The 115343-nt window shown below is 41.8% G+C and carries 82 protein-coding genes and 1 tRNA gene (1 of these 83 cut by a window edge); 40 read left to right on the top strand and 43 right to left on the bottom strand.

Annotated elements, in window-relative coordinates:
- Window positions 1–48: 48 nt before the first annotated feature.
- A complete protein-coding gene (rnpA, locus tag LCH52_02050; protein MCA0387258.1) occupies window positions 49–465 on the bottom strand; it encodes a ribonuclease P protein component in 417 nt (138 codons plus the stop codon).
- Complete coding sequence (rpmH, locus tag LCH52_02055) at window positions 462–614, bottom strand: 50S ribosomal protein L34 (GenBank protein ID MCA0387259.1); 153 nt, start codon at window positions 612–614, stop codon at window positions 462–464. Before rpmH ends, rnpA begins: the two co-directional genes overlap by 4 nt.
- Window positions 615–1011: 397 nt before the next feature.
- Between rpmH and dnaA the strand changes: the two genes are divergently transcribed.
- From dnaA to LCH52_02070, 3 genes are all read left to right on the top strand, one after another.
- Complete coding sequence (dnaA, locus tag LCH52_02060) at window positions 1012–2421, top strand: chromosomal replication initiator protein DnaA (protein ID MCA0387260.1); 1410 nt, start codon at window positions 1012–1014, stop codon at window positions 2419–2421.
- 320 nt (window positions 2422–2741) lie between these two features.
- Window positions 2742–3368, top strand: coding sequence for a DUF47 family protein (locus LCH52_02065; protein ID MCA0387261.1), 627 nt, complete (start codon window positions 2742–2744; stop codon window positions 3366–3368).
- Window positions 3369–3405: 37 nt separating this feature from the next.
- Entirely contained in the window at window positions 3406–4392 is a 987-nt protein-coding gene (locus LCH52_02070; GenBank protein ID MCA0387262.1) for an inorganic phosphate transporter, read from the top strand.
- Between the two features lie 61 nt (window positions 4393–4453).
- Here the strand turns inward: LCH52_02070 and LCH52_02075 are convergent, their stop codons facing one another.
- The 6 genes from LCH52_02075 to LCH52_02100 all read right to left on the bottom strand — a co-directional run bounded on the left by LCH52_02075 (window position 4454) and on the right by LCH52_02100 (window position 12406).
- A complete protein-coding gene (locus LCH52_02075; GenBank protein ID MCA0387263.1) occupies window positions 4454–6859 on the bottom strand; it encodes a S49 family peptidase in 2406 nt (801 codons plus the stop codon).
- Between the two features lie 142 nt (window positions 6860–7001).
- Window positions 7002–7565, bottom strand: a complete 564-nt coding sequence (locus LCH52_02080; protein ID MCA0387264.1) for a hypothetical protein — start codon at window positions 7563–7565, stop codon at window positions 7002–7004.
- 4 nt (window positions 7566–7569) lie between these two features.
- The gene (gene htpX / locus LCH52_02085; GenBank protein ID MCA0387265.1) at window positions 7570–8415 is read right to left on the bottom strand and encodes a zinc metalloprotease HtpX; all 846 of its coding nucleotides are present in this window, start codon (window positions 8413–8415) and stop codon (window positions 7570–7572) included.
- Between the two features lie 74 nt (window positions 8416–8489).
- Window positions 8490–10481 (bottom strand): T9SS type A sorting domain-containing protein, encoded by a 1992-nt coding sequence (locus LCH52_02090; GenBank protein ID MCA0387266.1) that lies wholly within the window; start codon window positions 10479–10481, stop codon window positions 8490–8492.
- Window positions 10482–10590: 109 nt separating this feature from the next.
- Window positions 10591–12081, bottom strand: coding sequence for an ATP-binding protein (locus LCH52_02095; protein ID MCA0387267.1), 1491 nt, complete (start codon window positions 12079–12081; stop codon window positions 10591–10593).
- 103 nt (window positions 12082–12184) lie between these two features.
- Entirely contained in the window at window positions 12185–12406 is a 222-nt protein-coding gene (locus tag LCH52_02100) for a hypothetical protein (protein MCA0387268.1), read from the bottom strand.
- A gap of 204 nt (window positions 12407–12610) precedes the next feature.
- On the opposite strand from LCH52_02100, the gene LCH52_02105 reads away from it, so the two are divergent.
- The 4 genes from LCH52_02105 (at window position 12611) to LCH52_02120 (ending at window position 19522) form a co-directional block, all read left to right on the top strand.
- The gene (locus LCH52_02105; protein ID MCA0387269.1) at window positions 12611–12796 is read left to right on the top strand and encodes a hypothetical protein; all 186 of its coding nucleotides are present in this window, start codon (window positions 12611–12613) and stop codon (window positions 12794–12796) included.
- A gap of 613 nt (window positions 12797–13409) precedes the next feature.
- The gene (locus tag LCH52_02110; GenBank protein MCA0387270.1) at window positions 13410–13571 is read left to right on the top strand and encodes a hypothetical protein; all 162 of its coding nucleotides are present in this window, start codon (window positions 13410–13412) and stop codon (window positions 13569–13571) included.
- Window positions 13572–14080: 509 nt separating this feature from the next.
- On the top strand, window positions 14081–15988 hold the full coding sequence (acs, locus tag LCH52_02115) for an acetate--CoA ligase (protein ID MCA0387271.1): 1908 nt from the start codon (window positions 14081–14083) through the stop codon (window positions 15986–15988).
- Window positions 15989–16201: 213 nt separating this feature from the next.
- The gene (locus LCH52_02120) at window positions 16202–19522 is read left to right on the top strand and encodes a choice-of-anchor A family protein (protein ID MCA0387272.1); all 3321 of its coding nucleotides are present in this window, start codon (window positions 16202–16204) and stop codon (window positions 19520–19522) included.
- Between the two features lie 60 nt (window positions 19523–19582).
- Here the strand turns inward: LCH52_02120 and LCH52_02125 are convergent, their stop codons facing one another.
- Window positions 19583–20077, bottom strand: coding sequence for a DUF1648 domain-containing protein (locus tag LCH52_02125; protein MCA0387273.1), 495 nt, complete (start codon window positions 20075–20077; stop codon window positions 19583–19585).
- Between the two features lie 292 nt (window positions 20078–20369).
- Here LCH52_02125 and nifJ point away from each other — a divergent pair, with 292 nt between their 5' ends.
- The 11 genes from nifJ to ppc all read left to right on the top strand — a co-directional run bounded on the left by nifJ (window position 20370) and on the right by ppc (window position 37094).
- Window positions 20370–23957, top strand: coding sequence for a pyruvate:ferredoxin (flavodoxin) oxidoreductase (gene nifJ / locus LCH52_02130; protein ID MCA0387274.1), 3588 nt, complete (start codon window positions 20370–20372; stop codon window positions 23955–23957).
- 44 nt (window positions 23958–24001) lie between these two features.
- The gene (locus LCH52_02135) at window positions 24002–24994 is read left to right on the top strand and encodes a dihydroorotate dehydrogenase-like protein (GenBank protein ID MCA0387275.1); all 993 of its coding nucleotides are present in this window, start codon (window positions 24002–24004) and stop codon (window positions 24992–24994) included.
- Between the two features lie 202 nt (window positions 24995–25196).
- A complete protein-coding gene (locus LCH52_02140; protein ID MCA0387276.1) occupies window positions 25197–27179 on the top strand; it encodes an oligopeptide transporter, OPT family in 1983 nt (660 codons plus the stop codon).
- A 158-nt stretch (window positions 27180–27337) separates the two neighbouring features.
- Window positions 27338–27760 (top strand): nucleotidyltransferase substrate binding protein, encoded by a 423-nt coding sequence (locus LCH52_02145; GenBank protein ID MCA0387277.1) that lies wholly within the window; start codon window positions 27338–27340, stop codon window positions 27758–27760.
- Window positions 27753–28052, top strand: coding sequence for a nucleotidyltransferase domain-containing protein (locus LCH52_02150; GenBank protein ID MCA0387278.1), 300 nt, complete (start codon window positions 27753–27755; stop codon window positions 28050–28052). The genes LCH52_02145 and LCH52_02150 overlap by 8 nt, the downstream gene beginning before the upstream one ends.
- A gap of 64 nt (window positions 28053–28116) precedes the next feature.
- On the top strand, window positions 28117–29298 hold the full coding sequence (locus LCH52_02155; protein MCA0387279.1) for an ATP-binding protein: 1182 nt from the start codon (window positions 28117–28119) through the stop codon (window positions 29296–29298).
- A 64-nt stretch (window positions 29299–29362) separates the two neighbouring features.
- Entirely contained in the window at window positions 29363–31057 is a 1695-nt protein-coding gene (locus LCH52_02160) for a proline--tRNA ligase (GenBank protein ID MCA0387280.1), read from the top strand.
- A gap of 79 nt (window positions 31058–31136) precedes the next feature.
- The gene (locus LCH52_02165; protein MCA0387281.1) at window positions 31137–32978 is read left to right on the top strand and encodes a PQQ-binding-like beta-propeller repeat protein; all 1842 of its coding nucleotides are present in this window, start codon (window positions 31137–31139) and stop codon (window positions 32976–32978) included.
- Between the two features lie 3 nt (window positions 32979–32981).
- Window positions 32982–33626 (top strand): HAD family hydrolase, encoded by a 645-nt coding sequence (locus LCH52_02170; protein ID MCA0387282.1) that lies wholly within the window; start codon window positions 32982–32984, stop codon window positions 33624–33626.
- A gap of 88 nt (window positions 33627–33714) precedes the next feature.
- On the top strand, window positions 33715–34266 hold the full coding sequence (locus tag LCH52_02175; GenBank protein MCA0387283.1) for a DUF5706 domain-containing protein: 552 nt from the start codon (window positions 33715–33717) through the stop codon (window positions 34264–34266).
- Between the two features lie 65 nt (window positions 34267–34331).
- A complete protein-coding gene (gene ppc, locus LCH52_02180) occupies window positions 34332–37094 on the top strand; it encodes a phosphoenolpyruvate carboxylase (GenBank protein ID MCA0387284.1) in 2763 nt (920 codons plus the stop codon).
- On the opposite strand, the gene LCH52_02185 is transcribed toward ppc, so the two are convergent.
- Window positions 37095–37583 (bottom strand): dCMP deaminase family protein, encoded by a 489-nt coding sequence (locus LCH52_02185; GenBank protein MCA0387285.1) that lies wholly within the window; start codon window positions 37581–37583, stop codon window positions 37095–37097.
- 264 nt (window positions 37584–37847) lie between these two features.
- Complete coding sequence (locus LCH52_02190) at window positions 37848–40196, bottom strand: ammonia-forming cytochrome c nitrite reductase subunit c552 (GenBank protein ID MCA0387286.1); 2349 nt, start codon at window positions 40194–40196, stop codon at window positions 37848–37850.
- Window positions 40197–40468: 272 nt separating this feature from the next.
- On the opposite strand from LCH52_02190, the gene LCH52_02195 reads away from it, so the two are divergent.
- Both LCH52_02195 and LCH52_02200 read left to right on the top strand, forming a co-directional pair.
- Complete coding sequence (locus LCH52_02195; protein MCA0387287.1) at window positions 40469–40948, top strand: hypothetical protein; 480 nt, start codon at window positions 40469–40471, stop codon at window positions 40946–40948.
- Between the two features lie 154 nt (window positions 40949–41102).
- Complete coding sequence (locus tag LCH52_02200; protein MCA0387288.1) at window positions 41103–41981, top strand: hypothetical protein; 879 nt, start codon at window positions 41103–41105, stop codon at window positions 41979–41981.
- 76 nt (window positions 41982–42057) lie between these two features.
- On the opposite strand, the gene mgtE is transcribed toward LCH52_02200, so the two are convergent.
- Window positions 42058–43437, bottom strand: a complete 1380-nt coding sequence (gene mgtE / locus LCH52_02205) for a magnesium transporter (GenBank protein MCA0387289.1) — start codon at window positions 43435–43437, stop codon at window positions 42058–42060.
- Between the two features lie 328 nt (window positions 43438–43765).
- Between mgtE and LCH52_02210 the strand changes: the two genes are divergently transcribed.
- The 8 genes from LCH52_02210 to LCH52_02245 all read left to right on the top strand — a co-directional run bounded on the left by LCH52_02210 (window position 43766) and on the right by LCH52_02245 (window position 60729).
- Window positions 43766–45856 (top strand): T9SS type A sorting domain-containing protein, encoded by a 2091-nt coding sequence (locus LCH52_02210; protein ID MCA0387290.1) that lies wholly within the window; start codon window positions 43766–43768, stop codon window positions 45854–45856.
- Window positions 45857–46210: 354 nt separating this feature from the next.
- Window positions 46211–46282: transfer RNA gene (locus tag LCH52_02215), tRNA-Lys, on the top strand.
- A gap of 437 nt (window positions 46283–46719) precedes the next feature.
- Window positions 46720–48600 (top strand): site-specific DNA-methyltransferase, encoded by a 1881-nt coding sequence (locus tag LCH52_02220; GenBank protein ID MCA0387291.1) that lies wholly within the window; start codon window positions 46720–46722, stop codon window positions 48598–48600.
- Between the two features lie 5 nt (window positions 48601–48605).
- Window positions 48606–52427, top strand: a complete 3822-nt coding sequence (locus LCH52_02225) for a hypothetical protein (GenBank protein ID MCA0387292.1) — start codon at window positions 48606–48608, stop codon at window positions 52425–52427.
- 291 nt (window positions 52428–52718) lie between these two features.
- Window positions 52719–53612, top strand: coding sequence for an Abi family protein (locus LCH52_02230; protein ID MCA0387293.1), 894 nt, complete (start codon window positions 52719–52721; stop codon window positions 53610–53612).
- Window positions 53609–56530 carry a DEAD/DEAH box helicase family protein gene (locus LCH52_02235; GenBank protein MCA0387294.1) on the top strand — a complete coding sequence of 974 codons (2922 nt, stop codon included), beginning with the start codon at window positions 53609–53611 and terminating at the stop codon, window positions 56528–56530. Before LCH52_02230 ends, LCH52_02235 begins: the two co-directional genes overlap by 4 nt.
- 28 nt (window positions 56531–56558) lie before the next feature.
- Entirely contained in the window at window positions 56559–59576 is a 3018-nt protein-coding gene (locus tag LCH52_02240; GenBank protein MCA0387295.1) for a type I restriction enzyme HsdR N-terminal domain-containing protein, read from the top strand.
- A 388-nt stretch (window positions 59577–59964) separates the two neighbouring features.
- Window positions 59965–60729, top strand: a complete 765-nt coding sequence (locus LCH52_02245) for a DUF2971 domain-containing protein (protein ID MCA0387296.1) — start codon at window positions 59965–59967, stop codon at window positions 60727–60729.
- A gap of 262 nt (window positions 60730–60991) precedes the next feature.
- Here the strand turns inward: LCH52_02245 and LCH52_02250 are convergent, their stop codons facing one another.
- Both LCH52_02250 and LCH52_02255 read right to left on the bottom strand, forming a co-directional pair.
- Entirely contained in the window at window positions 60992–61288 is a 297-nt protein-coding gene (locus tag LCH52_02250; GenBank protein ID MCA0387297.1) for a nucleotidyltransferase domain-containing protein, read from the bottom strand.
- Window positions 61289–61486: 198 nt separating this feature from the next.
- Window positions 61487–61759 (bottom strand): hypothetical protein, encoded by a 273-nt coding sequence (locus LCH52_02255; GenBank protein MCA0387298.1) that lies wholly within the window; start codon window positions 61757–61759, stop codon window positions 61487–61489.
- Between the two features lie 283 nt (window positions 61760–62042).
- Between LCH52_02255 and LCH52_02260 the strand changes: the two genes are divergently transcribed.
- Entirely contained in the window at window positions 62043–63611 is a 1569-nt protein-coding gene (locus LCH52_02260) for an exo-alpha-sialidase (GenBank protein ID MCA0387299.1), read from the top strand.
- A 33-nt stretch (window positions 63612–63644) separates the two neighbouring features.
- On the opposite strand, the gene LCH52_02265 is transcribed toward LCH52_02260, so the two are convergent.
- On the bottom strand, window positions 63645–63917 hold the full coding sequence (locus tag LCH52_02265) for a hypothetical protein (protein ID MCA0387300.1): 273 nt from the start codon (window positions 63915–63917) through the stop codon (window positions 63645–63647).
- 258 nt (window positions 63918–64175) lie between these two features.
- Between LCH52_02265 and LCH52_02270 the strand changes: the two genes are divergently transcribed.
- The 4 genes from LCH52_02270 (at window position 64176) to LCH52_02285 (ending at window position 70453) form a co-directional block, all read left to right on the top strand.
- Window positions 64176–65234 (top strand): beta-lactamase family protein, encoded by a 1059-nt coding sequence (locus LCH52_02270; GenBank protein ID MCA0387301.1) that lies wholly within the window; start codon window positions 64176–64178, stop codon window positions 65232–65234.
- Between the two features lie 60 nt (window positions 65235–65294).
- Window positions 65295–66323 (top strand): D-cysteine desulfhydrase family protein, encoded by a 1029-nt coding sequence (locus LCH52_02275; protein MCA0387302.1) that lies wholly within the window; start codon window positions 65295–65297, stop codon window positions 66321–66323.
- Window positions 66320–67432: a beta-lactamase family protein gene (locus LCH52_02280; protein ID MCA0387303.1), complete on the top strand. Its 1113-nt coding sequence runs from the start codon at window positions 66320–66322 to the stop codon at window positions 67430–67432. The genes LCH52_02275 and LCH52_02280 overlap by 4 nt, the downstream gene beginning before the upstream one ends.
- 402 nt (window positions 67433–67834) lie before the next feature.
- Window positions 67835–70453 carry a T9SS type A sorting domain-containing protein gene (locus LCH52_02285; GenBank protein MCA0387304.1) on the top strand — a complete coding sequence of 873 codons (2619 nt, stop codon included), beginning with the start codon at window positions 67835–67837 and terminating at the stop codon, window positions 70451–70453.
- A 62-nt stretch (window positions 70454–70515) separates the two neighbouring features.
- Here LCH52_02285 and LCH52_02290 read toward each other — a convergent pair whose 3' ends face one another.
- The 8 genes from LCH52_02290 to uvrA all read right to left on the bottom strand — a co-directional run bounded on the left by LCH52_02290 (window position 70516) and on the right by uvrA (window position 82220).
- Entirely contained in the window at window positions 70516–70800 is a 285-nt protein-coding gene (locus LCH52_02290; protein ID MCA0387305.1) for a hypothetical protein, read from the bottom strand.
- Window positions 70800–71870, bottom strand: a complete 1071-nt coding sequence (locus tag LCH52_02295; GenBank protein MCA0387306.1) for a hypothetical protein — start codon at window positions 71868–71870, stop codon at window positions 70800–70802. The genes LCH52_02290 and LCH52_02295 overlap by 1 nt, the downstream gene beginning before the upstream one ends.
- A gap of 13 nt (window positions 71871–71883) precedes the next feature.
- Window positions 71884–72321, bottom strand: coding sequence for a hypothetical protein (locus LCH52_02300; protein ID MCA0387307.1), 438 nt, complete (start codon window positions 72319–72321; stop codon window positions 71884–71886).
- 107 nt (window positions 72322–72428) lie between these two features.
- Window positions 72429–74003 carry a T9SS type A sorting domain-containing protein gene (locus tag LCH52_02305; GenBank protein ID MCA0387308.1) on the bottom strand — a complete coding sequence of 525 codons (1575 nt, stop codon included), beginning with the start codon at window positions 74001–74003 and terminating at the stop codon, window positions 72429–72431.
- 236 nt (window positions 74004–74239) lie between these two features.
- Window positions 74240–76366, bottom strand: a complete 2127-nt coding sequence (locus LCH52_02310; protein ID MCA0387309.1) for a TonB-dependent receptor — start codon at window positions 76364–76366, stop codon at window positions 74240–74242.
- 394 nt (window positions 76367–76760) lie between these two features.
- A complete protein-coding gene (locus tag LCH52_02315; protein MCA0387310.1) occupies window positions 76761–78809 on the bottom strand; it encodes a T9SS type A sorting domain-containing protein in 2049 nt (682 codons plus the stop codon).
- 137 nt (window positions 78810–78946) lie between these two features.
- Window positions 78947–79330: a RidA family protein gene (locus LCH52_02320; protein MCA0387311.1), complete on the bottom strand. Its 384-nt coding sequence runs from the start codon at window positions 79328–79330 to the stop codon at window positions 78947–78949.
- Window positions 79331–79388: 58 nt separating this feature from the next.
- Complete coding sequence (uvrA, locus tag LCH52_02325; GenBank protein ID MCA0387312.1) at window positions 79389–82220, bottom strand: excinuclease ABC subunit UvrA; 2832 nt, start codon at window positions 82218–82220, stop codon at window positions 79389–79391.
- Between the two features lie 365 nt (window positions 82221–82585).
- Here uvrA and LCH52_02330 point away from each other — a divergent pair, with 365 nt between their 5' ends.
- The 5 genes from LCH52_02330 to LCH52_02350 all read left to right on the top strand — a co-directional run bounded on the left by LCH52_02330 (window position 82586) and on the right by LCH52_02350 (window position 86206).
- A complete protein-coding gene (locus LCH52_02330; protein MCA0387313.1) occupies window positions 82586–83350 on the top strand; it encodes a hypothetical protein in 765 nt (254 codons plus the stop codon).
- Between the two features lie 73 nt (window positions 83351–83423).
- Window positions 83424–83564: a hypothetical protein gene (locus LCH52_02335; protein MCA0387314.1), complete on the top strand. Its 141-nt coding sequence runs from the start codon at window positions 83424–83426 to the stop codon at window positions 83562–83564.
- An 85-nt stretch (window positions 83565–83649) separates the two neighbouring features.
- Complete coding sequence (locus LCH52_02340; protein MCA0387315.1) at window positions 83650–84339, top strand: hypothetical protein; 690 nt, start codon at window positions 83650–83652, stop codon at window positions 84337–84339.
- A gap of 26 nt (window positions 84340–84365) precedes the next feature.
- Window positions 84366–85400: a hypothetical protein gene (locus tag LCH52_02345; protein ID MCA0387316.1), complete on the top strand. Its 1035-nt coding sequence runs from the start codon at window positions 84366–84368 to the stop codon at window positions 85398–85400.
- Window positions 85401–85411: 11 nt separating this feature from the next.
- On the top strand, window positions 85412–86206 hold the full coding sequence (locus tag LCH52_02350) for a hypothetical protein (protein MCA0387317.1): 795 nt from the start codon (window positions 85412–85414) through the stop codon (window positions 86204–86206).
- Between the two features lie 319 nt (window positions 86207–86525).
- On the opposite strand, the gene LCH52_02355 is transcribed toward LCH52_02350, so the two are convergent.
- The 14 genes from LCH52_02355 to LCH52_02420 all read right to left on the bottom strand — a co-directional run bounded on the left by LCH52_02355 (window position 86526) and on the right by LCH52_02420 (window position 107171).
- A complete protein-coding gene (locus LCH52_02355; protein ID MCA0387318.1) occupies window positions 86526–86789 on the bottom strand; it encodes a helix-turn-helix domain-containing protein in 264 nt (87 codons plus the stop codon).
- Entirely contained in the window at window positions 86773–87174 is a 402-nt protein-coding gene (locus tag LCH52_02360; protein MCA0387319.1) for a hypothetical protein, read from the bottom strand. Before LCH52_02360 ends, LCH52_02355 begins: the two co-directional genes overlap by 17 nt.
- A 123-nt stretch (window positions 87175–87297) precedes the next feature.
- Window positions 87298–89508: a DUF1998 domain-containing protein gene (locus LCH52_02365; protein MCA0387320.1), complete on the bottom strand. Its 2211-nt coding sequence runs from the start codon at window positions 89506–89508 to the stop codon at window positions 87298–87300.
- 4 nt (window positions 89509–89512) lie between these two features.
- On the bottom strand, window positions 89513–93673 hold the full coding sequence (locus LCH52_02370; GenBank protein MCA0387321.1) for a hypothetical protein: 4161 nt from the start codon (window positions 93671–93673) through the stop codon (window positions 89513–89515).
- A complete protein-coding gene (locus LCH52_02375) occupies window positions 93666–96170 on the bottom strand; it encodes a hypothetical protein (protein MCA0387322.1) in 2505 nt (834 codons plus the stop codon). The genes LCH52_02370 and LCH52_02375 overlap by 8 nt, the downstream gene beginning before the upstream one ends.
- Window positions 96157–97887 carry an NERD domain-containing protein gene (locus LCH52_02380; protein ID MCA0387323.1) on the bottom strand — a complete coding sequence of 577 codons (1731 nt, stop codon included), beginning with the start codon at window positions 97885–97887 and terminating at the stop codon, window positions 96157–96159. The genes LCH52_02375 and LCH52_02380 overlap by 14 nt, the downstream gene beginning before the upstream one ends.
- An 11-nt stretch (window positions 97888–97898) precedes the next feature.
- Entirely contained in the window at window positions 97899–99695 is a 1797-nt protein-coding gene (locus LCH52_02385; GenBank protein MCA0387324.1) for a DNA cytosine methyltransferase, read from the bottom strand.
- A 162-nt stretch (window positions 99696–99857) separates the two neighbouring features.
- Window positions 99858–100532, bottom strand: coding sequence for a hypothetical protein (locus tag LCH52_02390; GenBank protein MCA0387325.1), 675 nt, complete (start codon window positions 100530–100532; stop codon window positions 99858–99860).
- Complete coding sequence (locus tag LCH52_02395) at window positions 100529–101215, bottom strand: hypothetical protein (GenBank protein ID MCA0387326.1); 687 nt, start codon at window positions 101213–101215, stop codon at window positions 100529–100531. Before LCH52_02395 ends, LCH52_02390 begins: the two co-directional genes overlap by 4 nt.
- A 60-nt stretch (window positions 101216–101275) precedes the next feature.
- The gene (locus LCH52_02400) at window positions 101276–101578 is read right to left on the bottom strand and encodes a hypothetical protein (protein MCA0387327.1); all 303 of its coding nucleotides are present in this window, start codon (window positions 101576–101578) and stop codon (window positions 101276–101278) included.
- A gap of 47 nt (window positions 101579–101625) precedes the next feature.
- Window positions 101626–103293 (bottom strand): hypothetical protein, encoded by a 1668-nt coding sequence (locus LCH52_02405; protein ID MCA0387328.1) that lies wholly within the window; start codon window positions 103291–103293, stop codon window positions 101626–101628.
- A 4-nt stretch (window positions 103294–103297) separates the two neighbouring features.
- Entirely contained in the window at window positions 103298–105832 is a 2535-nt protein-coding gene (locus tag LCH52_02410; protein ID MCA0387329.1) for a WG repeat-containing protein, read from the bottom strand.
- A gap of 20 nt (window positions 105833–105852) precedes the next feature.
- Window positions 105853–106866 carry a WG repeat-containing protein gene (locus LCH52_02415; protein ID MCA0387330.1) on the bottom strand — a complete coding sequence of 338 codons (1014 nt, stop codon included), beginning with the start codon at window positions 106864–106866 and terminating at the stop codon, window positions 105853–105855.
- Between the two features lie 116 nt (window positions 106867–106982).
- Window positions 106983–107171, bottom strand: coding sequence for a hypothetical protein (locus LCH52_02420; GenBank protein MCA0387331.1), 189 nt, complete (start codon window positions 107169–107171; stop codon window positions 106983–106985).
- Window positions 107172–107994: 823 nt separating this feature from the next.
- Between LCH52_02420 and LCH52_02425 the strand changes: the two genes are divergently transcribed.
- Complete coding sequence (locus LCH52_02425; GenBank protein MCA0387332.1) at window positions 107995–109662, top strand: hypothetical protein; 1668 nt, start codon at window positions 107995–107997, stop codon at window positions 109660–109662.
- Window positions 109659–110081: a T9SS type A sorting domain-containing protein gene (locus LCH52_02430; GenBank protein MCA0387333.1), complete on the top strand. Its 423-nt coding sequence runs from the start codon at window positions 109659–109661 to the stop codon at window positions 110079–110081. Before LCH52_02425 ends, LCH52_02430 begins: the two co-directional genes overlap by 4 nt.
- Window positions 110082–110083: 2 nt before the next feature.
- Here the strand turns inward: LCH52_02430 and LCH52_02435 are convergent, their stop codons facing one another.
- The 6 genes from LCH52_02435 to LCH52_02460 form a co-directional block, all read right to left on the bottom strand.
- Complete coding sequence (locus LCH52_02435) at window positions 110084–111037, bottom strand: hypothetical protein (protein ID MCA0387334.1); 954 nt, start codon at window positions 111035–111037, stop codon at window positions 110084–110086.
- Between the two features lie 121 nt (window positions 111038–111158).
- Window positions 111159–111524: an MmcQ/YjbR family DNA-binding protein gene (locus LCH52_02440; GenBank protein ID MCA0387335.1), complete on the bottom strand. Its 366-nt coding sequence runs from the start codon at window positions 111522–111524 to the stop codon at window positions 111159–111161.
- Window positions 111521–111778 (bottom strand): hypothetical protein, encoded by a 258-nt coding sequence (locus LCH52_02445; protein ID MCA0387336.1) that lies wholly within the window; start codon window positions 111776–111778, stop codon window positions 111521–111523. Before LCH52_02445 ends, LCH52_02440 begins: the two co-directional genes overlap by 4 nt.
- 160 nt (window positions 111779–111938) lie before the next feature.
- A complete protein-coding gene (locus tag LCH52_02450) occupies window positions 111939–113888 on the bottom strand; it encodes a response regulator (GenBank protein MCA0387337.1) in 1950 nt (649 codons plus the stop codon).
- Between the two features lie 15 nt (window positions 113889–113903).
- Window positions 113904–114344, bottom strand: coding sequence for a response regulator (locus tag LCH52_02455; GenBank protein MCA0387338.1), 441 nt, complete (start codon window positions 114342–114344; stop codon window positions 113904–113906).
- Window positions 114345–115343, bottom strand: partial view of a heavy metal translocating P-type ATPase gene (locus LCH52_02460; GenBank protein ID MCA0387339.1) — the end only. The gene runs 3600 nt beyond the window's last position; 999 of the gene's 4599 nt are visible here — the last part of the coding sequence; the start codon falls outside the window, past its right edge; its stop codon occupies window positions 114345–114347.

Raw genomic sequence — 115343 nt, forward strand, 5'->3', positions numbered from 1 at the left:
TTGTGTAAAAAGCAAAGGGTGTTCGGGGGGTAAATGTCCTGATGCGGGCTACTGAAGACCCGGATTGTTTCTATTAACGCTGTAGCTGATCTTGTTAAGAATTTCAACAATACTGTCTGTAAAATATGCGAGCCTGTATCTTTTGTTTTTATCAAGAAAAGAGTAGGGAGAGAGCAATATATAAAGTCTTATTCTCTGATCTATCCGACCATTAATTTCAAACTTGTTAAGCCTGTAGGATTCCCTGAGCAATCTTTTTATCCTGTTTCGGAACCAGGCTTTTCCGGCTTTTTTCGAAACAGCCACAGCGATTTTTATCTGTGGCTTTTCTTCAGATTCAATAACTTTATATATCGCCCGTACTCTCTTGTCGGAAGATATTAACTTTGTGCCCGATGTGTAGATTTCTTCAAAGGATGTTTTTCCTTTTATTCTTTCTCTTTTATTTAGAGAAAGTTTACTCAAAATCTTGACTCGTCACTTACTGTAAGTTTGTGTCTTCCTTTTTTGCGGCGGTTAGCCAATACTTTTCTACCACCAACACTGCTCATTCTTTCTCTAAAGCCGTGTTTGTTTCTTCTCTTTCTGTTGCTTGGCTGGAAAGTTCTTTTCATTCCAAAAACTCCTTTTCATTAAAGACTGCAAATTTACGACTTTTTAAAGAATTACACAACTTTTTATTTTATTGAAAAACTCTTTTTTTATAAAAAATCACTTGCTTGATATTATCATAACCTGATAAATTTCCATTGCAAATTATTGAAAACAAAATGTGGATAACTTGTTGATAAGTTTTGGGCGTGAAAAAGTTTCACGCAGGTTTCACACCGTTTCACAATTTAAGCACACAGCCAATTGTTCAAGTGTGTAAGAAGAGTCACCCTAACAAGTTTATTTTATTACACTTACCCGATTTTACACATTGTTGATAACTTGTTAACATTTTAAAAATTTAATTAACCAAATTTAGTAACTCACTAAAAAATCAGCACTTATATTTGTGGATAACTTATGCTAAATTCTCAAACTTCTGCACACAGCACCCCCCGGGATGCAGATTCTGTATGGAGAGAATGTCTTGATCAGATAAAACCCCTTGTTCCGGCAATGACCTTTAATACCTGGTTCCTGCCGATCAAGCCAATCGCCTTAAAAGGTGATTCTTTAACTATACAATTACCCAATAATTTTTTCTACGACTGGATAGCCGAACGCTACAACTCTCACATTAACAAAAGTGTGAAGGATGTGCTGGGAGAGAACGGGTTGATTGATTATGTTATTGTAAACGAAGAGACCAAAGAACCCTTTATGCACACTCAGCAACCGGCGCAAAGAATCATGGTTGACCCCTCCTCACTTGTTCAGGAAGAGGATGACGAGTATTTTGAGTCGAATATTAACAACAAATATACTTTTGATAACTTCATCAAAGGTGAATCGAACCAGCTCGCCCGGGCTGCTGCATATGCAATTGGTGAAAACCCGGGTGGCACATCCTTTAATCCACTTTTTATTTATGGCGGTGTGGGTCTTGGTAAAACACACCTGATTCACGCCATTGGCAATGCTGTCATGCAAAAAGACAGATCGAAGAGAGTACACTATATTTCCGCTGACCGTTTCACGGTGAAATTTGTTGAAGCAATACAGGAAAACAAGAAACAGCAGTTTACAGGACAGTTTCAAAAACTTGATGTTTTAATAATCGACGATATTCAGTTCCTTGCCGGTAAGGAAAAAACCCTCGATGAGTTTTTCCTTATTTTTAATACTCTTCACCAGTCAGGAAAACAAATTGTACTTACGAGCGACAGACCCCCCAAAGATCTGATCGGAATAAACGACAGACTTATCTCAAGATTTAACTGGGGACTGACCACCGATGTTCAGCCGCCTGATTTTGAAACAAGACTTGCGATTCTTAATAAAAAAGCTGACAGCTATAATATCCGGCTTACAGGCGATATGCTTGATTACATTGCCACTCACATTACATCGAATATTCGTGAACTCGAAGGTGTGCTGCTGAAACTGCTGGCAAAAATCTCCTTCGGATATTCAGATATCAATTTTGATCTGGTTAAAAAAGTTGTGAGAGAAATTTCCACCACAAAAAAGGTAAACATCGGAATTGATGTAATTACCAAAGTGGTTTGCGAACATCTTAAAGTTGATGAAAAGAAAATAAGGGATAAAACAAGAAAACAGGAGATAGTTGAAGCCCGTCAAATTGCGATGTACCTGTCGAAAATGATGACTAATTCAACCTTGAAAATGATTGGCCTTCACTTCGGAGGAAGGGACCACTCAACGGTGATTCATGCTGTTACTGAAATAGAAAACCAGGTGAACACCAGCGCCCGCTCTAAAGAGATGATTGAAGAAATTAAAAACAAGATTGAGTTGCTGTGTTCATAACTTGTTATTTAAGTGTTGATAAGCATGATTTATCTTGTTAATAAGTCATGCTTGTCAACACAGTGTTGGCAACCTTTTTTTATCAAATCTTTTATCCACCCGGAATCACCTTTAACTTGCTTTCCAACTTCTTTTTTTTCAACATGTTAACACAGATATCAACATATCAACACGACTATATATACATAATAGATTTAAAATAAAGTAATATTTATATATTTATCCGGGGTGTTAATTGAAGGGCAGAAAAGTATTTTATCGATTCGATTGTAAAAATATCACATTTTTACATCTATAATTTTTAATTTTCCGGAAAGAATATGTTTAAGAAGTTTTTACCAAAAGAAGAATTATATTTTTCCAATTTCATTTCCATGATAGACATCGTTGCCGACATGGGAAAAATATCTGCCAACTTCTTCTCTTCTGAAGAGTATGACACTGATATGTTTACTCAATTGAAACCATTGGAAAAACAGTGTGATGAAATTGCTACAAAAACCATTAAAAAGCTTGATGAAACATTTATAACTCCATTCGATCGCGAAGATATTTTTGCTCTCGTGAAGAAAATAGAGGATATAAGCGAAATTCTCCTTTCTGTAACAATTCGGGTAAATACCTATAATGTTAAGAAAAAAGTAGCAGGAGCCGGTGAGATCGCAGATATTATCTATAAGCAGGTACTGCTGTTGCAACAGGTATTGAACAAACTTGAAAAAAATGAGCATGATCACTCGCAGTTGGAAGAGATAAGGAGTCTTGAATCGGAGGCTGATAAAATATACAGAGATTCGCTGAAGGCGATGTTTTATGACGAAAATGCAAATGCAAATGCGATAGAAATAATAAAGAGCAAAGCAGTACTCGATCAACTGGAAAAAGCTGCGGATAAATGTCAGGCATGCGTAAATGTAATCAGATCCATACTGATCAAGAATTCATAATAACTTTAATCTGTTTATAAGGAAAAGATTTGTGGATATCCCTTTTTCACTGATATTTATAGTTTTTTTGGCTTTGGCATTTGATTTCATAAACGGATTTCATGATGCCGCCAATTCCATAGCAACAGTGGTTTCCACCAGAGTTCTCTCCCCCAGATATGCTGTTATGTGGGCAGCTTTCTTTAATTTTATTGCATTTCTCATCCTCGGACTACATGTTGCAAACACCATAGGCAAAGGAATTATAGAGCATGATGTTGTAGATCTCACCGTCATCGGAAGTGGTCTGACAGCGGCAATCATCTGGAATCTGCTTACATGGTGGCTGGGAATTCCCTCAAGTTCATCACATACCATGATCGGCGGACTGGTCGGGGCTGCAATTGTCAAAGGAGGATTTGCTGCCATCTTTGGATCCGAAGTACTGAAAATCATAGTTTTTATTTTTGTGGCACCCATGATTGGAATTTTCACAGCCTATTTCTTTTCTCTCCTGGTCCTGTATCTTTGCAGAAACATTTCACCGAGAAAAGTGGATAAACTTTTCAGAAAACTGCAGTTGCTTTCATCAGCGGCATACAGTCTTGGTCATGGTTCTAACGACGCACAGAAGATGATGGGTGTTATTTTTATGGCACTTGTAACAACTGGATATCTGGGGTCCAAAGATGAAATACCTCTCTGGGTTGTTTTGGCATGCCACGCAGCAATTGCCCTGGGAACCTTGTCCGGTGGTTGGAGAATTGTAAAAACCATGGGACAAAAAATAACAAAATTAAGACCCTTTGAAGGCTTTACTGCAGAAACTGCAGGTGCTATGACCCTGTTTGGCACGGCACTGTTTGGTATTCCTGTCAGTACCACACACACTATTACAGGAAGTATCATCGGTTCAGGAATAACGAAAAGACTAAGTGCCGTAAAATGGCAGGTTACTTACGAGTTGCTTTGGGCGTGGGTTCTGACCATCCCTGTAACCGCATTATTTGCAATGATCATTTATCTGGTATTCAGAATGTTTTAAATGAAAAAAGGGTCTCACCCGGATTAATTCAGATGAGACCCTTTTTAAGTTAAACTATAAACTAAGGTTCAGTTATCTCACGGAATTCATCAGGAATAAGAAACAATGGAACTCCATTATTCTTTAATCTGAATTTCAGGTCTTTTATCATTTCCGAACTCTCAAATGAGGGAATTGAAGGTAGCCCGAGTAATTTCCCAAGATCGAACCACGGTTGATTTGGATATTCCACTATCTCATATTCATCGAGACCGGCTTTTGAAGCTGCAATTCTGATCGCATCGTCGAGACCGCCAAGAACATCCACCAGCCCGTTTTTAGATCCGTCAATTCCTGACCAGACTCTTCCCTGAGCAAGTTTCTCGACTTCATCAACGCTCATTTTTCTACCCGTTGCAACTTTTTTCTTGAACATCTCATAGTTGCTCATAAAGTATTCCTTAACCTTCTCCTTCTCTTCAGCAGTAAGGTTTCTGGAGGGTATTGTTATTCCGAGCAAAGGAACAGTCACACCGGAAAACAAATCTGCTCTTTCCCCTTTTTGAACCTGATCGCTCGTTAAACCGGTAAGGTCCGAGAATCCTTTGTTGTAATACCATCCGCCAATCACTCCTATAGAGCCAGTAATAGTGTTTGGAGCGGCGATAATAGTGTCAGCATACATTGAGAGCCAGTAACCACCCGAAGCAGCCACAGAGCCCTGAGAAACTATCACTGGCTTATGCGATGCATACTTCTTCAATCCTTCAGCAATATAGTCTGAAGCTTTTCCGTCACCACCAGGGGAATCCACTCTAAGCACTATTGCCTTCACATCCCTGTTGGCAGCAGCAGCTCTTACATCATTTATCAGACTTCTGGCATTGATGCCTTCATCCATTGCACAGGCACCGAGGGCGTAGATAATTGCTATTTTGCTTTTCTTTCCCCAATATCTGTCATCGTAGATTTTATTGTTTCCCGCGGCGGAAATGTTTGTAACACTTATACCTGACTGAATCATCGACTCAAATATTTTAGGCAAATCGTCGTAACGGGCAATTGTATCCACGAGTCCGGCAGCCACAGCTCCTTCAGAATCGATCAACACCTTTTTATTCACAATATCATCGAATGAAGAGGCAAGCACGGGTCGGGATGTTATTATATCCTGTTTTGCAAGTTCATAGAAATCATCAATCAGAGCCTGTCTCTGCTCCTTGTCTGCATCGCTTGCCTTGTCGCGTGCTACAGTCTCGTATGCAGATTTATATTTAAAAAACCTCCATTCATCAACTCCGATACCAAGCTTGTCGAGAGTACCTTTCATGTAGGTTTTACTGATTGAGTATCCCGGCAGAGAAATAAGTGAAACGGGGTCAATCACTATTTTATCTGCGACAGACGCAAAATGGTAGAGATCGAAACCTCCTCCATCAAGATAAATCAGCACCTTTTTTCCCTGATTTTTCAGATCCTTGAGGCGTTCCCGAAGTTCCCAAAGCATCTCCTTGTTTATGTTTGCTCCCGACATGTTAAGAATAATTCCCTTGTATGCGGGATTGTCCTTAACATTTTCTATATCCTGAAGTGCGTTCAACAATGTATTTGATCCATCGAAAAGCTTGTACTTCTGATATTTCAACCCGCCAAACATGTTTGAGTATGCAACCATGTTTTTCTTTGTAATGTCGATGAGGTTTCTGTCATATGAACCAAATCGGATACCGTAAGTCTGATAACCGACTCCACTTCCTTCAGCGAGATGACTCTGACTGAAGATGGAAATATTGCCGAGACCAACCTGAAGACCAACAGTCATGCTTTTGTTTTCAAAATATCTGAACACAGCCCTGAGACCCGGAACAGGTTCAACAGCTACTCCGGCAGCCCACCTGTTTTTCAAGGGGTTGTCCTCTTTTTGAACTATATAATCAAAGAAGCCCGAAACCAGTTCGTTACCCGTCGGACGGATCGCCAAGGAAAAAACCCATTCATTCAGATCGCTGTTCTCGGGATAAACACCCAGAGCCGAGAGGGAAATCTGTCTGAGGGGTCTGTAGAACGCACCAGTCTGCCAGAAATTTTGTCTTCCGAAAAACGATTTTTCACCGTTGGACCATCCGTATCCGGCACCAATGCCGAATCTTTCATCACCAACAGAGAAATTTAATCCGTAGTCGTTTATTTTTCTGTCATTTTTTTTCTCTTCGTTAAAGTAAAAACTGAAATTGGGAGAAGCCGAAACAAATCCCCATCTGGAAAAACCCGCATCCTTTACAGGGGCAGCTCCGAACAGAGTGAGATCATTTCCCCTGTAAGCTGACAAAAATGCCGGATTATCATAACCATAAAGGCTGTACCCCATGGCGCCGGGAGATGTGAATGATATGTTATTCCTGGAGAAAAAGGAAAGGTTGTCGGTCTGTGCAAAAATCTGTGTGCACGATAATAAAAGGACTGCAGACAAGAGAATTGATTTCTTCATTTTGATGCCCGGAATGAGTGATTAAATAAAGCACAAAGTTACGAAAAAAGGATTGTTAAGCAGGAAAAGACGGGTCAAACGGTAAAAATATCTGTTAAATGTACAGATAGATGCCGGAAGCGGAAAACGGCTAAAGTTGAAATCAGTTGGTTCTTACGGTAAAGAAGAGTACAACAGCCAGCACAGTAGCGCCGGCGGCAATGGCAATGTTGGTAATACTGCCCCAAAAGGGTTCTTTGGGTATATCGGACATTGTGAAAGGAAGACCCCTGTTTTCAAGTTCTTTTACATCAGAAAGTTTAACCGTATCAACGGCTTCAAAACGAAATTTTGTTTCGGAAGAACCCATGTCACCCGAAATAAAGGCTGTTCGCTCTGTAAAATAGTCTCCAAGAAAATTTTTAGTAAACGGAGCGCTGTAGGTTACTGCAGCATTTTTTAAGGTGATGACAGCAGCTGCGTTCTCTGATACAAGAGTGATACCGTTATCAGTCAGATTTTTACGGAATGCAGCACTCAGTACTTTATAATCACCCGGAAGTTCAAGAGATACAGATGGAATACGGTCGCCCTGGAAGAAGTTGGCGGATATAAATGTGGAAGCAACACCGGTAAGGCTCTCAAAAACATGCAGATTAACGGGTGTTTGCCCGTTAATCTGAGTAACAAAAAGTAACGAAAAAACTACAAAAATTGATTTTTTCATCTGATTAAGCTCTGCCGGCAGCAATTTCCTGCAATTTTTTTACTCTTTCCTCGATTGGAGGATGTGTCGAGAAAAGTTTTGTTATTCCACCATTCCGAAGAGGATTCACAATAAACATGTGAGCTGTGGCAGGACCTGCGGCATCGACTGATTTTTGTGAATTGTATCCCGAAAGCTTCTGAAGAGCCGAAGCAAGTCCGAGGGGATTCCCTGAGATTTTAGCTCCCGAAGCGTCCGCAATATATTCTCTGGATCTTGAGATTGCAAGCTGCAACATTGTGGCTGCGATAGGAGCCACTATTATCAGTACCAGGGAACCGATGAGGCTGTTGTCCTCATCATCCCTGCCGCCAAAGATCATAGCCCATTGCGCCATGTTTGCGAGCATCGTTATCGCTCCTGCAAAGGTTGACGCAACAGCACCAATCAGTATATCACGGTTTTTGATGTGTGCCAGTTCGTGGGCTATTACACCCTCGAGCTCACTGTTGCTAAGCAGTCCTGTAATTCCGGATGTTACTGCCACCGCAGCATGATTCGGATTTCTACCAGTAGCGAAAGCGTTTGGGGTAGCATCGTTAATAACATACAATTTTGGCATTGGTATCTGAGCTTTTTGAGCAAGTCTTTCAACCATGTCAAACAGGAACGGTGACTGACTGCGGTCTATTTCAATCGCACCGTACATTTTAAGCACTATTTTATCTGAGAACCAGTAACTTCCGAAGTTCATTACAACGGCAAAGAGAAAAGCGAAAAACATTCCTGTTTGTCCGCCAATCAGATTACCTGCAAGTACCACTAAAACGGTGAGTACCGACATAAAGATTACTGTTTTAATCGTGTTCATACATTACCTCTAATAATGATAAAATCTCTTTGAGATTATTTTAAAATACACCAAAACAGACAAAAAAGTTCATTTTACTTCAAAAGCAGCATTTTTTGCCTGAGTGTTTTTCCTCCGGAATTCAGAACGGCGAAATAAACACCGCTCGGAAGATTCCCGGCTTGAAAACTTAGTTCGTGGCTACCAGTAAAATAATTCCCTTTTGCCAATACCGCCACCTCTTCACCATTTGTATTGAAAACAGACAGGGTTATGTAGCCAGCTTCGGGCATGGAAAATCTGATTTTTGTTTCCGGATTAAAGGGATTAGGATAGTTTGCATGTAAAACCATCTCCGCCGGAATTGCATCCTCATTTTCCACAGAAACCACAGTCGAGGCAACTTTTAGAACAATCTCATTATTCGGATCAAACATAAGCGAAACAGGCTGTTTTGTAAAGTTGAATGAAAACAACTGGTTGTTCTCATCATTGAACACCCGGACTGTTGTATCTCCACCATCTGCAAATGAAATTTTAAGCTCGATTGGCATTTTGAAGAACACTGTGTTTGTCTGGGTCTGCCTTGCCGTGAAGTTTACAACCCAGGAGCCATGTGCAGGCGAATAAATGGAATAAGTGTTGGCGTAAATCGCGTGATTTGGATTGTAGAGCCACTGTTCAAAGAACCATGACAAATCCTGACCGTATGAATCGCTCATTTTCTGAATAAACTCCGGAATGCTGCAACTTCTGTAGCGGTAGCGGGGATCTGAAGCATATGACTTGACAGCAGAGAAGAAACTCTCCGAACCCATCACATATCTTGCCATCGCAAGGACACAAGAACCTTTGGAGTATGTGATTGCTGTGTTAAAAAGTGTGTTTACATCGGGAGTAACCACTGCCCAGGAGGGATTATAGATGGGCCATCCGGGATTTGAGTTTTTATATTGATTTGCATCGTTTAAGATCATGTTTTTATAGGCAGCGTAACTTCCTCCGGGCTTCACTTCTTCCCAGACAGATTCCGAGAAAGTTGCAAACCCTTCGTTCAGGAAAATATCCGCCCAGGTTGAGGGGCTGATCATATCGCCAAACCACTGGTGCGCAAATTCGTGAGCAATCAGATTTTCAGACCAGCAACCGGAGCAGAGCGATGTAAGAGTCTGATTTTCCATGCCGCCCCAGGTGAATTGCGAATTCAGGGTTGCATACCCGTTCTTTTCGAAAGGATAAGGACCATAACTTCCGGTAAAACCGTCAAACTGATTTACTATGGCATTTCTGATGTTTGATGAGACCGTCTCACCGGGATTTGCATAAAGCAGGACGGGAATGGTATCACCCGATACAGGATCGACCCATGTTAAAATTATCAACTGATAATTCACTCTTCCGGAGAGCACCACAAGATATGTGGCAACCGGGTCTCTGCTTACCCAGCGGTAATAAATTTCGTTACCGGTATTTACAGAATCCTTTAACAGACCGTTGGAACCAAGTTTTACATTTACAGGCACCCTGGTGGTTATGTCGACAGTTGCCTTGTCAGAGGGTTTGTCGTAGCAGGGAAACCATTTCCTTGCACCTTCGGGTTCAGCATCGGTAAAGACGGTTCCACCACTCGCATAAAAAGCTCCGTCAGAAACATTTTTGTGTTTGTAATATATTTTAACTTCTGTCGTGTCACCGGGTTGATAAGTTCTGTCGAGTGTGATGTTCAATAAGTTGGAAGCATGAGTAAAAGCAGTACCGGCCAAAGAAACCGAATCAACCTGAATGGATGTGTTAACTGCATTCAGAGTGATGTTGTTCAATGTGGAATCAACAGCAAATTTTACAACGACACTTCCCGTATACGCTTTTGAATATGGGGATATGAAACAGTTGTAAATATCAAGATTGAGAGTGTAGTTCAACACATCGAATGAGTGCTTTATCTCCGATACAGAGGCATATTTGAGGAGTGATTGAGAATTGCTGCTATGTCTTTTTTCAGCACAATATTCATATCCTCTTTTTTCCTGGGCGAAAATGGATGCGGTAATAAGTACTAATGCTACCAGTCTGGTTGCAAGATTCATGAGAGGGTCCGGTAATTTAAGTGACGGATAAATATATTTATTAATCCTTAAATTACGGATATAATCACATCATAACAATGTTTTTAATAAGGTATTAAATGGTGCTGTATTAGCCGGTTTTCTCCCTGTCTGAAAGAATAAATGACAGGATTTTCCTTCCATTGTCGGAAGCAACACAAATTTTTTCTGGATCGATGTAAATATTGTTGAGATACTGAAGTTTAAGTATGTCTCCATTTCTGAATTCAGGAATCACACCGCCGAAAAAGAAACCTGTTTCTCTAAATTTGGGCACAAGGAACATTGTATTGGGATCCGAGAGAGGAAGTTCGAGGTAAATCGTATCAACCTTTTTCATGCACAGTTCCTTTACACTGTTCTGAACGAGAGGGACAATATCCTCGCCATACTTCTCAATGCTTATGATTGCAGAATTCAAATCGGGTTTGAAAACAGTTTCGCTTATGGTGATTCCGGAGAGTTCTGAAATGTTTTTGTATCTGTTAAAATAATTCAGTTTTCTGCTCAGCCCGAGATCATCATAGATAGAGGTAATCATCTCTTTGTATGGTTCAGGGATGAATACTTCCCGTTGCGGTTCTTCATTTATTTTCAGATAATAGAGCATAACCGCCTGCCTTTGGGAGAGCCCTTCATCGTTTATCTTCTTGAAAGAGATGTGCTCACCCGTAAATGCTATAAGCGAACCGATTTCCTTTGCGCCGAGCGTTATGTTTCCTTTTTGAGTGTAAGGGTGTATGGTCACGCTTTCACTGTACAGTCCGTACATTCCGGTTTCCCTGCCATGTTCAACCGCTTTAGCCTTCATTCTTTTGAAGAGATTATGACCCCTGTACCGGGGATCAACAATCGCCATGCCCGAATCGGCAACTTTTGAACCGGGTTTGTCGAAAAAGAGACCCAGATTAGCGATCATTTCATTCTTTGAATTGTGCACAACAACAGCCTTCATGTAACCGTAGTCGAGTAATTCCTTCAGTTTTTCAGGAAAATATGCGATACCCATATAGGTGTATCCATAAGCTCTGTAAGTGAGTCGCGTCAAATCGAGTACATCAGCGGGCTCTATCATTCTAAAGTGAAGTTCTTCATCAAGCGGAGCGGGTTCGGCTTTCTGTGCAGCTTCCTTCTCAAGAATTCCATTGATATCGCCTTCGGGGATATTAATTACTATCTCGAGCCGTTTTCCGTCCTTTCCAAGATTCACAAACTTGAATTCATCGGCGAGGTGTTTGATTATCAGGATTCCAAGCGCTGAATGTTCCTGTTTTTCCAGCATTGAAACATCTACAGGCAAACCCTTGTCCTCGAAGGACAATATCAGTTTTCCCGGTTTGAACCTGACGAAAAACCTGATTTCACCAAATTCCTCGGGATCGAAAGAGTTTTCCACAATGCTTACAAAAGACTCCTCAACAATCAGTTCCAGATTGTTGAAGTGATCCTCATCGAAGCCGAGCCATTTTGCTATGGTGGTTGAGATGTTCTGAAGTATTGGAAGGTAGGAAATGTTGGCAGGAACCTTAAGTTCCGCTAGCAATCCGTTAAGAAGAATTTTTTTATCAATTTTTTTATTCACAGTCTTACCGGCTCCATCAAAATTTGGTTCAACAAGTAAACAAGATAAGAAAAAAAAGATGAAAACTCGAATATCGGCAGGAAGGTCCCGCAAGGAGGGATTTCTAATGTCCTGTCATATGATCGAATTTGCGGGATGCATGCAAATCTTCATATTTATTCTTTGCATCCAGTTCTTTTTCAAACTTCATTATATTTCTTTTGTAGCAATATTTCATGAAATAAAAAGATTCGATCACCCCAAACTCCCCGTTGTCGTATTTGACTATTTTCAATGAATACTTGGGGAACCGGATTCCTTTTACCACTTCAAACTGTTCGGACATTTTGGCTGGACTTCTTAAAAATTGTGCGATTATAAATGCAAAATAAACATTTTTCATCTGATTTGGTAATAAACTTTTTGTTAACCCGGTGAGGGTTTTTTTTACACGAAGAGGTCTATTCGACATACATCACATGACTGAAGGGAGTAATTGGTTATATTTGCATTGAAAAAAGCAAAAAATTCTGAAACAATCGAAGAATTAATGAAAAAAGACATGTACGGCTGGCACATCAAGCAAGGTGATTACCGGCAAAATGATGAATATGATAAACTCTATTTGCGAAGCCGTAAAATAGAAAAAACAAAAAAGAGTGCTCTCTGGATCACAGCCGGAGTTGCCCTTACGGTGGCGATGTACTTTATTTTGATGGCAGTCGCCAAAATCTGATAAACCCGCTCGAATTCCCCCTTATTCAATTCTGAAATCCTTTTAAAATTTAATCAACTTCAGCAATCAGCTTCGCTGAAAACGCCTGTTTTAATATAATATACAGTATGTTAAAACAAAAACGAAAGATAGTTGACAAAAAAAACCAACTTATTTAAACTTTTTTAACTTATTTACTTGACTTTAAAATATATTATGATTAACTTTGTGCAGGTTTAAGGTGAGGTTTAAATGACCATTGGTTTTTCACAAAAAATGGAGGCTTTTTCTTTTAGATTTTTATTGTTATTGTAGAGGCGGGATGTAGTCAATAAACTGTGTTTGGTGTGGTGAGGGAAAAGGCATACTATCGCCGGTTTATAAGTTTCTAATATTGCAGCAAGCTGCATCCCCTTTTACAATGAACCCCTCAAGCTTATTCTTATCTAAAGAACCGCAATTTTTTCTTCTCAAGTTGAAAATCATCGAATTTTTATGCCCTGTACCATGTGTATGACCAGTCATCACCCGTAGCCGGTTGATGGTTTCACCACCATCCCTGAACTATGCCGTTACAGGATTTAAATAAATATAACATAAATAACAATAATTCAGTTACTTTATTGGAGGAAGTATGTTCAAGGACAATCAACCTGGTAATTTCGGTCAGGAAAAGATTACCATTGTCAGATTGATGCTCCTTGTTGCAGTTTATACTCCTGTGGTTTGCCTGATCATTTTGTTTTCTCCATTTCATGTAGTCAGACTGATGGTTGAAAAATTTATGATCAAATAACCTGTCTATAAACATGGAATTGAGGATTAAAATGCAACAGGAAACCACCCGGTACGGGTGGAGCATTGAAAAGGGAGACTTCCGCAGTACCGGCGAGTACGACAGTCTCTATTATAAAAGGAAAAACAGGAAAAACTTTTTCGTAATGTCATCTGGTTAGGTGTGGCGATTGTTGTGTCACAAATCTTTTTGAAGATTCTCGCATACACATCGCAAATGTGAAATCCCCCGAGGTGAGGATAGAGTTTCGATTTCTCTAAAAGAATGTGAATCCCTCACCTAACTAAACCTTGCCCGTTTATCTTTCGAGATGGCGGGCACTTTTTTTGCCATCCCTTACTTCGAATTTTTAATTAATATACCCGCAATAGAATAAACCCCGTTTTTTGATCCAAAAATAATTTGCATTAAAAATTCAACATTCTTAACTTGAGAATTCGTTATTAATATTTATCCATAGCCTCGTAAACAAACATTTCCAGATAAAATTATCCACAGGAGCATCAAAAATGAGTGATGAAACAGGCATTAAACAGTCTGAAGGAGAAATTTTCCACCCCTCGCAGTCAGTTATTGATAAAGCTCTCTGCAAAGACTACGATTCGATGTATAAGAAATCGATAGAAAACCCGGAGAATTTCTGGGGAGAAATCGCAGAAGAGTTTGTATGGTCTCAAAAATGGGAGAAAGTTTACGATGATTCGAACCCGCCGTTTTTTAAATGGTTTACGGGTGGTAAAACCAATATTGTTACCAATGCCATCGACAGACATTTAAAAACTTTCCGGAAGAACAAAATTGCCCTGATTTGGGAGAGTGAAGCCGGTGATGATGTAAGAACCTATTCCTATTTCGCCCTGAATCGCGAAATTGTAAAATTTGCCAACATTCTAAAGAGCATGGGCGTGCAGAAAGGTGATATTGTTACTATCTATATGCCCCGTGTTCCCGAACTGATGTTTGCAATGCTTGCCTGTGCCAAAATAGGAGCAGCTCACTCAGTGGTTTATGGTGGATTCAGTGTAGAGGCTCTTGCGGAAAGAATAGAAGATGCTCAAAGTAAAGTGCTTATTACTGCCGATGGTGGTTTCATGCGCGGTAAAATTGTAAACCTTAAAGAAATTGCAGATGAAGCACTCGCCAGACAGGGTACAATTGAACATTGCGTGGTTGTCAGGCGTACGGGACATGAAGTGTATATGGAGCCCGGAAGAGACTACTGGTACCACGACCTTCTAAGCGTGCCCGTGGTAAACCAGCCATGCGAAACCGAACAGGTGGACGCAGAAACGATGCTTTTTATCCTCTATACTTCAGGAACAACCGGCAGACCAAAAGGAGTAATCCACACTCACGGTGGTTACATGGTTTATACCGCCACCTCATTCAAGTATGTTTTTGACATCAACGACGAAGACCGTTACTGGTGTGCTGCTGATCCGGGGTGGATAACAGGACACAGTTACATTGTTTACGCGCCACTTCTTAACGGCGCCACAAGTTTCATGTACGAGGGTGCTCCAAACTTCCCGTATCCCAACAGGTGGTGGAAGATGATCGAGAAATACGGGATTACAATTCTATACACCGCTCCCACAGCAATCAGAGGTTTAATGCGGTTTGGAAATGCATGGCCCAACAGACACGACCTCTCTTCACTTAGAATCCTTGGAAGTGTCGGCGAACCGATAAATCCGGAAGCCTGGAAGTGGTATTACGAGGTAATCGGAAAATCAAAATGTCCGATCATGGATACCTGGTGGCAAACAGAAACGGGAGGTTTTATGATCACACCTCTCCCCGTCACCCCGTTGAAACCGGGAAGTGCAACAAAACCATTCTTTGGTATTGAAGTGGATGTTATCGACTCCGAAGGCAACAGCGCTGCTCCCGGTGAAGAAGGCATTCTGGTGATCAAAAAGCCCTGGCCCTCAATTATGCGGGGGATCCTGCACGATCCCGAACGGTATAAACAGCAATACTGGAGCAAATACACAACCATGTACGAAGCAGGCGACTCCGCCAGAAAAGACAAGGATGGTTATGTGTGGGTAATCGGAAGACTGGATGATGTAATTAAAGTGAGCGGTTATCGCCTCGGTACGGCAGAAATAGAATCCGCCCTTGTTTCACATTCTGCTGTCGCTGAAGCCGCAGCCATAGGTTTGCCGCACGAAGTAAAAGGAAATGTAATTCATGCCTATGTGGTTCTCAGAGCCGGATATGTAGCCTCGGAATCGCTCACGGAGGAACTGAAAAAACATGTCGGGCACGAGATTGGACCGATCGCAAAACCGGAAAAAATCAACTTCATGGATGCTCTTCCCAAAACAAGATCAGGCAAGATTATGAGAAGACTTCTCCGTGCCAGAGCTCTCGGTCTCCCCGAAGGTGACAAGAGTACGCTGGAAGAGTAAAAGAATAAAAAATAAAGAGGTTTCACACCGTTTTTTTATCGTTTGCCGATGGGTTTATCCCCGTCGGCAACGATTTATAAATGTTGAATTTTGAGACAATTTCTCAAAATAAAACAGATGTTTTAATCAAGTAGCCGTAGAAACAATCGTTTTTACGATATATTGAATTGGTATAATTTTTGACGGTGTAAATTGTTAAATCAGGAGAAAAAGATGCAAAAACATTTTACTATTCTTAATAAAGTTCTCTTTGCCTTTATTTGGGTTATCTCGACAGCGGTCGTATTTCCGATCGACACATTATCGGTCTCAGGAACCGAAAGCAATACAAAATTTCCGGCTGAATTTTTTGTTTCCCGGGATGGGATAACAAGCAGTATTGCGAAGGTTTTGGCAGTTGATAAAGGGACAAGCGGGATAAAATTTACCGATCCCTATAATCCCACAAAAATATTTAACGCCTGGGCGGGCACTTTTAAGGGTGAAATAAACAGTCAAACCGAAAACTTCTATTGCATAGACATAGCCCATACGCTTGCTTTTTACACAACATCGCAACCACATCTCTATATCGATTCGGGTGCAACCCCGTCACAAATAACCTATATATTGATGAATTACTATCCATACAAAACCTACCCTTATACCGGTGCTATGTCCACGGTTCAGAAGGAAGCCGCGGCAATACAACTCGCAATCTGGCATTTTGCTGATGGTGTTAATCCGAACACCATACAAACTGCTGATATTAAGGCAAGAACAATCGAAATTATTAATGATGCAAATGCAAATTCCAATGGATTTGTGCCGGTAAAAACCTTGATAATTCTTCCGTCAGCAAACCAGTATTTTACGGGAACAGATGCTCAGTTCAGAATTAAAGTGTTTGATGAACTTGCACGACCTGTTGCAAACAGACAAGTTACGCTTTCTGTTTCTGCAGGGTCACTTAGTCAAACGGTTGTTACAACCGATGCAACGGGCACGACCCCGTCTGTGACACTAAATCCCGGCTCTGCGAAGAATGTGACTCTGACTGCAACTGCCGTCATAACAATTCCCCAAGGAACGAGGTACATACATCAGGTACAACCAAACTCATTCCAAAAAATTGTACTCGCCACACCAGCCACAGCTCAAAAGAATACAACGATAAACCTTGAGTGGACGGAAAGAGTCGATATCAGTCTGACAAAAACAGTAAGCAATGCAAATCCTGTTAATGGCGAAAATGTTACATTCACAGTTTCTGTTGCTAACGCAGGTCCTTCACCCGCCTCAGGTGTGGTTGCAAAGGATTTTCTACCAGGTGGTCTTTCTTATATCAGTTCAAGTGCCTCCCAAGGCAGCTTCAACTCCGTAAACGGTGAATGGACAATCGGTAACCTTTCCAATGGTGCCAATGCTTCGCTAACCATAACAGTGAAAGTTGATGTCGCCGCAAATTATCTTTTCAGTCTCGGTGCCGCAGAGGGATACAATGTATTTACCCTCCAGGACATGAATCAGCCAACCGCTGATGTGGAAGGGAAAGTGGCAGTCGGAAGAGATGGATTTTTCTCAAACTTCAGCGCCGGTGACCTCCTTCCGGCGTCCGGAGGAACGGTCGATGTGCTGGTGGTTGGAAGACATCTCACATTTGCTTCGGGAAATGTAACAGGGGGCAATGTGGTTTACGGTACTTCGGGAACGGTCTCTCAACAGGTTGGTATAGTTGATGGAACTCTAAGGCAGGGAAATCCGGTCGATTTCAACGCTGCAGGTGCGTACCTGACCGCCCTTTCAACACAACTGGCCGGTTACACAACAAACGGTTCTACAACCATGTCTGGAGTTACCCTGACACTCAATGGTGCTGATCCGTTTTTAAACACATTCTCGGTTACTGCCGCACAGATGACCCAGACTCAGGAGGTATATGTAAATGTACCCAATGGTTCAGTTGCACTTATCAATGTGGCGGGCGACAGCATCGACTGGGGCGGAAACCTCGTCGTCTCAGGTACACCTATCACAAACTGCATGTTTAATTTTCATGATGCGAAAAAAATAACCATCCAGTCGATTGATGTAACCGGTTCTGTTCTTGCACCTTTAGCGGATGTAAACTTTATCAGCGGCGTTCAACACGGACAGATGATCTGCAAGTCTCTCTCTGGCGGAGCTCAGTACAATCTTGCAAATTTCATCGGAAACATTCCTCTTGACACAACAATCACAAATATTGCAGAAATTATCAGTTGCGACCAGCTCGATGTGGATTCAAACCCCGGATCGGGAGGGGCGAACGAGGATGATTATTCCGCAGCAAGCATTCATGTCAGGGGAACACATACCGGTGGTGGCGGATCCATAAACACAGGAAACTGGCAATATGTTGGATCAGTAAGCCAGGATTATTTTATCTGGACCTTCATGCGGGCGCAGGACGGTTCCATGATTGCAGGTACCTGGGGAGGAAAAATTCTGAGATCAACTGATCAGGGACTTACATTCTCTGTTATAAACAACGGAATGAATGTCGCATACATCTGGAGTCTCATTCAAACACCAGCCGGTGATTTCTATGCCGCAACCGAAAGAGGCGTTTTTCGTTCAAGCGACAATGGAGTTAACTGGAATTCCACTTCACTTCCACAGTACGATGTCCGTTCCCTTTTATACCATGGTAATTCCCTTTATGCCGGTCTGTGGGGACAGGGAGTTTACAAATCGACTGATAATGGCGCAAGCTGGGCGGATGCGAGCAGCGGTATGATTATCAAATCGGTTCAGGCTCTCACGAAAGATAACAGCGGCAATATTTACGCCGGAACATTCGGAGGCGGGGTTTACAAAAGTGTTGACGGAGGAGTGAACTGGAACTCAACAGCAATGAACTATCCGCATGTCTGGTCACTTGGCACCACTTCCACAGGCATAATCGTTGCGGGGACCTACGGGAATGGTCTCTATCTCTCTGCCGATGGTGGAAACTCGTGGCAACCACAAACCTCCGGAATAACAGCGACACACATCTACTCGGTATCTGTTGATAACGGAGACAATGTTTTTGTCAGCTCCTGGAACAACGGTGTTTATTTTGCACATATCACCTCAACCGATGCCCCTGCTTCTGCCTGGAATTATATCGGATTGAAGGGTGTGAAGGTAAGTGCAATCAGTTTCGATCAATCAAACGGAAGGTTGTTTGCTGCCACATCAGATGGCGGAATTCTTAGAAACGACTCTCCAACTTCGGTTAAAGAGATTGAAACAGCATCGAGTCCTGCCGGTTTCTCCCTGTCAGACAACTACCCGAATCCGTTTAATCCGGAGACAGTGATCGAATTCTCTGTTCCCTTAAAAGAGAATGTTGATCTTTCGGTTTACAATGTTTTGGGTGAATTGGTCAGCACACTTGCGACCGGTGAGTTGGAGGCAGGAAGATACTCCGTAAAATTTGATGCACAACAGCTTCCGAGCGGAATATATATCTACAGACTTTCATCAGGAACCAATGTCATTTCCAAAAAAATGATTTTAATGAAATAGTTAGTTAAAACCAGGTTTCTGCGTTATTGTGAGCCTCCGGAGGAAATGCCGGGGGCTTTTTTATTTGCCCGATTTTATGAAATATCCGATCATCTGAATGAAGGTTATGACAATGAATGTTATTATCACCGCAAAGAAAACTTCGTCGCTGATGTAAGCCGGGAAAATGGTTTTGGCGATGATAAACGAAAATAAACACACAAGCATCATTTTTAGCCAGCGGATCATTCTGACAGCGGTTGTGTATTGTCGCAGGGCATTTTCGCGGGTGATTTCTGTCAGATAGTTAAACGAATGCGGGAATCTTTGTGCGATTGTCATACCGGTGTACAGTAAAATTAGTATTCCAAAAAGAAAAAACAATTCTGCTTTGTCTCCCATACGGTCAACATTTCCTGAGAAGTCATAATGCATCGGCAATCTTTCATCAACAGAAGGGTACTGAAACAGAAATAGTACACTTATTGTCAAAAGTACAGTGGCAGATACAACCTCGACAATTTTGTCTGCAACAGAACTTTCAAGTTCTATCCGGGGCCTGTTTTTTGTTTCCAAATTTGGTTGTCTGATTTAAAGTGAATAAATGAAAATTTAATTATCAGCGATCAAAAAAACAATTCAAATTTTCCGTTTTACGCCTGCGTCAAAACCTGAAAAGGGATTTTATTGGCACTTCGAATACAATCTTCTTCTAAAATTTAAGAATATCTTAACAAATCCGGCAAACATTTTTTCATTATTGGCAAAAAATGACTAAAAACCTTGAAAAAGAGCCTTTATTGTTTTGGCACAATATTTGCATCATTGAATTGATTTTTATTCACGAAAAATAACCGATGGTAAGAAAATGGAAAGAAAAAAAGTAACTATTGACGGAAACGAGGCGGCGGGATATGTAGCCTATCACACTAACGAAGTGATAGCAATATACCCTATTACTCCTTCGTCTAACATGGCAGAATGGTGCGATGCTTGGGCATCGGAAGGAAGAAAAAACATCTGGGGAATAACACCATCTGTCTCTGAACTACAAAGTGAGGGCGGAGCCTCCGGCAGTGTGCACGGCGCACTTCAAACCGGTTCACTTACAACCACCTTCACAGCATCACAGGGTCTTCTATTGATGATTCCTAACATGTTTAAAATTGCCGGTGAACTGACCTCCACAGTATTTCATGTGTCAGCCCGTTCCATCGCTGCTTCAGCACTATCAATTTTTGGCGATCACAGTGATGTTATGTCAACCCGTTCAACAGGTTGGGCACTCCTCTCATCAAATTCCGTTCAGGAAGTAATGGACTTTGCCCTTATCGCTCAGGCTGCAACTCTGGAAGCAAGAGTGCCTTTTATCCACTTCTTCGACGGCTTCAGAACATCACACGAAGTTGCTAAAATTGAGCAGCTTACTCCCGATGATATGAAACATATGATCGATCAGAGACTTGTGTTCGAACACAGAAAAAGAGGTCTGAATCCTGACGCTCCTGTACTTCGCGGAACAGCTCAAAACCCTGATGTTTACTTCCAGGGAAGAGAGACAGTAAATCCGTTCTATAATGCATGTCCTGATATCGTTCAAAAATACATGGACAAGTTTGCGAAACTTACAGGCAGACAGTATAACCTTTACGATTATTACGGTGCACCGGATGCAGAAAAAGTAATTATCATTATGGGTTCAGGTGCAGAAGCGGTTGAAGAGACCGTTGAACACCTTACCGCAGCCGGGGAAAAAGTCGGTGTCTTAAAAGTAAGACTCTACAGACCTTTCTCAATGAAACACTTTATTGCTGCAATACCAAAAACCGTAAAAGTTATTGGTGTACTTGACAGGACAAAAGAGCCGGGAGCATCGGGAGAACCTCTCTACTTGGATGTTGTTAGCGCAATAGCCGAAACCTTTAACGAAGGAAACCTGCCTTTCGCATTCCCCAAAATAGTCGGCGGAAGATATGGTCTCTCTTCGAAAGAGTTCACACCTGCAATGATTAAATCAGTGTATGACGAACTCGGAAAAGAAAAACCTAAAAACCATTTCACAGTGGGAATTATCGAAGATGTAACCAATACAAGTCTCGAATTCGATCCTTCATTCTCAGTGGAAAACGAAGATACATTCAAAGGCAAGTTCTACGGACTTGGTGCTGACGGAACAGTTGGAGCAAACAAAAACTCCATCAAGATTATCGGTGAAGGCACCGACTTCTACGCACAGGGTTACTTCGTTTACGATTCGAAAAAATCGGGTTCGATGACCACATCCCACCTGAGGTTTGGACCAAAGAAAATCAAATCAAGCTACCTCATCAACCGTGCAAATTTCGTTGCATGCCATCAGACGGTCTTTCTCGAGACCACTGACATGCTTCGCGATGCAGTTGAAGGTGCCTCATTCCTGTTGAATACCCCGGCTTCAAAAGAAGAGGTTTGGGATACACTTCCTGAGAATGTTCAGAAAACCCTCATCGAAAAGAAGATGAAATTCTACATTATCGATGCTTACAAAGTTGCCAACGAAACAGGCATGGGCGGTAGAATCAACTCCATCATGCAAACCTGCTTCTTTGCGATTTCAAAAATCCTTCCAAAGGACAAAGCAATCGAAATGATCAAATATGCCATCAAGAAAACCTATGGTTCGAAAGGCGAAAAGATCGTTCAGATGAATTTTGACTCGGTTGACAGAACACTCGATAACCTTTTTGAGGTGGAAGTACCGGCTGTAATTACATCAAAATTCAATATCCGTGACGCTGTTCCTGCAAATTCACCCGAATTTGTCAAGAATGTAACCGGAAAGATTATCGCCGGTTTTGGTGATGACCTTCCTGTAAGCCTTATGCCGGTGGATGGTACATTCCCGACCGGAACAACCAAATACGAAAAAAGAAACATAGCACTTGAAGTTCCCGTTTGGGATGCTGATGTTTGTATTCAGTGTAACAAATGTGCGCTCATCTGCCCTCATGCTTCAATCAGAGCAAAAATTTATTCAAAAGATCAGCTTGACAAAGCTCCTGAAACCTTCAAAGCAGTTCCTTTCAAAGCGAAAGAACATGGTGAGGGCTTGTACTACACAATTCAGGTTGCAGTTGAAGATTGTACAGGTTGCGGTCTTTGCGTCGAATTCTGTCCTGCCAAAAACAAGAGAGAAGTCAGATTCAAAGCCATCAACATGCAACCACAGCTTCCGCTTCGTGAAACCGAACGCGCCAACTGGGATTTCTTCCTCGATATTCCTGAATGGGACAGAACTGATCTTAAGCTGAACACAGTAAAAGATTCGCAGTTCCTCGAGCCATTGTTTGAGTTCTCGGGTGCATGCTCGGGTTGCGGTGAAACTCCTTATGTTAAACTTGTCAGCCAGTTATACGGTGACAGGGCAGTGGTTGCCAACGCGACCGGTTGCTCCTCGATCTATGGCGGTAACCTGCCAACAACACCATGGAGCAAAAACAAAGACGGACGCGGACCAGCATGGTCAAACTCCCTCTTCGAGGACAACGCTGAATTTGGATACGGTTTCAAACTTTCGATCGACCAGTTTAACGAGCAGGCAAGAATTCTTCTCGTAAAACTCGGCGAAAAAATCGGTGACAGACTCGTTTTCGACCTCCTTAATGCAGATCAGAAAACTGAAGCAGGCATCAGAGACCAGAGAGAAAGAGTTGAAGAGCTGAAAACAAAGCTTACAGAGATCGAAAATTCAACATCTGATGAAGACCTTAAATTCGACGCAATCAACCTCAAGAGCCTTGCTGACTATCTCGTGAAGAAATCAGTCTGGATCATGGGCGGTGACGGATGGGCTTACGATATCGGCTATGGCGGTCTCGATCATGTGCTCGCATCGGGCAAAAATGTTAATGTTCTCGTTCTCGATACCGAAGTTTATTCAAACACAGGTGGTCAGATGTCTAAATCGACACCAAGAGCCGCAGTTGCAAAATTTGCTTCAGGCGGTAAACTTGCTGCGAAAAAAGATCTTGCGCTGATGGCTATGAGCTACGGTAATGTTTATGTTGCCAAAGTTGCGATGGGTGCAAATGACGCTCACACAGTGAAGGCGTTCATCGAAGCCGAAGCATATGACGGACCATCCTTGATCATTGCCTACAGCCACTGCATCGCTCATGGTATCGACATGTCAACCGCTACCAGAAACCAGAAAGCAGCAGTTGATTCAGGTCACTGGCAGCTCTTCAGGTACAATCCTGATCTCGTTGCAGAAGGAAAGAATCCTTTCAGCCTCGACTCAAAGGGCATGAAGATTCCTTTCAAAGATTACGCATATCTCGAAACCAGATATAAAATGTTGACAAAATCGCATCCCGAAGCTGCTGCCAGATTAATGGACGAAGCTCAGGAAGATGTTTCCAAGCGTTGGAAAATGTATGAAAACATGGCGAACCAAAATCCTAATGTTAACAATTAATTACGGTTTCAAGAAACGATTAACCTGATTTTAAGGAAAATAAAATGGATCTGACAACAACATATCTTGGCATGAAACTTAAAAACCCTGTGGTTCCATCCGCGGGTCCAATTTCTCAGGAGATTTCATCAATTAAAGCTCTCGAAGATGCAGGTGCTGCTGCTGTGGTGCTCTACTCACTCTTCGAGGAGCAGATTGAAAAAGAATCCCTTGCCAATCATTATTATACAACAGCGCATAACGAAAGTTATGCAGAAGCCACGACTTACTTCCCCGACCATATAGAGTATAAAGCCGGTCCCGAAGAGTATCTCGACCTTATTCGCAAAGCAAAGGAAGCTACCGATATCCCGGTTATTGCCAGCCTGAACGGCAAATCTTTGGGCGGATGGGTAAAATATGCTCACAACATGGAAGAAGCCGGTGCCGATGCACTCGAGTTGAACATCTATAAACTTGCCACCGATTTCAATACTGACGGCAGAGAGATTGAACAGATCTACATCGACATAATAAAAGAAGTTAAAAGAAATGTGAAAATCCCCGTAGCAGTAAAGCTGAGCCCTTTCTTCAGTTCAACTGCATGGATGGCTGACCAGCTTGACAAAGCAGGTGCAGACGGTCTCGTACTCTTCAACAGATTCTACCAGCCCGATATCGATCTGGAGAATCTCGAAGTGGTGCCCAATGTCCTTCTGAGCACCCCGATGGCGATGAGACTCCCTCTCCGCTGGATTGGTGTTCTCTACGGCAGACTCGACTGCGACCTCGCTGCCACGAGCGGTATCTACAGTGAAAAAGATGTCATAAAAATGATCATGGTAGGTGCCAAGGTCACACAAATGATGTCAAGTATCCTGAAATTCGGACCAAACCACATTTCTGATGTACTTGCAAAAATGAAATTCTGGATGGAAGCCAACGAGTATAACTCGGTGGAAGACATGCGTGGTTCAATGAGCTACATGAATGTTGGCGACCCCTCTCAATATGAAAGAGCCAACTATATGAAAGTAATCAGCTCGGTCAAATTATAGTGCTATCATCGTCCGCTTTGTAAGAAGGCGGTAGTTGTTTGTTTCTTACCACCGGCTGTTTCATTTATTTGAGGCGGCCGGTCTTTTTTTTTAATGCAGTAATGCAGTAATCCAATAATGCAGTAATTTTGTTATTGGGGATTTGTTACATTTCAAATTCTGTTATTCGATAACTATTCTAAATACCAATTACGGAGATCAAATGAGCGGACATTCTTCCGGGGAAGTCAAAGGACTTCCAAAAAATGCTTATTCCGAGTTGAAGCCGGGTGAAAAATACCAGCCTATTATGTCGCCACTCGCCATCGTGCCCGAGGTTAATGTTTACACAATAACATTGGGATTAATAATGGCAGTGCTCTTTTCAGCAGCGGCAGCCTATCTTGGTCTTAAGATCGGACAGGTTTTCGAGGCGGCAATTCCGATTGCAATTATTGCGGTTGGTCTGTCGACACTTCTGAAAAGAAAAAACGCTCTGGGTGAGAATGTGATCATCCAGTCGGTAGGTGCCACTTCAGGTGCTGTGGTTGCGGGTGCCATTTTTACGATACCTGCCCTATACATCCTCGATCTGGAAGCCACTTTCCTTCAGGTTTTCCTCTCTTCACTTCTTGGCGGATTTCTCGGGATATTGTTCCTCATTCCCTTTAGAAAATATTTCGTCGCTGATATGCATGGTAAATTTCCCTTCCCCGAGGCAACAGCCACTACAGAAGTGCTTGTAGCAGGTGAAAAAGGGGGTTCACAGGCACTGGTTCTGGTTTCTTCGGGACTTGTCGGTGGTGTTTACGACTTTATTATCGCCACTTTTGGATGGTGGAGCGAAACATTTTCCACAAAAGTGTTGCCGATCGGCGATATGCTCTATGATAAATACAAACTTGTTTTCAATATAAATATCGGTGCTGCCGTTACAGGACTCGGTTTTATTGTTGGTCTTAAATATGCCGCTATCATTGCCGCAGGCTCATTTGTTTCCTGGTACCTCCTTATCCCTGTTGTTTATTACATCGGTCAGGGACTTGTTGCCCCGTTCGGTGCCAATGTAACAGTATTAATAAAGGATATGTCGGCTGAACAGATTTTCAGAAATTATGTTCGTCACATCGGTATCGGTGGCATTGCCATGGCAGGAATTATCGGTATAGTCCGTTCCTCAGGAATCATTGCGGGAGCATTTAAACTTGCTGCCAAAGAGATTGGTGGTGGAAGGGCTGCAGCATCCGGTGCACTTCGTACTGAAAAAGACCTTCCGATGTTTGTAATTGTTTCAGGTATCCTTGCAGTTGGTCTGGCTCTTCTTCTTTTCTTCAACTTTGGAGTTACCGGAAGCTGGGGAGATGCTCTGATCGGACTTCTCATTGTAATGATCATTTCATTCCTTTTCACAACAGTTGCTGCTAATGCTATTGCAATCGTGGGTACAAACCCTGTTTCGGGTATGACACTCATGACCCTGATTCTTTCCTCAATTATTCTGATTTCATTCGGAATCAAAGGAAAAGAAGGAATGGTAACCGCCCTCTTGATTGGTGGAGCTGTTTGCACCGCACTTTCTTGTGCCGGTGCGTTCATTACCGATCTTAAGATTGGTTACTGGCTGGGAAGCTCACCCTACAAACAGCAAACCTGGAAATTTGTCGGAACCGCCGCATCAGCAGCAGTTGTGGGACTTATCATCATGGTTCTTAATGAAGCATACGGATTCAAAGGTGACAATGCACTTCAGGCTCCTCAGGCAAATGCAATGGCTGCAGTTATCGAGCCGTTGATGTCAGGGAAAGATGCCCCATGGATGCTCTACATTGCAGGTGCTGCCATGGCTCTGATCCTCACCATGATCAAAGTTCCGGCTCTTGCCTTCGCACTTGGAATGTATATCCCGCTCGAACTTAACACCCCGATTCTCATCGGCGGTATCCTTGCACACATCGTTTCAACCCGCAGCAAAGATGAAGAGCTTAACAACGCCCGCAGAGAACGCGGAACTCTTATCGCTTCAGGTTTCATCGCAGGCGGTGCCCTCATGGGTGTAATAAGTGCAGTAATGAAATACTTCGATGTGGATCTAATGGCAACACACTGGGTGGAATCCAACGGTGCCATGTTCGTTGGTCTCTTAATGTTTGCACTCCTCTGCGGATATGTAATCTGGGATGCAATGAGAGCCAAAAAAGAGAATTAATTATTCCGGCTTAAATGCCTTGTGATCTTTTTGCTGCCTCCGGAGAAATCTTCGGGGGCAGTTTTATTTTGTGCTTATTCACAATTTACTTCTTAATTTTGTAATGAGATTGATTATTTACATAATAATGTTTTCAGCACCAAAAACCCGGATAAAACATGAGTTTGGATATTACTCCTCTCGAAAAAGCAGCCAGATCGCTTCAAAGATCATTGAGTGTTACTGAATTAAACGAAAATTTCCACCAGCTTTCATTGGAAGAGCAGGAAACTCTGCAGGCAGGAGTAATACAAAATTTTGAAGTGGCGTTTGAACTTTCCTGGAAATTTGCCAAAAGATGGATCGAAACCAATATTGGAAAAGAGGTCGTCGACGGTGTCTCCAGAAGAGAACTCTTCAGGATCGCATATGAAGTTCGCCTCATCGACGATGTTGAAATATGGATAGATTTCCACTACACCCGTAACTCAACTTCTCATACTTATGATGAAGAAGTCGCAGACAATGCATATGAAATAGCAGTAAAATTTTATCCAGAAGTGTTGAAACTTATTGAGAAGTTGACGAATAATAATGATTGATGTCACAGAAAAAGAACTGCAGATCGTAAAATCAATACTGATATCATTTGTACCAAAAGCTAAAGTGCGTGTTTTTGGAAGTCGCGTGAATGGTACAAAGAGAGATATCTCTGATCTCGATCTTGCAATCGACTGCGGACAAAAAATGACTCTTTCCGAAATAGGCAGGATAAAGGAGGCCTTCCAGGAGAGCGATCTCCTCTTTCGTGTGGATGTAATTGACTGGAACCGTACATCAGAGATTTTTAGGAATATCATCTCTCAAAATTTTGAGGAACTGGTGCTGGAGTAGATAGATTTACTAAAATTTGTGTATATTTGCAGTCAGACTGCAAATATACAAGGTTTTTCCCTTCATGAGCAACTATATTACCAGAACTGCAGAACGAACTCTGCTCAAATATCTTTCAGCATTTCCTGTTGCGGGTGTTACAGGACCCCGTCAGTCAGGTAAATCAACAATGCTTAAAACTCTCCTCAAAGATAAATACAAATATGTGACATTTGATGACCCGGTGACAGTTGCAGAATTCAGGGATGATCCTGAAAGGTTTATGAGAATCTACAGTGACAAAGTTATCTTTGATGAGGCACAGAAGGCACCCGAAATTTTCTCTTATGTGAAAATCGCCGTTGACAATGACCGCGATAACTACGGCAAGTTCATTCTCTCCGGTTCCTCTCAGTTCACTTTGATGAAAAATATATCTGAATCGCTCGCCGGAAGAATAGGACTGCTATCACTCCTTCCATTGCAGTTTAAAGAAATTCCTGACAAACTTCATGAAGAATCGATATTTAAGGGCGGATACCCGGAACTGGTGAAGAGAGAATATCAGTTCGGAAACGATTGGTTTCAGGCGTATATCAATACCTATCTGGAGAAGGATTTAAGATCGGTCAGTGACATTGGGAATATTCGGGATTTCTTTCGTTTAATCAGATTTCTGGCTGCAAGGTGTTCTCAGATGATTAATCTGTCCGAGCTTGCCAGCGAGCTGGGAGTCACTGTAAATACTGTAAAACACTGGTTGTCGGTACTTGAGGCATCTTACATTATCTGGTTTCTGCCTCCGTTTTATGAAAATCTTGGTAAAAGAATAATAAAATCGCCAAAACTCTATTTTTATGATACCGGTCTTGTCTCTTTCCTCACCGGAATAGAATCACAAAAACAGTTCGAAAACAGCATCCTCGCAGGTACGCTGTTCGAGAATTATATCGTTTCCGAAATTAAAAAGATTCTTGAGCACAATAAATTGTTTTGGAATCTCTACTATTTCAGGACTTCATCCGGATTGGAAACAGATCTTGTCATTGATAAAAACTCGACCAGAGAATGGATCGAAATAAAAACAAGCGAAACCTTTCAAAAAAAATTCATCACGGCAATCGAGAAAACAAAACGGCACGAAGAAAAAGGATTTCTGATTTACAAGGGGATATCCAAACCCGGAACAGATGGCACAGAAATAAAAAACTACAAAGACTTCCTTAACGAATTTCATGACACAACAGGAGCAGCTCATAGTTCATAGCTAATAGATCATACCTAATTTTACTATCTTTGTAATTCAGTTTTTCAAAAAATTCAAAGACAAAATGCGACAAAGCAAATCATTTATACCGACACTTAAAGAAGTACCAAACGACGCGGTCGTGCCGAGTCATGTTCTCATGTTGAGGGGTGGCTATGTCAGGGCACTTGCAGCCGGAATCTATTCATTTCTCCCGCTCGGTTACCGGGTGGTAAAAAAAGTCTGTGAAATCATCCGTCAGGAGATGGATGCGATCGGCGGACAGGAATTTCACCTTCCTGCACTTAACCCAAGGGAAATCTGGGAAGAAACAGGCAGAGTTGAGGCTTTTGGCGATACCATGTATCACCTCAAAAACAGGGATTATGTCCTCGCTCCTACCCATGAAGAAATTATAACTTTCCATGCCCGTAAAGTGGTTAAATCGTACAAGGACATGCCACAGACCTGGTATCAGATTCAGACAAAGTTCAGAAATGAAGCCAGACCAAGAAGCGGTGTGATTCGCGGTAGACAGTTCCTGATGAAAGATTCCTACTCACTGGACATCGACACAGACGGTCTCGACAAATCGTATGAACTTCATGATCAGGCATACAGAAAAATATTTTCCAGAGCCGGTTTGAAGTTTTTCGTCGTGGGTGCCTCAAGTGGTGCGATGGGTGGAAGTGGAAGTGAAGAATTCATGGTTGGTTCTGATGCCGGCGAAGATACCGTTGCTCATTGTGAAGCCTGCGGATATGCAGCCAATGTTGAAGTGGCTTCATCTGTCATCACTCCGGTTCAAAGAGATGATGAATCAAAAGAAATTTTCGAAATCAGCACACCGAATGTGAAATCGATCGATGAACTTTGCGCCTTCCTCAAGATAAACGAGAGACAGACAGCAAAATCGAGGGTTTATATCGCTGACGGCAAGGCTGTTCTCATTCTGATCTCCGGAAATGAAGAAGTGAATGAAACGAAGCTTGAAAAAGCACTCGGAAGTGGTGTCAGACCAGCACATCCCGAAGAACTCAAAGAGATTACGGGCGCCGATGCCGGTTCCATTGGTCCAATCGGTTTCCCCGGGAGAATAATTGCCGATTTCAGAATTCGTGACTGCAACAATCTCTTCTCCGGTGCGAACAAAAACGATTACCACATCGGTGGCATCGACTTCAAGAGAGATGTTCCGACAATCGAATACGCCGATCTTCGTACCGTCACCTCAGGAGAAGGTTGCCCAAAATGTGGAAAGCCCCTCGGTGTATTTACTGCGATAGAACTTGGACACATTTTCAAACTCGGGACAAGATATTCCGCTGCCATGGGTGCAACATATCTTACAGAAGCGGGTGATGAAAAGCCGATTGTAATGGGCAGTTACGGAATTGGTGTCGAAAGAGTTGTCGCCTGCTCCATCGAACAAAGTCACGATGAAGCGGGTATAATCTGGAACAAGGCAATCGCTCCATTCCATGTCCACCTTCTTGGTTTGAACATGAAAAAGGAACCGGTTGCGGAAGCATCCGAAAAAATCTATTCTGAATTGCTGGCAGCGGGCATCGAAGTGCTTTTTGACGACAGAGCTGATGCACAGGCAGGTTTCAAATTCAAGGATGCTGACCTTCTCGGCATGCCTTTGCAGGTGATTGTCGGCGAGAAAAAACTCGCTGAAAACAAAGTGGAGATAAAAGTCAGAAAAACGGGTGAAAGACTCGAAGCTCCTCTCGATAACCTCGCTTCGACTCTCAAAGACCTGCTCGAAAAACTTTGATTTTAACCCGTAAGGAAGGTTGACCAATAATTCCGGTCACCCTTCCTTTGGGAAAATTTACCTTCCGGAAGTGAATAATATGATTAGACCAAAGATTTTATTAGTAATTCTTTTTATCGCCGCATACTCTGCCGGCGGGCAAAACCTCAAATTTGCATGGCTCACCGATATTCATGTGGGCTATGCCAAATCAGATTCTGTAATCCTGAAACAAATTGACAGGATAAACTCGCAGAATGATGTTGGATTTGTGGTCGTCACCGGTGATATTTCCGAGACGGGAAAATGGGATGAACTGGAAAGGGCGCAAAAACTCCTTTCGAAACTGAACAAACGATTTTTGGTAATTCCCGGCAACCACGATACAAAGTGGTCTGATATGGGTGGTATGGAATTTTCCGCGATCTTTGGCGACAATAAATTCCGGTTCGATACACTCAATTATGTTTTTATCGGATTAAATTCCGGAATTGTGCTTCGCGGTGGCGGTGGTCATGTCGTTCCCGAAGATATCGACTGGCTTGAAAAACAGCTCAAAAATACTCCGGATAACAAGGAAATTTACTTCTTTATCCACCATCCTCTCGATGGAGATGTTGACAACTGGTATAAGGTGACAAATCTGCTTCGCAAAAAGAATCTTAAATCCATTTTCGTTGGTCACGGGCACGCAAACAAGAAGATGGAATTTGATATGCTTCCGGCTTTTATGGGAGTTGGCTCTACATCAAAAACAAAGCTTTACGGCTTCAACTTCGTAGATCTTACCAAAAAAGAGATGAAGATAACCTCGATTGCCTCCCTGAGAGGCGACTCATCTTTCGTTGATACCGTTTTTACATGGTATGACGAAGCTAAAGTGCCGGGAATCAATCCCGTGCCAACCGATTCACTCGGCTTCATCGACTACAAGGAAGTAAAAATAATTAAAAAAATGGACCTTGGCAAAACCATGGTTTCGGCTCCCGTTCCCCACAAAGACGGATTTTTGGTTCCGACGCTTGAAGGGGCACTTTTCAACTACGACAAAAATCTTACCCTCCTTTGGTGGGTCGATCTTCAGGCACATCTCGTTTCTACCCCCGTTGTCGCGGGAAAACAGGTTTTTGCAGGAAATGCAGGTGGCGACCTTTATCAGATAGACCTTGAATCGGGTGAGGTTCTTCAATCGTTGGGTCTGAATGAACCAATCACATCACGGATCGTTTCCTTTCCTGTGTATTTCAGAGACAGACAAACGACAGCACTTCTTTTTGGGACGGCAAACGGTACTATCTACGCCTATGAAGCGTCGACCCTTACACCGATGTGGAAAAACTCCGATGCCAAGGGAAGAATCGAATCGCTGCCCGTGGTGTTAAACGACCGGGTAATCTTCTCTGCATGGGACGGGATGGTTTATTGTGTCGACCTCAGAACAGGCAAACTTAACTGGAAATGGTCGGAAAATGTAAACTTTTACTATTCAACCGCGAGTTGCACCCCCGTTACAAACGGAGATTACATCTGGTTTGTTTCTCCCGATAAAAGTGTTTCATGTGTAGATGTGCTGCTTGGGAAAACCCAGTGGAGTACCAAGGAATTTAATGCATGGGAGTCTTTGGGACTCAGTGAAGATGGAAAAACACTTTTTATCAAGTCGATCGAGAACGAATTTCACACTGTAAATGCTCTTACCGGAAAGAAAATTAAGACCCACAAAGTGAAGTGGGGGCTCGACACAAATCCGGTTCAAATAAAGGAATTCGATAAAAATGCAATTTTCGGACTGAAAAATGGCAATTTTCTCCGTTTTCAAAAGGACAAATTCACCAACCTGTTCTATCTCGGTCAGGCAAGAGCTTTAACTGTCGAGAAACTGGATGACATTTTTATTGCTTCCAACATGGACGGTACAATCCTCCTCTTTAAGTTAAAGTAGCGGATGATGGCACTGAAATATAAACTCTTTATTTTCGATATCGATTGTACACTAACTTCGACCAATCAGTTGATATTTGACTCATTCAACCACATTAACAACAAATATTTTGGGAAAATTCTCTCCCCCGAAGAAGTAATTGCTCTTTTTGGTCCCACAGAAGAGGAAATAATCGTGGAATTGTTTGGTGACAACGCTGAAAAAGCAATTGTCGACTATTTTGTCTATTACAAGGAGAACCACAATATTGCATCACTCCATGACGGTATCGAAAATCTGCTCGATCATATTATCGAAAATGGAGGCAGAATTGCGGCTTTCACCGGAAAAGGGAGAAGATCGGCAGAGATTACCCTGAAAGAACTTGGAGTTTTCGAAAAGGTTGAATTACTGGTATCGGGCGATGATGTTACCCAAAAGAAACCGTCGGGTGAAGGCATTCTGACAATTCTTAAAAAACTGGGGATTAAACCGGAAGAAGCAATAATGATCGGCGATTCTTCGGCAGATATAAAGGCTGCAAGGGAAGCCGGTGTAGCTGTTGCCTCTGTGCTTTGGGACTGCTGGACACCGGAACTTGTGATGAAAATGAACAACGGCATGCTTTTTAATACTGTGGAAGAGCTTCACAGTCACATTTCCGGCTGATATTGTTCTCTTTTCCTCGTTGGAGGAGTTGTTTCTTGTTTATCATTGGTTATTTTCACTATCCTGATATTTAATTTTATTTAATGCCATGTCACAACACGAGATACCCGAACCAAGAGCCCAAATAGATTCATTGCTCGCACAAACCAGGCAAAATCTCCTGAGATTAACCCAGGCAGCGGACACCAAGGCTCACATCCTCATAGTCATTTCAGCATTCACACTGAATATTACACTTTCGCACCTGGATCATCCGGTCCTTCGGTATGCAGCTCTCACAATGCTGGTTCAGGCATTCGTTACAGTAATTTTTTCATCGCTCAGTATAATGCCGAAACTGATTCAGGGTAAAAGTAAAAAATCGGATGTTACCGATGAGACCACACTTGAATCGATCTTCGCAGGATACTACATCAACTATGACTACAAAACATTTGAAAAACTGATGGCGAATACCTTAAGTGATCCGAAAAAGACATATCAGGTGCAGTTCAGGGAGATTTACGATTCCGGTCTTATTCTGATTCAAAAGAAGATGAGATATTTAAGGTATGCCTTCATTTCCCTTTTGATAGGTACGGGCTTCGCAATTTGTGTCACGGTATTTTCATTACTTCTGCTGAAGGGGAGTCCGTTTTAACTCAAAATGCCCGAAGTTGCTTACTGAATTCCCCCTGTACCAATTGCTTCCATAAAGGATATTAAATGTTCAAACCAACCCTTTCAGAAATTGAGAATTACGCAAAAGATTCCTCCCTGAGTTCGACAATCCGCGACCTTGGCATCCTTCTTGGAGAAGTGATCAAGGAACAGGAGGGGGAAAAGGTTTTTGAAAGTGTTGAGGAGCTCCGAACCCTCACGAAACAACTCAGAAACTCGTACAACGGGGAAACGGTCGAAAAAATAAAGGAAATCATCGCTGCCCTCTCCATCGATGAAGCCATAAGGGTGGTGAAAGCCTTCTCCATCTACTTTATTTTGGTGAATGCTGCGGATGAAATCTACACCCTGAGAAAAAACAGGGAGAGGCAGGGTGCCCACAGGGCAGAGGAACCGGGTACTTTCGACCACACGCTTGCAACCTTAAAAAATAACGGCTTGGATGAAAAAGAACTTTCCCTGCTTTTAAGGAAAATTGAAATTACTCCCGTATTTACAGCACACCCCACAGAGGCTTCCCGTCAGACTGTAATGCGTAAAATTCTAAAAATTTGCAATCTTCTCATTCTCAGAGATGAGAAAAACTACAGACACTTCGGAATTATTCAAAAACTGAAGGCGGAAATTACACTTCTCTGGCAGACCAATGATGTAAGAACCCACAAGGTTTCTGTGAGTGATGAGGTTCAGAGGGGTCTCTTTTTCCTTAAAGATGTGCTCTACGACCGGGTTGAAGAGTTTTACCACCTTTTCAATTATGCACTCCACTCCTCCGGTTTTCAGCTCTCTGCGGCTGGCCCTGTTGTAAGGTTTGGTTCCTGGATCGGCGGTGACCGCGACGGGCATCCTTTTGTTACCCCGGCACTTACCCGCGAAACCCTTCTTCAGCATAAGGAAGAGATTATCAGACTCTACCGGCAGGATCTCGACAGACTTTACACGAATCTCAGCAACTCAGTGAACCATGTTCCTGTCTCAAAAGCCCTCAATTCATCGATCAACAGTGATGTGAAATTGCTTAATTCGGGCGATCACCCCTGGTACAGAGACTCCTCGGAACTGTACCGTAAAAAACTTCTTCTCATTTATGAGAAACTCGGAAGAACACTCTCCGGAAGTGAAGGCGGTTACCTCGACGCCTCTGATTTAGTGGATGACCTTTCTTTTATGGCAGAGAGCCTTCGGGAAAACAAAGGTGAACTTATAGCGGATACAATCCTTCAGCCGTTCATTTATAAAGTGAAAACCTTTGGATTTCATTTTGTGAAGATCGATATCAGACAAAATTCAGCTCTTGTCAGGGAAGCAGTTGAAGAGATTTTGTTTCTTACCGCAGCATCACCAAATTTCAGAAATCTGCCTGAGGAGCAAAAAATAAAAGTTTTGAGGGATGAAATACTGTCTCCAAGGCCATTGATCAACTCTTTTTCCACTCTTTCAGAGAGGACAGCTCAGGTGCTCGAGGAGATATCCCTGATCAAATGGGCAATGGAAAATATTTCGAAGAATGCAGGAAAAGACTATATTATCAGCAACTGTTCCAGGGTCAGTGATGTTCTCTCCGTTCTTCTCCTTGCCAGAGAGTCAGGACTGGTAAAAGTCGAAGAGGAAAGAATAGTTGCATCGGATATCGATATACTTCCGCTTTTTGAGACAATAAACGATTTACAGGAATCAACCTCAATTCTAAAAGAACTCTTTGATCTGAGAGTTTATCGCCGGCATCTAAGGTTAAGGGGCAGGGTACAAAAAGTAATGATTGGTTACTCCGACAGCAACAAGGATGGCGGAATTGTTACTTCAAATTTCGAACTTTTCAAAGCTCAGAGCGGTATTTCACAACTTTGCAGCGAATATAAGATAGAACCTGTAATTTTTCACGGCAGGGGAGGAAGCATCTCCCGTGGTGGCGGTCCCGTTTATGATTCCATCATGGCAAATCCACAGGGAACTCTTAAGGGGAAGATTAAAATCACCGAACAGGGTGAAATGATCTCCGCAAAATATCTTATTCCCGAAACCGCCCTTAAATCACTCGAAATTACAACTTCAGCGGTCATTCTAAAAACCGCGGAGCCCGCTCCCGACCCGCAGCAAGAGCTTCTGAGGGATCAGAATATCACCCTTTTTGATAAAATATCAGCCTCGGCTTATAAAAAATATCGCTCCCTGGTCGAGCATCCCGGTTTTACGGAATATTTTCGCTCTGCAACCCCTATTGATGTTATTGAACAGCTTGAGATCGGTTCCCGCCCGGGGTCCAGAAGGGTTACCGGCGATCTTTCGGCTCTAAGGGCAATTCCATGGGTTTTTGCATGGACACAAAACAGGAACACAATATCAGGCTGGTTTGGATATGGTTCGGCGATTGAAGATGCCATTATAAACGAGGACGCCTCCGAAGCAGAACTGGTGAAGCTCTACAACAACTGGGACTTTTTCAAGGTACTAACCGAAAATGTGGAAATGGTGCTCTTTAAGACTGACATGATGATCGGGAGGGAATATTCCCTGCTTGCTAAAAGCCCCGCAGCACCGGAAATATTCAGGATGATTAAGGATGAATACGACAGGTCGGTCAGTGCGGTTCTTCTTCTCACAGGTGAGAAATACCTTCTCGGCAACAATAAAAACCTTCAAAGAAGGCTTCAACTTCGGAATCCTTACATTGATCCCGTAAGTTTTATTCAGTTAAGGTTTATCCGTGAATGGCGAAAAGGGAACGATCACGCTGAAAATGACGACCTGACGACACTTCTTCGTTCGACTGTGAACGGCATTGCAGCAGGAATCAAAAATACCGGCTGATTACCGGTCACCTTTTTCGGAGAGATTCAGTTCGAATTCGGGAATATACTGCTCATACTCCACCCCTGCCAGACCAAGCAGTTTTCTTGATGCCACCCATATCGGCTCATCGTGATATTTATCCGAAGCGTAGATTACTTTCTTTATCCCGTTCTGAATAATTGTCTTTGTACATTCATTACAGGGAAAAAGTGTGCAATATAAAACACAATCATGAACGGATTTATTGGCGTTGTATATCGCATTTTCTTCGGCATGTACCACAAACGCATACTTCGATTCCGTAAAGCCACCACTTCTTGACCATGGAAGTTTCCCCTCGTCGATCCCTCTCGGGAAACCGTTGTATCCCAAACCCACAATTACCTTGTTCTGATCAACAATCACGGCGCCTGCCTGCGTGTTCGGGTCTTTCGATCTCATCGCCATCAGGTATGCCATCTGCATAAAACATTCATTCCACGATATAGGGTCACGGGGTTTTGTCATCTGTAACTTCCATTTTTTAATTACTAAATTTAACTGTTATACGATCAACAGCAAAGGGAGAAACCCAAACTGAGCGTTCAGAGATATCAAAGCGGGATCATAATAAAGCAAAGCGTTTACTAAACTACTGCATTACTGCATTATTGGATTATTGGATTAAAAAAAAAGCTGCCCCCTTATCAGAGAGCAGCTTTACAATTGTTTTTATGACAGTTGACTCAATTATGAAAATTCAATTCATAACTCATAAGTCAAAACTCATAATTATTTCATTACCACCATTTTGCGGGTGATAACCTGGTTGCCGAACTGTAAGCGATAGAAATAAACGCCTGATGAAAGACTTGTTGCATCAAAAGCGATGTCATATCTTCCGAGGTTCATTTGTCTGTTTACAAGAGTAGCAACTTCAACACCGGAAACATTGTAAACTTTCAGGGTGACCATTCCGTTTTCAGGAATTTCGAAAGTTATCTTTGTTGAAGGGTTGAACGGGTTAGGATAGTTCTGACCAAGACTTAAAGTATTAGGCAGAGTAATCTCAACTTCGATCTCTTTGGTATAGGTGGTTGTTCCGTCGAGGTCAACCTGTTTCAGTCTGTAGCTGACTTTTGATGAGTTCAGTTTTACAGCTTCTTTATCGGTATATGAGTAGTTTGTTATTTCGGTCGAGTTTCCTTTACCGTTAACAAATCCGATGGTTGCCCATTCGCCGTTTTTGGCTTTTCTCTCAACCGAGAATCCCTTGTTGTTGGTTTCGGTTGCGGTAGCCCAGTTTACTGTTACATTGTTATTAACAACAGCAGCACTGAAGTCTGTAAGTTCTACAGGAACAGGTCCGCCGAGAGCAGCGATTGATCTCTGAAGTACACTGATTGCATATTTAGGATTGTGAACGCCTCTTGAGCCATCATAAGCGATAAGCTGGTAGTTCCAGTATGCTTTTCTTTCAGCAAGATTGTTGTTGGCGTTGATCATTGTGTAGGAAATTGAATCGAGACCTACAGGTGGTAACCAGATTCTGAGGGTTCTTACGAGACCGTCAAATTCAACCTGGAATGGTTCAACCTGTCCGTCCATGTCATAATCAACTGAAGCAATAATTTCTTCAAATGAGTTTATGTTGCCATGGCATGATTTACATGCTGTGGTGTTGTCATATCCGTTATCAGGATTGTGCATTCTCCATGTGTGGCTTCCAACTTTGTCTTTGTTGGCTGCGGTTGTGTCGGCTGCCATGTGGCAGGTAACGCAAGCACCGGCAATGGATTTGTGAGCAATACTGGTTGGGTATGCTGATGTATAAACAGAAGCATTCTGACCAAGGAGGTTGTCTGTCTGTGTTGAGTGGTGAGGACCCCAGGTAGAGTTAACTGTACCTGCAGGAACATAGGTTTCATTGTTTCTGCGTGCTTTGTGGCAGTTCATACAAAGTTTGCCTTCGCCTGTAACAACAGCGGAGTAGTTGAAACCGTTACCAAGAGTATCACCAACAGCAGGTGTATATCTTAAGCTGGCAGGGTTTGTTGTTCCGTGAGGATCGTGGCACATTGAGCAGCCAAGATCTGTCTGGTTTGCTTCAGTCCAACCGGTTGTGTTGGTTGTTCTGCCATATGAGTAGTTGATGTAACCTTTTGCATCGTGGCAACGGATACAGTTACCCAATGAGTTGTTCTGTGAAGCTGCTGCCTGAGCAAATGAGTTTGACCAAACTGCTACAGAGTGTCTTGTTACAGCAAACTGGTTGTAGGTTCTGTAATAAGGCGGTGAATCATGGCATCTCATGCAAGCGCCTGCTTCATAGTTGATGGCAATGTTTGCTGTGCTTGGAGCTGCAGCGTGCTGGCTGCCTGCACCGTGGCACATTTCGCAACCAACATTGGCTGTATTAACAAGTACACCACCATTAACTGCTCTAAGGGTATCCCATTTCAATGGATTTGGAGGTCCTGAATAGACATATCCGTTTGCAGCAGCCAAATCATCAAATCCACCATTTACTGATGCGAGATTATGATCTGTTCCGGTTGTATGGCATTTCAAACATGTTGGTCCAAAATGTGAGTTTGTACCGGTCATTTCTCTCTTTAAAGCAAGACCGTGTTTCGAGTCTTTCCATCTGTTGAAAATGCCGCTGAAGGTCGGGTTTGAAGTGTGGCAGGTCATACATTTTGGGAATGTACCGGCAATACCGTCAAATCCACCAACACCAACATAATTACCGGCTACAAATGTCATTGTGGTGTCATGTGTGCCGCCTGTGGTGGTGACTGAAAGATTAACTACATAGTTACCAACTACATCGGGCTTCAAACCAACCATTGTCGGCAGAAGATTTTCGATTGTAGCTGTGGAACCAGCGGGTTTAGTTGTCAATGTAAAAGTGAACGCCGTGATCGGTAATGTATTTGCGATATTTCTTGGTGAGAAATAGAAATAAGTACCATTAGCGGTAACTTTGGCTCCGGAAGAAACGGAGTTGGTGCTCAAACCTAATGTCGTCAACCTGGCTTCTGACATTGGCTCGGAAAAGATTTTTGCTCTGGGTACTTGCGCGTACACTGCTGCGGTAAATGATACAGCTACCAGAATGAAAAGTAGTTTTTTTAGCATTTTTGCCTCTATAAATTAAAGTGCTGGTGTAATTAAGCAATTCTCGTGCCAATGTTGAATTATTAAGCATATCCGCTGTAATGGCTTGTTTTGGTGTATAATTTTTTTACAACCCGGGAAAAATTCTAATAATGAAGAAAATTTTTTTCAATAATTGGAAATTTTTATCTGATTTGAGAATGTAAGTTGTAACACAGGTTATTTTGTTATGAGGAACATCTTTGCAAGATTTACCTTATGTATATTATGATATTAAAAAACAGGAATTTTCCATGACACATACACTACGGATATCACTCTTTTTTTTCATGGTTTATGCTTCGAAAATCCTCGCTCAGGAAACCACACAAATCAAAAACTTTGGTGAACTTCTCTCCACTCTCGACAAGGGGGCTCAGGTAAGGGTTGTCTTCCACTATGCAAAGTGCCGGCTGGTGATCGATTCCACCGAAGAGAAATCTCCCGATGTAACCGGGGGAATGGGCATCGACGAATTCGAATACTTCCCCGCGGGTTCAATCAAAAACCCCAAAGGGTATCTCGCATTCAGCAAAGCGGTTCTCATTTCCCACAGAAAATATGGATATGTCACCAATTATGTGAAGTGTCGCGTATTCGAGGATAACTCGGTGGAAGTAAATGCCCGCTACATCACTCCCGATAAATATGAAACTGTAATGAATGAGACATTTTATTGCACCATTGCAAACGGTGAGAACGGTGAAGGGGTGCTCTTCTTTTTGCAGGATTGAATCCGGGTTGTTTAAGGGTAAAAACCCGGGTGAATTTAAACCATTTTTATTCAGGTATTATCTAACAGACATAACAACCATTATTTAATAATTTTCATGCAATATGAAACGGAGACTCTTTCTATGCAAAACAGATTAAAAGCACTTTTCCCCCATGCTTCTGGTTATTCCCCTGTTCCTGACGATTTCAGGATGTAAGAAAGGTGAGAATCCAACTGAAGTGCAGGTGGAAGCCGCAGCAACGCAGGACGCCGCAGCATCAATAGCAGCCTCACTGGCAATTAACGACGGTGGAGCGCTCGAACAAATGTCTGACATGATGGCAAGTGCTACAAAAGAGGGACTGCAAAACGAGGTTGTCAACTCGCTTTTTGGTTTCCGGAATGGCTCAGTAAATGTTGAAAAAGTCTATGACTCACTTACAGGCTGGTGGACGGTAACCGTAACCCGCACAAAAGGCGACCCTTCCGGGCTCTATCATGCAAACTATGTTCGCGTGTATAAACACAGATTTCTGGACAAAAACGGCGTTTTTCAAAAACACTATATTGTCGATCTGAACGGTACACCTGATACTGCCTACACTGTCAATCAGGAAATTGTAAGCGGAACCGGAGAACTGGTGAGGCCGGGTGTTTCCCGCAAACTTCTCACACTCTCGGCAGGATGGACCACAACAAACGCCAACACTTCCATTGTTACGGTTAATACACTCCCCGCTTCCCCTCTAAGAAGAGCCGTCTCGGATACCATTATCAGAGGAAATGCCGTCCGCACACTCAACAACAACCTCACATTGAACTTTACCAATGTTAAGGGTCCAAGATTAAGAACATTGAACTGGCACCGTGCAATCAGCGGAACCATCACCGGTACCTACACGGCGACAGTTACATTTCTGAAAGGTGAAGTTTACAGGGAGAAGGTTATCAACCGCGAAATAAACATTACGCTCGGCGGTGATAAAATTCAGATGAATGTCGGTGGCACCAAATTCCTCCTCGATCCCGTAACGGGCGAGCTGACACAATAAGGAAATTTTATTTGAATGGAAAAGGCGGGCTGCAAAAAATGTGGTCTGCCTTTTTTATTTCGGGACTTGCACCCATTTAAAGAAGTGTACCCCTGAGGAAAAGGGCGGCACAGGTGAAGTAGATGATTATTCCGGTCACATCCACGAGTGTGGAAACGAAGGGAGCTGACGAAGTCGCCGGATCAAACCCCAGCCTTTTAAGCAACAGCGGCAACATTGCACCCACGAATGTACCCCAAAGAACAACCCCGATCAGGGCACTGGATACACTCAATGAGATTAAAAACCAGTAATCGAGATGGCTCAGGTTAAGAACTTCGAGTATTGCGATTCTGAAAAATCCGATGCCTGCCAGTATCAGTCCCAGAAACAGTCCGGTGATAAACTCTTTTTTCATCACTCCCCACCAGTCGCCTATCGATATTTCACCAAGTGAGAGGGCACGGGTGACGAGGGTTGCCGCCTGCGAACCGGAATTACCCCCCGAGGCAATCACCAGCGGAATAAAGAGGGAAAGTACCAGTGCCTTCGCGAGCTCCTCTTCAAAAATTCCTATCGCGGACGCGGTAAGACTTCCGCTGACAAAAAGTACTGCAAGCCAGCCGACCCGTTTTTTTATCATTTGCGGAATTGTAGTATCCACATAAGAATCCTCCAAAGCAGAGACGGCACCCAGTTTCTGGATATCCTCGGTTGCCTCCTCTTCCGCAACATCCAACACATCATCCACAGTAATGATACCAATCAGCACACCTTGTGAATCAACGACGGGAATTGAGAGTTTGTCATATTTCTTGAAAACCTCAACCGCCTGCTCCTGATCTTCCGATGCGCTGAGGCAGACAAAGTTGTTATCCATCAGATCATACACTTTTTTATGAAGTGGATTCAACAGAAATTCCCTGATTCTGATGTCATCCACAAGCTGCCCTCTTTCGTTCACGACATATATCGTGTTCAGAGTTTCAGAATCCTCACCGTTTTCGCGGATGTAGTCCAGCACTTCCTTTATCGACCAGTCTTCCTCAACTGCGATGTAATCGGGGGTCATCAGACGGCCAATTGAGTTCTCGGGGTAACCAAGCAACTGCTTTGCGACAGCCCTTTCCTCCGTTGAGAGGAGGGACATCAGCTGTTTTGTTATGCTTGCCGGAAGTTCTTCGAAAAGTGCGGTACGATCATCAGGCGACATTTCATTCAGGATGTTCGAAACCTCTTCATTCCCCATCGCTTTCAGAAGATTCATCTGATCTTCAATCTCGAGGTATTCGAAAGTTTCTATCTCCACATCTTTGGGGAGTACTCTGAAAAAAACGGCACAATCGGTATCGGGAAGGCAGGAAATGAGGTCAGCCAGGTCTGCAGGAGTCCATTCATCTATAAGTTCTTTAATCGGCGAGAGATTCCTTTTACGGATTAACTCGCTGATCTCGGGCTGGAGTATTTTTCCAATCATAGCTTCTCCTGCGTTTTTTTGAGAAGACGGGAATTAGTTGGCTGCTGTTGGTGATTACACTGGTATTACTGATATCAAATTTTGTCAAAAACAGACTCTAAAATTAAGGAATTTCGGGGCTACTAAAAAGTCAATTTGAAGTTATTTTTGCATTTACACTTAGTATAATACCTGCTAATTATCATTAGGATTTTAATAAAAAATTTCCGATACTTCAATAATTGATTTTTTTCAATAGAATTAACGGACTTCCGAATTTTATTTCGGTATAAGGATTTATCCGGCACAAAATGACTTTTGAACATCACTTTTCATATGCAGGTAAAAAATGAAAGCACAGACTTCACTTCTATTTATTCTCACCTTCTCATCCATTCTTAATGCCCAATGGTTCTGGCAAAATCCGCTTCCTCAGGGCAACTGGCTTTTCGATGTAAAATACACTAATCCGGAGACCGCGTTGGCGGTTGGTGCTGATGGCACAATAATAAAGACCACCAATGGCGGCGAGAATTGGCACAGGATGGAGGCGAATACAGGTTATTATTTGCATGGCTTGTTTACATTAAACTCACAGATCAGTTTTGCGGTTGGCGACCATGGGACCTTCCTTAAAACCACCGATGGCGGCAGTTACTGGGAAGTTTCGGATGCAATTGTGAATAAAGACCTGATTGATGTTTTCTTCATTAACGAAATGACGGGGTGGGCAACTGGGTGGGGAGGTGTAATCATGAAGACGACTGATGGCGGAACCTCGTGGAGCACTTTCCGTAATCAACCTGAGATCAGGCTGGAATCAATTTTCTTTATCGATCAGAACACAGGTTGGGCAGCCGGACAGTCAGGTTATATCCTTAAAACAACTGACGGTGGTAATTCCTGGCAAACACAAAACACAGGGACACTGGAGACTTTCTATTCCATACAGTTCTTCGATGCACAAAACGGATGGGCGTGCGGAGGTGGTGCCGGAACGATTATGAAAACCACGAATGGTGGAACCTCCTGGACCAGGATAACCACGGGTTCGACCCGCTATTTTATGGCGCTCCAATTCATCGATTCCCTGCACGGCTGGGCTCTAAGCGACAAGTTCAATGTGTCAAGAACCACCGACGGCGGTAATACATGGAATGAGTCAATAACAGGGGGCACCTGGTTCCTGAGCGGGATGCATTTCGCAAATTCATCAACAGGATGTGTAGTCGGACAGTATGGTCAGTTGTTTCTTACCTCCGATGGAGGAGCAACATGGAGCTCCAAACCACGGGTTACTTTAGCCACACTTTACTCGTCATGTTTTACGGATTCCCTTAACGGCTGGATGGCGGGTCTGGGTGGGACTATAATCCACACATCCAACAGCGGATCAACCTGGGAGGTCCAAAACAGTGGTACAACTCAACATTTGCGGGCGGTGCAGTTCGTGGATAACATGAATGGATGGGCTGTCGGAGGAGAGGGTTATGTCTGGAATATTCTTAGGACCACGGATGGGGGTGTAAACTGGTCAGTACAGGAGAATACTACTGAATACCCTTTACATTCATTGAGTTTTGTTGATTCTCAGACGGGGTGGGTTGCCGGTCACTCTGGAAAGATAAGGAAAACCACTGACGGAGGACAAACCTGGATCCCCCAATTCAACGATACTACAAGTTCAATAATGGAGATTAGATTTATAAACAGTCAGACAGGTTGGTGCATTGCAGATGGCGGAGTGATCTACAAGACAACCAACGGGGGAGAAAACTGGCAGGGCATCTATGTCGCAACCACGACAATGTACTCTTTTTGCTTCGTAAATGAATCAACAGGTTGGGCATGTGGTTGGAATGGTACGATTCTGAAAACTACAAATGGGGGTATCTCATGGGTTCGTCAGCATTTGGAACTTGGACTTTTGCTCGAATCGATCGATTTCGCGGATGAGATGTCTGGTCGGGCAGTCGGTGCAAATGGAACCCTCTTTTTCACCACAGACGGGGGTGACACCTGGGGAAAACAGAATTGTGGAACGACTTACGCATTTTATACAGTAGATATGATCAATCGACAGACAGCATGGATTGCGGGGTCTTACGGCTCCATTCTGAAAACCACTGACGGTGGAGGTGTGGTTTCTGTTGACGATATTGTAACATCCAAGCCGGTCTCATTTGAGCTAGGGCAGAACTACCCAAATCCATTTAATCCGGAAACCGTTATCTCTTACACACTACCTGTCACCGGTGAAGTAACAATAATTGTATATAACACTCTCGGACAAAAAATCGCCACACTTGTTGAAGGCATACAAGAAGCAGGCAATCACCGGGTCACCTTCAAGGCGGATAACCTGCCAAGCGGGGTCTATTTTTACAGGATGGCATCGGGAAATGTGAGCATAGTGAAGAAGATGGTTGTTATTCGATAGCATTGAAAAGATTCCTGTTTGTTAATGGTTTGTGTTCACAGGAGTAGAGGGGAGATTTCTTCTAAAATCGCATTATATCGTCCAAATTTCCGGCTATGATGCTTCTCGAATTCTATCTTTTCCCCCTTTCAAATTGAACACTTCAATCTTTTGCCACTGTTTTTTCAAATAGACCTCTTTAAATAACGACGGACGCTAAAAAAACATTTTGAATTTATTTTTCATGTGCTTATATTTGTAAGCTAATTTTGAAAATGTTTTGAAATTGTAGTCGGGATGAAGTTCGGGAACGGAGTTTCTGCCTTTTAAGCAGAGGCCCGGTGGTTCAGACCGAAAAAGTTTTTATTGTTTGTTGGGCACGTAGCTCAGGGGTAGAGCATCTGCCTTTTAAGCAGAGGGTCGGTGGTTCGAGCCCACCCGTGCTCACGAAAAAAAAGCCTTCAGAGAAATCTGAGGGCTTTTTTGTTTTTAAAACTTCCTTTTGTTAGCCAACTGCCCGCCTTTACTATCGATACCCCTCAAAGATACGATAAAATACTCGCTATTTTCTTTTTAACAGTAATTTTAATAACTTGAAACACCATTTATAAAAATTTTCAAGGTATGGAATTAACCCCTCACCAAGCTAAATATTTCGCTCTGGAATTAACGAGACGCACTGCATCAGACGATATGCAAAAGCTTGTACCGTCTCTTATGGATGCCAAGGTGGATTTAAATCATCCGAATGAGCGAATATTCCCGATTAGTACAATTTCAAAGTTTAGTCTCCGGTCATTAGCCGGCGTTTTCCCTTCCGTCACAACATTAGTTGGACCACAACCCGTTTTAAGATATCTCAATCGAGCAAAAAAAGACCAAATATGAATCAAATCGAAAAATTCCCATTAGACTCAATGAATATTAAAGAGGAACAAATCTCACAGTTAAAGCAGCTTTTCCCGGAGGCGTTCACAGAAGGAAATAAAATTGACTGGGAAAGGTTGAGGCTCACACTCGGAGAAAATGTTGATGTCGGGAAAGAGAGATTTGTGTTGAACTGGGCAGGTAAATCTGAGTGTTTTAAGTTGATCCAACAACCTTCAACAGGTACATTGGTACCCTCAAGAGAGGAAAGCATAAATTTTGATACCACAGAAAACCTCTTTATCGAAGGAGACAATCTTGAAGTATTAAAACTCCTCCAGAAGTCATACTTTGGTAAAGTGAAGATGATCTACATCGACCCCCCCTACAACACCGGAAACGATTTTGTTTACATCGACGATTTTAAGGATAACCTGAAGAATTATCTTGAACTAACAGGTCAGGTCGATTCCGAAGGGAAAAAACTCTCCACGAATGTTGAATCCGATGGCAGATTCCACAGCAACTGGTTGAATATGATGTATCCGAGATTGTTTCTTGCCAAAAACCTTCTCAGGGAAGATGGGGTTATTTTTATCTCCATTGATGATAATGAGGTGCACAATCTAAGAGCTTTGTGCAATGAGATTTTTGGTGAGGAAAATTTTGTAGGGACTTTCATCTGGAAAAGAAGAGCGTCCTCAGCGTTGGCAGAGATGCGAGTTTCTAGTGATCACGAATATGTAATATGTTTTCAAAAAGGTTTTCTGACAACTTTTAAAGGGAATTCAAAAGACTATAGTTTTTATAAAAATCCCGATAATGACCCCAGAGGCCCTTGGACACTTGGAGATCTTACTGTTGGAATGACAAAGGATCAGAGACCCAACCAATTTTACGATCTAATTGACCCTGAAACAAATCTTGTATATTCTCCTAATCCTAACCGAGTTTGGGCTTATATTCCAAGTAGTATGGAGGTGCTAATACGAGAAAAAAGAGTCTATTTCCCGAAGGATTCTAATCGGAGGCCAATGGCAAAACGATTTAAATCTGAATTGAAAGCTGAGGTTAATCCAAAATCTACTCTACTCGAAGATGTTGGCATGAATTCGGAGGGTACTCGCCTAATAAGAGATCTCCTCGAAGCTAATTTCTTTAACTATTCAAAGCCTCTTACACTGTTAACTGAGTTGATCGAGCAGGTAGCCTCAAATGAGGATATCATTATCGATTTTTTTGCTGGTTCTGCTACAACTGCCCATGCTGTTCTTAATCTGAATAAGGAAGACGGTGGGAACCGAAAATTCATTTGTGTCCAGATCCCCGAACCAACGGATGAAGCAAGTGAAGCCTACAAAGCCGGCTACAAAACAATTGCAGACATCGGAAAGGAAAGAATCAGAAGAGTAATAAAGAAAATTGAGGCCGAAAAGGAAAAGCAGGAGCCTGACATGTTTGAAGGAGAGAAAAAAGCTCAAGACCTTGGATTCAAAGTTTTCAAACTCCGAAGATCGAATTTTGCCACATGGGATGCAAATGTTGAAAAGAATGTTGATGCACTCACGGAGCAGTTATTCAAAAATGTGGATCACATCTCCCCCGCTGCTGAACAGGAAGCCATACTCTACGAACTCCTTTTAAAGGCAGGGTTTGAATTGACAACAGAGATATCAAAACTCACGATAACCGACAAGATAGTTTACAGCGTTATGGATAACGCCCTGCTCATCTGCCTTGAGCGAAACCTGACTCACGAGCTCCTAAAAGCTATAGCACAACTAAAACCTGTCAGGTTCATCTGCCTCGATGAAGGCTTCCGCGATAACGACCAGTTAAAATCAAATGCCGTCCTCTTGATGAAGGAGAACGGAGTTCAAAAATTTCAAACAGTGTGATGGAGATGTCTTTCATTGAAGTGACGATTAACGAGTTGGGAGAGCTGACACCTTCGCAATTCTCAGAAGTTTTATTGAGGTTATTAAAATTTGAATCTGAAAAATATAACTTTCAAAGTTCCGCTAACATTCTTGTCCCCTTAAATATCAATGTCGCTGATGAAGGGGAAGATGGCAGAATAGTGTGTGATTCTACAAATGGTTCTCCTTGGATCAGGAATAACTTCACCATTTATCAGATGAAAACATATGATCTCCAGCCAAAAAAAATCTTTAAAGAATTCTTCACTAAAGACAGTTTAAGAATTCAACCTTCAATTGAGGAAGCACTTGATGAGGGAGGGGAGTATGTACTTTTTATCAGCAAAGCTTATACTGCAGCTCAACTAAAAAAAAGGATCGAAGCTGCGCATAGGACGATTGAAGAAATCAATAGCAAGTTCCAAAAGAACTACAGTGTTTACCAGGTCCGGCTACTGGAGGGAAATCAAATAAAAGACTGGGTTAATGATTATTTGTATGTAGTTTTAAGGATTAAAGAGTACCTTAAATCACCACTTCCCGAAGGTTTGATGACTATTGAACAACTTGGGAAATATAAAAATTTGACTACTCCAGAATTCGTTTCAAATGACTGGGTTATGAATTTCAAATCTGTTATTTTACAAGAATTATCTATCGTGAGGAAATCAATCAGATTAGTTGGACACTCGGGCGTGGGGAAGACACGATTAGTATATGAAGTTTTCAAGAATGAAGGTGAATTTGCGAAAAATGCTATCTACTACGATGCAAGCAATGCCGCACCAGGATTTGTGGGTTTTGTCCATAGAGTTGTTTCTCAAACAAGAACCATTTTTATAATTGATAATTGTTCGAAAGAGCTTCATGAAAAACTCCAAGCAGAGGTTGAAAGATTTGATTCACAGTGTAGCCTCCTTACAATTTCAAGTAGCGTTCATGAATTCGAAGATTATTACAATCATTCGGGTGGAGTAAATCTGATATTATATCTCGCAAAAGAGAATGAGGACATTCTACCCAAACTCATTCGTAATTTGTATGGTAATCAAATTTTGGATATTGAAGTTGAAAGTGTTCATAGGTTGACTGATAATTATCCTGCAATGGCAATCCGCCTCCATAAAATTAGAAAAGGAGAAGGGGCACAACAAGTTACGAAAATAATAGATGACGATAAAATAGATAAAATTCTCTACGGTAATTCGCCTCCCAAAAACCGGGATATTAGATTATACACATCAATTATTAAAGTTTTATCAATTTTTGAGTATTTCCCTTCTTATGATATTCTCGTTACCAATCCAATATCACAAACTGTATTAGACACTCAAATCAATTTCATCATTGAAAATATTTGTAAAATTGATAAAAGAACTTTCAAGGAAGTATGCCTCTATTTTGTAAAACAAAAAATCTTGATCTCAAGAGGTCGATACTTAACAGTAAGTCCTACACCACTTGCAATTAAATTAGCATTGGACTGGTGGAGAGTGCTGCCAAATGATGAGATTGAAAAGTTTTTTGAAGATGTAACAAAACATGGGTTAGGTGTTTTCCTTGTCAATCGGCTCAGATACCTTGATGCTAGTCCTGAAGTTCAATCACAGCTTGAGGTAATTATTGGGGAGCTTGGCCTTCTTGGAAAAACAGAGGTACTCAATACGGAGTTAGGTTCAAGGCTTTTTAGCTCTTTAACAGAAGTGAATCCGGAAGCTTCAATAAGAACCCTTGAAAAACTTTATTTTAGTACACCTATTTCTGATCTCAGGGATGTCACCGAGGGAAGACAGTATATAGTCTGGAGTCTTCAAAAATTGTGTTTTCGTAAGGAGACATTTAATCGAGCAGCCAAGATTCTGTATCGATTTGCTCAAGTTGGAAACGAAGGTTGGATTAATAATGCTCGTGGGATCTTTAAGCAACTATTCAGACCCCGCTTAGGTGGTACCGAAGCAGACCTAAATGCGAGACTTGAAATATTGCACTTTGCAATAACTCAACCCTTCGTTGGACAGAATGAATTTCTAATTGAAGCAGTTATGGCCGCTTTTGAAATCCGGGGAGTATCACGGATAATCGGTGCCGAATTCCAGAGTACGAAAGTCCTAAAAGATTACAAACCAAAGGATTCGGAAATTACTTCTTACTGGGAAGAAATAATAAGAATCCTGAAAAAAATTTGGGCAACTCATTTAGATTTGAGAACACTCATCGAGAAACAATTTTATTTTAAGTCACTTCAAATTATTTCTTACGGGAAGATTGAGTTAGTAATTGATTTTGTCAATTGGTTGGAATCTAATGAAATTTTTATTCCTTCAAGTTTTTTTAACTCACTGATCCGAAAAATGACTTCAGATCGGACTCCTGAAACAATAAAAATAGGAATCAGCACTTTTCTTGAATCTAAGAAGCCCAGAACTAAAAAAGAAATATTCATGCGCCAAGTCAGAGATGCAACTTTTCCACACGGGAGAGATCAGAATGGTAAGGAAATTGAACAGACTGAAGAGATAGTTCGGGAAATTGCACATCAATTTTATGATGATGGAGTTAGGATTGTTGATATCCTTGACTTGATGCTTCGAGGGCAACAGAGATATACCGAGGTGTTTGTGGCAGAATATTTGAGTCGCCTTGATCAGAGGGAGTATAATAAATATCTGTGGGATTTATCAGTAGAAGAATTGGTGAAAATAGAAGCAGAAGACCGAAATTGGGCAGTGTTACAAGGTATTTTGAAAAGTTCACCCAAAGAGGAAAAACTTAATTTAATCTTAAGGCTCGGAGAGATCAAAGGCTTTGAACAGATATTCATTAGATTCGTAAATTACCATTTGCTGTCTGTCAATGAACTAGATATGATTTGGGAGTTGATTGTGAGAAGAGATATTAAGCCGGAGATAGTATCTGATCTTAGAATGGGATATTTTGCTTACAATGAAAGTTTCGATGCTTCAAGATTTATTTGTGACAAACTCAAGTTCTTCGGAGATCAAGGTTATTGGTCTATTATTGATATCTTAGCTTCCAGGTTGGTCCATGGGAAAAGAGGAGGTGGTGAAGAATGGGAGTATTGTAGGGAATTATTCTTCCAATTTGATTACTTCAAACTTGATAATAAACCTGAATTTTTGGATTTATATGACCTCACAGAGATTTCAAAAAAATTGTTGAATAAATTCCCAGATGATGGACTTTTTAATCGGATTGCTGATTGTTTACTTAGTTACCTGAAATCTACTCAATCAGTTGAGGATGAGTATCAACTTAGTGAGTTAACAGATCAATTGATTGAACTTAATTTTAAAGCATTTTGGATTAAATTGTCTGAGGTATTACTTTCATCGGATGTTATGATGTACAATATACATAACATGATTGGCTCAAATCATAGTTTCCCTGGAACATATCGTGAAGGTGTGCTATTTTCTAATCCCCTATATTATGATACAATAATTGGATGGTGTAAACAAAATATAGACAAGGGGCTTTTAATAATTGCCTATCTAATGCCAATTTATGATTCTGAGAACAAGACTTGGCACCCTTTTGCAAAAAAAATGATTCATGAATTTGGTGATAATAGTGACTTTCTGACTATTATGAGCTCAAATATGGGTTCCTTTGGGTTCGTTGGTTCTCCTATAGGGTACTACGAAAATGAGATAAAAATGTATGAACAATTATTGGGACATTCAATTCCACAAGTAAAAGATTTTGCGCTGAAACAAATTGAAACTATCCACAATTATATTAAAAGGGAAAAATTGGATGAAGAGGAGAGGTTTCTAGGTTTATGAAACTAAAATTTGACAGTTCCCATCAGTTCCAACTGGATGCGATTGCGAGTATTGTTGATCTCTGTGTTGGGAAACATTCAACTAAGTGTTTTGCCTTGTCAAAATTGACTATAATCCAAAAAAATCAGACGCTTTGAGCCAATGATGACTTTTAAATGAAAAAATTATGAAGATTACTGAAATAAAATTGTTTATTTACAAAATAATTCCTATTTTTGCACCAACATACCTGCCAAGCCTATGTCCGGGAAACCGGTTACGCTCAAATGGGCAGGTTTTTCTTTTTAAACCATGAAGATAAATTACACAAAGACACCACTTCTTTACAGCGAACAAGTTCAACTGCTAAAAAGCCGCGGATTGAACATCGCCGATGATTCCTACGCTGAAGCATGCCTTTCGGACATCAGCTATTACAGGTTATCCGCTTATTTTTATCCTTTCCTCGCAGATAAGAAAAACCATGTCTTCAAGCCCGGTTCCGATTTTGAGTCCGTGATAAAACTTTATCGTTTTGACAATGAATTTAGACTTTTGTTATTCAATGCGATTACTCTTATTGAAGTATCAGTACGCACGAAATTGACCTACGAACTTTCACACAAATATGGTGCATTCTGGTTGGAGAACGAAACTCTTTACCGGGATAAGGGGAAGACAAAGCAACTTCTTTCAAAACTCAAGGAGGAACTTGGCAGATCCGATGAGGAATATCTCGAGCATTACAGAAACAAATATTTGGAGGATATTCCACCTGCGTGGATATCATTGGAAATATCATCTTTTGGGTTAGTCTCACAACTTTATATGAATCTTTCAAGTTTCAAAGATAAAAAAGAAATAGCCCGGCATTTTGGGTTTCACCTTCCGGTTTTTCAATCATTTCTTCACTCCCTGACAGTTGTCAGAAATATATGTGCTCATCACTCAAGAATTTGGAATAAAGTGCTGAGTGTCCAGCCTGTCATACCGAAGGGATCAATTCAGTCAATGGTGGACACCAATAAAGTGAAAAGAGACAGGATTTCAATTATAGTCCTGATGATGACAGAAATATTAAGTAAAATTTCAATTGCCAATGATTTTCGTAAAGAGTTTGAAAGTCTGCTAATGAAATATCCTGACATTGACCTGTGGGCAATGGGTTTTATGGAAAATATATTTGATAAAAACCGGACGATATGAAACTAAAATTTGACAGTTCCCAACAGTTCCAGCTTGATGCCATAGCGAGTATCGTTGACCTCTTCGATGGTCAGCCGTTGAACAAGGGAGACTTCTCCGTAGAGATTGAATTGGGACAAAATGCCCTTTTTCAAACAGAACTAGGGTTTGGGAACCTGCTTCAGATCTCAGAGGAAGCCATATATGAAAATCTTGTAAAGATTCAGGAGAGAAACGACCTCGATATCACCGGATTGGATGAATTCAGTGCCAACGGGTTAAACTTCACAGTCGAGATGGAGACAGGAACCGGAAAGACCTATGTCTATCTAAGAACAATCTTTGAGTTGAATAAAAAATACGGTTTCAAAAAGTTTGTTGTCGTTGTGCCAAGCATTGCCATCAGAGAAGGTACACTTAAAAACATCGAAATTACCCGTGATCATTTCAGAGCTCTATACAATAATGTTGAATTCGAGTATTTCGTTTATGACGGCAAAAAGGCAAACAGACTCAGGAACTTTGCCACAAGTAATCAAATCCAGATAATGATCATCAACATTGATTCATTCCGGAAGGATTTCTCCGACAGTGAGGATGATAAAAAGAGCAATGTGATATTTAAGGAGAATGACAAACTATCAGGGAGAAAACCGATAGAGTTCATTCAAAGCACCAACCCTTTCGTGATAATTGATGAACCTCAGAGTGTTGATAATACACCAAAAGCAAAGGAAGGGATACAATCACTAAAACCACTCTGCATTTTCCGGTATTCAGCCACACATCGTGAACTTTACAATCAGGTTTACAAACTTGACCCCATCCGTGCGTTTGAGTTGAAACTGGTTAAACAAATCGTTGTTGCACAGGTCTCAACTTCGAGTACCCTGAATGAGGCTTTTGTAAAACTGAAGGAAGTGGATAATAAATCAGGGATCAGAGCGAAGATCACTATTCAGGTTCAGCAGAAAGATGGTGTAAAGGAAAAAGATTTTTGGGTAAAACCGGGTCATGATCTATATACTCTCTCCAACGAAAGGGCTCATTATCAGGACGGATATCAGGTCATCGAGATTAGTGCTGCCAAAGGGGAGGAATATATTGAACTCGGAGTCGGAAGAGTCTGGCTTGGGGAAACAAAAGGGGGAATGAAAGACGAAATAATTGAGAATCAGATACGAAACACAATACAAAAGCACCTCGAGAAGGAATTGCAGGTTGTTAAGAAAGGGATTAAAGTCCTTTCCCTCTTCTTTATAGACAGGGTACACAACTACAGAGCCTATGACGAAGCCGGAAAACCCGCTAAAGGGAAATTTGCGCAGATTTTCGAAGAACAATACAACGATTTGATCGCTTCTCCCCGGTACAAAGAACTGGATAAATTTGATGTGTCGGCTATCCACGACGGTTATTTTTCACAAGACAACAAAGGAATTCTGAAGGATACTTCCGGAATTACTGCACTTGATTACAGTACCTACGACAGGATTATGAAAGAGAAGGAAAAACTCCTTTCACTCGATGATCCGTTGAAGTTTATATTCTCCCACTCCGCCCTGAGGGAAGGATGGGATAATCCGAATGTTTTTCAAATATGTACTCTGAACGAAACAAAATCGACACTTCGAAAAAGGCAGGAGATAGGAAGAGGCCTTCGATTACCCGTTGATCAGGAAGGTAACAGAGTATTTGACGAAGTGATTAACAGACTGACAGTCGTGGCAAATGAGAGCTATGATGAATTTGCAAAGACTCTTCAGAGAGAGTATGAGGATGATTGCGGCGTAACATTTGGAAAGATTTCAAAGTTTGCCTTCAGTCAGTTGCATGCGGGCGAAAATGATCCCGAAGCAAAGGTTGGCAGAGTTCGATCAGAGTTTATTTGGAATGATCTGGTTCAGAACGGCATACTTGACGGAAACGGGAAGATCACTCACAAGTTTAACCCCTCCTCCCCCGGATTCACTTTGGGAGTCAGAAATATAGACCCCTCAATGGAAGCAGAAATAATTGAAACCATAGAATCGTATCAAATCGACAGGCACATCAAAAAAGATGAGGAGCCAAAGAAGCTTCGATTAAAATCAGAAAAAGAACTCGTAGAACAGGATCTCAATGAAGACTTTCGTGCTTTGTGGGAAAAGATCAGACAAAAGACCTCCTTCAAAGTTGAATTTGACACGAATGTGCTGATAAACAATTGCGTCAGAATGATCAAATCGATGGCGACAGTGGAAAAGGTAAAGATCAAATACACCGAAGCTGAATTGACAGTGGATAAAAGGGGTGTGACAGGTGATGTTACACGGGTCAGGGAAAGACTTTCATCCTATATCGGACCTCTTCCCGATGTCATCGCCTACCTTCAAAGAGAAACCGAACTCACAAGGAGGACTCTCGTAACAATCTTAACGGAGTCGGGCAGATTGCAGGAATTTATCGTAAATCCTCAGAAATTCATGGAGCAGGTAACCAATATCATAAACCGTGAAAAACAGAAGCTGATCATTGACGGAATAAAATATGAGAAAATCGCCGGTGAAGTGTATCAGATGGAATTGTTTGAGCAAAAGGAAATCGACAGTTATCTGAGTAACCGGCTTGCTGTGAGGAAGTCAATCTACGACTATGTAGTTTACGACAGCAGTATCGAAAAGAAATTCGCCGAAGCACTGGATAAACGGGAGGATGTGAAACTCTTCCTGAAACTTCCGAACTGGTTTACCGTAACCACCCCCATCGGTGAATACAATCCTGATTGGGCAATCGTGAAGCATGACCAGTCAAAAGTATATCTCGTTCGGGAAACCAAAGGAAACAAAGACCGTTCAAAACTTCGCCCCTCTGAAGCCGAAAAGATCGAGTGCGCCGAGAAACACTTTAATACCCTCGGCGTAAGTTTTGATGTAGTTGTGGATGCGGGGGAGGTATAATTTGAATTTTTCAGGAAAAAGACACTAAATGGGAAAGAAGACCAAAGTGGCAAGGACCACAAACCATTCCGAGGAAGATATCAAGATTAAAATCATTCTACCGATCTTAAAGGATCTTGGATTTAGCGAAGACCAATTGTCTTTCGAGGATAAATTTACTATCACTCTTGGCCATAACCTATTGGATATTAAGCAGAGCGTCGACGGCTATTCTGATATACTTTGCAAATCCCCAGATGGTAAACGTAATCTCTTCGTAATAGAGGTAAAGAGAGATGATGTTAAGTTTACCGAAAAGGAAATTGAACAGGTCATCTCTTATGCCAGACTGGTTCACCCTATAGCCCCTCTTTCAATACTGACAAATGGGAATGAATTGTTAGTCTATGACACATATACTAAAGAGTTGTACGAAAACAACATAGACTTTAGTGACCCTACCAAATTGAAAATACACCATGGATTGAAAGAAGATATTGAGTATCGATATGAAGCACTAAAATTTCTTGTAGGTTACAATTTAATCAATCTAAAAGCTTTTGTTGAAGAACAGCAAAAAACACGAATGGCCTCATTTTTTGGGGATATTTCTAATCTAAGTAAAAAATATATACCTGAACTCTATCAAGCTCCCTCCGACTTAGCCCCCCTGTTTAAAGAATTTCTCACTGATGCCAAATCAGTTTTTCTAATAATTGGTGAGCAGGGGGTCGGTAAAACAAATGCAATGTGTTATTTAGCTCAAAAGCACCTTATTGATCAGATACCGTTTTTTTATGCAGGACATCTTATTTCAGAAGATGTACTTGAACTTATTAAGAAAGATTGCAACTGGTTCTTCTCATCCCACCTTGAGGCTGATCAGATTGTAGATAGGTTAGCAAGTCTGACTTTGCCCGAAAGGAAATTAATCATCTTCATTGATGCTATTGATGAAGTAATAATTCAAAATTTCCCCAGTTTTCCCAGACAACTAAATGAATTGGTTGTTAAATTCAAGAAATTTCCGAATGTAAAAATAGTAATCAGTTCCAAAACAAACACCGCCTACAGATTTTTGAAAATCGGGGGTGAACCCTCCGATATTTTGGAACAATTATTCATATCTGGTGGGAATGAGGTTGAGCCCGGCAAAAAAAACGAGTATAGTTTTAAAGTTGAGTTGTTCAATAACCATGATTTCAAAGATGTTTATTCTCTTTATTGTAATCGTTTGAGTATAAATGGAGCACCTCCTGCCAGCATACTTGATGAATTGCATCGTGGTATTGCACTCAAAGTATTTTGCATTGTTTTTCAGGGTAAACAGGTAGATCATAAAATAGATTTTAAAGAATTGTTTGAACTTTATCTGGAAAATATTCTTTCCAAAATTAAAAATCCAGCACATGTAATAAGAATTTTACACCAATTAAGCAAGTGCATATTTGAAAAGAACGAAGAAGAATCACACGAAAATTATTCTCTAGATTTTATTGAGGAAGAGGAATTCCGAAACTATCTAAAGTTTGGAATTAATGATGAAATCCCTCACGAGTTATTTGACTATAACATTCTGACACGCCAATCAAACTATACAAAAACACCTTCAGTTGGTTTTTACTATACAATGGTCAGAGACTTTTTGATGGTCTCAAAAACAATGGATATTTACTCAATGAATTTCGATTCCTTCAAGGTCAAAATTGAAGAACTTTCACAATTTGGTCTTGGAAAAGATCTAATTTCTGTGATTAATCTTTTTTTAGATGTTCAGAGAAAAGTATGGTTAGTGACTATCTATGAAGGCAAATGTGAACAATTTTCGAATGAAATGGTGCGCATTACCGAACTAGCTAACCCAAAACTAAAAAACTTCTTATTTCCAGGACTTAAAAACAGCATAGGTTTTGTGTTCGGCAAGGGTATAGCTTCACCTTATCGTGGAGTAAGAGAAAAACAGAGGAATGAGCCTTTGGTGAGCTATTTTAATGGAGAGTTTGATTACGAGGTATGGTTTGGGAGCATGAGACTTTTCGATTTTAGGATTGACAGCCCTATCCTGATCCTCAAGGACCCTATTGGATTAGCTCATAAAGAGATGATTGAGAGAATAACAAAGGTTGTAAATTCTGGTCTACTTATTGAAACTGAATGCAAAACAATTGAGATCGAGGTATTGTTTAGATTGATACAAAACAATCAAGACAAATTAGGATTGAATCTGGTGAAGTTATCTTCGTTTGCACAAAAAAATCATGGTAAATTGACATTGGATCGTACGGATATTCTTCGGAGGACGAAAAAATATTTTGCACTTAAGCACTTTCAGAATCTATCACCTCAAAATTTGCATCGAGAGTTTCAAAAAATAAACACCCATTGGCCGGGCACCAACAATAACTTAAATTTTAGTCAATTATCACTCCAAGATATTATTGAAGGATTTCAACACGAAATTCTAGATGAATATGCAAATCGATTCAGACTTGGAGATGAAATGGAGATGAAAAGAATATTTGATATCCTGATGAGGTGGGATGATCTCAAATTTAGCCCTCCACTTAACCATAATTTTCCTAATTGGAATCAAAACAACCAAATTGTGATAGGAAATCAGCATGATTTTAGTGCATCGTTACTAGACTCAATCTTAAACTCATTCTCAACGGATCAGATTGAAGAATACTTAACAACTTTTTTTAATTGCTTTATCGAAAGCTACCGTGATCTTATAAAATCTAATTTTGAGAGTCTTTCGGATAGATTCGAGTTATACAAAGAACTACCCGTTGATTTACTTTTTTCGGTTGATTACAAGTCGGGAGCTGTTATGTATGGTTTAAGCAAAAATGGTTCAAATTCTGTGAGAAGTGTCGAAAAAATAGGTTTTGATGGAGATATATTCGCTGGCGCAGGTTGTCGGCTAGCAGATTTTTTTGTAAGTGAAACATCCTATCCCTTTTTACATGATAAAACTGAGAAAATAAGTAATTCGGCTGTAATAAGGAATTTTGTTTACCGGCGGATTGAGAGTGAGATTAAAAGCTCGAATTTTAAATTCTGAATAGGGACAACTACTGCTGATGTAATGTGCTAACTTGACAATGTAAGTGTTATTTGTGAAAACTACTACTGACCGTATCCCGTGGTGTACATTTTCCCATGGTGAATTACAAAATAAAAGGAACAATTGGGACAACCCGAAAGTGCGAAGACAAACCATATAATTATCCTGCAAATTTGAGGCAATGAACGGACATGAAACATTTGAGATTACAAAAGTAATTGCGAGTAATTTAGCAGTCATTGATGGAATCAAAGGTGCTAAAAAGATTTCCAAAGATTTCTTAAACGAATATCCATCAAAGTATTAAAAACTTGAGAACATTTACGGGTAGCTTGGGATTTAATTAATTACCATTTTACTAAATAACCAAAAAGCGAATTTTTTAATGGCAACATACAAAGAGTATTCCAGAAACTTCCTGAACTTCAGGACGCAAATAGAAGCAGATACACCAGTATACAGAGTGATTCCTATAAAAAGGTTGTTGGATTTAATCCAAAATAAAACAAATGTTTTGGTGCATCCGTCGATGTGGGATGACCCCTATGAGAATTTTCTATTGAAATCTAAATTTAAATGGAATGGATTCAATATTGATGTTTCTAATCTTCGGGACAGAGTTTTTGGACAGTGCTGGACGCTTAACAGTCAAGAAACTGACGCACTGTGGCGGATTTACTCACCTGAGAAAGATGGCGTACGTTTAAAAAGTAGTATAAAACAAGTATTTGCCCCACTCGTGGCGCAAAATAATGATTGGTATATAAGTGCCTACTTTGGAAAAGTACGATATTTTAATCAGGAAAGAATGAAAAAAGTGATGCAAAACTATGTACTTAAGAGCCTCAATTTTGGACTTACGAATGGTATAGATATTATTTACTCACTGATGTCGAAAAGAGAAGCATTTAAACATGAAAAAGAGGTCCGACTAGTTTATCGAGGAACACCAAATCGCAGTGATAAACTTCATGGATATAGCATTAATCCACAAAAGTTTATTCATGAATTACTTTTTGACCCAAGAATTGATGAGCAAGATTATCAGAATTATAAGGAACAGTTGCAGATATTGATTCCGAAATGCCTTATTTCACACTCAGATCTTTATAAAGGGCCGGATTTTACCGTTATTATTAAAGATGAATAAATTAAGTAAAACCTAGTCATTGAACTTCAAACTCCGCAACAATGACAGCAACAACAATTCTTAACTCCTTATATAATAAGCACTTATAGCTCTGACCCTCTGCCTTTTAAGCAGAGGGTCGGTGGTTCGAGCCCACCCGTGCTCACGAAAAAAAAGCCTTCAGAGAAATCTGAGGGCTTTTTTGTTTTAAATATTCAAACTAAAACCAATAGAAGCCAGTTTGAAATCCTCTTTTGCAAAAGAGAACCATTCTTTTACACTCTCACCCCCCCTTTTCATACAAAACAATTCCTTCTTTAAGAGCTGAGAAATAAATATATCCTTTTACAGTTCGATAAAGATCAATATCTGTTTCTGTTGCAGCCACAAAATCAACAGGTACTGCTCCACTTCGAACTTTACGATACAGGAGTTGTGCGGTCTCCCTTCTGTGAGAGCCGTCATCAACGACAATAAGCAAATCGATATCGTTGTACTTGTCGACTTCTTTCCTTGCGGCAGAACCAAACAGTATGATTTTCTTCGGAGATACGACCTCGACGACTTGTGGAATTAACATTCTGAGTATCTCTCCAACTTGAAAACTGTTGATGGAAAAATCAGATTTCATTAAAGCAAATTCACTTTTATCATTGAATAATCAAAGTATGTTTTTCTTAATGTAACTCTTCGAAAACCCAAATATACAAAAAAGGTCTTTAACAGATTTTGGATGTTCCGGTTTCGTGATTGGTAGAAAAATACCTCAACCATCCGGTTACTTGAAGTGATGCTTTGGATTGGTTTTTCGTGAAAACTTATATTTGGGAGGTTCCGGCTCTATTTCAGCTTCCACGGAAACCTCTGGTTCTGATTCCTCTTCCGACAGTGATTCTTCTTCGAAAGCGACCAGATCGGGATTAATCGACATGCTTTCGATTGTTTCCGGGTCGAGAAAAGAGTCTTTCTGCTTCCTGAAGAGGGCAATGCTGACGGGAGGGACAACGATAAAAAAGATAAGCGTTAAGATTATTACAAGAGTGTCGCTCATATTAAACCGGGAAGATTACAAAATTATACTATTCAAAATTAAAAAGAAACTGTTATACAGAATTGCCACTAATTTGATGATTAGCAGTATTAGTCTTCGACGGCCTTCGAGATTACGGAATCTACGACAACTAATAAATCAGATGATGACCCCGGCCTATTAATCACACGATGATCGTGTGACTGTGCTCACAGCCCGGAGTGACACGATTAAACCGGACCAATTCTGAAAATGTCATATAAACGAATCAGTTTAATATTTATTCATTTAACCGGAGATAAAAATGAGATCCTTGGTTCTCTTTCTTCTGTTTTCAGGAATCCTTTATCCGCAGACGCACGGCACCCATTCAGCATGGTCGTCCGCTGAAGTTGTACCATTATCACAGACCGGAGCTTCCGCGGGCGGTGGCGTACCCAACACCTTGATTGCGTTGGGAGAGGGGAAGATACTCGTTTTTTACACTGAGCAGTTTCCGTTTCCCGGAGGTCCCGTCAAGCCTTTTTTCGCGGGATCGACAGACAACGGTCAGACATGGAGTGCTCCCTCTGCCACTCTCATCCCTCCCGTTGCAAAAACGACAGCAATCGCAGGTTCGCTCGGAGCAGCTAAGCTTGCATCGGGAAATGTGGCGGTTTCATGGGCTTCTGCCAACCCTCAGGGTATCTTCTCCGCTATCTATAACCCCGCCACCGCCTCCTGGGGTGACACGGTAAGGGTATCGCAGTATGTGCTGAGATCGACCGGATACCAGTTCACTACAGCGGACAGGAAAGGAAGGATTCACATAGTCTGGTCTGATGGCCGCATCGAGCCCGGATCGGTTCAGGAGATTTATTATTCCCGATCAACCGATGGCGGTGCGAGCTGGTCGGAACAAAAAATGTTGAGCAGTGACGACGGACGCCACTCTTCTTTCCCTTGTGGTGATTTCACGGGCACTTATTCTGACACTCTCGCTTTCGCATGGCGTGACAGCATATCGGGACCCAAAAACTGGGATGTCAATATCGTCGTATCAACCGACGGCGGGGTGAGCTGGCAGACCCCGAAAGCACTCACCTCATCAACCCTGATGCAGAGTGATCCACAGGTGATAGTTGATAAACACGGGGGTTTTTATCTGATCTTTCATGAGTACTCGACCGCGTGTGCCGGCGGATACTGTGCCTCAGTTTATTTCGGGTACAGTTCTGATGGAGGTGCATCATGGGGTTCAGGGTTCCGTAAGATATCCCCGGAAAATATCCGCTCCCACCTGTGTAAATCTGCTTACGACTATGCAAACGACCGCTTTTGGGCGTTCTGGAAGGACGAGCGCGACTTCAACTTCACAACTGGAAATCCTGAGGCGGACATTGTCGGCAGAAGTTTTGAAAGCAGGGGAAGTGTTGCCCCGGACACTCTCGAGTTCATTTCGGATATGGGGGATATGGAGGCGGCGTTCCATAATTTTTCCGCCGGGGCAGACGGGTCTCTTTATGCCGTATGGTATGCCGACTATTCGCAGTCGGCTCAGCCAAGAAAAATGTATTTTTCACGCCGTGTCGCAGTAACCGGGCTTAAGGCTGAGGAAACTGTAAACACGATCGGGGAATTGGAGCCTTTGGCATATCCGAATCCGTTCAATCCCTCAACGGTAATAGCTTTCTCACTGAATCAACCTGCGCTTGCAAGTGTCTCAATTTATGACATGACAGGAAGCAAAACCATGGAAATATTCTCCGGTTATCTTGACGCTGGGACACACAGTTTTCAGTTCGATGCGCGCTCCCTCTCAGCGGGTATTTATATATGTCAGGTTGCAACACCCGTTACGAGAAAACACCTGAAACTCGCCCTGGTGAAGTGATGTTTTTTTGTGTTAAATACTTCAACCATCCGGTTACTTGAAGTGATGCTTTGGATTGGTTTTTCGTGAAAACTTATATTTGGGAGGTTCCGGCTCTATTTCAGCTTCCACGGAAACCTCTGGTTCTGATTCCTCTCCCGACAGTGATTCTTCTTCGAAAGCGACCAGATCGGGATTAATCGACATGCTTTCGATTGTTTCCGGATCGAGAAAAGAGTCTTTCTGCTTCCTGAAGAGGGCAATGCTGACGGGCGGGACAACGATAAAAAAGATAAGCGTTAAGATTATTACAAGAGTGTCGCTCATATTAAACCGGGAAGATTACAAAATTATACTATTCAAAATTAAAAATAAATTAGTAAATCTACTAACTTTTATACAGAATTAACACTAATTTAATGATAAACGGTAGTGTTATGCTGAAATCATGTAGAAACTGATGTCCCTTCCTCCCCTGCAGGATTGTAATGCAAAGAATATTTTGTAACTTTAGTTGTCTTTAAATTTATTATGTTTGACCGGATGAAGCGAGATCAGTTTCGTTCACAAACAAGAGATGAAAAAATGAAAAATCTCATTAATTCAGTTAAAATTTCCCTTCTTTTTCTTTCCGTGATCCTCAATTTATCCTGCTCAAAGGAGAACTCCTCCAATCCTGTAGAACCGGTGGATCAGACAAAACTTGACGCAGCTTTTTCACGGGCAGCCGGTATGACAAATCTTAAAAGTCTTGTTGTCTCCAGAAATGGAACGATAGTAAAAGAGGCGTATTTTAACGGTGGAGGCGCTGATCTTACACATGATGTAAGGTCTGTAACAAAAAGTGTGGTTGCCATTCTGACAGGAATTGCAATCGATAAGGGATTGATACAATCCGCTGAGCAGCCAATCGACAGCTTCATCAGGCCCCTGGTTCCGGACCTCTCAACCGAAAAAGGAAAAATCACCATTGGCAACCTCCTCTCGATGAGCAGCGGTTTCGAGTGGGATGAATTAAATTCTGAATTCGGATACAACAACTGGGTGCTTGCTGAAAATCAGGTTCAATATCTTTTTGCAAAGCCGCTGACCTCGCTGCCGGGGCTGACTTTTACATACAACTCTGCAGCTTTGCATATCCTGTCGGTGATTATTTCCCGTGCAGCCAAAATGCAAACCCTTGAATTTGCAAATATCCATTTTTTTGAAAAACTTGAAACGGGTGCGAGAAACTGGCAGACAGACCGGCAGGGTTACAACAACGGTGGTGCCGGATTGGAACTCACTCCCCGGGAAATGATAAAAATTGGAAACCTGATTCTCGACAAGGGTGAGTATATGGGACGGCGAATAGTTTCTCAGGAGTGGATCACCCGAATGAAAGGCCACCAGATTTCCCTTGCAGACAATACGATGAATTATGCAAACGGCTACGGATTTGGCTGGTGGACAGGGGAAGGTTCGAAAGGGAACTATGTTTTCGCAAACGGTTGGGGAGGGCAGTTTATCGTGGTTGTACCGGACTATAAACTGGTGATTACGGCGACAAATAAATGGAGCGGTGTTGGTTCCCCGGTGGCTAATCAGCAGTGGCTGGCAACAATTAACCTCATTATGTCGGATGTCCTGGGTGCTTTTAATTGAAATCCCTCACCAATTCTTTTTATTTTTGACTGATCATTTAACAATTATTCAGAGATCAAAATGTTTGAAAAAATAAACAGACTCCCGATAGCCAATCTTCCAACTCCACTGGAGCCCGCCGAAAAACTTGCGGCACATCTCGGGCTGGAATCTTTTCTCTTTAAAAGGGATGACCTGACGGGGCTGGCGATGGGAGGGAACAAAGCCCGAAAACTTGAATTTGAACTGGCAGGAATTGTCGCCGACGGGTATGATACAATTATCACGGTGGGAGGACAGCAGTCGAACCATGCGAGAATGACAGCCGCAGCCTGCCGGAAACTCGGAATTGATGTCAAACTGGTTCTCGGTGGAAAAGATTTTACTGAGTTTAAGGGAAATCTGCTTCTCGATACTCTTTTTGGTGCCGATATCAGATATATTTCCGGAAGTGATGAGGATGATGATCTTCAGACGCTTCAAATGAAGTGGTGCGACGAACTGAAGGCAGCCGGTAAAAAGCCGTATGCGCTTCCTCTCGGTGGCTCAACTCCCCTCGGAACGCTTGGATATGTAAAAGCCATGGAAGAGTTGAGAGGTCAACTCGAGGATGACAAGGTGCAGATATTTTGTCCCGTTGGTTCATGCGGAACTCTTGCCGGAACTGTTTTGGGAGTTGCACTTTTCCTGCCCGGAGCAGAGGTATATGGAATCAGTGTTTCCCGTAACAAAGAGGACATCTTCAGAAGGACAAGGGAATTAATGAGGGAAGCTGCCCTGTTAATCGATGCTGACCCTGCCCTGTCGGAAAGAGAGTTTTTTGTCTATGACTGCTACCACGAGGAATACGCAAAACATATCCAAATTGCGAAAGATGCTGCGGAGGTTTGTGCCATGCTCGAAGGGATTATAGTCGATCAGGTTTACACAGGTAAGGCGATGGCGGGGCTCTTTGATCTCGCGGTAAAGGGGGTGTTGAAGAAAGAGGAACCCGTGATATTCCTTCACACAGGAGGAATGCCCGAGGTGTTTTCAGATACTCTTCTGTATGGAGAATACGAAAAATGCCGGAAGTACAGTGTCGAAGATGTGCAGGAGATGAAAAAATGATTTGGTGGCGTTTCCCCGGCTATTGCAGGCTTTTGTTTGCGGTTACAATTCTGTGGATTTGTGCTTTTGAAGCATACGGACAGGAGGGCAAATCAACCGAAGAAGTGATAGCCAAAGTTGACAGCATGATACCGGCTCTTCAAAAAGAGTATAAAGTGCCCGGAGTCTCATTGGTTCTTATCAGGGATAACCGGATAGTATATTCGTCCGGTTTTGGTGTAAAGGATGCGCGGACCAATGAACCCGTGACGGATGAAACGATGTTTGAAGCCTGTTCGATGACGAAACCGGTGTTTGCATACCTTGCGATGAAGCAGGTGGAAGCGGGAAATCTTCGACTTGATACTCCCGTCTGGACAATCTTTGACGATCCCTCATTTCAGGGACAGGATTTGAGAAAGAAGATTACTGTAAGGATGCTCCTCTCACACACCTCAGGTCTGCCAAACTGGCGTCCGGGTGATGATGAAGAGAACGGTTATCTCCCCATTGAGTTTGAACCCGGTACAAAATTCGGCTACTCGGGGGAGGGGATGTATTATCTTCAAAAAGTTGTCGAGAAAATAACCGGAAAATCTCTCGAAGTGCTGGCAAAAGAAACACTTTTCAACAGAAACCTGATGAAGAATTCGAGCTTTATATATCTTCCCGAATTTGAAACAAAGCTGGCTTCAGGTCACGATACTTCCGGCAATTTCAAGAAAAAAACCTCCTATTCAAGAGCAAATGCTGGCTATTCCCTCTACTGTTCAGCGAAGGACTACGCTTTGTTCCTCCTGGATGTGATGGCGAATGACCGTTCCGGTGGAGATGCCCTCTCATCAGAATTTATCGATCAAATGCTCACTCCACAGATAAAAGTAACGACCAGAGAACCACAGGTGAGACCCGGAAATGCAAACGGAATTGAGACTTTTCGCGGACTTGGCTGGGTAATCGATTCCACTCTCGAGGGGGATATCTGCTACCACAGCGGTGCCAATGGTTCAGGATTCAAATGCTACTCGCAGTTTAACCGCAAAAAAGGTTCAGGAATTGTTATTATGACAAACAGTTCAGGCGGTCTCGGTGTTTGGGATAGTGTGATAAGAGCGATAGGGGATATTTAAATGAAATTTTATTGACCGGGTCAAAAATAATTCAGTAAATGTGATCAATAATACTTGTTTTTTTATAATTTATAATTATTTTTACTCCCGGGTATTTATTTCACTTGCCCGTGGTTTATGGTGGAGTTTGTATAATCGTGAGGGTTATTTTCCGGAGAAACCTGTTTAACCCGTTGCACTCTTGGGTGCTTTCTTCTCCAAATGCTTTAGTCGCCTTTCTAATCATCATCATCTGACCGTGGTGGACAGTCTTATCTGCAATTTTGCAAAAACTGTTCTTCCCGTCTCTTGTTTTTAATCTCCAATCCCTAACTGTGTGTCATCGACCATCAATTTTTATTGAGTGATGACTTTTTTCGTGGTGAGACGACAGGGGTGCTCGCTTAAGAGAAGGAGAATAAAATGAAAAGAATTTCACTGATTTTGTTTGTACTGTTGGCTTTATCGGGTCACCTGCCTGCACAGATCGGCGGTTATGCAGTCGATTTGGATGGCACCGATGACTATATCGACCTGCCTGACGGAGTATATTTCGATGACAATACCTATACTATTGAAGCATGGGTATACCTGCGGGATGCCGGATTTCAAAAGCGACTCATTGACTTTGCCAACGGCCCCAGTTCAAACAATGTGATTCTCTCGTTGCGGGGGACTAATGAGTATCCCCGGTTTGAAATTTACAATAACAATCTGTTCACAAGCGGGGTTTCGGGAAATACACAAATACCCCTGAATCAATGGACGCACATTGCGTTGGCTTGTTCCAGCGGGTATGCCAGAATGTATATGAACGGATTGCTCATAGGGGAAGTTGCAACAAGCGGTCTAAGGGCTATATCCCGTTCATCAAACTTTATCGGTAAAAGTAACTGGTCTGGCGATGGAAGCGCGAATATGAAAATAGACGAGTTCAGGTTCTGGAAAACGGGCAGAACTGCCGAAGAAATAAAAAGGTACATGTATAAAGAACTCACCGGTAGTGAAGACAGCCTTCTTGTTTACTACAAAATGAGTAACGGTTCGGGAACCACTGTTTCTGATAATAAAACCGGCGGTACTACCAATGGTACCCTTGTCAACGGGCCCGTATGGAAAGCATCAGGATGCTTTGCGAATCCTACACAGGCGTTGGAATTCGACGGCACACAATATGTCTCAGCCACTTTGAATACTGCCATTGGAGCATCTTTCACTGAAGAGGTGTGGATATATCCTACTAATTCGTCTTTACAGTACCTTGGAATTATTGGATATCACCCGGGCACTCCACCCTCCCGAACACCCAGTATCTACCAGTACGGCTATAATGTCCACTGGGGATTTGGCAATGGAACCATTTGGTACAGCGATGAGACCACAACCAACCCGTTAACCATGAACAAGTGGAACCACATTGCTACAACCTTTGACGGCACCAATTACCGGCTATATGTCAATGGTAAAGAGGAAAAAAATTATACCGGTGCATCTGGCAAGACACCGGTAAATACGACAGCTTTCAGGATTGGTATCGTCGATAACAATTACATCGGTAAAATTGATGAAGTCAGGGTATGGTCTGCCGTGCGCACTCCACAGGAAATCAGGGATAATATGATGCGTCCTTTAAGAGGTGATGAAACAAACCTGAAGGCTTATTACAGATTCGAAGAACGGGAAGGAAATACCGTTTACGAACTTGTTTCCGCGTCACAAAACGGCACGATGAACGGCATGAATCCTGCGACAGACCGCGTGACATCAACGGCTTACAACACATGGATTGGAAGTGAAAGCAGTGTCTGGACAAACACTGCAAACTGGAGTCTCGGTACCGCTCCTGATAACACTCAAAATGCAGGTGCCTACAAGTGGAATCTTGGTAACGAATTGAATTTTAGTGGCACACCGGCAGTAAACAATCTTTTGGTCTCTTCAGGTTCTGCGCCTGTACTTGGTTCGGCTCTCTCCATAGCCGGGAATTTTGTACTCGAAAGCGACCTCAACCTCAATGGACAGCAGATTTCTCTTGGATCGACAGGATATCTTGTTGAAGGATCAGGCAGGCTCTTCGGAACCACAGGAAGTATCACTGCCAGCAGAACCCTGTCTAATATCACCTCCGAAAATGTAGCAGGACTTGGCGCCGTAATTACCTCCTCTGCAAATATGGGAGTTACTACCATAACCAGGGGGCACTCATCAAGAATTGCTCACGGTACAGGGAGTGTGTTGAGGTGGTACGATATCAGTCCTGCGACCAACATCGGGTTGGATGCGACCCTCGTTTTCAACTACAACTCCCTTGAACTCGGATCTGTTACGGAAAGCAAACTCGTTCTCTTCAAGTCGATCAACAGTGGAACCGACTGGACAAAAATGAATGGAACTGTTGATGTGGATAATAACAGAGTAACACTCTCCGGCATTGGTAGTTTCTCTTTGTGGACTGCTGCCGACTCTGACAATCCTCTTCCAGTTGAGCTGGTGAATTTTACCACATCTGTTTCCGGCAAAACTGTAATGCTGAACTGGGAAACAAAAACAGAGGTGATGAACGCCGGTTTCGAAGTTGAAAGGAAAACTCCGGGTTCAGATTGGCAGAAAATAGCTTTCGTCGAAGGTAACTACACCACCAATTCACCAAAATACTATTCTTTCTCCGATCAGCCGGCTGTGAACGGTACCGTTTTTTATCGCTTGAAACAAGTGGATACCGACGGCAGTTTTGAATATTCCGCGGAAGTAAAAGTTGATCTTGGTCTGCCGGCGCAGTTTGCCATCGATCAAAACTTCCCGAATCCGTTTAATCCTTCGACCACAGTTAATTATTCGTTGCCGGTTGAAGGAATAGTGAATATAAAACTTTACAACTCACAGGGCAGGGAAGTAGCAACGATTCTTAACGAGTTAAAAGAGGCAGGATACCACAGTATCACGATTGATGCAGCAAAACTTTCCCTTGCATCAGGTGTTTACTTCTACAGAATCTCGGCAGGTGGTTTTACCAAAACCAGGAAAATGCTTCTTTTGCAATAGTTTCACACGATACTCCGGGCAGGTATTTAAATGCCTGTCCGGGGTGTTCATCCGGGTACCGGCTACAAATCCCTCGGCAGTTTTTGGATGATGTTGTCGAACACCCTGTCCCTGAGTGATTTGTATTGGGGTATGAAGTTAATCAGAACACCTGAAAGAATCAGTATTACGCCAACAGCTACAACTTTTGTGCTGATAAATATTCCCAAAGCAACCAGGGCTATAGATGGCAGATAGTAAATCATAAACTCTACAAATCCTCTAAGCATGATTACTGACATTTTCCATAAAACATATAAAATGCCAATACCGAGAAGAATCCCCAAAGATATGAGTACCGCTTCCATTATGCTGCCTCCAATCCCCGGACAATATTGGATATCATGTTCAGTTTTTTAATAAATGCTCTCAACTCACTTTTTGAATAAAGTTTGACGCTTACCTCGGTTGTTCCGCCCGGGTAGTCGATTTGAAACAGCTTGTCTTTTCGTAAAAAATAGAGTATCAGATAAAACACTCCGAATAAAAATAACGGGTAAATGGGAAAGGTTAGTCCCAGACAAATGATAGCCCGGATCAGATAGGGAGTAGGTTTATATTCGATGAATTTTGCCCCTCTGATATCTTTAAGCTCCACTATCTGGCTGCCTGAAAGTTTGAGCCCGCCTTTATACAACCTTCCATATGCGTAAACTCTTTTGTTTGAAACCACCATTATATTTTTTGAGAGACTCCCCTTTAGCAGTCCCGTTATGTATCCCTCGCCCAAAGCGAAGACAGCTCTCTCGTCCCGATCGTGCAACATTTTTCTGATATTAACATCTGAGGGAAGAGAGACAGAATCGGGGAACACCCTGTTGATTGCAGGGTTGCTGTTCCCTTCGGCCATAATTGATCTCTCAATGAAGACACAATGTTGAAAATCATATAACTCGGCCGCAGAGAAAAATTTGGCAAGGGTGGCAATTGACCCGCCGGGGTATTCAATAATGAACATTTTCTGTTTCCCAAAAAATGCGTCAAATAAAAAACCAATCGAAAGTTGAATAAACAGGACGGTAAGCCCTATAACAACCATGTGCAAACCAAAATTATGATGGAAATTGTTGCTTAAAGAGAGAGCTATACCGGCTATACCAAGAGGTAAAAAAATCAATCCCAGTATCTTGCGAATCCAAAACTCTGTAGTAACAAACTTTACACCGGTAACTTTACGAAGAGGGACAATTTTATTCTCTGTCGCCCGGTTCAGAGGCAGGGAAAATTGCACACCCCTGAAGTATATTCGTTTGTCGGTAAGGATTATAAAAGTGGAAGCCAGTGACCCGTCCATCAATGAGGCAATATAGCCTTGTCCGACAACCTTGATGATTCTTTCTTCAGGGTCGAGTAAAACCTTTGAAAAATCTGTCGCCATTGTTTCCCCGCAGTTACCGGTAAGCTTGCCGGCTGTCTTGAAGTTTGTAAATGGCCTTTTGGAACTCCCTTATCTCTCTCGGCTCATACCAACTTGCTTTTACGGCGACATATCCACCCGGGTACTCAATTATAAAGAGTCTCTTGCGAAAAATAAAGTAAAGAATCAAAGGAATGATCAAAAAGAATAAGATCAAAAGCCGTGGATTGCTCAACTGGACATACCTGGTACCCGTGATATCGGCGACATTGATTATCGATTCCGAATAAAAACTTTGTCCAAACAGGTTGAAGACCCGCCCCTTCTGGTATACCCTCTCGTTACTAAGCAACAGAACCCCGCTGCTTACATCTCCCTGCAGAATACTTGCGACATAACTCTGCCCCAGGACAGACACAAACTGCTCGTTCTGTGTGACAAAAATCTTATTAAGTTGTTCATTTGTAATCATATCTCTTCCGGAAAATATTTATGCAAAGTTTTAACTTCCTGAAGAGAATATAGAATGAAAAGAAGCTTATTCGGAAAAGATGGATTATATGCCGGAAAATAAATTCTCTACTTCAAAAGCAAAATCTTCTGAGTCAGTCTGTTTTTTGCCGAGATTGCCTGCACGAAATAGACTCCCGAGGAGAGCCCCAATCCGTCAATGGAGAAGTGGTGGGTTCCCGGTTCCTTCGTTCCGTTGAAAATCGATTTAATGAGTGTCCCACGGCTGTCGAACAGGGTAATGTGAATATCAGACGACACGGGGATATCGAGTGTGAAGCCTGTCTGTGGATTAAAGGGATTCGGTGTCGCATTTCCCATTCTGAAGTCAGCCGGGATTTCCGAATGCTTTTCCTCAACTCCAACAGCAGTAAGAGGGATTTTAATTGTTTGAATCTGATAGATTCCCGAACGGTTGTCCATCCAGAAAGGATGAAGGGTGTTTTGCCGGTAAACTATTGAGATGTTGTCTCCCTGATATCCCTGTCCCAACCCGCCAATCGGGGTTGGTTTAAAATTTCTGTCAGAAATCTCATACTCCGTCCAGGTGTTACCATTGTCGAGAGACCTTGCGAGAAAAACACCTGCGGAGTCGGAAGTTGTCGCTCTGTCATCGTAATAAATCACATTAATTCCTCCGAATTCATCCACGGTCATCGCAGGAAAGAATTGTATTTTCCCATTGTTCAATGGATCCTGATTTACTCGAATTCCACCTGACCAGGTTGCTCCCCCGTCCGTCGAACGGTTGAATATGATATCTGGATCAGACCCCGCCACTGAGGTATTTTTTTGGGTGGTGATTACATAAAGCCAGCCGTTTGATGCTCCACCCGAAAGATCAATGGCAAGCTGAGGATTGCTGTTCACCCGGATATTCTGTTTTGTGGGGAGTACTCCCTGAATACCGTTGGTTACAAAAGCATTCTCGGTTACAGTCCATGAAGTGCCGCCGTTTGTTGATTTTGCAAAGCCTGTGTATTTTTCAGTAAACGGCGAGACAGATGTAACGGCTGCCCAGACTGCATAGACCACTCCTGAGTTGTCAACCACAAGTCCACCACCGTAGTTTCTGTCAGTTGGTGAATTGATTTGCTGCACTGCCGACCAGTTTTGTCCACCATCGTCGGAATAAACAAAAACCAAGGGGTAAGGGGGGCTGTATCTCACCCATGCGACATAAATTCTTCCATAATAAGGACTTGCAGGGGAATTATCGGAAGCCAGCCATGCCCTCTCGAGTTCAACATTTGTAATTGATTTTGCATTCGACCATGTTTTCCCCTGATCGGTTGATCTGTGCGAGTAGAGTCCGTAAAGGGGTATCTTGCCGTTACGAGTCAGCACAAATGTGCCGTTTTTATCGATTACCACTCCGGGGTCGCCACCGTGAAATGCTATCGAGGGACCACCCGAACATGTATCGCTGCCGAAAAAGGAGGTTCCACCATTGGTCGAGACATAAATACCCTCACTGACAAAAAACTGCGGGGAAAAACTGATGGCATTTGCCGATACAAATATCATGTCAGGGAAGTTGTGATTAACGGTAGCCACCACTTCTGTTTGCGTGACTGCGGAAGGAAATACCGGATAGTTGGGGATACCGAGATGAATGTAATTTTGAGCAGGTGTTACTGTCATTAAACAGAAAATTCCGTAAAATGCAAATGAAAAGCATCTCTTTCTAATTAAAAGATTCAAAAAATTCTTGTTCTGTTTATTTGGCATTATTGACCTGTTTTTACATTAAACCACAGAGCACACAGAGTGCACAGAGGAAAAAACCGCAGAGATCGCAAAGACCGCAAGGGGGCACGAATGCCCCTCATACGGAAAATTATTGGATTACTGCATTATTGCATTATTGGATTACTGCATTAAAACCTGTATCCCGTTGTAAAAGATATAAACGCATTTCTTGGTTCACCGAGTTCATAAAATCTGGCAGAAGTTGAGTTAATGTTCAGGAATGCTGCATATCTTTTATCGAGGATATTGTTTACACCACCCGAGAGCATGAAATTGAGATTCTTAACCTTCAGATCGAGACCAAAAACTGAATTCAACAGAGTGTAGGAGGGGTTGCTTTCCGAATTTGCATCGTCGGTGTACATGTCAGAAATATGGACTACAGATCCTTTTATAAATCCTGTAAGATTTTCTGTCAGGTCTTTGCTCCAGGCTGCCGAGAAGTAAAAATTGTGCTTCGGAACCGAGGGCACAATCTTACCCGAAAAATCTTTATCCTGGGTTACAAAGTTACCTTGATTATCCAGTTTTATCACTCTCGCCGTATATGTGTCGTAGTTGAAACTGCTGAAAGTGTAGGAAAACTTGAACATAAGAGCTTTCAGAATGGCGGTTTCGGCACCAAGTTCGATACCTGTTCTGTTTGTTTTTGCTGAATTACGATAGAAGACACTTCCCAAAACTTCAAAAGGAACGATTTCGTTATCGATCATGATGTTGAAAAAAGTACCTTCGAAGAAGAGGTAGTTGAATAGCCCCTGTGAGAAAATCAGGTTGCCCTTGACACCAAATTCAAAGTTTTTTGACTTCTGTGCCTCGAGATCAGGGTTGTAGATTTTTCCCTGGTTCGAACTCGTCGGATAGTTGTCAAGTTCATTGCCGGCAGGGGAGTCGAAACTGAGTCCATATGAAGTATAAAGGGAAAGATATGGGGTCAGTTTATAGTTCAAAGCGAGTTTGGGTGTGAATGCCTCATATTTTTTTCTGTCATCCTGGGAGCCCAAAAGTCTGTTTTTAGCCGCAAATGTTACATTATCATATCTGCCCGTCAGAAGGAGAGCAAATTTGTCAGGGATAAATTCGAATCTTTCCTGGAGGAAGAAGCCCGCATTCTGAATGGTTTCATCAACGAGGGTAAGGAGATTGTCGCCCTTCAGACCGTTGATGTTGTTGTATTCTTCAATGGGACCTGTCTGGTAGAAAAGGTCGCCGCCGACTGAAAAAGTGTTGCTTAATCCGACGATTTTTGACTTGTTGGTAAATCTCGTTGAAGCACCCATACCATAGCGGTTGAAGATTCTGACGGTTTTTTGGGCTCTTTCGAAATATTTTAGAGTGACATATCCCGTTATTTCAAATTCGTTGTTCCGTTTTTCATCAAACGAAGTCTCGAATTTGATGCCCAGCCTCCCTTTGTTTGAGAGTCTGTAGTAATCATAATCTTTTTCGGTTTTGGCAGCCTGATAGGGGTCGAGATCGAATTCAGATTTTTTCAGTGAGCCCGGAAGTTTGATAACTCCTGTTGCCGAATAACCGAAAAGGGAAAGTTTTGATACATCATTCAGTTTGGTTTCGAGCACTGTGTTAAGAATGTTCCAGAAGTCTTCGGAATGTTGTCTGTAACCCGCAAAATTGTGGTAATTGTATGAAACCATAAATTTTGTATCATCCGATTTTATCCCGAGCTTTACCCCGTTTCTCCTTAGACCGAATTCCCCGAATTCATTGAACTGTGTGACAAACGATGAGGGGAAATTGATCTCGTTGATGAAATTCACAACTCCACCGGGGGCGTTTGTATAGAGAGAGGACGCACTTCCGCGGACAAGTTCTATCGATCCGATTGAATTGAAGTCTATTGCCTCGATGCGGGTTTGTCCATCGGGTTCCGATTCGGGGATACCGTCCAGAAGAATTCTAATGCCTCTGATTCCGGAGTTTGAACGGCTTCCGAATCCTCTGATTGACATTCTTACATCATGATTTCCGTAGCGGGATTGCATGAAGAGCCCCGGGACACCCGCCAAAACCTCATTTACAGAAGTTTTTTTATCGAATGTATATGCACTGTTGTCCATTCTGTAAACAGGGTAGGGGATATCAATAATTTTTTCACCGACTCTTGTTGCCGTAATAACAACATCATCGAGGCGGTATTTCATCTCGATGGTGTCTTTCGGCGCTTTGGTCTCTTTTTGTGCAAATACTGCACTTAAACCAAGTACAAAAATGACTAAAAAGAAAAGTTTTTTCATTTATTTTACTTTCATAAAAAAATATTGTGCGGAATTAAACTTAAGGATATTTTGTGAAATTGAGTTTGAAGTGAACAAAAAATACCCTGATTTACGGGAGAAGTTTAGTGGTGAAAAAGGGAGCTATACGGGTTATGGTAACTTAAAAACACCTGTTGTTCTATTTTCATTCATTTTTCCAATATTTAACTGAACTTAATAGATTTCCTGAAAGATGATGAAAAAATAACTCGGTAAATATCTGACCTTCAGGAACCTTGACAAATATGAAAACCTGAAAGCCTTCCTCATTCTGTTTCTTAACAACAAATCCGCAATTTTTGAAGTCGGAGGAAAAGAGTCGGCCTGAAGCTTTTATTCAATCAAAGTTTTCAATTAAACTTATACTGAAATTTTATTTCCCTAAAACAAACTTCCCGGTCAGTCTTTTGATGCTGCCTTCCAATCCTGCGGCTTCGACCGTATAGAAGTATACTCCCGACGGGGATTGTGACATGTCCAGACTGATATCATGCATTCCTTTTTGTGTCAATCCCGCTTTAAGTGATTTTACGATTTCTCCGGTGGCAGACCAGATATTCAGAGTAACAAATGCCGTTTCAGGGAGGGTGTACCTGATTACAGTAGAGGGATTAAACGGATTCGGGAAGTTGCCCACAAGCTCAAATGATGAAATGCCGGCAGGTTCCGCCTCCACAGATTTGGAGTAGTGGTGTGTTCCGTCGAAATCGGTTTGATTCAGTCTGTATAAAACTTTCCCTGAGAGATTTTTTGCGGAAATGTCGGTAAATGAATATTCTTTTAGTTGAGTTGTGGTTCCGGAGCCGGTAACCGACCCGATTTCAGTCCAAGATTTGTCTGACCCGGTTTTTCTTTCTATTCTGAATTCCTTGTTGTTGGTTTCGGATGCTGTTGTCCAAGTCAGGGAGACACCCTCATTCGTTGCAGAGGCGGAGAAAGAAACCAGTTCAACTGGAACAGGAGTCAACTGATTCAGAAAGAGGACTATCGGAGTGCGTGCCGTGCCGACTGCAAGATCGAGCATGCCGTCACCGTTCACATCACCGTAGGCAATCGAATTAAGTGAAGACGCACCGATGTATGTCCACGAAGGAGTGACCGGAAGTGTACCATTGTCGTTCAGGTAGATTTCAACCCTCGGTGGTGAGAAACTCACTGTTGATACATCGGGATATCCGTCGTTATTCACATCATTTACTATCAGTTCCTGTACTCCGGGGGTTGGACTGGTCTGAGATGTCCAAAAGGGGGAGGAACCCAGGGTTCCCGAGGTGTTTTTGTACATTACATTTTGATTCGTGTTGCCTCCTATCACAAAATCAGCGTATCCGTCGAGGTCAAAATCACCCCAGCCACAACCTTTTTGCGAAATGGTGTTCCCGACTGTCCACGCGGGAGTACCCGACATTCCTCCCATGTAGTTGAGGTAAACACCTGATGCGAAATTTACCCATTTTGAAACACCCAAATCCCCTTTTTTCACATGAGTATAATCAACGGAAATGGTTCCACCCTGCGGAAGGATGCCACCGGCAGAGACAAACGCACCAACCGGGTCGTAACAGTAGTTGAAGACTTCCACTCCATTCACTTTAACCGAATGTACTTTCACCACGGGTGTTTTTGAGAGATGAACCGCCCCTTTTCCCGTTTCGGAGATTATGAAAGACTCCTGCACTCTTGTAAGGTCGCTTTTGTCGAGATCTGTGAACGCAACAGAGTTGGTGATCATTCCGTCGTTCGAAGTGTAGGTCGGGGATGTTGTGAAGCCCGTTCCCTGGTTGATGTAGTAGAAAATTGGCTTATACGGATCGGAAGTGTTGCCCTGATTTCCGACTGCCAGATCAGGAAGCCCGTCTCCGTTAATGTCGCCGAAGGCTGTTCCAACAGTCCATGCCAGACCGGCAAAGGTGAAGGAAGGTGTGGTTGGCACTCCGGTTCCGGTGTTCAGATAGATAGTGGAAGGTGCATAGCCGCCGTCGCCGTTTCCCGAGAAGAGGTCGGGCTTTCCGTCGTTGTTGATATCCGCCCACTTGATGTCGGTGGTTGATCTCGAGTCAGCCGAATACCAGACGGGATTCACCGTGAGGACACCATTGTCGTTTCTGAAAATCAGATTGTTATAGTCAGGGATAGGGGGAAATGAGTTGCTGAAGTAGCATCCCGCAGCGAGGTCGAGGTCGCCATCCATGTCAAAATCGCCGAAAGCGAGCCCTCCGATTTGCCTTTCGAGACCGGCTGTCCAGGCAGGTGTTGTTCCAAAAGGAGCCTGTGGAGTCCGGTAAACCATCTCTTTCATATCACTCTTTATATATATGTGGGTCGATTTACCGTCAGGACTGATGTCGGTAATCTTTTTTAAGTCCTGAGAAATCAATGAGATTGTCAGTAAAAGAGAAAAGGCAAATAATCTTTGTAACATTTTTTCGCTCCGGGGAAAAATTATTGCAGAAAATTACAAAAAAATCCCGACAGTTCATATATCTTTACAACCGTTTGTGGAATCCGGAAAAACACAACAACGGTTTTATCTCAATCATGATGAGAAAAGAGGAGTAATCAGCCCCCGATAATTGCAGTGGCTTCTATTTCCACAAGCATGTCGGGGTCGACGAGGGAACTTACAGCCACCAGGGTTGAGGCAGGTTTGATCGTTCCAAACACCTCACCGTGGGCTCTCCCGACATCTTCCCACATTGCGATATCCACCACATATATTCTAGTTCTGACGATATCGGTCATTGCGGCACCTGCATCAATAAGAGCCTGTTCTATCTTCTTCAGAATAATTTTCGTCTGGTAATATGGTTCTCCGAGACCTCTGACTTTGCCATCCTTCATCGATGTCGTTCCCGCCACTTCCACGATATTGCCAACCCGTACGGCGCGGGAGTAGCCGACTTTATCCTCATATTCACTCCCGGATGGGATGTTTCTTCTCATAAATCAACCTTTTCTGACTGTAAATAATGGTTTGATAAAATTTGTAACTGCATTTCGTTCAATTCACCTGTTCCCAGCCCGAATCCTGAATGAACGGCTTCAGATATTTTCCCGTCCACGATTCAGGACATGCAGCAATCTCTTCGGGGGTTCCCGTAGCCACGATGTAGCCTCCCTTGTCACCCGCTTCGGGTCCAAGGTCTATAACATGATCGGCACACTTGATTACATCGAGATTATGCTCGATCAGCAGAACTGAATTGTTGTTTTCGATCAGCAGATGGAACGATTTCAGCAGTTTAGAAATGTCGTCAAAGTGCAATCCCGTTGTCGGCTCGTCAAATATAAAGAGGGTATGCCGGTTGTCTTTCCTTTGGCTGAGGTGTAGAGCAAGCTTTATTCTTTGAGCTTCACCCCCCGATAAAGTGTTGGCGGGCTGACCAAGTTTCATATAATCCAGCCCAACATCCGAGAGCACCTGAAGCGGTTTTGTGATTTTGTTGTAACCCTCAAAGTGGTGCAGCGCCTCATCAACAGTCATTTCCAGCACTTCCACGAGGTTTTTGCCCCGAAGAGTGATGTCTCTTACTTCCTTTTTGTACCGGGTGCCCTTGCAGTCCTCACATTCGAGGTAAATATCGGCGAGAAACTGCATCTCAACTTTAATGAACCCCTCTCCCTGACAGGTTTCGCATCTGCCACCGGGGATGTTGAAGGAGAAAAAGCCGGGCGAAAATCCTTTTTGCTTTGCCTGATGTGTAGCCGAAAAAGCCTCCCGTATGTGTTCAAACGCCTTCACATAGCTTGCAGGGTTTGAGCGGGGTGATTTCCCAATCGGCGACTGATCAACAATTTCGATCGAATCGAGATACACTTCGCCTGTTATTGAATCGCATTTCCCCGGATTCGAAACAGCGCCACCGAGATTTTTGGCTATGTTCCCGTAGATTACATCGTGTACAAGAGTGCTTTTCCCCGAACCGCTTACACCTGTTATCACAACAAATTTATTCAACGGTATCTCGACATCAACATCTTTCAGGTTGTTCTCTCTCGCTCCCTTCACGACAATGGAAAAACCCTTTTCTGTGTTTCGTTTGGCGGGAATCGGGATGCTTCTTGCACCCGAGAGATAGGCTCCTGTGAGTGATTTTGGATTCGCCAGTATCTCGCTGTATGTCCCCTGTGCGACGATCTCACCGCCGTTCAAGCCCGCTTTCGGACCCATGTCCACGATAAGGTCGGCACTCTCCATCATTTCTGAATCGTGTTCAACCACAAGAACGGAGTTGCCGATATCCCTCAGATTTTTCAATATTTTTATCAGTCGTGAATTGTCGCGGGGATGAAGCCCGATCGACGGTTCGTCAAGTACATAGAGAGTGCCGACGAGTGCCGACCCCAGAGCTGTCGCAAGGTTGATCCTCTGCGATTCTCCCCCGGAGAGGGTTGAACTCACCCTGTCCATCGTGAGGTAGCCGAGCCCCACATCGTTCAAAAATGTGAGCCTTTTGATCAGTTCTTTTAATATCCTGTCGGCTATCTGATTTTCATAATCCGTAAGCTGAAGCCCCGAGAAGAATTTCAGGCTCTGCTCTATCGGCATTATCACCACTTCGTGAATCGATTTTTTGTCGATTTTTACCTGAAGAGCTTCCCTCCTTAGCCGGGTTCCTTTGCATGCTGTGCAGTTGGTGTAACCCCTGTACCGGGCGAGGAAAATCCTGATTTGCATCTTGTAGTTGTCTTTTTCGAGCTCGTCGAAGAAAGCCTGCAGCCCCGTAAATTCAGGTGCACCGCTTACTATCAGGTTTACATGTTCCTCACTCAGATATCTGAACGGTTCATTGATCGGGATGTTGTATTTCTTTGCTGCACCGATAAGTGCCCTGTTGTAATGACTGAATTTGGGACTTTTCCACGGGGCAATTGCGCTGTTTACTATCGAAAGGTTGTCGTTCGGAACCACAAGATTCATGTCGATTCCGTACATTTTTGAAAATCCCTGACAAACGGGACATGCACCGAACGGGTTGTTAAAAGAGAAAAACCGCGGTTCGGGTTCCTCGTATCTGATTCCACAGCACTCGTAGAATGTATTAAAATCGTATTGCTTTGATGCCGGATTGCCGGAATCTTCGGAGGCTGTGTCATCCCCTGAAAGGATCACCCTTAACCTTTGCTCACCCTCCTTGAAACACATTTCTATTGAATCGGCAAGGCGGTCGCGCATCTCCCCTTTTTTTATTTTGAAGCGTTCTGCGATGACTGTAATTTTGTCCTTCTCATCGGGAAGCGGGGTTTCGTCGGCAAGTTCGTACATTTTGCCATCGAAGAAAACCCTGAAAAAGCCTCTTTTTCTTATAAGGTCAATCTCTTCAGCTACACTTCTTCCCTCGTGTTTGTGAAGAGGAAATCCCAGGAACCACTTCCCCCCCTCCTCCTGAGTTTCGAGGAAATCGCAAACCGTTGTGGTTGATGCCCGCTTCACTTCCTTCCCGCAGACGAAACATTCCGTCCTGCCGATTCTCGCAAAAAGGAGACGGAGATAATCGTAAACCTCTGTTGTTGTGCCGACGGTCGAGCGGGTATTTTTCGAAATGGTCTTTTGTTCAATCGATACGGCGGGTGAGATGCCCGTTATCAGGTCCACATCAGGTTTATTGATCCGTTCGAGGAACTGGCGTGCATAGGATGAGAGGGATTCCACATAGCGTCTCTGTCCCTCGGCGTAAATCGTATCGAACACCAGGGATGACTTACCCGATCCGCTAACTCCCGTAAAAACAATAAGTTTCCCCGAAGGAATCTCAAGATCGATATTCTTTAAATTATGTTCTCTTGCGCCTTTTACAACAATGTTCCGGTCTTTGGCTTCGTGCTTCTTCATTCAAGTATATGCTAAATCTGTAAAAATGTGACTTTAAATTTACTTATAAATGCCAACAAAATGAGAGAAGAAATAGTTTGAAGGCTGAATAAAGAGGTCAGAAGTTTGAGGTATGAACTATGATCTATGAACTATTAGCTGACCTGAAGATTGAATTTCGGAAAAGGAGCGACAATCGTCTCGATTGTCCCACCGACAAAAAATAATAAATAATAACTCATAATTAATAAATCCTCGAAGCGGTTTACATGTTTGAAAAAAAATTAAAAAATATTTTTTTACATTTCCGGAAAAACTCTGGTTTAATTACTCTCTCTATGTAGAGGGTGAATTTACAGATTTTCAAAAGGAGAGAAAAAATGGATATGAAACAGATAACAATTCAAAAACAGGGAGAAGATGGTTTTAAGGTATTAAGGAATGGTCTTGAACTTAAAACCCACCGGGACGACTCTTTCCCTCCGCTTCAGGAGGATATTGCAACCATACTCGCCGATGATCTGAACTATATTTATGACAATGTTAAAGGTCCCGATGTAAGAATGAGCATGGTTTACTGTGTTCTTTCAACCCTGTACCACACTAATAAGAGCAGGGGTTGCAATGGATGTAGTGGCAAACCCGATCCTTATGATCTCTCTGTGGAAATTGTTCACCTCATTCAATGGGACCGTTGCTTCAGGATCAGCCCGAACCCCGAGTTCGCCATTCCGCAGCGATGGGCGAATGACCCTGTTGTCACCTTCCTTGGTGAAGACTGGGTTGACCTTCCCGTGAACTTTTGTTCCACTACAGAGCAGATGATGGATAATCCCTCCAACCCCGGTTTTGTACCGAGGAAAACGATCAAAAAATTTGAGGAAGTGTTGAATGCTTTCACCCGTGCCCAAAGATTTTCCGTCACGCTGGTCGGAGACATGTTTGGTGACTTCTCGGTCTCCCTTACTACACTTCTTATCGCAAAGCTTGTCTCACCTGAAGACTACTTCCTTGCGATGCTGATATTTCGATATGAAAAAACGAGTGACCGGCTTAAGAAGCAAGAAAAACTGGAGAGGGATATTTTCATTAATAAAATGAACAACCTTCTTAAAGCTCTCGATTCAGAGGGGCTGCAGCAACTGATCTGATTCCGTAACCGGAATCGTTTGTTACGATGACATTAACTGATTAAAAAAATCTTAACCATAACGGGGTCCGCATATGATACTTATATTAAAAATCATTGAGCATCTGCTGTCCGACATTCCGACCTTCTTCTACGATTTCGAGGATTTTATGACCGATCTGGTTATCCTGGGATTCCTCAAGTTCGTGATGTATGTCTTTGTCTCTATGGCTTGAAAAAATATTTTCGGGAATTCGGAAAAACGAGAATTTTTTTACTCTATTATAACATAAGCATTTCAAACAAAAAAAGAGGTTAGCCGTGTACGGAAGAACATACGCAATCGAACCGGTTGATGATCATATAATTGTAAAGATGGACGGACTTAATGTCCTTGTTGATACCGGTTCTCCCGGATCATTTGCGAAAAATCCCTCCTTTACCTACAACGGCGTGACCGAAACTTTGCCTTCATCCCTCCTGGGAATGACAGACATCCATCAGGTGGGTGAACTTCTTGGTCACCCGGTGGATGTGCTGCTTGGCGCCGATCTTCTCTCCCGTCATCCCGTACGAATCGATCTGAAAAAGAATTCGTTCACCATCCTTGAAGACATTTCCGGGGAAGGGGCGGCAGTTGTACCGTTTCGCCAAACCATGGGAGGAGTCATTTTCGACATGGAGTTGAACGGTGAGCTGCATCCCGTCATTCTCGACAGCGGAGCCAAGATATCCTACATTTCTGTGGATAACCCGGTTGCAAAGAGCTTTACGGAACAAAAAACCGACTTTCACCCGATGACTGGCAACTTTGAAACCATTGTTGGCGAAGTTCCCGTAAGAATTGCAGGAAAGGAACTGACCTTCACATTCGGTACACTTCCCGATATGCTTGAGATGCTCCTTGGATTGATCGGTGTGCCCAATATTGTCGGCAGCGATCTCTTCAAAAACTTCGAAGTCGTCATCGACTATGCAAACAGCAGAATGCTCCTCCGGGAAAACAACTAAATATTAACCAAATAAAAGGATACAAAATGGGAATCTCACTGACAAGATTAAAACAGGAAATAAACGCCACAGATGCCGAAAAGATCAACGGTGGCTTCCATGAAACCGGATTCAACGATTATGAGTTGATTATCGGTCATTTTGAGGGCACTCCGGGGAAGTGTCTTCCAATTTACAACGCCAAAGAAGATAAATGGTATGGCAGCGATGATACCGATTCAGAGGAAACCAGGGATATCGAAGTCCAGTTTGATAGCACGGGTGAAGTGGTGCTGTTAGAAGACTACGGTGACCCAATCGACACTCTAAAAATCAGGAACCTTTACGAGTTCCTGCAATACTTTAACAACCTGGATGGCTTTACAAACGAGGTCCTCAATGCACCTGTTAAGTTCAGGGAGTTCCCTTTGAGCGAAGTGGTGGAGGATGTGTACATCTCCGTAAACTACCCCGAGGATGAATCGATCCCGAAGGAAACATTCAGATTTGCGAAGAGAAGCGACCTCGAACCGGTAATCGGAAAGAAAACAATGGCATCACTTCTTGCCTGCATTTTCAACGACAAATTCAGTTTCCTCACTGACATCGGCAGTTGGTCACAGTTTTGCGAAGAGCACAAACTGCTTGAAAAGCTCGAAACAGTATCCTTTTCCGAAATCCCGGTATTCTATCACAACGAAGTCATTTCCAACTGTGATAACAGACTGTTCGCCGCCATGCCCTATGCCGGTTTCAGACTGAAGCAAACATTCTCGGCACAATACTTTTTCGACTTTCTCACCACTTCATCCGAAGGAGAGAAATTCTTAAAAACCCTCTCGAAAAAGATCCGTAAAGGGGAATTCCCTGCCGATTACGGAATTGTTGCGCCCGATTCGCTCGTTTCGCAAATCAGATACTCGATCGAGCTGAGGGATCAAAAAAGGCTCCTCACCAATACCGTCAACCGTTTTATTCCGGCAGACCCTGCCACTGTGACCGGTCTGAAATCGCGACTCAAAAAGAGAAACGACAGCCTCGGCAATTTTGTATCCTCATACCTCGAAAACAACAAAGACTAAAGGAGAAGGAAATGGAAGAGAAATCAAAAGTTGAGCAGTTTGAAGAGAAGCTGGAGGAGTTTTTCAGGAATGAGGATGTGCAGGTTACTATTACACACGAATTCGACGAACCGGCAAAGGAGTTGATCGAAAAACTCGAACCAACTCCGGAAGAGCGGAAGGAGATGAAAGATATTCTTTATGATTATGAAGAGGCTGAACGAGATGCCCTTGAGGATATGCTCATTCAAGAACTGACCGAAAAAGTCGGCAGGTATGGCGGAAACACTAATATCGTCAGGGATTGTGTAGCCTACTACAGAAGGCATGGTTATGCTGAGGATTCTGCACTTGAGACTTACGCCGACTTCGCCGAACTTCCCGATGATGATGAAGACATATATTGGGGGAATTACTTCAAATTCTTCCCCGATGCAAAGATACCTGAAGGGATGGCAACCTATGATTACCTGAAGATGCAGTATGAGATACGGCGTGAAAGAGATCACACATTCTTCGTCATTGACTGGTTTTTAATGGATGTGTGCTACAGGATTATTGAACTCAGATTCGGCAAAGCCCTCAGCAAGGATGATATCAGAACAATATACCGGGCAAACGATTTCAAAAACTTCTACCCCGAGTTTATCGAAGCATATAAGGGAGCTGCCTCTGCCTCCAAAGAGAAATCCAAAGAGATCGCCAGGGAATACTCCAAACTGCAATCAAAAACTAAAAGCACCGCCCGCCGTTTGTTGAAAATAACCCCCGAGCTGAAGATACCGGAGGAGGTGAAGCGGAGAATTCGGGGGGATTCAAATCCGTAATAAGTTTATGAGGGAGAGGGAGGAATCCCTCCCCTCAAACAATTGTTTAATCTACTTAGTTACTCTATAAATCTGTCCCTGACGGAACTCAATCCTGAATGTTTTGTGGCATTGCCGGCATTGAGCAGGGGATGACCCCGACCCTTTACTGCCTTCCGAAATACCAATTGTGAACTGCCCTGTGCTTCCACAGTGCGGACATGGGACGACTACTTTTTGTGACATTTTGGATACATCTATTGTTTTATTTATAATCAAAATTTTAATTTGCGCTGTGGATTAATACAAGTCATCAATACTAATATTTTATCGAACCAATTTATTCAGTTCCAGATTTTCGAATGATTATTTGAAAATTCAATGCGTGCGATATTCTTTCGAGATAGTCAACCGAGATTGCAAAATTTCCGTTTTCGATTTTTGAAAGTGTCGATCTGCTAATACCAAGAACTTCAGCCAATTGTTTCTGATTATATCCTTTTGACCTTCGAATCTCCATGATTGCCGTTCCAATTTCTTTTCTTAGTATCTTGGAACCCTTGGAATCAGGGTACAAAACCACAACATCATGTTCCGAAGACATAAAAGCCATCGTGCTGTATGCCGGATTTATCTATTATTGTAAGTTGACAATTTGTAATTACCTTCCGCTCATCTCTGGACATTTCAAGAAATATTTCTTTGTCCTTGGCTGATATTACCCTTCCGTTAACCTCACTACCATCTCTTTTAATCAATGAGACTGTTTCACCAATCATTTCGGTGGCTGATACTCTGACTTCTTCCAAATGGGAACTCTTGACCGTTAAGACAGGTGGAAATTGAAAATTAAAATTCAATGGTTTGATTGCAGCACGATTTGAGGTTTCATCATCCGAAATTTCAACGATGACATAGATTTGTGTCGGGTCTTCGTCGGGAAGAGGTGTGTGAAATCGAACTATCTGACCAGCTTTTAAAGTCTTCATATAAATTCTCTTGGATTATAAAAAAATGTTATGTGCAATATATTGAACATGCTGCAAAAAGTCAAAATCTTTCAACTTAACATGAAATTTTGTTGACCTGATATTGAATCCAAAGATTCTGGATTACAATAAATCCTTAAAAAAACCGAATTTCTCATCAATGAGTGCTCGCCGGTCTAAAGAGAGATTCATTTCTTCACAGGCAGTTTCAGAAACCATCGAACACGAAAAACAAGAGGCTAAGTTTAAATTATACAATCCGTTTGGCTCATTCAACCAGCAAAGCGGGTCTGCTGAACATGACATAGCTCTCCTGAGACTTTTACCAAACAAGTTGGAAAAAAGGGAAGGTGTTGCCTGCTGTATCAACCCACCCATACTCCCTTCCGAACCATCTACTGTATAAATAAGGAAGCCACTCATGGTGTCAGAGATGTACAATCTTTCTACGAGGCTCGCGGTCGGGTAACCGCATGAGTATTCAAGCTCTCGCATCAAAAGATGTGATAAGGTGTGAATCAATAACTTTTTGGGACCTTTATTTAGAAGATCTTGTTTTAGGTGATAACCAGACTCATTTGAATCAAGTTGCCGATTGAAGAAATATTCATATACATCCTGAGGCAGATTACTCTCCCATTCCTTTATTTTATTCTGGTCAAGTACAACGAAAATGCCTTCGCCATAACTTACCCATCCGGGGATAGCGTAAACTTCTTCTGGTACACCCGAGTAAATTGGCCTAAGAGATCCATTCCTATGGGTGGCACCGTTAACCTCAATCTCATAATACGGGGTAACTCTGGAAAAACCAGCCTGTACTTTAGTAACACAAAGTTTACCAATTCTTTTAATCTGTGCAAAATAGCTCATAAGACTTTCAGGTAAATCGACATTGTCGTAGGTTAATTTAGCATCAGAATAAGAATCTTTATTTGAAAAAAATGTATATTCCTGAGCACGATATTCTTCATCGTTGAGAGCGTTAGTCGCCTCTGCATTTAAAAATGAAATTCTTAACTCTTCGATGATGGCATCAAGACTCCCAATCTCCAAACCATTGTCCAATGCGTAATCCATTCTATCCGCTGGCTCAAGGAAGATTTTATCATAATAGCTATTCCAGATTTGAACTCGGCTGAGTGTGGGATCATTTTCGATTCTTCTCTTGTAAAATACTTCTATCGGTCGGAGAAGAAAATGGTTGATTTCCTCCGTTCTGGGAATAAAAAGGCTCGATTTCCCAAGGGGGAAATATACGCTGTTACCTGTAACTAAGGATACCTGCATATGCTCAGATTGACCAGGATTTCCTGCACAATGACAATTATCATTGTTCCAGCTTATACCCCATTCCCATGGTTTCTCTCCTATGCAAAAAGGTTTAAGATTGTTAATTCCATCAAGCGAGACTTTCGGAGAATTATCTTCACCGGAGCCCATTTTACAAGCGGTACACTCTAAAAAAACACTCCCGAATCCTTCTCCTCTGGTTTTGCTTTCACTCCATTTTAACTCAGGTCTACTACAACAGTCCTTCATCCTAAAAAGAAAGCTACCATTATCATTTTGCTCATTTTCAAGGTTATTTAGTAACAATTGAGTTTTCCACCGCAAATATTTTGACCAAGGGATATCGGACAAATGTCCATTTCGACAAATCAGAATTAAATTTAACTGTTCCAGTTGTCGATAAAGTTTTATTTGCTTGTCAAAGTATTTGACAGATATATCCTTCCCGCCCTTTTTAACAATACCATTTGAATCCCTTGGTGGAACAAAGGCTGCTTCAGGTAACAATCGATTCAGTAGTGTATCGTGTTTACTTGTCCACTCTATTTTCCACTTATCATATTTCATTAATCGACCAAATCCATTCTTAAACCATTTTGGGAAATGGGACGCGGTTAACATAAAGCTAGTTGCCTTTACCTCTTCCGGCAATATTTGTCTTATTGGATGATTTTCCCAATTTGGTTCATTAGAATAGTCAATAAGAGACATTGATGGTATCTCGATGAGAGATGTCAGATTATTAAGACCGAGAGAAGTGCGAAGATATTCAATGAATCTGAAGTCATCAATAATGGTTATGCCTTGTCCGATCAAAGATGAACGGGCAGCTTTGTAAGCTTGAAAATTAGAACCACGAGCAGCTTCTATCGCTGTCCTTATTAAAGGTTTTGCATTCCGAATGAAAGGCCAGTGGTCGATTGAATCTATAAGAAAATAATAACCCATTTTGGACACAATAATCGATCCTACACCTGAAGTCGAAGAAATAATTTTACTCTTGTCAACCGGTTCGTTATACTGGGTAGATTTCACTATCATTTGATTACCTCAATTCAATTTTAATTGCTGCTTGTTGTTCTATTATCCTCAATGATTGGTTAACCTTCCAAATCTGACTGTGAACATTATCTTCATATTCATCAATGTCAACATAAAGAGCCGTCTGATTTCGTGATGGGGAGTTGAATACAAACCGTTGACTATCTTGAACAGAATTCGCTTTATTTGCCCAGTCGTCCAACATCTGATTTATCAGATTTTCAATTTGTTCAAGAACTCCTTCGTTCAAAAGCGACCTGATTGAATCCTGAAAACCGTTAGCATTATCTGTAACGAAACGGTATCTTCTTTTAAATTCCTCGAGAAACCTTGAGACAAAGTCCACCCTCTCTTGCAAATCATTAAGGCTGCTTATATTTGAGGCATTGTTCCTGTCTGTAAAATTTGACTCTAAATGTCTCAACATTGTTGCAAAATAAAGTGGAAAATACTTTTCCAAAGCCTTGGGAGTGAAAGGGGTAATGGAAATCGGCTCTACAAAGCTATATATTTTACTGTGAAAACCTGAGAAGCGCTCGAAATGAGAAATATCTCTTGCCCTAAATGGATTGTGTAAAGTCACTACCAATCCGGGATTCTCACGGGCGACCCTGCTTGAAGCCTGAATATACTCTGATAAGTTTCTCGGCATAGAATTGACTAACATAGTGTTTAATCGTGGTACATCGATTCCCACGGAAATCATGTTCGTTGCCAAGACTATGTCTGTTACTTTTGAATAACCTGCTTCTGTCAATTGCGTCCAAGGTTTTTTCAATTTTTCTAAATTATTTTTAACCTTATAGCCTTCGATTCTCCCTGTCATTTCAGTAGGATCAAGGGCAAAAGTATAAAGACCTTGGAGTAGTTTATTAGGCCTCACAACTCTATGGAAAACCTTTCTCACTTCTTTGATCAAATAAGAGGAAGTTTGTGCATCAGTTTTTCCTAAATCCTTAAGACTGTTGAAGTAGGCGATGACCGTGTGAAAGTTATCCATTACTTTATTGAAGTCAGCACTTGTTTCTTCGCCGGAAACCGGGTAATGTTTCATCAGAGTAACTGCACGATGGGTAAGTAAAATGGCTAAAATTCTCATTTGCGACCATATCTGAGTCCTGCCGGTTGGTAGCACACCTAAATATCTTCTTTTGGATTCATATTCATGCGTGCTTAAATCTGCAGTGTTAAAATTTCTCTTATAAAATGCAAAAAAAGAATCATCAATATCAATGCCTGGTTTTGGGAAAATATTTAGCCTTCTGTTATACAATGCGACAATTTGTAGTTCTGTGTTTCTTGTTGTTGCCGTAGACGAAATTATTTTCGGTCGTTTACCATCCTCCCTTTCGCAGAGTTTGTCAATCACTGTTTCAAACAAAGCTACTGCGGTTCCAAGTGGACCCAGTAACAAGTGAAGTTCGTCTTGGATAATCAGTTCTGGTGGTATATACCCATCCATTGGTCTCCAATTTTCCCAATTCCCTCGTCCAAAAAGCCGTCTGGAATCATCACCTCTGCTTGTCCTCTCGGATGAGGCTTTGTGAGCCAATTGAGCAAATTTATCTACCGTTCCAAATAGAAGGGTGGGTGGATTTTCATAAATATCCTCATCGCACAAAGTCACCGGTATTGGGCCTTGAAAATATTGGTCGGCGTGATCAGGAATGTCAAAATTAAAACTGCAAAAAGAGTTCGAACACTTTAATAATAGCTTATGCTCAAGGAAATTATTACCAACATCCCCAGGTAGTTGCGTCTCACCAGCTAATCCAGATCCACACCATAGACATTGTTCCAAAGGGATTTTTGATGGTTTATTGTCCCGTAATTTTTGCATTTCAACCGCGAGTGATTTGTCACCGATCCTTTTATTCGGAAGTGATTCTTTCCCCAGCCATAACCCGATAGTTACAGGTTCGACACCCAGAATACCGGGTTCCCATCTTCTAAGAAGTTCTAAAGCCATTATCAAGGTGGTGGCTCTTTGAAATTGTTGTAATGTGAGCAATCGGAGGGTATATCTCATCAATACTGCAGTACCACCCCCGCGTATTCCAAATGTTTTTCGACGGTTTATGATTGACAAAGCTATTAAACCAAGATAGGCTTCTGTTTTGCCACCACCTGTCGGGAACCACACGAGATCAACGAAATCATTTCTTGTACAATACTCTTCAGTTTCAAATATGCCATCCAGATTTAAAAGTATGAAAGCCAACTGGAACGGACGCCAGGATACCATCGAATTACCGAAAATTAGCTCAGATTGATTTGAGTAAAAATTCGAATCGAAATTTTCGAACTCTTCTGTCAGAAGTGGTTTAACTTTATCATTCTTCACACTGGCTGAATGCCAAAGCTGCATAAACATTGCTGAATTCATCAGCCTGAATGAGTTCATCCGATTGTCATCACCAAGAAAATAATCAAGATTTCTTGACATCCTGTTATAATCAGCTCGGCATAAGTCCAGATTTGATAAGACAGGTGACAAGGAATCCTCAGCATTGGCTCGCCCTCTTGTTTTATCAATCCAGGATAAGTAAGCATCTACAAAACTTCTAAGTGATTCTCGAATTTGCTGATTGGTGGTCTCAGAAAAAGTTGACAGCCATTTAAATCTTAGAGAATTTGTGTCGAATTCAAATTTTTTCGGTTTTCTCGCCTCTCCTTCGATTGTAACTTCTAATTTGTTTCTTGGGGTTGTATCTACATCCGGTACATCATAAGAAGGTAAATATTCTGTATGAACAGTCATTTTCCCCTCCTGACTTTTATACCACGCAACTGAACATCCATGACCAGTTCCATATTCTTTAAACTCGCGATAGAGAATCTGTTCTCTTAATTCTTCAGCATCATCTCCAATTTCTTCATAGCCATTGTTGTTTACTGGTAAAATTGAAGAACTCGAGACATATAAAATGGTTCCAAAGAAACTACGAGAATTCACATCATCCTGTACAACTGAATAATAACTTTCGTTTTCTGGTCCCCCCTGAAAAGGAGTGCTGCTGTTAACTAACTGTAACTTAACATAATAACTATGCTCATTATGAATATGAGACCGAGTAATTCTGATGTTCATTGAGATAGAAGATTTTTCACCATCTCGGAGCTCTTCTGAATATAAGTTCAATTTTGCATTTTTTCCAAAAGTAAAATTTTTTGATCTTTCCCCATCTCTAAACTTAATTTCATTTGGATTCACCAAGTCACTAAATTTCCGCTCGACCAAAATTCTGTCACACTCCCAGATTCCTTTTCCTCCAGAGAAACTCGCTAACTTTAGAGCGTCCTTAATATGAGCGCTTGCGTTTTCAAAAAGTTCTATCTCTTGTGCAATCTTGATGAAGTCGGCAGAATTCTGATGTTCGGAACTTATCAAATAAAAACACTTTTTGTAAATGGTTGAAAGTTGAGCTTTCTCTGGCAACCCTAATCCAAGATTATTCAAAGCTGGGATTAAATGAGAGGCTCTCCGAGATTCCAACTCTTCAAGCTTTTTCCACATATTTTTGTGTGTTTCACCCTTGTCTTTCGGTACTTGGATTAAATAATTTTTACCGAATTCCACTAAGAGAATTTGGTTATCAGATTGATATCCTTCGTTTACCTCTCCGACCAATTTACTCATATATTCAATCGGACATTCAACCAATAAATAAAATGGATTTGTATCCTTTACCGAAAGAGAACTTATTTTTCTGTATCGGCGAGCTTCTACTTTAATTTCGACATCGTTCCAACTGACATCGCTTTTAACGGAGAATGTCAATCCCATTGAAATGGGGTAGAGTTGCGATGCCTCAGTTATCTCATAAAATTCTTCAACCGGTTCATCATTACCGGGATTGTCTTCTTGTTCTTCGCCTACAGATTCTCCGTTAACAGTATCCTCATCTTGTTCTGTGGTTTTCGGTACTGAAAGGCTGTTAAAAATTTCTTGAGGTGCAGCGGGAGGAAACAATATTCCAGTACTGTAAATACTGGCTGGCGGTAAATCAAGAATTTCATAAAAGTTATTAAGTGGGCTATCATCAATAATCCTGCTATTTTCGTTGTGTTTCAATCTATTGATGATTCTGTATCCCATGGCTCCTGGACCCATAGTTTGTTCTCTGATAAACTTACAAAGTTCATCTCTTTTTTCTCTAATCATTTTTATTCCTTGGGGTTATATTATCAACAGGTTTTAGTTTAATTCTTGGTTTAATCCAGTTTACGAAACTTATTAAGGATTCTTCAACTGCTTCATCATCATAACATCCGATTAATTCCAAATCGTGTTTACCTAAATATTTTTCTTTGTTTTTACCTATAATGAATTCATAATCAGTCTCATCTTCCATGACCCGATCTTGAACAAGATCCCTCAAAATATCAATAAGTTGCCTGTTAGAATCTTTTACTAAAAGAGTCTCTGTTTTTTTAAGCTCTCTCATTTTTTGGTAATAATCTTTACCTAAGTTTAAAACTGTTATGCATAAAAATTTGAACAATCTTTTATCTCTAGGCAAAAATGCTTTTGCAGAATCGCACATCCAATAAGAAATAAAAGTGTGTTTACTGACAAGACTAAATCCAAATTTGTTACACAATTCAGAGATTTTATTATAATATACATCAATATCAGCATCATTATTTTTGATAAGAACTTTTCGCCAAATATTTTTATTATCTGTTTCATTTTCGAGTCGGTGAACTTCTTTCAGATGTGAAAAATCATAATAGTCTTCTTCTTTTTTCGATGTCATTTCGGAGATGAATTCTTTCAATATTTCCTCCACCGATTGAAGTTTCACAACTTCTCCACCCCTTTTTTTTTCGATTTCATTCAATCGATTAATCTTTAGACCTGGTTTGGACTCTGTACTATAAAAATGGTAAGTGAAGGGATAAAAGTTCTGTGAACTATTATCAGAGAACTGTACCTGGTATATGAGGCTCTCATTTTGGTACTCTGTGCTATCATCATAGGTTGAATCAAAATCATTGTAAATTTGATTCTGGTAAACGATATCTTTGAAATTGACCCCTAAACCCTTACGAAAAAGCCCGTCCTCTTTTTTAGCAATTTCTATAAGATTATCATGAATATTCTTTTCGAATATAGATTTAAACAAAAACGATAAATAGATTGCCTCTTTTTTGCCCTGTCGTAATTTACTATTAACAACATTATGTGTATAAGTGAATGGGTAGGGCCCCGTATCACGATATTCAAGAATTACAGTATCAGTCCTTTCAATTTTTTCAATTTCGCGAATACTTTTAAATTCGTTTTGACCGTTAAATTCTTTTTTTACATTATCCATAATATCCCGGTCGTTCAGAACAAACTGGGGTAAGATTATGATATTGTTGTTCCTCATTTTTTTCCGTATTTCTGAAAGCCAATTTAATTTTAAGATTTCAGTTAATACTCTCCCCAATGATTCTTTTACTTCGTTCTTCATGGTAGCATCCAAATTATGGATTGTATCCCTAAGACAACCATCCAAGATCTGGTTATGGCACTCATCGAAAACAATTTTCAATATTTTCTGTTTAATTTGTTCTGAAATACAGAGAGAGTAAAGTCTCCTCATTTTAACACCCACCAGTTTTTCAAGACCGGGCATAAGTTCTACTAGATACATGAAATCATCCCATGAATCATTGTTAGCATTACCTATAAATGTCACATTTACTCTTTTGTTCATTATTTTCGATTCTTCTGGTAATAACAACTGAATCTCCTGAGGGAGAATCGTGTATCGCACAAATTTCAGATTGTCAATAGATCCTAAATATTCCAGTGACTTTTTGTATGAGCGTTGAAATGCCTCATATTTAAGTATTTCATTATGAAAAGATAATAGCATTAATCCTTTGAAAGAATTTGAGACTCTTATATTATTATTCCTTTCTTGAAGATACCCACATTTCCAACGATTATGCAGATTTTTTGGTATATTCATTGTATCATAATTCACAACATATTTTAGATTTTCGATTATAAAACCATCCATTCCATATTGCTTCTCTATTTTGGCAATATCATTCATAGAAAAATTTCGATTAAGCAGTACATAAGAGAAATCAGGATTAGCTTGACCATTCATCTCACAAATAAAGGGCTTATTATCAAGAAGTTCGTGTATACTATCTTCGTTCATTTTTATGTTGACTATAACTGATGGAACAAATGAAGCATTATTATTGAGTGCAGCAAATTCTCTATAAAACCGCAATTTTTTATCACATATGTTACGCTCTGCATTTATCTCAGCAATGGATTTGGGATTCCTGTCAAGGTCCCAAACCTGATTCCTGAAAAATTCCAGTCGAGAAATTACTTCGGATAGAATAGAATTACCTCTATTGTCAGATGATAGTTCCGACATGAAAAATTTAATTACAAGAAATGATAAAATAATACTCCGATATTCTTTTTTTAAATCACAGATGTGAATATGGAGTCCTCTCACAAAACCAGATTCCTCTTGTTTCAATATGCTCTCGTCTATTATTCTGTTAATATAGACTAACAAATTTTTTATCTGATCTTTATCCTTTGAAACAATATACGAGTAAATTTGCTCAAAATTTTCATCCGGTTTTGATACTATGCTATCTAATCTTTCCCTTAACTTCTCTTGATCAATTCCTGTCATAAACGAAAATCCTTAAATGGTTGATAGCTCTTGTTACACCTATAAAAATTTCATACTGATTAAAAAAAGATAACTGGTTCACAACTAAAATCACATTCGGTCTTTCAAGTCCTTTAAATTTTAATATTGATGTATATTGAAGATTGTGGGTTTCTTTTCCGATGTTTGATGGATCCATTTCCTCAAAACCAGGTACGGTGATAAGAGTAGTCAAATCATACTGGTCTGGCGTTACATGATTAATAATAGTAGATTCAATTAGTAGAACGCAGTCTCCTGCAATTAAAGATGAGGTGGAATCCTTAAAATTAAGTACATACTCGCTCATTAATTTTCTTTTGATTTCCTTCAGGTTCTTATGAATTGTTACCAGTAGACTACTGTCGTTTAGTCCCTCATGCAAGGAAAACCCCCTTTCCCACAATCTATTGCTCAATTCAATTATCCTGGGTGCTTGCAACTGCCTTTTAATTGAAACCAGCCGGAAATGTGCATAATGCTCACTAAGTAACTTTGACACCTCAAAAGCTTCTTGATAACCGGATCTGTGAGCTTGTTCAATATCATAAAGGATAAGCGAATCGCCTTCCGTCAAACCTTTGCTGTTATATCCACAAAGTCTGTTTATGACCGCTTCAATCCCGCGATTAAATATGTCTTGACCCTCATCAATCACCATATAATCGTATTGCGGAAGATTGTTGTTCCGCATGGTTTTATAAACCAATTCTGAAAATTCTTCGGGGTCAAACTTAATGACTGTTCGATAGTTAATTTTATTATTTAATTTTATTAGCAATCGTGTTAATGTAGTAACCTCGACTGAATTGTTTAGCCCTCTCTTGTCCAGCATTTTTTGAGTATAAGCCATCAAAAGATTATTCCAACATATGTATATTCCTCTTTTACCTTTCTTCCTATCCAGATAACCCTTTGCAATAGTTGTCTTACCACTTCCCGGCGGTCCCTCTATCATTATTCTTTTATTCTCGTAAAGTGCATCGAGTATATCGAGGTTCTCGATTTGTAACCACTCTAGAGTAGAGGATTTAGGAAGAGTATTATGGTCATAAATTGTCGGGGAGAGGTTATCTTTAATCACACTTAGTTCATGGTCAGTCAGATTACGATATTTCCTACCCTGCGTCTGATGCCTGCTCTGAACTTCGTTAAAAACTCCGATTATGAAACTTTCTATTGAATTATTGTATTCCGATTCTCCTCTGAATAAAGTCCACAAGTAGGCATCATTTATTAATTTTAAATTTAGCCGAAATTGTACATCTGGAAAAGCAACGGCATGGCAAAACAAAGAATGGGAAAAAGGTGATAAAACACCTTTCAACAAAGTATATTTATATCCTTCAGCCTGCTGAAACGGGTCCTGGTTCATTTTTTTATCAAAATTATTTCCATAGAAAAAAGTACCGTCACTAATGGAAATATCTCCACCCTTAACTTCAAGAACTAAAATACCGCGCTGACAAACAATCAGAAAGTCTATTTGAGCGCTAATTTTTTTGTAGGGATTAAAGTCGAGATTGTGATGTGAAAGATTTAAATCATGCCATACAAAATATTTTTCTTCACTTTTCCCTAAGTCCCGCAATAGTAACTTGTATACTGATATTTCGCCTCTATTCGGTCTGCCATCCTGATTAAGAATAATAGTGTCCAAGCGGGAAACATCTTTATTTGGGAAAAAATTGACTGGCATACCTGTCTCTGCTAAATAATTTTCATTTTTTGATAATATTTCCTCGTCATCTCCGCTTTGTCTTCCCTTAAATCGGTTTCAATTTGTTCTTCAGATGAAACTGTTTTTTTTATTGTATTAAGGTGAGTAGATACAACATTAATCATATACATTGCAAAAAGTTGCTGCCTCGGAATCCTTGATTTGGGGAGCTGAAATATCTCATTATCCCAATCAATCAATTCTTCCTTTGAAGAGTAGCGGATGATTAATTTCTCCAACCCAGAAATAAACATGGTTGGCTCTAAATAGCTGTTTATCCCTTCTTGAGCCTCGTACATCTCTTGGAAAGTCACTGAATCAGCCAAACGCATCAAAATGGTTCTATTGAATTCAGAAATGATAGCTTTTCCATTTTCCTGCTTCAGAATCAAGTCAAATATTCTCTTGTGCAAATGGTCGGGCATGTTTTTTGAGAAGAAACCCAATCCAGTCCCACATTGAACTGAGCTAAACCATTTCCCGATATATTTTGAATTTTCACCTATGTCATAATTTGACAGAGAAACTGTTATTCCTCCTGCCTTAACCGGATGTCGACGGAATCTAGCTCCTGGTTTTTTTCTTCTAATTCTAATTTCGTCAACTCTTTTCTTACCTTTTAATTCTGTGTCCCAAGTAATTTCCCGTCTAGTTAGCAGAGGTAGATTTTCTACTTTCCGGCCCTCCAAGATATTTATTTGATTTGCATAGGCCCTGCTAACCGATGGGCAGACAGCATTTCCTACAAGTCGAATTTTCGCGGTAAGACCCCCTAAAAACTGGAAATCAATCGGAAATCCCATTAGAGAAGCCGATTCTCTCACTGTAGGGAGTCGAAACATTGCAGCTCCGTTATGATAATCTCTGCTTTTTATTATTAGAGATTCTCTGGATGTTCCAATATGCGTAGCAGTTACCGTTCTTGACGGCTTGTTTTCATCTTCAGGGAAACTCATTCTACCCATATACGGATGGTTTGTTTTAAGGAACCTTGATGTTTCCCACTCAACACTTGTTAGTCCGGTATCGTAAAAGTGGTCTGTTAACTGATCAGAACAAAGTTCGAGACCATTGAAATTCGGATCCTTAATCTTATAGATTGAGTCGTGTATATTAATATTTGGTGAAGGGAATGAATCAATTACTTGACCAAGGGTTCGAAACGGTAATTTTCCGTTTTTTATTATTTGCGAGTGAGAAGGTACCGGAGAGAATGGTTTGCCATCGCTTACTCGTTCAGTTACGATAGCTCTTTTTCTAATTTGAGGTGAGCCAAACTCTGCAGAATTAACAACTTTGTGATTGTCAAAAATATTGATCGCGATAGTTTCTGGATCAATTTCATTGGCAATTGCCCATTCTGATAAATCCAGTTGTTCAAAAGTATAATATGGAGGAAGATGCCTGATGGAGTTAGGAACATTTTCCATGACCCAATACTTAAGCATTGATCCTGATTGGAATTTTTTTACAGAGATAATGCGCAGAAATGCTTCCGTCAGCCGCATTCCCAAAGATTTATCGGCTTTACCAGATTTATTCGAAGATGAAAAACTTACACAAGGCGGGCTGCCAATTATAATATCTGTATCGGGTAAAGCAATAATTTTGGCAACATCTGTTCCCAAGTCAAGAATGTTTATTTTTTTGCATGTTTGATGAAAGTTGTGGTTGTAGGTATTGACAGCCGGCTCCCAGTTGTCAAACCCGCCAATAATCTTAAAACCGGCTTGTTGAAAACCTTCAGAGAAGCCGCCTGCACCACAAAAGAAATCTAATACGGTCATTTTTTATCCGGATTTCTGCTCATCGTGAGCAGGTCCAATACTGTACAATGATTCAAACCATATCCCATCGCGATCGCCTTATCTTTAAAACATTAAAGTATTATTTTGTTCTGTTAAATTATTGATAATTGTACAAATGACAAAGAAAAAAATAATTTTTTTTCACCCGTCCAGTTCCCCGCTTTTTTGCCATCTGATGTAATCATCGTCGGGGGTATTGATGGCGTACCTTACCCGTTTGGAGTATCTTCTGAGACTTCGCCATGTTTCAAGTTTGTTGGTGAGTTTTATCCTGCGGTTGTCCAGATTTCTGATGATTTCGTTCACGAATGCTACGCTAACATTCTGATTCAGGAGTTCTTCAAACCGTGTATTAACAAGTTCTGCAAATGATTCGGGAAAGTGGGCACAAAGTCTCTTCAGATATTCTGCTCTTTTACGCTCGGACAGAGTTGCATCCATGAATCGTTCTATCAGTATCTCTTCAGTGAAACCGGAGTTTGGAAGCAATTTTTCAATCTGTTCCATATCGTAATTTTTGAGATGAGGTCGCCCTGTCTCTAAAATTTGTTTGTGAAGTTGTGTGGCAAAATCTGTAAGCTTTTCAGGAGAGCCTGATTCCAGATACAATTGTGTCATCAGCGAAGGAGAGTGGTGAAATTTGGTTGAATCTCTCTTAATCAGCAAATCGCTGATTTTGCTCTGGATGATTGATGCAAAAAAGAGTCTGTCAGGTTCGGGCAATGAAACAATATAATAGAAAAATTCTCTGAGCTCCTCAAATGTAACGGCAAGGAGATTTGAGTCGTCCGGTGTGTGGAGGTTTTCGGTTTTCATTTTGTTTCCCCTTTGTTTAAGAAAGCACCTTGTGTGATCAGTCTGTTATAATCACTGTTATGGGTTACAACCGGTTTTTCGGCATGAATTGAGTAGTCATGGATCGCCTTAAATGTTGCAAATTGATCGATCAACTCGTCGTCATAAGCAAAAATCTTATCAATGACAATATTGATGAATTTGCGGTGTGCCTTATTCTCCTGCAGAAATTCGGACAGGTGTTCATGGAAGTAGAGGAAGATATCTTTCCGGAAGTCGTCAACCAAAGTTAACAGGGCATCTTCTCTTATGGTGATGCTTTTACCTGTGTCGGTGAAGAGACTGAAGAGCCGCTCTTTTTCCGTTTCATCATTTTCATACATGTCATCCAGAATTCTGGTTGCATACATGTCATCCCAGTCCCCGTTTTTGGCGGTTGCCCAATCGCGTGCATTTACGGCAAATTCCTTCAGGGTCTTCGGAGAGCCCAGTTTCCGATAGAGTATGTCCACATTGAGAGGGTCATAACCTTTGTGATATCCGTCTTTTTCATAATTGAAAAATAACCAGTTTAGCCCTTCAAGGATATCGGAAAAAAACACTCTTTCCCTGTGAGGCAGATTTGATATTTTTTCGAAAAAATTTTCTATCCGGTTAAAGGATTCTGCTGTTTTGTTTGATGAATTTGATACGCCGGTTCCCATCGCTGTTGCCTTTTAGTTAAAGCTTGCTGTATTATTTTATTTAGTCTTGTTCCCTTCCCCTCACTCCTCCAGAAAGCTTTTCCTGTTTTTATACTTTTTCAGGTCTGTGATTTCGTAGCGGCAGCGGAAGGTGGTGTCTCCATTCCAGGTTTCGAACCTTACATGAGTGTTGTCGTAACTGATGATCCTGTCGGTAACAAAATCCTGCCCCATATCGGGATACTCAGGAAAGTGATACACAGTGACGGTGTATTCGGGGAGAAAGCCGATATCAATCCCTTTTCTTGAAAAGGCGTGATCGATTACGGTCATGAGGTAGATCCCCACGGCAATAAGAACGAATCCTCTTAACAGACAACCCATATTTTCCTCCTGTTTTGTTTGATTCCGGCAGGAACCACTCCCGCCGGTTATTTTGTGCTGTTTTCTTCCTGATATGTGTAGATGTTGCGGCTGAATTTGATGCCAAGCTGCATCAGATTCGGCATATTAATGTCGTGATACTTCTGATCGAGTTTTACGAGCCAGGTGCAGAGTGACGGGTGATCGATACCCGTTTTGCTGAAACGGATAATAGAGACAATTATTTTGTTTCGTGGCCAGTTTTTGCAGATTACGGCTTCCTCTTCGCTTCCGGGAAACCGGGTGACCAGAAATCTTTCATCTGAGCGGATTGTTTCCACCACTTTTTTAGTGTTAAATCCTGCAAATCCGGCTATGATGTCGTCAATGCCTGTTTTTGGATGAAGCGTTTCGAGCATGTAGCTGCAGATAAAATCGGGGGTCTGGCTTAACAATTGCCTGTTTTTTTTATCCGGTGCCTTGAAACCATAATAGTTCCCTTCATAATATTGAATCAGTTTGATACTTTTCAGATTTGAAGTAAATCCCTCACTGCTATAGGAACGATAATTAGAAACATATTGATAAATTTGATCTTTACTGGCTATCCCACCTTGCGATTTAAGAATCTCAGAGACCAAATGTGGCAGCGTTTTTATTTTTGAGATATCAACTGAAGAGTGCGCAAACAATCTTCCGGCTGAATTTTGGATATTGTGAGCCCTCCTAAGGATGAAACCTAGCTCTTCTTTAGTTCTGAGTTTGTCAAAGACTTTTATGGTTTCTTCATATAAAAGAGCTAAATCTACAATTTTCTTTTCCCTTTCGAGAATTGCTTCCGCAAATTTTCTGATTGAATCCCATTCCTCGGGAGGGTAAATGGCGTGCCTGGCTATCCCAAAAACTTCATCACTTAACTGAAGAATCTCCCGGTTTGCACGCAGTGAGGAGAGGGCATCTGATTTATTACTTGGGATTCTGAAATTATGAGGTTTGAGTATTTCGAGAATTTCATCCAAACTTAATGCCCTGTCGCAGTGTTTGATAATTTTTTCCGCCAGATCCGAAAAATCAGCCCAATGGACGAGAAATAATTTCCCTTTTTCCTTTCTCGACGATATATATGGCGAATGAAGGAGGAACCTTATGCCGTGGAGCCTGGCAGATAATTCAGACCCGGTGATTGAGATATCTTCTTCTCTCAAAGGTATTTTTGCCATCCAGTCAATTACCTCAGTTACAGGAATCATGAACCGATGCTCAAATAATCGTTCGCATCTCTGCCTGTATTGAAAATATGGAAGATTGGAAAAACGCGAATAATTCCGGCTTACATTATGACGGGTTGGCAAATCGTTATAAAGATCAGACAACAACCCCGACAAAAACTCACTCGGGCACCAGTTGTTCTCAAAAAAGGAGTCCTCAAGAATTTGAAAGTTGTTACTCTCAAAATCAATTACTGAAACAAATAACCTGTCGCGCTCATTTTTTGTAGCCGATTTCATACTTCTTGAGAACTGATCACAAATCTGCCTGATTCTCTCTGGTGTAAGGTTGTGCTCTGCAGCGATGTCGGAATAATTTTTCCTTTGTGCAAATCTTTTTATGATCATCTCCTGTGTCTGTTGACTCTCCTTAAGGAAGAGACGGGCAGTTATCGCAGCGATGGTCTCGAGTGGGGTTTTCCCTTCGAAATCTGCTGACGGGGGAGAGTGGAATTCCGTTTTTTTCATATTTCTATTCCGTGATTAACCTGGTGTTTACGGGTGACGAAAGGTCGAGGTACCCCGTTGTTGTGACCGTCTCCAGATAGAGCAGTCCGTCCCCGAGGTCAGATACCCGGGTTGGTCTTAGTGGCTTCTGACCGCCCTGGTCCTCATATGAGGTGATAAGCCTTTGGGTTCTGACATTGAAAAGATGGTACCAGCCACCGGTATGCTTTAAGGCGATGAGGGATGTTTCGGTCATTTTATAAGCTGTATATACGGGTTCGACGAGCATTTCTCTTTTTGCATTTATCACCCCGAATTTACCATTAATTTTCACAATAAACGACATTTCGCCGATGTGTCTGATAAAATCGTATTCAAAAGGGATAAGGATGTTGCCGTTTTCATCAAATACGCCCCACTTCCCGCCTTCAGGAGTGGAAATGCAGCCTGAAGCCATGGTGCCGTCCCACGAGTGAAAATTCAGGAGCCTAAGCAGCAGTTCTTTGAATTCCAGCTCAGTGTTCATAATGATTGTTGAAGTGGCGGTAATCCCCAGGGCTTTCTTTTTCATAAACTGGGAGAGGGAGATGAATGCCGGCTCCACTGCAAGATCACCGTTTTTATCGATGAAGCCGAATCTTCCTCTGCAGACGACCCTTCTGTATCCCTCAACTTTGCACCTGTCATTTACGCACGGGTGAATTTCAGGGTCAAGGGGTTCGAACCGGGCATTGAGAATGGTACTCGCCTCAAAATTCGGACCATTCTCTGAAAGGAGATACGCTCCCTCTCCCCAATAAACCATCACGGGTTTGTTTGGCACGAAAACCGGTTTACTTCCATTTTCCAAAACGAGTGTTTCGCCGTTGAAAAAATGAAGATGCATCTCTTCCTTCTTATCCTCGGGATCAGCGTTTGATTTTTCGAGTGATTTAAGGAATTCGGCCTCCTCTTCCGGACTTAAACTCGCATCGTAATCGTCGTCATCATCATCGTCATCATTACCCGGGAAGCCAAAATCCAGTGGCTCATCGTCCGCTAAAAGGTCGCTGAGAAAATCAGCATGGTCCTGCGAAGAGGGTTCCTTTGCATCTTCCCCCTTTTGGATTATCCAGTCATACTGTCCGCCGGGAAATGTGTCGTTAAGTTCATCATCTTCATTCTGTAAAGTCAGGGATCGCATCCAATTTTCCGGGTCGTTCAAACTGTCCAAAGAAAATTCCCCCGTTTTTTTTCTGTATTCAGGGTCAATGTAGTTGAAATTACCATCCAGAACCGGCTCCTTTTCATCATTCTTCTCATCATTTTCAAGGAGATCATCCACGGGTATAGTACCGTGGGAAATGGTTTTGGTATAATCGGGTCTGTCAATAAAGCTGTTATATTTTTGCGGAGTATCTTTATCATCAGAGTCTGAACAAATCCAGTAGATATTTCGACGATCAGATTTTCTCGCAGTCATGGACCAGTAATTGTCGTCCTTTTGGACGATATATGCATCAATACCATCGATGTTAAAATAGTTTGCACCTTGTTGTGAAATATCTTTTGTTGACTCTCTGTTTTCGGGGTCTTCCAGATATCCGTCGCTGATCAGGAAACCTGAGGTGTTCGTTAGTTCAACGAGCGATTCGGTGGTTTTTGGCACTCTCTCCAAAACAGGTTCGTGCAGCACTTCGAGCCGGTTGTTTATGATGCCCCACTTCCCCCGGAGCCTTACAAGAAAGCAATTACTGTCGAGATACTTCACGCATTCAAAAACAGGAGGCAGAATCTGGTTTCCCTTCAAATCAAAGACTCCATAGTGGTATGAATCCCGGAATCCGGCAGAGGAATCAATTATCAGACCGACTTTGACAAAAGAAGGAGAGAGGTACGAGATACTGTCATAATACGCTGCCATCATATACTCCTGACGGGAAGTCATTGCAGTAAAGCCGGCTTCAAAACGACGGGAATAAACATAAACACCATTGGGGAGCTTCTCTGAAAACTCCAGTTTATGCATTTCGGGACTTGACAGGAAATTGCCGAATCCTTCCTGTGTGGGATAAATGTACCTGATGTTTTCCACAGGTCTGCCCTTCCGGTCAATCAAAAAGGTTTTGCCGTCTGTTGTCGTCACCCGGGCTATCCCGTGACGAAAGGGCTCTGTGAGACGGTACATGAAAGTATGAGCTGTTTCGAATCTTCCGTTCAAAAATCCGTAAAGGCCATCCTTCGCCGCAGGAACAAATCCCTCGGCAAGAGGGCCAAGGTAAGAGAACTGCGGCATAAGGAAGAACCTTCTGTCGAACGAAATAAATCCGATCTTTCCGTTAAGATGGAATTCGTAGCCCGACAGATCATCCCTTAAAACTATTTTATCGTATTTCGGATCAAGTATCACGACACCCGAAGTGTCAATCAGACCAAAACAGTTACCGTCAAAAACCTTTGCAAAGCTGCCGGTAAATGGCTCTGCCATCTCCCAAGCCGGCTCAATCACGAGTTTTCCGTAGATGTCTTTGAATCCCCAAAGACCATCGACCCGGTGTGGCATCAAATAACTTGTATGCATGATGTTAAAACCTTTCGTAATCAAATAATCTCAAGGATTTCGGGGATATCCTGAGGACAATTGTAATTGCACTCACCGATAAATTTACCGTCTTCTTTAACAAGCCCGTATTCCTCTTCGATCCTGATTATATATATATCATCTTTTAAGTGAATCATTTCCTTAAAAACAGCCGGTAGCAGCTTTTGACCCTCCACGGTATAAAGAGAGTAGTATTGGTCTCTAACAAGACAGCCTTCTGAAACAATAAAGCGATCGTGGGTGATCATCAAAATCTGTCTGGTGTAAAAGGGGGATACTAGCCTTCTGTTTTTATCAAAGAGGAAAATGTATCCATCGATGGTGCCCAGACTGAGGGTGTGCGGGGTCAGCTCGCTGTACAACTGCCAGGCTGATTCAGATGCGAAGTCAGTCCGGCAAAGATTCCTCGGGTTGCTGATTTCGTATATTTTAAAGTGGTTCCGACTGATATAGTGAACGAGGGTTTGTTGCTTAAGATTCCTCCATAAGAATCTTGCATCGGGTATTGTTACTTCATTCCCGTTAAGGTCAATATATTGTACCTTGTTATCTGTTGCAACAGTAGCAATATTTTGTTCAAAATCAGTCCCAAAAGAAAAGAGGGGAGGGATGACCACCTCCCCCTTCCCGTTAATGTAGCCGTAAAGACCGCGAACGGAGACAAGTGCACGGTCGTTATACAAACCCCCGATGGAGTTATAGAGGAGCCCTGAAAACTCCTCACAACCGTCGAGATAAAACCCCTTTTTTGTCCCACAGTGTACTATATATATTATTTGGCTTTCACTTCCCCAAAACCTTGCATCTATCCTGTTGTAGTATTTTTTTGTTATCAGTTTACCCTGTTTATTTATTAAACCAAATTTTTCCCCCAGTCTGACGCGTGCAAAGGCACCCTGGAAGGGCCCGATTGCATCATAGATACTCTCGGCGATAATTTCCCCTTTGCTGTTTATAAGGCCGGTCTTTCCGTTGCTTTTAAATGTGGTAACGCTTATTATCAAATTGCTCACTGTACTGTCTCCAATTTGTTGATAAAAACTTTTACTCCATCACCGGGGAGGTCGAATTAACCTGCCCTTACACCGTCACTTCAATAAAAACTGCGATTTTTGCTTAAAAACAGCTTTTATCTGAATAAACTCTTCAGAAACCAGATAACTAAAATTACCACCACCCAGAAACTTGCTGCGACAGAGAAGATATAGAAAATCAGATAAAACGGATCGATCAGATCAAAAAGGTAAAGGACGCAAAGTATCGCAAATCCGTAAAAGATTGTATTCCCGATGAAGCTGTTTTCGAACCAGTTAAGCATTTCTACTTGCCTTTTATTAAGTGGTAAAAAAGTCGTAATTCACCCGCAGCACAGGAAGAGAATTCAGGGTGCTTCTTCTTCAGGAGCCGGTAGTGAAGCCGGACAGGTGGAGAAGGATCAATTCACAAGACCGGTGAGAGACAGAAGAGAATCAGCCATTCACATGCCTCGACATGCTGTCAAGCGGAATGGTAAACTCCCGGTCAGACCCGGAATGAATTTACACTTTTATGGAGTAGAGAGTTTTTAGAGTAGAAGAGGAGAGTAGTGTAACAGAAGCCCTTGTGATTGTCAGATTTTTCATTTGAGAACCTTTCTTAATTTACGATGCAAATATCGGGATAAGTTGTGAAATAAAAAAGTCATTTTTCAGTGACCTGCTTTTCTTTTATTACAATTCCCCTTCTGCTATGATAGAGTGTGAAAATTTACACTTTTCCGGAAACTGAAGAAAATTTATTAAGGATGAATGTTTGAGGGCTGAATTTCTGAAGGATGAGAGATGAATGTGATGTTTGAAGTCAGAGGTTTGATGTTTGAAGGAGGACGCAGATACACGCAGATTCGACGGATTAACGCAGAGGGGTTTAATGGTTCCACAGATTTCACTGATTAAGCACAGATTCCACGGAAGGAATTTTCATCCTTCGGCCATCATCCCTCAAAAATTCATCCTTCCTCTTGCAATACAAAAAAAATATTTATATTTCAACCTGACTGTTTATAATTTATATTACCAAAAGAATAATTAGTAAGTTTACTGAATTATTTCGGTTGTCAGACATAATCGTCTCAAATTATATACAAATTACACGGTACCGGCATGTCAGCACGAAAAACATTGTTCCTGGTTTTGATTTCAATAAACATTTTAAATGCCCAGTGGTTATGGCAGAATCCTGCTCCGGTCGGGAGTCATCTTAATGATGTTTATTTTATTGATTCTTTGCAGGGTTGGGCTGTGGGATATTCGGGAGCTGTTGTCAGAACAACCGACGGTGGTGAAACCTGGGTACAACAACAAAGCGGGAAAAGTCTCTCCCTCTATTCGGTTTTTTTCACCGACTCCAAACATGGATGGATTTCAGGTGATAAGGGGACACTTCTTTATACTACAAACGGCGGCAGAAACTGGGACTCCGTTAACAGCGGAACGGAAGTGAAACTGAGTTCAGTCTGGTTCACCGATTCGCAAACGGGGTATGTCGTCGGGTCTTCCGGTACAATTCTAAAAACCACAAATGGCGGCATCGACTGGGTGGCATTAAACAGCGGTGTAACAAACTCTTTCAGTTGCATCAGATTTGTAAATTCCAAAACGGGGTGGATAGCCGGTTCCATGTCTTTTGTCCTTAAAACTGTTGACGGTGGAGCAATCTGGACACAATGTTCACTCGGGCAGTATATTTATTTAAGCGCGATTAGTTTTGTTGATACCCTCAGGGGGTGGGGTGCCGGCTATGAAGGAGTTATTGCCTGTACCACGGATGGTGGTTTGACCTGGACAGAGCAGCAGAGAGAGCATGAAATGCCGTTATATTCGGTTGATTTTTTTGATTCCTTGAATGGTATGGCTGTCGGGATTGGTGGAATCACCTGCAAGACCACGAATGGTGGAGTAACCTGGACCAAAAGATACAGTACAAACACGATGGTTCTGACTTCTGTAAAATGGCTTGACTCAAACAAACTCTACAGTATTGGGTGGGAGGGTACTTTTGCAAAATCGGTAAATGGCGGTAAAAACTGGGTATCAAAGAGAAGCGGCTTTACCGACTGGCTCATCTCACTGACAGCCATCGATGCTCAAACCGCCTGGGCTGTCGGACATCACGGCAGAATACTAAAAACATCCGACGGTGGTAAATTATGGAACGCAGTTGCCAGCCGCACTTCGTATAATCTTTTCGCCGTTGACTTCGTTGATGCACAAACAGGCTGGGCTACAGGGGAGGGAGCAATCATTATCAAGACAACGGATGGGGGGACATCCTGGTTTGAACAAAGTGTCGCGAAAACCGATTCTTTATTGAGCATACAATTTGTCAACCGTGATACCGGCTGGGTTGCAGGAACAAAGGGTACGGTAATGAAGACCACAAACGGTGGAACCGACTGGATCACGAAAGCAACCGGTACAGTCAGTGACATTTTCTCAGTCCGGTTTTCAGATGCCCTGAACGGCTGGCTTGCCGGAGACAACGGAACAATCATCAAAACCACCGATGGAGGGGAGTCCTGGACCGCAGTGAACACCGGCACCATCCATCTTTTTTTTGATATTCACATGAGTTCCAACGGAACCGGATGGGCAGTCGGATGGTTTTATGGTTTCTACAAGACAACTGACGGGGGGATAAAATGGAATCCCAGCTCCTCACCAGGACTGGAATCTTTTTCTTCACTCTTCTTTCTTAATGATCAGACAGGTTGGGTGGTGGGAAGAGGTGGCAGTCTCTTCAAACCACAAATAATGGTGTCAACTGGGTGAAACAGAACAGCGGGACAAATGCTCCATTAAACTCGGTATATTTTGTCGATTCTCTTACCGGCTGGATCGCGGGTCTCGGGGGAACGATCCTAAAAACGACTACGGGTGGAGTTTTTATAAATGAAAAACCGGAGGAGGAACTCCCCCAATCATTCTCTCTTTCACAAAACTACCCGAATCCGTTCAATCCTTCAACAGTGGTGAATTATTCACTCCCCGAGGGAGGTGTCGTTTGCATGAAATTATACAACATCCAAGGGAGAGAGGTTGCCACACTTCTGAATGAATTCAAGGCTGCGGGCAACCACTCCATCTCAATTGATGCTGCGAAATACGGACTTTCATCGGGTGTCTATTTTTACCGGATGACTTCGGGTTCAAACAGTGCGATTACAAAAAAGATGATACTGATCAGGTAAAACTATTCTTCTTCTTCATCTTCATAATCTTCGAAGAGGTCTATTTCTTCGATAAATTCTTCGACTACCCAGTCGGCATTGATGTTGTTGCGATCGCAGAAGGGCACGATATAACTGTCCATTGTTGCAATAAATTCATTGATGGTTTCCACCAGGGCTTGCATCTGCTCGCTGAACAGCACCTTATTATCCGCCGGATCAAATTTTTCCCGGAAAAGCAGGATATCCGTTAATGCAGTTTCATATTCACTTATCGGATCGTACAGAACCTCAATGAGAGCATTCAGGATAAGTTCCGGATTTTCTTTTTCGATTTCCTTGAGTTCGCTAAACAATATTTCCGCTTGCGCGGTGCTTACGGGGGTTGGGTTGCCTTCGGTTTCTTCAAGGAGAGTAAGCAATTCGTTATGCTTTGCAGCATGTTTTGCCAGAAGTGCCTGCTCCTGTTTTTCTGTCATTTTCACTTTTTTAAACTCGTCAGCGGGCAACTCCAGAACGGGTGACAGGGGAACCAGAAGATTGTAAAGATCGCTGCTTTCAAGTTCCGAAGTAAACTTTTTAAATGTGAATCCGTGCCGGTCGAGGAAAGGAATGAGTTCCTCTTTTCTGTATGCCTGCATTGTGCTTAGGGTGACCAGAAAAAACTCACTGAACTCCTTGAGCAAATCAGCGGGTTTCTCGTCCAAATTGAAATAATATTCCATCAGGAGGTTGTACATGTTCGACCTTAGCGCCTGAACGGGAACGATGAGAGTGTCAAATTCCTCTTCCAGGAACTCACTCAGAAGGGGTTTCTCGATTGCCTTCAGTTCCTGTTGCAGTTTTGCAAGTTTCTCCGGGACGGAAGTGTCGCCACCCTTGCTCTTTTTCCCTTTACTTTTGAATGTGCTTCTCAGCAGTTCAACATATTCAGTTCTCTTCTCGTATGAAAGTTCCAGTGCCTTTTCGAAATCCATTTTTTAGTCCTCTATCCTGCAGATTGCATTTTTGGAAAAATATTAATAATTAAAAGGGAAAATACGGACAGTTCAGTTAAGTTTGGGGGATTTTATAAATAATGAACAATACTATACTGATTCACATGTCCGTCTCAAGGCGTTTCAATTCCTCCTTTAGCTTTTTTGGAAGTGAGGCGACGATTAAATCGTAAGAGTGATCGATCAGTTCGAAGATGAGACTGAGCGGAACCGTGCCATCGAATGAGACGGTGTTCCAGTGCACCTTGTTCATGTGGTACCCGGGAGAGATGCCTTCGTACTCTTCCCGCAACTCCACCGCTCTCTCAGGATCACATTTCAGGTTAATTCCTTCCGGAGGCGAGAGGGAGATTATGGCGAAAATCTTCCCCATCACTTTATAGACGGGTGAATCCGCATCGAAAGGAAGGCTTTCTTCCACTCCCGGCTTTGAAAGGCACCGGTCTCTTGTTTGTTCGAGGGTCATTTAAAATGCTTTTTTGGGTTTCTGTCTTCGGGTTCTCTCCGATCGTCGGGGTTGAAGAGTTCAAAGGTTTCTGTTGTCTCCTGCCCGGTGGCCCCGGGATCATCGACTTTCAAAAGTGTATCTTCCTGAAGATTTTCGGTTGATTCGGCGGAATGACGCTTCAGGGTTCGTTCTTTTCTTTTCGAAAGGAGCATAAAAAGGAGAGGTGTAACGATTATGGTGAGAATAGCGAGAACAGTAAATATAATGATCATTGTAGTCAGCAAACTGAATTGATTAAACGGTTCGCAAACTTAGTTAGAATTTCATAAACTTACAAACTAAACCGAAGATATATTCGAATATTTAATTTCCCTACGCGGGAAAAGAATCCCGCCGGCGCTTTTAGTGACTTAAAGAAAAATCAAAAGCTTCCTACTTCAGAGCATTCTCCACTATTTCCACAACTTCAGCTTTCCGGTACGGTTTTGAAAGGTAATGGGTACAGCCTCCCCGAAGAAAATCGGCTTTGTCATTCCCCATGGCATATGCGGTAACTGCAACGACAGGGACGCCCTGGTATTCGGGCAGTTTTTTGATCTCTTTCACCACATCCATGCCGTTCATGCCGGTTCCAAGATTTATGTCCAGAAGAAAAATGTCATATTTTTTCGATTTGATCATTTCGATGGCTTTTTCACCGGTTTCAGCCATTTCCACATCACAAATTTTCCGAAGGAACAGTCCCATTACATCGAGATTTATCGGGTCATCTTCCACATAAAGTGCAACAGGTCTCTGCCCCTGTTTTCCCGAAAACACTCGATTGGGTGTTTCAGTTGTTACGCCGGGGGCAATTTCTTCTTCCCTGTCTGCATCCGGTGGTGTTTCCGGGAATTTGACAGTGAAAACAGAACCTTCACCCACCTCACTTTCGACTGATATGACACCATCCATAAGTTCAACGGTTCTTTTGGTGATCGTGAGTCCGAGTCCCGTTCCCTGATAATAACGGGATTTCCCCTCGCTCACCTGACGGAACTCTTCCCAAATCAGGTCGAAATTGGATTTTTCTATTCCAATTCCGGAATCTTTTACTTTCAGGTAAACCCATCCTTTACCCTCAATCTCTTCCTTTCCAATCTCGATGCCTACATTTCCCCTTTCGGTAAATTTAATGGCATTATCAACGAGGTTATAAAGGATTCTGTTTAGGAGCCGTTCATCCACACGGGAGAAAAGCTGCTCATTGTGAACAACTGTATCCAGTTTCAGATTTTTCTTCTCGATCTCAGGGATGAAGTCATCCAGACTGTGCCTTACCAGATCGACAATATTTACATCCTTGGCAAATACTGCAAGGTTTTCAGCTTCCGCTTCAGAAAGATCAAGGATGAAGTTGAGAGTTTCACTCAGTCTTTTGCCCGAGTCATAGATTCCCTGCGACATGCTTACAAGATCCGGGTCATCCAGGGTGGAAATCAGAATCTCCGAATAGCCCAAAATACCATTCAGGGGAGTCCGAAGTTCATGATTCATGTTCGCAAGAAAGTTCGATTTCATCCTGTTGAGCGCTTCGGCTTTATTCTTTGCTTCCAGAATCTCTCGGGCAGCCCGTTTGCTCTCGGTGATGTCCCTGAGGATAACCATTGTAAATATGTCACCATTCATCTCATAAGTGGAGACATGCACATCCATCTCGAAAGAAGTGCCGTCTTTTCGTAAACCGAGTGTTTCATAACCCGAAGGCACATTTTCCCTCTTTGCCCTTTTTACGATGTAATCGTGGACTTTCCCCCTTTCCCCGGGTGCAATCAAATCCTGGACAGGGATGCCGGCTATCTCGTCACTTGTTTCGTAGCTGAACAGTTTCACATAAGCAGGATTCACCATTATGTGAATACCATCTTTTGAGACCCCGATTGCATCGACTGAGTGCTCAAAAACATTTCGAAACCTTTTTTCGCTGGTTTCTTTGGCTTCTATTGCCTCCCGTTTTTGCCTGCGATGTTCCGCCTCTTTTAATTCCCGTTCAATTGCAGGTATCAATCTTTGAAGGTTCCCCTTCATTATGTAATCCTGAGCTCCTGATTTCATAGCCATTACAGCCACTTCTTCACCAATATTTCCGGAGATAATTATGAAAGGGATATCAGGGTCAAGTTCCCGGACCGTCCGGAGGGCAGAAATTCCATCAAACATCGGCATTGAGTAGTCGCTAAGAACAATATCCCAGCGCTGCTGTTTGAAAGCGTTCAGCAGGTCCTCTTTGGTCTCTACCTGGGAGAATTGAGGTTCATAGTTGCCCTGCCTCAGTTTCATGAGCAACAGTTCCCTGTCGTCTTCTGAATCCTCGACAATTAAAACACGGAGTGGGGTTTTCATACTTTTCCCGGATGATTATTTGTTGAATGATTTTTGAGGAGCTTCGTTGAGCATTAGCCAGTATATCCCGATATTGCTTGCCACTTCAACAAATTTTAGAAAATCGACAGGTTTTCTTATAAAGCTGTTGGCACCAAGTCCATAGCTGGCAAGAATATCCTCCTCCTCGTTCGACGATGTAAGAATGACCACGGGGATAAATCTTGTTTTTTGATTCTCTCTGATTCTTTTTAACACTTCCAAACCGTCGATTTTCGGAAGTTTAAGGTCCAGAATTATCAAAGCCGGCAATTCTGAATCGTTGCCTTTTCTTTCGAAAAGGTAGTCGACGGCTTCCTGCCCGTCCCGTGCCACATCAATTTTGTTAGTTATGTTATTCTTTTTCAGAGCTCGAATAGTCAGCAATTCATCATCAGAATTATCTTCAACCAGCAGAATTGTTTTATTGATAGCCATTTAGTGCTCCTTATCAGAGTTTAGAGTGAAATAAAAAACAGTACCTTCTCCAACTTTACTCTCCGCCCATACATCACCTTTGTGACGCCGGATAATGCGTTGAACTGTAGCGAGACCCACACCTGTACCGCTGAATTCATCGGCTCTGTGGAGGCGCTGGAAAGGTGTAAAAAGTTTATCGATATATTCCATGTTGAAGCCGGCGCCGTTGTCTTTCACGAAGTATGTCTTTCTTCCGTTTATTGTAGTCAGCCCGAATTCAATGGTTGCTTTTTCTTTTTTAGAGCTGAATTTCCATGCGTTGTTCAGCAGATTTTGAAGTACGGCTTCCATCAGGGTGGGGTCTGCCTGGTCGACCATGTCGGGAGTGATCGAGATGTCGACAATTCTTTCCGGCTCCCTCTCTTTCAATTCCTGACAGATTGCTGAAGCGATATCCGAAAGATTTACCTGCTTCAATTTCATTTCCGCCCTGGTTAAGCGGGAGAGACTGAGCATTTCATCGATCAGTTGACCCATTCTTTGAGCATTAAATCTTAGCCGGTTTAGGTACATCTGCCCCTGATCGTCAAAATGGTCAGAATATTCCTCGAGAAGAGCCTGACTGAATCCGTCGATACTTCTCAATGGTGCTCTTAAATCGTGCGACACAGAGTAGCTGAAAGATTCAAGTTCCTTGTTGGTGGCTGCAAGCTGTGAAGTCCTTTCCTCCACCCTGTGCTCAAGCTGCTGGTTCAGCTCCCTTATCTCGTTTTCTGCCAGAATTCTTGCAGTGAGATCGACGCCGCATGAATAGTTCTTTTCACCGAGTGTAATAAAAGTCCAGGATATGTTTCGTTTCGAGCCATCCTTACAGGTGACTATAGACTCGAAAGGAGGAATTTTTGTTTGTGTGGCGATGGCATGGTCGACCATTCTCATCCATTCCTCAGAGATAGCCTTTCGATAGTTCTCATCAGGATATGCGAGGGGCCACCAGTCGTTTCCTGAACCGACCTC

Source organism: Bacteroidota bacterium, assembly GCA_020161395.1.
Lineage (GTDB): Bacteria > Bacteroidota > Ignavibacteria > Ignavibacteriales > Ignavibacteriaceae > UTCHB3.

Coding starts and splice junctions, on each gene's coding strand:
- rpmH (MCA0387259.1), bottom strand. CDS start 614: ATGAAAAGAACTTTCCAGCCAAGCAACAGAAAGAGAAGAAACAAACAC.
- dnaA (MCA0387260.1), top strand. CDS start 1,012: ATGCTAAATTCTCAAACTTCTGCACACAGCACCCCCCGGGATGCAGAT.
- LCH52_02065 (MCA0387261.1), top strand. CDS start 2,742: ATGTTTAAGAAGTTTTTACCAAAAGAAGAATTATATTTTTCCAATTTC.
- LCH52_02075 (MCA0387263.1), bottom strand. CDS start 6,859: ATGAAGAAATCAATTCTCTTGTCTGCAGTCCTTTTATTATCGTGCACA.
- LCH52_02080 (MCA0387264.1), bottom strand. CDS start 7,565: ATGAAAAAATCAATTTTTGTAGTTTTTTCGTTACTTTTTGTTACTCAG.
- htpX (MCA0387265.1), bottom strand. CDS start 8,415: ATGAACACGATTAAAACAGTAATCTTTATGTCGGTACTCACCGTTTTA.
- LCH52_02090 (MCA0387266.1), bottom strand. CDS start 10,481: ATGAATCTTGCAACCAGACTGGTAGCATTAGTACTTATTACCGCATCC.
- LCH52_02100 (MCA0387268.1), bottom strand. CDS start 12,406: ATGTCCGAACAGTTTGAAGTGGTAAAAGGAATCCGGTTCCCCAAGTAT.
- LCH52_02105 (MCA0387269.1), top strand. CDS start 12,611: ATGAAAAAAGACATGTACGGCTGGCACATCAAGCAAGGTGATTACCGG.
- LCH52_02110 (MCA0387270.1), top strand. CDS start 13,410: ATGTTCAAGGACAATCAACCTGGTAATTTCGGTCAGGAAAAGATTACC.
- acs (MCA0387271.1), top strand. CDS start 14,081: ATGAGTGATGAAACAGGCATTAAACAGTCTGAAGGAGAAATTTTCCAC.
- LCH52_02120 (MCA0387272.1), top strand. CDS start 16,202: ATGCAAAAACATTTTACTATTCTTAATAAAGTTCTCTTTGCCTTTATT.
- nifJ (MCA0387274.1), top strand. CDS start 20,370: ATGGAAAGAAAAAAAGTAACTATTGACGGAAACGAGGCGGCGGGATAT.
- LCH52_02135 (MCA0387275.1), top strand. CDS start 24,002: ATGGATCTGACAACAACATATCTTGGCATGAAACTTAAAAACCCTGTG.
- LCH52_02140 (MCA0387276.1), top strand. CDS start 25,197: ATGAGCGGACATTCTTCCGGGGAAGTCAAAGGACTTCCAAAAAATGCT.
- LCH52_02145 (MCA0387277.1), top strand. CDS start 27,338: ATGAGTTTGGATATTACTCCTCTCGAAAAAGCAGCCAGATCGCTTCAA.
- LCH52_02150 (MCA0387278.1), top strand. CDS start 27,753: ATGATTGATGTCACAGAAAAAGAACTGCAGATCGTAAAATCAATACTG.
- LCH52_02155 (MCA0387279.1), top strand. CDS start 28,117: ATGAGCAACTATATTACCAGAACTGCAGAACGAACTCTGCTCAAATAT.
- LCH52_02160 (MCA0387280.1), top strand. CDS start 29,363: ATGCGACAAAGCAAATCATTTATACCGACACTTAAAGAAGTACCAAAC.
- LCH52_02165 (MCA0387281.1), top strand. CDS start 31,137: ATGATTAGACCAAAGATTTTATTAGTAATTCTTTTTATCGCCGCATAC.
- LCH52_02170 (MCA0387282.1), top strand. CDS start 32,982: ATGATGGCACTGAAATATAAACTCTTTATTTTCGATATCGATTGTACA.
- LCH52_02175 (MCA0387283.1), top strand. CDS start 33,715: ATGTCACAACACGAGATACCCGAACCAAGAGCCCAAATAGATTCATTG.
- ppc (MCA0387284.1), top strand. CDS start 34,332: ATGTTCAAACCAACCCTTTCAGAAATTGAGAATTACGCAAAAGATTCC.
- LCH52_02185 (MCA0387285.1), bottom strand. CDS start 37,583: ATGACAAAACCCCGTGACCCTATATCGTGGAATGAATGTTTTATGCAG.
- LCH52_02190 (MCA0387286.1), bottom strand. CDS start 40,196: ATGCTAAAAAAACTACTTTTCATTCTGGTAGCTGTATCATTTACCGCA.
- LCH52_02195 (MCA0387287.1), top strand. CDS start 40,469: ATGACACATACACTACGGATATCACTCTTTTTTTTCATGGTTTATGCT.
- LCH52_02200 (MCA0387288.1), top strand. CDS start 41,103: ATGCTTCTGGTTATTCCCCTGTTCCTGACGATTTCAGGATGTAAGAAA.
- mgtE (MCA0387289.1), bottom strand. CDS start 43,437: ATGATTGGAAAAATACTCCAGCCCGAGATCAGCGAGTTAATCCGTAAA.
- LCH52_02210 (MCA0387290.1), top strand. CDS start 43,766: ATGAAAGCACAGACTTCACTTCTATTTATTCTCACCTTCTCATCCATT.
- LCH52_02220 (MCA0387291.1), top strand. CDS start 46,720: ATGAATCAAATCGAAAAATTCCCATTAGACTCAATGAATATTAAAGAG.
- LCH52_02225 (MCA0387292.1), top strand. CDS start 48,606: ATGTCTTTCATTGAAGTGACGATTAACGAGTTGGGAGAGCTGACACCT.
- LCH52_02230 (MCA0387293.1), top strand. CDS start 52,719: ATGAAGATAAATTACACAAAGACACCACTTCTTTACAGCGAACAAGTT.
- LCH52_02235 (MCA0387294.1), top strand. CDS start 53,609: ATGAAACTAAAATTTGACAGTTCCCAACAGTTCCAGCTTGATGCCATA.
- LCH52_02240 (MCA0387295.1), top strand. CDS start 56,559: ATGGGAAAGAAGACCAAAGTGGCAAGGACCACAAACCATTCCGAGGAA.
- LCH52_02245 (MCA0387296.1), top strand. CDS start 59,965: ATGGCAACATACAAAGAGTATTCCAGAAACTTCCTGAACTTCAGGACG.
- LCH52_02250 (MCA0387297.1), bottom strand. CDS start 61,288: ATGTTAATTCCACAAGTCGTCGAGGTCGTATCTCCGAAGAAAATCATA.
- LCH52_02255 (MCA0387298.1), bottom strand. CDS start 61,759: ATGAGCGACACTCTTGTAATAATCTTAACGCTTATCTTTTTTATCGTT.
- LCH52_02260 (MCA0387299.1), top strand. CDS start 62,043: ATGAGATCCTTGGTTCTCTTTCTTCTGTTTTCAGGAATCCTTTATCCG.
- LCH52_02265 (MCA0387300.1), bottom strand. CDS start 63,917: ATGAGCGACACTCTTGTAATAATCTTAACGCTTATCTTTTTTATCGTT.
- LCH52_02270 (MCA0387301.1), top strand. CDS start 64,176: ATGAAAAATCTCATTAATTCAGTTAAAATTTCCCTTCTTTTTCTTTCC.
- LCH52_02275 (MCA0387302.1), top strand. CDS start 65,295: ATGTTTGAAAAAATAAACAGACTCCCGATAGCCAATCTTCCAACTCCA.
- LCH52_02280 (MCA0387303.1), top strand. CDS start 66,320: ATGATTTGGTGGCGTTTCCCCGGCTATTGCAGGCTTTTGTTTGCGGTT.
- LCH52_02285 (MCA0387304.1), top strand. CDS start 67,835: ATGAAAAGAATTTCACTGATTTTGTTTGTACTGTTGGCTTTATCGGGT.
- LCH52_02290 (MCA0387305.1), bottom strand. CDS start 70,800: ATGGAAGCGGTACTCATATCTTTGGGGATTCTTCTCGGTATTGGCATT.
- LCH52_02295 (MCA0387306.1), bottom strand. CDS start 71,870: ATGGCGACAGATTTTTCAAAGGTTTTACTCGACCCTGAAGAAAGAATC.
- LCH52_02300 (MCA0387307.1), bottom strand. CDS start 72,321: ATGATTACAAATGAACAACTTAATAAGATTTTTGTCACACAGAACGAG.
- LCH52_02305 (MCA0387308.1), bottom strand. CDS start 74,003: ATGACAGTAACACCTGCTCAAAATTACATTCATCTCGGTATCCCCAAC.
- LCH52_02310 (MCA0387309.1), bottom strand. CDS start 76,366: ATGAAAAAACTTTTCTTTTTAGTCATTTTTGTACTTGGTTTAAGTGCA.
- LCH52_02315 (MCA0387310.1), bottom strand. CDS start 78,809: ATGTTACAAAGATTATTTGCCTTTTCTCTTTTACTGACAATCTCATTG.
- LCH52_02320 (MCA0387311.1), bottom strand. CDS start 79,330: ATGAGAAGAAACATCCCATCCGGGAGTGAATATGAGGATAAAGTCGGC.
- uvrA (MCA0387312.1), bottom strand. CDS start 82,220: ATGAAGAAGCACGAAGCCAAAGACCGGAACATTGTTGTAAAAGGCGCA.
- LCH52_02330 (MCA0387313.1), top strand. CDS start 82,586: ATGAAACAGATAACAATTCAAAAACAGGGAGAAGATGGTTTTAAGGTA.
- LCH52_02335 (MCA0387314.1), top strand. CDS start 83,424: ATGATACTTATATTAAAAATCATTGAGCATCTGCTGTCCGACATTCCG.
- LCH52_02345 (MCA0387316.1), top strand. CDS start 84,366: ATGGGAATCTCACTGACAAGATTAAAACAGGAAATAAACGCCACAGAT.
- LCH52_02350 (MCA0387317.1), top strand. CDS start 85,412: ATGGAAGAGAAATCAAAAGTTGAGCAGTTTGAAGAGAAGCTGGAGGAG.
- LCH52_02355 (MCA0387318.1), bottom strand. CDS start 86,789: ATGTCTTCGGAACATGATGTTGTGGTTTTGTACCCTGATTCCAAGGGT.
- LCH52_02360 (MCA0387319.1), bottom strand. CDS start 87,174: ATGAAGACTTTAAAAGCTGGTCAGATAGTTCGATTTCACACACCTCTT.
- LCH52_02365 (MCA0387320.1), bottom strand. CDS start 89,508: ATGATAGTGAAATCTACCCAGTATAACGAACCGGTTGACAAGAGTAAA.
- LCH52_02370 (MCA0387321.1), bottom strand. CDS start 93,673: ATGATTAGAGAAAAAAGAGATGAACTTTGTAAGTTTATCAGAGAACAA.
- LCH52_02375 (MCA0387322.1), bottom strand. CDS start 96,170: ATGACAGGAATTGATCAAGAGAAGTTAAGGGAAAGATTAGATAGCATA.
- LCH52_02380 (MCA0387323.1), bottom strand. CDS start 97,887: ATGCCAGTCAATTTTTTCCCAAATAAAGATGTTTCCCGCTTGGACACT.
- LCH52_02385 (MCA0387324.1), bottom strand. CDS start 99,695: ATGACCGTATTAGATTTCTTTTGTGGTGCAGGCGGCTTCTCTGAAGGT.
- LCH52_02390 (MCA0387325.1), bottom strand. CDS start 100,532: ATGAAAACCGAAAACCTCCACACACCGGACGACTCAAATCTCCTTGCC.
- LCH52_02395 (MCA0387326.1), bottom strand. CDS start 101,215: ATGGGAACCGGCGTATCAAATTCATCAAACAAAACAGCAGAATCCTTT.
- LCH52_02400 (MCA0387327.1), bottom strand. CDS start 101,578: ATGGGTTGTCTGTTAAGAGGATTCGTTCTTATTGCCGTGGGGATCTAC.
- LCH52_02405 (MCA0387328.1), bottom strand. CDS start 103,293: ATGAAAAAAACGGAATTCCACTCTCCCCCGTCAGCAGATTTCGAAGGG.
- LCH52_02410 (MCA0387329.1), bottom strand. CDS start 105,832: ATGCATACAAGTTATTTGATGCCACACCGGGTCGATGGTCTTTGGGGA.
- LCH52_02420 (MCA0387331.1), bottom strand. CDS start 107,171: ATGCTTAACTGGTTCGAAAACAGCTTCATCGGGAATACAATCTTTTAC.
- LCH52_02425 (MCA0387332.1), top strand. CDS start 107,995: ATGTCAGCACGAAAAACATTGTTCCTGGTTTTGATTTCAATAAACATT.
- LCH52_02435 (MCA0387334.1), bottom strand. CDS start 111,037: ATGGATTTCGAAAAGGCACTGGAACTTTCATACGAGAAGAGAACTGAA.
- LCH52_02440 (MCA0387335.1), bottom strand. CDS start 111,524: ATGACCCTCGAACAAACAAGAGACCGGTGCCTTTCAAAGCCGGGAGTG.
- LCH52_02445 (MCA0387336.1), bottom strand. CDS start 111,778: ATGATCATTATATTTACTGTTCTCGCTATTCTCACCATAATCGTTACA.
- LCH52_02450 (MCA0387337.1), bottom strand. CDS start 113,888: ATGAAAACCCCACTCCGTGTTTTAATTGTCGAGGATTCAGAAGACGAC.
- LCH52_02455 (MCA0387338.1), bottom strand. CDS start 114,344: ATGGCTATCAATAAAACAATTCTGCTGGTTGAAGATAATTCTGATGAT.